This window comes from Umezawaea endophytica, from assembly GCF_025061645.1.
Taxonomy (GTDB): Bacteria; Actinomycetota; Actinomycetes; order Mycobacteriales; family Pseudonocardiaceae; genus Umezawaea; species Umezawaea endophytica.
In genome coordinates this window covers 204434-318857 of sequence record NZ_JANYMP010000006.1, presented here as the reverse complement: position 1 = coordinate 318857, position 114424 = coordinate 204434, and the positions used below count along the sequence as shown (strand labels likewise).

109 protein-coding genes and 1 riboswitch (1 of these 110 only partly in view) are annotated in these 114424 nt (G+C 71.2%); of the genes, 79 read left to right on the top strand and 30 right to left on the bottom strand.

From position 1 onward, the window contains the following. The 19 genes from NZH93_RS15965 to ileS all read left to right on the top strand — a co-directional run. Nucleotides 1-1604, top strand: the 3' portion of a protein-coding gene (locus NZH93_RS15965; RefSeq protein WP_259623849.1) for a peptidoglycan D,D-transpeptidase FtsI family protein. 295 nt of this gene lie to the left of the window's left edge; the window shows 1604 of its 1899 coding nt (coding positions 296-1899); its start codon lies beyond the left edge, outside the window; the stop codon is at nucleotides 1602-1604. Between the two features lie 364 nt (nucleotides 1605-1968). Continuing rightward, nucleotides 1969-3510, top strand: a complete 1542-nt coding sequence (locus NZH93_RS15960; RefSeq protein ID WP_259623848.1) for a UDP-N-acetylmuramoyl-L-alanyl-D-glutamate--2,6-diaminopimelate ligase — start codon at nucleotides 1969-1971, stop codon at nucleotides 3508-3510. Further along, entirely contained in the window at nucleotides 3507-4988 is a 1482-nt protein-coding gene (locus tag NZH93_RS15955; RefSeq protein ID WP_259623847.1) for a UDP-N-acetylmuramoyl-tripeptide--D-alanyl-D-alanine ligase, read from the top strand. The genes NZH93_RS15960 and NZH93_RS15955 overlap by 4 nt, the downstream gene beginning before the upstream one ends. Next, nucleotides 4985-6073 carry a phospho-N-acetylmuramoyl-pentapeptide-transferase gene (gene mraY / locus NZH93_RS15950; protein WP_259623846.1) on the top strand — a complete coding sequence of 363 codons (1089 nt, stop codon included), beginning with the start codon at nucleotides 4985-4987 and terminating at the stop codon, nucleotides 6071-6073. Before NZH93_RS15955 ends, mraY begins: the two co-directional genes overlap by 4 nt. Nucleotides 6074-6077: 4 nt before the next feature. Then, nucleotides 6078-7466: a UDP-N-acetylmuramoyl-L-alanine--D-glutamate ligase gene (murD, locus tag NZH93_RS15945; RefSeq protein WP_259623845.1), complete on the top strand. Its 1389-nt coding sequence runs from the start codon at nucleotides 6078-6080 to the stop codon at nucleotides 7464-7466. Beyond that, a complete protein-coding gene (locus NZH93_RS15940) occupies nucleotides 7463-7789 on the top strand; it encodes a hypothetical protein (protein ID WP_259623844.1) in 327 nt (108 codons plus the stop codon). Before murD ends, NZH93_RS15940 begins: the two co-directional genes overlap by 4 nt. Next, on the top strand, nucleotides 7786-9249 hold the full coding sequence (gene ftsW, locus NZH93_RS15935; RefSeq protein ID WP_259623843.1) for a putative lipid II flippase FtsW: 1464 nt from the start codon (nucleotides 7786-7788) through the stop codon (nucleotides 9247-9249). Before NZH93_RS15940 ends, ftsW begins: the two co-directional genes overlap by 4 nt. A gap of 35 nt (nucleotides 9250-9284) precedes the next feature. Continuing rightward, nucleotides 9285-10397, top strand: coding sequence for an undecaprenyldiphospho-muramoylpentapeptide beta-N-acetylglucosaminyltransferase (gene murG / locus NZH93_RS15930; RefSeq protein ID WP_259623842.1), 1113 nt, complete (start codon nucleotides 9285-9287; stop codon nucleotides 10395-10397). A gap of 44 nt (nucleotides 10398-10441) precedes the next feature. Further along, nucleotides 10442-11803 (top strand): UDP-N-acetylmuramate--L-alanine ligase, encoded by a 1362-nt coding sequence (murC, locus tag NZH93_RS15925; RefSeq protein ID WP_372506653.1) that lies wholly within the window; start codon nucleotides 10442-10444, stop codon nucleotides 11801-11803. A gap of 110 nt (nucleotides 11804-11913) precedes the next feature. Next, a complete protein-coding gene (locus NZH93_RS15920) occupies nucleotides 11914-12564 on the top strand; it encodes a cell division protein FtsQ/DivIB (RefSeq protein WP_259623840.1) in 651 nt (216 codons plus the stop codon). 53 nt (nucleotides 12565-12617) lie between these two features. After that, nucleotides 12618-13124 (top strand): DinB family protein, encoded by a 507-nt coding sequence (locus NZH93_RS15915; protein WP_259623923.1) that lies wholly within the window; start codon nucleotides 12618-12620, stop codon nucleotides 13122-13124. 218 nt (nucleotides 13125-13342) lie between these two features. Further along, nucleotides 13343-14644, top strand: a complete 1302-nt coding sequence (gene ftsZ, locus NZH93_RS15910; protein WP_259623922.1) for a cell division protein FtsZ — start codon at nucleotides 13343-13345, stop codon at nucleotides 14642-14644. Between the two features lie 485 nt (nucleotides 14645-15129). After that, the gene (gene pgeF, locus NZH93_RS15905; protein ID WP_259623839.1) at nucleotides 15130-15837 is read left to right on the top strand and encodes a peptidoglycan editing factor PgeF; all 708 of its coding nucleotides are present in this window, start codon (nucleotides 15130-15132) and stop codon (nucleotides 15835-15837) included. Then, nucleotides 15824-16531, top strand: coding sequence for a YggS family pyridoxal phosphate-dependent enzyme (locus NZH93_RS15900; RefSeq protein ID WP_259623838.1), 708 nt, complete (start codon nucleotides 15824-15826; stop codon nucleotides 16529-16531). Before pgeF ends, NZH93_RS15900 begins: the two co-directional genes overlap by 14 nt. A gap of 70 nt (nucleotides 16532-16601) precedes the next feature. After that, nucleotides 16602-17246: a cell division protein SepF gene (locus NZH93_RS15895; protein WP_259623837.1), complete on the top strand. Its 645-nt coding sequence runs from the start codon at nucleotides 16602-16604 to the stop codon at nucleotides 17244-17246. A 19-nt stretch (nucleotides 17247-17265) separates the two neighbouring features. Beyond that, nucleotides 17266-17550 carry a YggT family protein gene (locus NZH93_RS15890; RefSeq protein WP_259623836.1) on the top strand — a complete coding sequence of 95 codons (285 nt, stop codon included), beginning with the start codon at nucleotides 17266-17268 and terminating at the stop codon, nucleotides 17548-17550. A 46-nt stretch (nucleotides 17551-17596) separates the two neighbouring features. Further along, nucleotides 17597-18421: a DivIVA-like cell division protein Wag31 gene (gene wag31 / locus NZH93_RS15885; protein ID WP_259623835.1), complete on the top strand. Its 825-nt coding sequence runs from the start codon at nucleotides 17597-17599 to the stop codon at nucleotides 18419-18421. 33 nt (nucleotides 18422-18454) lie between these two features. After that, complete coding sequence (locus NZH93_RS15880; RefSeq protein WP_308214207.1) at nucleotides 18455-18988, top strand: hypothetical protein; 534 nt, start codon at nucleotides 18455-18457, stop codon at nucleotides 18986-18988. 877 nt (nucleotides 18989-19865) lie between these two features. Then, a complete protein-coding gene (ileS, locus tag NZH93_RS15875) occupies nucleotides 19866-22976 on the top strand; it encodes an isoleucine--tRNA ligase (RefSeq protein ID WP_259623834.1) in 3111 nt (1036 codons plus the stop codon). 95 nt (nucleotides 22977-23071) lie between these two features. Here ileS and NZH93_RS15870 read toward each other — a convergent pair whose 3' ends face one another. Beyond that, nucleotides 23072-23998 carry an alpha/beta hydrolase family protein gene (locus NZH93_RS15870; protein ID WP_259623833.1) on the bottom strand — a complete coding sequence of 309 codons (927 nt, stop codon included), beginning with the start codon at nucleotides 23996-23998 and terminating at the stop codon, nucleotides 23072-23074. Between the two features lie 125 nt (nucleotides 23999-24123). Here NZH93_RS15870 and NZH93_RS15865 point away from each other — a divergent pair, with 125 nt between their 5' ends. Then, on the top strand, nucleotides 24124-24711 hold the full coding sequence (locus NZH93_RS15865) for a TetR/AcrR family transcriptional regulator (protein ID WP_259623832.1): 588 nt from the start codon (nucleotides 24124-24126) through the stop codon (nucleotides 24709-24711). Here the strand turns inward: NZH93_RS15865 and NZH93_RS15860 are convergent. Then, a complete protein-coding gene (locus NZH93_RS15860) occupies nucleotides 24708-25277 on the bottom strand; it encodes an RNA polymerase sigma factor (RefSeq protein WP_276023447.1) in 570 nt (189 codons plus the stop codon). The two genes, NZH93_RS15865 and NZH93_RS15860, sit on opposite strands and share 4 nt — an antisense overlap. A 58-nt stretch (nucleotides 25278-25335) precedes the next feature. Here NZH93_RS15860 and NZH93_RS15855 point away from each other — a divergent pair, with 58 nt between their 5' ends. Beyond that, nucleotides 25336-25947 carry a TetR/AcrR family transcriptional regulator gene (locus NZH93_RS15855; RefSeq protein WP_259623831.1) on the top strand — a complete coding sequence of 204 codons (612 nt, stop codon included), beginning with the start codon at nucleotides 25336-25338 and terminating at the stop codon, nucleotides 25945-25947. On the opposite strand, the gene NZH93_RS15850 is transcribed toward NZH93_RS15855, so the two are convergent. Further along, nucleotides 25944-26915, bottom strand: coding sequence for a M28 family metallopeptidase (locus NZH93_RS15850; RefSeq protein WP_259623830.1), 972 nt, complete (start codon nucleotides 26913-26915; stop codon nucleotides 25944-25946). The genes NZH93_RS15855 and NZH93_RS15850 overlap by 4 nt on opposite strands. 239 nt (nucleotides 26916-27154) lie before the next feature. Here NZH93_RS15850 and NZH93_RS15845 point away from each other — a divergent pair, with 239 nt between their 5' ends. The 4 genes from NZH93_RS15845 to NZH93_RS15830 all read left to right on the top strand — a co-directional run bounded on the left by NZH93_RS15845 (nucleotide 27155) and on the right by NZH93_RS15830 (nucleotide 31682). After that, nucleotides 27155-28645 carry a potassium/proton antiporter gene (locus tag NZH93_RS15845; protein ID WP_372506652.1) on the top strand — a complete coding sequence of 497 codons (1491 nt, stop codon included), beginning with the start codon at nucleotides 27155-27157 and terminating at the stop codon, nucleotides 28643-28645. A gap of 48 nt (nucleotides 28646-28693) precedes the next feature. Next, nucleotides 28694-28808, top strand: a riboswitch (SAM riboswitch). Nucleotides 28809-28843: 35 nt separating this feature from the next. Then, the gene (locus tag NZH93_RS15840; RefSeq protein ID WP_259623828.1) at nucleotides 28844-30178 is read left to right on the top strand and encodes an aminotransferase class V-fold PLP-dependent enzyme; all 1335 of its coding nucleotides are present in this window, start codon (nucleotides 28844-28846) and stop codon (nucleotides 30176-30178) included. 23 nt (nucleotides 30179-30201) lie between these two features. Then, entirely contained in the window at nucleotides 30202-30756 is a 555-nt protein-coding gene (lspA, locus tag NZH93_RS15835; protein ID WP_259623827.1) for a signal peptidase II, read from the top strand. Then, on the top strand, nucleotides 30753-31682 hold the full coding sequence (locus NZH93_RS15830; RefSeq protein ID WP_259623826.1) for an RluA family pseudouridine synthase: 930 nt from the start codon (nucleotides 30753-30755) through the stop codon (nucleotides 31680-31682). The genes lspA and NZH93_RS15830 overlap by 4 nt, the downstream gene beginning before the upstream one ends. Before the next feature lie 160 nt (nucleotides 31683-31842). Here NZH93_RS15830 and NZH93_RS15825 read toward each other — a convergent pair whose 3' ends face one another. Beyond that, nucleotides 31843-32667, bottom strand: coding sequence for an AsnC family protein (locus NZH93_RS15825; RefSeq protein WP_259623825.1), 825 nt, complete (start codon nucleotides 32665-32667; stop codon nucleotides 31843-31845). A 95-nt stretch (nucleotides 32668-32762) separates the two neighbouring features. On the opposite strand from NZH93_RS15825, the gene NZH93_RS15820 reads away from it, so the two are divergent. The 7 genes from NZH93_RS15820 (at nucleotide 32763) to NZH93_RS15790 (ending at nucleotide 39900) form a co-directional block, all read left to right on the top strand. Beyond that, on the top strand, nucleotides 32763-34574 hold the full coding sequence (locus tag NZH93_RS15820; RefSeq protein ID WP_259623824.1) for a PHP domain-containing protein: 1812 nt from the start codon (nucleotides 32763-32765) through the stop codon (nucleotides 34572-34574). A 134-nt stretch (nucleotides 34575-34708) separates the two neighbouring features. After that, the gene (locus tag NZH93_RS15815) at nucleotides 34709-35938 is read left to right on the top strand and encodes a cytochrome P450 family protein (protein ID WP_259623823.1); all 1230 of its coding nucleotides are present in this window, start codon (nucleotides 34709-34711) and stop codon (nucleotides 35936-35938) included. Continuing rightward, on the top strand, nucleotides 35925-37178 hold the full coding sequence (locus NZH93_RS15810) for an adenosylmethionine--8-amino-7-oxononanoate transaminase (RefSeq protein WP_259623822.1): 1254 nt from the start codon (nucleotides 35925-35927) through the stop codon (nucleotides 37176-37178). The genes NZH93_RS15815 and NZH93_RS15810 overlap by 14 nt, the downstream gene beginning before the upstream one ends. Before the next feature lie 76 nt (nucleotides 37179-37254). After that, nucleotides 37255-37971 (top strand): dethiobiotin synthase, encoded by a 717-nt coding sequence (gene bioD, locus NZH93_RS15805; RefSeq protein ID WP_259623821.1) that lies wholly within the window; start codon nucleotides 37255-37257, stop codon nucleotides 37969-37971. Nucleotides 37972-38050: 79 nt separating this feature from the next. Continuing rightward, entirely contained in the window at nucleotides 38051-39079 is a 1029-nt protein-coding gene (gene bioB / locus NZH93_RS15800) for a biotin synthase BioB (RefSeq protein WP_259623820.1), read from the top strand. After that, nucleotides 39079-39264 (top strand): biotin synthase auxiliary protein BsaP, encoded by a 186-nt coding sequence (bsaP, locus tag NZH93_RS15795; protein WP_259623819.1) that lies wholly within the window; start codon nucleotides 39079-39081, stop codon nucleotides 39262-39264. Before bioB ends, bsaP begins: the two co-directional genes overlap by 1 nt. Before the next feature lie 36 nt (nucleotides 39265-39300). After that, complete coding sequence (locus NZH93_RS15790) at nucleotides 39301-39900, top strand: DUF2567 domain-containing protein (protein ID WP_259623818.1); 600 nt, start codon at nucleotides 39301-39303, stop codon at nucleotides 39898-39900. A 61-nt stretch (nucleotides 39901-39961) separates the two neighbouring features. On the opposite strand, the gene NZH93_RS15785 is transcribed toward NZH93_RS15790, so the two are convergent. The 6 genes from NZH93_RS15785 to NZH93_RS15760 form a co-directional block, all read right to left on the bottom strand. After that, nucleotides 39962-40795, bottom strand: coding sequence for a chitosanase (locus NZH93_RS15785; protein WP_259623817.1), 834 nt, complete (start codon nucleotides 40793-40795; stop codon nucleotides 39962-39964). Between the two features lie 214 nt (nucleotides 40796-41009). Further along, entirely contained in the window at nucleotides 41010-41801 is a 792-nt protein-coding gene (locus NZH93_RS15780; RefSeq protein WP_259623919.1) for a chitosanase, read from the bottom strand. A gap of 271 nt (nucleotides 41802-42072) precedes the next feature. After that, nucleotides 42073-42828: a putative hydro-lyase gene (locus NZH93_RS15775; RefSeq protein WP_259623816.1), complete on the bottom strand. Its 756-nt coding sequence runs from the start codon at nucleotides 42826-42828 to the stop codon at nucleotides 42073-42075. Continuing rightward, nucleotides 42825-44072, bottom strand: coding sequence for an MFS transporter (locus NZH93_RS15770; RefSeq protein WP_259623815.1), 1248 nt, complete (start codon nucleotides 44070-44072; stop codon nucleotides 42825-42827). Before NZH93_RS15770 ends, NZH93_RS15775 begins: the two co-directional genes overlap by 4 nt. Before the next feature lie 941 nt (nucleotides 44073-45013). Further along, nucleotides 45014-45694 (bottom strand): LON peptidase substrate-binding domain-containing protein, encoded by a 681-nt coding sequence (locus NZH93_RS15765; protein WP_259623814.1) that lies wholly within the window; start codon nucleotides 45692-45694, stop codon nucleotides 45014-45016. A 10-nt stretch (nucleotides 45695-45704) separates the two neighbouring features. Beyond that, nucleotides 45705-46409 (bottom strand): NUDIX hydrolase, encoded by a 705-nt coding sequence (locus NZH93_RS15760; RefSeq protein WP_308214205.1) that lies wholly within the window; start codon nucleotides 46407-46409, stop codon nucleotides 45705-45707. Between the two features lie 68 nt (nucleotides 46410-46477). Here NZH93_RS15760 and nadA point away from each other — a divergent pair, with 68 nt between their 5' ends. The 3 genes from nadA to nadC are packed head-to-tail and all read left to right on the top strand — an operon-like array spanning nucleotide 46478 to nucleotide 49937. Beyond that, nucleotides 46478-47497 (top strand): quinolinate synthase NadA, encoded by a 1020-nt coding sequence (gene nadA, locus NZH93_RS15755; RefSeq protein ID WP_259623813.1) that lies wholly within the window; start codon nucleotides 46478-46480, stop codon nucleotides 47495-47497. After that, the gene (locus NZH93_RS15750) at nucleotides 47494-49113 is read left to right on the top strand and encodes an L-aspartate oxidase (protein ID WP_259623812.1); all 1620 of its coding nucleotides are present in this window, start codon (nucleotides 47494-47496) and stop codon (nucleotides 49111-49113) included. Before nadA ends, NZH93_RS15750 begins: the two co-directional genes overlap by 4 nt. Then, complete coding sequence (gene nadC, locus NZH93_RS15745; protein WP_259623811.1) at nucleotides 49110-49937, top strand: carboxylating nicotinate-nucleotide diphosphorylase; 828 nt, start codon at nucleotides 49110-49112, stop codon at nucleotides 49935-49937. Before NZH93_RS15750 ends, nadC begins: the two co-directional genes overlap by 4 nt. A gap of 52 nt (nucleotides 49938-49989) precedes the next feature. On the opposite strand, the gene NZH93_RS15740 is transcribed toward nadC, so the two are convergent. After that, entirely contained in the window at nucleotides 49990-50769 is a 780-nt protein-coding gene (locus tag NZH93_RS15740) for a carbon-nitrogen hydrolase family protein (protein ID WP_259623810.1), read from the bottom strand. A 29-nt stretch (nucleotides 50770-50798) separates the two neighbouring features. On the opposite strand from NZH93_RS15740, the gene NZH93_RS15735 reads away from it, so the two are divergent. Further along, nucleotides 50799-51428 (top strand): GntR family transcriptional regulator, encoded by a 630-nt coding sequence (locus NZH93_RS15735; RefSeq protein ID WP_259623809.1) that lies wholly within the window; start codon nucleotides 50799-50801, stop codon nucleotides 51426-51428. Here the strand turns inward: NZH93_RS15735 and NZH93_RS15730 are convergent. Then, the gene (locus NZH93_RS15730; RefSeq protein WP_259623808.1) at nucleotides 51389-52720 is read right to left on the bottom strand and encodes an MFS transporter; all 1332 of its coding nucleotides are present in this window, start codon (nucleotides 52718-52720) and stop codon (nucleotides 51389-51391) included. The two genes, NZH93_RS15735 and NZH93_RS15730, sit on opposite strands and share 40 nt — an antisense overlap. A gap of 44 nt (nucleotides 52721-52764) precedes the next feature. Here NZH93_RS15730 and NZH93_RS15725 point away from each other — a divergent pair, with 44 nt between their 5' ends. The 3 genes from NZH93_RS15725 to NZH93_RS15715 are packed head-to-tail and all read left to right on the top strand — an operon-like array spanning nucleotide 52765 to nucleotide 56217. Next, the gene (locus NZH93_RS15725; RefSeq protein WP_259623807.1) at nucleotides 52765-53436 is read left to right on the top strand and encodes a DUF2848 domain-containing protein; all 672 of its coding nucleotides are present in this window, start codon (nucleotides 52765-52767) and stop codon (nucleotides 53434-53436) included. Nucleotides 53437-53470: 34 nt separating this feature from the next. Next, nucleotides 53471-55045, top strand: a complete 1575-nt coding sequence (locus NZH93_RS15720; RefSeq protein WP_259623806.1) for an ABC transporter substrate-binding protein — start codon at nucleotides 53471-53473, stop codon at nucleotides 55043-55045. Beyond that, on the top strand, nucleotides 55030-56217 hold the full coding sequence (locus NZH93_RS15715) for an aminotransferase class V-fold PLP-dependent enzyme (protein WP_259623805.1): 1188 nt from the start codon (nucleotides 55030-55032) through the stop codon (nucleotides 56215-56217). Before NZH93_RS15720 ends, NZH93_RS15715 begins: the two co-directional genes overlap by 16 nt. Here the strand turns inward: NZH93_RS15715 and NZH93_RS15710 are convergent. Further along, complete coding sequence (locus NZH93_RS15710; RefSeq protein ID WP_259623804.1) at nucleotides 56198-57484, bottom strand: M14 family metallopeptidase; 1287 nt, start codon at nucleotides 57482-57484, stop codon at nucleotides 56198-56200. The two genes, NZH93_RS15715 and NZH93_RS15710, sit on opposite strands and share 20 nt — an antisense overlap. A 153-nt stretch (nucleotides 57485-57637) precedes the next feature. Here NZH93_RS15710 and hisD point away from each other — a divergent pair, with 153 nt between their 5' ends. The 4 genes from hisD to NZH93_RS15690 are packed head-to-tail and all read left to right on the top strand — an operon-like array spanning nucleotide 57638 to nucleotide 60805. Then, entirely contained in the window at nucleotides 57638-58954 is a 1317-nt protein-coding gene (gene hisD, locus NZH93_RS15705) for a histidinol dehydrogenase (protein WP_259623803.1), read from the top strand. Continuing rightward, nucleotides 58951-60054 (top strand): histidinol-phosphate transaminase, encoded by a 1104-nt coding sequence (locus NZH93_RS15700; RefSeq protein WP_259623802.1) that lies wholly within the window; start codon nucleotides 58951-58953, stop codon nucleotides 60052-60054. The genes hisD and NZH93_RS15700 overlap by 4 nt, the downstream gene beginning before the upstream one ends. Continuing rightward, nucleotides 60051-60650: an imidazoleglycerol-phosphate dehydratase HisB gene (gene hisB / locus NZH93_RS15695; RefSeq protein WP_259623801.1), complete on the top strand. Its 600-nt coding sequence runs from the start codon at nucleotides 60051-60053 to the stop codon at nucleotides 60648-60650. Before NZH93_RS15700 ends, hisB begins: the two co-directional genes overlap by 4 nt. Further along, nucleotides 60650-60805, top strand: a complete 156-nt coding sequence (locus NZH93_RS15690; protein ID WP_259623800.1) for a CG2302 family histidine operon protein — start codon at nucleotides 60650-60652, stop codon at nucleotides 60803-60805. The genes hisB and NZH93_RS15690 overlap by 1 nt, the downstream gene beginning before the upstream one ends. Here NZH93_RS15690 and NZH93_RS15685 read toward each other — a convergent pair. Genes NZH93_RS15685 through soxR form a run of 3 tightly spaced genes read right to left on the bottom strand, consistent with a single transcriptional unit; the run spans nucleotide 60802 to nucleotide 62358 of the window. After that, nucleotides 60802-61269, bottom strand: coding sequence for an NUDIX domain-containing protein (locus NZH93_RS15685; RefSeq protein ID WP_259623799.1), 468 nt, complete (start codon nucleotides 61267-61269; stop codon nucleotides 60802-60804). The genes NZH93_RS15690 and NZH93_RS15685 overlap by 4 nt on opposite strands. 26 nt (nucleotides 61270-61295) lie before the next feature. Continuing rightward, a complete protein-coding gene (locus tag NZH93_RS15680) occupies nucleotides 61296-61838 on the bottom strand; it encodes an RNA 2'-phosphotransferase (protein ID WP_259623798.1) in 543 nt (180 codons plus the stop codon). 58 nt (nucleotides 61839-61896) lie between these two features. Next, nucleotides 61897-62358 (bottom strand): redox-sensitive transcriptional activator SoxR, encoded by a 462-nt coding sequence (gene soxR / locus NZH93_RS15675; protein WP_259623797.1) that lies wholly within the window; start codon nucleotides 62356-62358, stop codon nucleotides 61897-61899. 53 nt (nucleotides 62359-62411) lie between these two features. Between soxR and NZH93_RS15670 the strand changes: the two genes are divergently transcribed. From NZH93_RS15670 to priA, 5 genes are read left to right on the top strand one after another with little or no spacing between them, the layout of a single operon-like run. After that, a complete protein-coding gene (locus NZH93_RS15670) occupies nucleotides 62412-63092 on the top strand; it encodes a thiamine pyrophosphate-binding protein (RefSeq protein WP_259623796.1) in 681 nt (226 codons plus the stop codon). After that, nucleotides 63089-63985 carry a transketolase family protein gene (locus NZH93_RS15665; protein WP_259623795.1) on the top strand — a complete coding sequence of 299 codons (897 nt, stop codon included), beginning with the start codon at nucleotides 63089-63091 and terminating at the stop codon, nucleotides 63983-63985. Before NZH93_RS15670 ends, NZH93_RS15665 begins: the two co-directional genes overlap by 4 nt. A 9-nt stretch (nucleotides 63986-63994) precedes the next feature. Next, on the top strand, nucleotides 63995-64507 hold the full coding sequence (locus NZH93_RS15660; RefSeq protein WP_259623794.1) for a hypothetical protein: 513 nt from the start codon (nucleotides 63995-63997) through the stop codon (nucleotides 64505-64507). Between the two features lie 9 nt (nucleotides 64508-64516). After that, a complete protein-coding gene (gene hisH, locus NZH93_RS15655) occupies nucleotides 64517-65149 on the top strand; it encodes an imidazole glycerol phosphate synthase subunit HisH (RefSeq protein ID WP_259623793.1) in 633 nt (210 codons plus the stop codon). Nucleotides 65150-65159: 10 nt separating this feature from the next. After that, complete coding sequence (gene priA / locus NZH93_RS15650; RefSeq protein ID WP_259623792.1) at nucleotides 65160-65906, top strand: bifunctional 1-(5-phosphoribosyl)-5-((5-phosphoribosylamino)methylideneamino)imidazole-4-carboxamide isomerase/phosphoribosylanthranilate isomerase PriA; 747 nt, start codon at nucleotides 65160-65162, stop codon at nucleotides 65904-65906. A gap of 181 nt (nucleotides 65907-66087) precedes the next feature. Here the strand turns inward: priA and NZH93_RS15645 are convergent, their stop codons facing one another. The 3 genes from NZH93_RS15645 to NZH93_RS15635 form a co-directional block, all read right to left on the bottom strand. Next, nucleotides 66088-66825 carry a Clp protease N-terminal domain-containing protein gene (locus NZH93_RS15645; RefSeq protein ID WP_259623791.1) on the bottom strand — a complete coding sequence of 246 codons (738 nt, stop codon included), beginning with the start codon at nucleotides 66823-66825 and terminating at the stop codon, nucleotides 66088-66090. A gap of 38 nt (nucleotides 66826-66863) precedes the next feature. Further along, nucleotides 66864-67238: a PPOX class F420-dependent oxidoreductase gene (locus NZH93_RS15640; RefSeq protein WP_259623790.1), complete on the bottom strand. Its 375-nt coding sequence runs from the start codon at nucleotides 67236-67238 to the stop codon at nucleotides 66864-66866. 150 nt (nucleotides 67239-67388) lie between these two features. Next, nucleotides 67389-68012 carry a hypothetical protein gene (locus NZH93_RS15635; protein WP_259623789.1) on the bottom strand — a complete coding sequence of 208 codons (624 nt, stop codon included), beginning with the start codon at nucleotides 68010-68012 and terminating at the stop codon, nucleotides 67389-67391. Nucleotides 68013-68150: 138 nt separating this feature from the next. Here NZH93_RS15635 and hisF point away from each other — a divergent pair, with 138 nt between their 5' ends. From hisF to hisI, 3 genes are read left to right on the top strand one after another with little or no spacing between them, the layout of a single operon-like run. Beyond that, nucleotides 68151-68924 (top strand): imidazole glycerol phosphate synthase subunit HisF, encoded by a 774-nt coding sequence (gene hisF, locus NZH93_RS15630; protein ID WP_259623788.1) that lies wholly within the window; start codon nucleotides 68151-68153, stop codon nucleotides 68922-68924. Further along, a complete protein-coding gene (locus tag NZH93_RS15625; RefSeq protein WP_259623787.1) occupies nucleotides 68924-69313 on the top strand; it encodes a hypothetical protein in 390 nt (129 codons plus the stop codon). The genes hisF and NZH93_RS15625 overlap by 1 nt, the downstream gene beginning before the upstream one ends. Continuing rightward, nucleotides 69310-69654 carry a phosphoribosyl-AMP cyclohydrolase gene (hisI, locus tag NZH93_RS15620; RefSeq protein WP_259623786.1) on the top strand — a complete coding sequence of 115 codons (345 nt, stop codon included), beginning with the start codon at nucleotides 69310-69312 and terminating at the stop codon, nucleotides 69652-69654. Before NZH93_RS15625 ends, hisI begins: the two co-directional genes overlap by 4 nt. Here hisI and NZH93_RS15615 read toward each other — a convergent pair. Then, nucleotides 69651-70265 (bottom strand): TetR/AcrR family transcriptional regulator, encoded by a 615-nt coding sequence (locus NZH93_RS15615; protein ID WP_259623785.1) that lies wholly within the window; start codon nucleotides 70263-70265, stop codon nucleotides 69651-69653. The two genes, hisI and NZH93_RS15615, sit on opposite strands and share 4 nt — an antisense overlap. A 107-nt stretch (nucleotides 70266-70372) precedes the next feature. Between NZH93_RS15615 and NZH93_RS15610 the strand changes: the two genes are divergently transcribed. The 14 genes from NZH93_RS15610 (at nucleotide 70373) to NZH93_RS15545 (ending at nucleotide 85175) form a co-directional block, all read left to right on the top strand. Beyond that, entirely contained in the window at nucleotides 70373-71920 is a 1548-nt protein-coding gene (locus tag NZH93_RS15610; protein ID WP_259623784.1) for an anthranilate synthase component I, read from the top strand. Nucleotides 71921-71936: 16 nt separating this feature from the next. Beyond that, nucleotides 71937-72410, top strand: coding sequence for a Trp biosynthesis-associated membrane protein (locus NZH93_RS15605; protein ID WP_259623783.1), 474 nt, complete (start codon nucleotides 71937-71939; stop codon nucleotides 72408-72410). Between the two features lie 232 nt (nucleotides 72411-72642). Further along, nucleotides 72643-73452, top strand: coding sequence for an indole-3-glycerol phosphate synthase TrpC (gene trpC / locus NZH93_RS15600; protein WP_259623782.1), 810 nt, complete (start codon nucleotides 72643-72645; stop codon nucleotides 73450-73452). A 17-nt stretch (nucleotides 73453-73469) separates the two neighbouring features. Next, nucleotides 73470-74720 carry a tryptophan synthase subunit beta gene (gene trpB / locus NZH93_RS15595; RefSeq protein WP_259623781.1) on the top strand — a complete coding sequence of 417 codons (1251 nt, stop codon included), beginning with the start codon at nucleotides 73470-73472 and terminating at the stop codon, nucleotides 74718-74720. Then, the gene (gene trpA / locus NZH93_RS15590; protein ID WP_259623780.1) at nucleotides 74717-75508 is read left to right on the top strand and encodes a tryptophan synthase subunit alpha; all 792 of its coding nucleotides are present in this window, start codon (nucleotides 74717-74719) and stop codon (nucleotides 75506-75508) included. The genes trpB and trpA overlap by 4 nt, the downstream gene beginning before the upstream one ends. 211 nt (nucleotides 75509-75719) lie before the next feature. After that, nucleotides 75720-76502, top strand: a complete 783-nt coding sequence (locus NZH93_RS15585; protein ID WP_259623779.1) for an NAD-dependent epimerase/dehydratase family protein — start codon at nucleotides 75720-75722, stop codon at nucleotides 76500-76502. A 985-nt stretch (nucleotides 76503-77487) separates the two neighbouring features. Continuing rightward, nucleotides 77488-78906 (top strand): sensor histidine kinase, encoded by a 1419-nt coding sequence (locus NZH93_RS15580; protein ID WP_259623778.1) that lies wholly within the window; start codon nucleotides 77488-77490, stop codon nucleotides 78904-78906. Beyond that, nucleotides 78903-79550 (top strand): response regulator, encoded by a 648-nt coding sequence (locus tag NZH93_RS15575; protein ID WP_259623777.1) that lies wholly within the window; start codon nucleotides 78903-78905, stop codon nucleotides 79548-79550. Before NZH93_RS15580 ends, NZH93_RS15575 begins: the two co-directional genes overlap by 4 nt. A gap of 69 nt (nucleotides 79551-79619) precedes the next feature. Further along, on the top strand, nucleotides 79620-80738 hold the full coding sequence (locus NZH93_RS15570; protein WP_259623776.1) for an alpha/beta hydrolase family protein: 1119 nt from the start codon (nucleotides 79620-79622) through the stop codon (nucleotides 80736-80738). Between the two features lie 227 nt (nucleotides 80739-80965). Continuing rightward, entirely contained in the window at nucleotides 80966-81475 is a 510-nt protein-coding gene (locus NZH93_RS15565) for a GNAT family N-acetyltransferase (RefSeq protein ID WP_259623775.1), read from the top strand. A gap of 53 nt (nucleotides 81476-81528) precedes the next feature. Next, nucleotides 81529-81975, top strand: a complete 447-nt coding sequence (locus tag NZH93_RS15560; protein WP_259623774.1) for a type II toxin-antitoxin system PemK/MazF family toxin — start codon at nucleotides 81529-81531, stop codon at nucleotides 81973-81975. A gap of 72 nt (nucleotides 81976-82047) precedes the next feature. After that, the gene (gene lgt / locus NZH93_RS15555) at nucleotides 82048-83133 is read left to right on the top strand and encodes a prolipoprotein diacylglyceryl transferase (RefSeq protein WP_259623773.1); all 1086 of its coding nucleotides are present in this window, start codon (nucleotides 82048-82050) and stop codon (nucleotides 83131-83133) included. 18 nt (nucleotides 83134-83151) lie between these two features. Then, complete coding sequence (locus NZH93_RS15550; RefSeq protein ID WP_259623772.1) at nucleotides 83152-83817, top strand: response regulator transcription factor; 666 nt, start codon at nucleotides 83152-83154, stop codon at nucleotides 83815-83817. Continuing rightward, nucleotides 83817-85175: a sensor histidine kinase gene (locus NZH93_RS15545; protein WP_259623771.1), complete on the top strand. Its 1359-nt coding sequence runs from the start codon at nucleotides 83817-83819 to the stop codon at nucleotides 85173-85175. The genes NZH93_RS15550 and NZH93_RS15545 overlap by 1 nt, the downstream gene beginning before the upstream one ends. Before the next feature lie 48 nt (nucleotides 85176-85223). On the opposite strand, the gene NZH93_RS15540 is transcribed toward NZH93_RS15545, so the two are convergent. From NZH93_RS15540 to NZH93_RS15530, 3 genes are all read right to left on the bottom strand, one after another. Next, nucleotides 85224-86129 carry a CU044_5270 family protein gene (locus tag NZH93_RS15540; RefSeq protein ID WP_259623770.1) on the bottom strand — a complete coding sequence of 302 codons (906 nt, stop codon included), beginning with the start codon at nucleotides 86127-86129 and terminating at the stop codon, nucleotides 85224-85226. After that, a complete protein-coding gene (locus NZH93_RS15535) occupies nucleotides 86122-86694 on the bottom strand; it encodes an RNA polymerase sigma factor (protein WP_259623769.1) in 573 nt (190 codons plus the stop codon). Before NZH93_RS15535 ends, NZH93_RS15540 begins: the two co-directional genes overlap by 8 nt. 114 nt (nucleotides 86695-86808) lie before the next feature. Beyond that, a complete protein-coding gene (locus tag NZH93_RS15530) occupies nucleotides 86809-87735 on the bottom strand; it encodes a TAXI family TRAP transporter solute-binding subunit (RefSeq protein WP_259623768.1) in 927 nt (308 codons plus the stop codon). A gap of 157 nt (nucleotides 87736-87892) precedes the next feature. On the opposite strand from NZH93_RS15530, the gene dctA reads away from it, so the two are divergent. The 3 genes from dctA to NZH93_RS15515 all read left to right on the top strand — a co-directional run bounded on the left by dctA (nucleotide 87893) and on the right by NZH93_RS15515 (nucleotide 96398). Next, entirely contained in the window at nucleotides 87893-89272 is a 1380-nt protein-coding gene (gene dctA, locus NZH93_RS15525; protein ID WP_259623767.1) for a C4-dicarboxylate transporter DctA, read from the top strand. A gap of 1089 nt (nucleotides 89273-90361) precedes the next feature. Further along, nucleotides 90362-94900, top strand: coding sequence for a glutamate synthase large subunit (gene gltB, locus NZH93_RS15520; RefSeq protein WP_259623766.1), 4539 nt, complete (start codon nucleotides 90362-90364; stop codon nucleotides 94898-94900). Continuing rightward, nucleotides 94893-96398 carry a glutamate synthase subunit beta gene (locus NZH93_RS15515; protein WP_259623765.1) on the top strand — a complete coding sequence of 502 codons (1506 nt, stop codon included), beginning with the start codon at nucleotides 94893-94895 and terminating at the stop codon, nucleotides 96396-96398. The genes gltB and NZH93_RS15515 overlap by 8 nt, the downstream gene beginning before the upstream one ends. A gap of 44 nt (nucleotides 96399-96442) precedes the next feature. Here the strand turns inward: NZH93_RS15515 and NZH93_RS50685 are convergent, their stop codons facing one another. Both NZH93_RS50685 and NZH93_RS15505 read right to left on the bottom strand, forming a co-directional pair. Then, nucleotides 96443-96625, bottom strand: coding sequence for a DUF397 domain-containing protein (locus NZH93_RS50685; RefSeq protein ID WP_259623764.1), 183 nt, complete (start codon nucleotides 96623-96625; stop codon nucleotides 96443-96445). Next, nucleotides 96622-97479, bottom strand: coding sequence for a helix-turn-helix domain-containing protein (locus tag NZH93_RS15505; RefSeq protein ID WP_259623763.1), 858 nt, complete (start codon nucleotides 97477-97479; stop codon nucleotides 96622-96624). The genes NZH93_RS50685 and NZH93_RS15505 overlap by 4 nt, the downstream gene beginning before the upstream one ends. A 182-nt stretch (nucleotides 97480-97661) precedes the next feature. On the opposite strand from NZH93_RS15505, the gene NZH93_RS15500 reads away from it, so the two are divergent. From NZH93_RS15500 to NZH93_RS15490, 3 genes are all read left to right on the top strand, one after another. Then, nucleotides 97662-97898, top strand: a complete 237-nt coding sequence (locus NZH93_RS15500; protein WP_259623762.1) for an HC3 family zinc finger protein — start codon at nucleotides 97662-97664, stop codon at nucleotides 97896-97898. Continuing rightward, the gene (locus tag NZH93_RS15495) at nucleotides 97895-98272 is read left to right on the top strand and encodes a hypothetical protein (RefSeq protein ID WP_259623761.1); all 378 of its coding nucleotides are present in this window, start codon (nucleotides 97895-97897) and stop codon (nucleotides 98270-98272) included. Before NZH93_RS15500 ends, NZH93_RS15495 begins: the two co-directional genes overlap by 4 nt. A 151-nt stretch (nucleotides 98273-98423) precedes the next feature. After that, nucleotides 98424-99173: a cutinase family protein gene (locus NZH93_RS15490; RefSeq protein ID WP_259623760.1), complete on the top strand. Its 750-nt coding sequence runs from the start codon at nucleotides 98424-98426 to the stop codon at nucleotides 99171-99173. Nucleotides 99174-99238: 65 nt separating this feature from the next. Here NZH93_RS15490 and NZH93_RS50680 read toward each other — a convergent pair whose 3' ends face one another. After that, nucleotides 99239-101242 (bottom strand): helicase-associated domain-containing protein, encoded by a 2004-nt coding sequence (locus NZH93_RS50680; protein WP_259623759.1) that lies wholly within the window; start codon nucleotides 101240-101242, stop codon nucleotides 99239-99241. A 93-nt stretch (nucleotides 101243-101335) separates the two neighbouring features. Here NZH93_RS50680 and NZH93_RS15480 point away from each other — a divergent pair, with 93 nt between their 5' ends. Beyond that, a complete protein-coding gene (locus NZH93_RS15480; protein WP_259623758.1) occupies nucleotides 101336-101989 on the top strand; it encodes a DUF2461 domain-containing protein in 654 nt (217 codons plus the stop codon). On the opposite strand, the gene NZH93_RS15475 is transcribed toward NZH93_RS15480, so the two are convergent. Next, nucleotides 101967-102308, bottom strand: coding sequence for a VanZ family protein (locus NZH93_RS15475; protein WP_259623757.1), 342 nt, complete (start codon nucleotides 102306-102308; stop codon nucleotides 101967-101969). The genes NZH93_RS15480 and NZH93_RS15475 overlap by 23 nt on opposite strands. Nucleotides 102309-102414: 106 nt before the next feature. Between NZH93_RS15475 and pyk the strand changes: the two genes are divergently transcribed. The 3 genes from pyk to NZH93_RS15460 are packed head-to-tail and all read left to right on the top strand — an operon-like array spanning nucleotide 102415 to nucleotide 105425. Further along, nucleotides 102415-103839, top strand: coding sequence for a pyruvate kinase (gene pyk, locus NZH93_RS15470; RefSeq protein ID WP_259623756.1), 1425 nt, complete (start codon nucleotides 102415-102417; stop codon nucleotides 103837-103839). A gap of 9 nt (nucleotides 103840-103848) precedes the next feature. Further along, entirely contained in the window at nucleotides 103849-104778 is a 930-nt protein-coding gene (tesB, locus tag NZH93_RS15465) for an acyl-CoA thioesterase II (protein ID WP_372506636.1), read from the top strand. Further along, complete coding sequence (locus tag NZH93_RS15460; RefSeq protein WP_259623755.1) at nucleotides 104775-105425, top strand: 50S ribosomal protein L11 methyltransferase; 651 nt, start codon at nucleotides 104775-104777, stop codon at nucleotides 105423-105425. The genes tesB and NZH93_RS15460 overlap by 4 nt, the downstream gene beginning before the upstream one ends. Here NZH93_RS15460 and NZH93_RS15455 read toward each other — a convergent pair. Next, entirely contained in the window at nucleotides 105422-105928 is a 507-nt protein-coding gene (locus NZH93_RS15455; RefSeq protein ID WP_259623754.1) for an Lrp/AsnC family transcriptional regulator, read from the bottom strand. The genes NZH93_RS15460 and NZH93_RS15455 overlap by 4 nt on opposite strands. A gap of 59 nt (nucleotides 105929-105987) precedes the next feature. Between NZH93_RS15455 and NZH93_RS15450 the strand changes: the two genes are divergently transcribed. From NZH93_RS15450 to dacB, 3 genes are all read left to right on the top strand, one after another. Then, nucleotides 105988-106587: a LysE family translocator gene (locus tag NZH93_RS15450; protein ID WP_259623753.1), complete on the top strand. Its 600-nt coding sequence runs from the start codon at nucleotides 105988-105990 to the stop codon at nucleotides 106585-106587. Between the two features lie 57 nt (nucleotides 106588-106644). Beyond that, nucleotides 106645-108081 carry an NADP-dependent phosphogluconate dehydrogenase gene (gnd, locus tag NZH93_RS15445; protein ID WP_259623752.1) on the top strand — a complete coding sequence of 479 codons (1437 nt, stop codon included), beginning with the start codon at nucleotides 106645-106647 and terminating at the stop codon, nucleotides 108079-108081. A 175-nt stretch (nucleotides 108082-108256) separates the two neighbouring features. Further along, nucleotides 108257-109810: a D-alanyl-D-alanine carboxypeptidase/D-alanyl-D-alanine endopeptidase gene (gene dacB / locus NZH93_RS15440; protein WP_259623751.1), complete on the top strand. Its 1554-nt coding sequence runs from the start codon at nucleotides 108257-108259 to the stop codon at nucleotides 109808-109810. Between the two features lie 52 nt (nucleotides 109811-109862). Here the strand turns inward: dacB and NZH93_RS15435 are convergent, their stop codons facing one another. After that, a complete protein-coding gene (locus tag NZH93_RS15435; protein WP_259623750.1) occupies nucleotides 109863-110738 on the bottom strand; it encodes a S41 family peptidase in 876 nt (291 codons plus the stop codon). A 57-nt stretch (nucleotides 110739-110795) separates the two neighbouring features. Between NZH93_RS15435 and NZH93_RS15430 the strand changes: the two genes are divergently transcribed. Further along, on the top strand, nucleotides 110796-111296 hold the full coding sequence (locus tag NZH93_RS15430) for an ArsR/SmtB family transcription factor (protein ID WP_259623749.1): 501 nt from the start codon (nucleotides 110796-110798) through the stop codon (nucleotides 111294-111296). Between the two features lie 185 nt (nucleotides 111297-111481). On the opposite strand, the gene NZH93_RS15425 is transcribed toward NZH93_RS15430, so the two are convergent. After that, nucleotides 111482-113746, bottom strand: coding sequence for a SulP family inorganic anion transporter (locus NZH93_RS15425; protein ID WP_259623748.1), 2265 nt, complete (start codon nucleotides 113744-113746; stop codon nucleotides 111482-111484). Between the last annotated feature and the right edge of the window lie 678 nt (nucleotides 113747-114424).

The window sequence follows — 114424 nt, the reverse complement described above, 5'->3', positions numbered from 1 at the left end:
CGATCTACGCCGTGCCGAAGCTGATGCGCAAGAACTGGGCCGACGCGCTGGCGAAGGACTCGTCGATCGGCAGCTTCGAGGACCACGCCAAGGCCATCGGCGTGGCGATCCAGGAGGTGCTCGGCACCGAGGTCGACGGTCAGAAGACCGACGAGAAGACCATGACCGACAAGCTGCTGAAGGACACCACCTACATCGAGCTGGTGGACAACGTCGAGCCGACGAAGGCCGCCGCGATCCGCAAGCGGTTCAACGAGATCGGCTCGGAGTTCCGCGCGGTCCGGGTGTACCCGAACGGCAAGCTGGCGTCGAACATCGTCGGCGCGGCGAACTGGCGCAAGGACATGACGCCCGGCGCGACGCACGGCCAGCTCGGGCTGGAGAGCTCGCAGGACAACCTGCTCGCGGGCCGCAACGGCCGCCGCGTCGTGGACACCATCCAGGGCGGCGACATCGTGATCCCCGGCGCGGACCGCGACCGGGAGCTGGAACCCGCGACACCGGGCAAGAGCCTGGAGCTGACGCTCGACATCGACACCCAGTACGTCGTGCAGAACATGGTCACCGACTACACGGCCAAGAGCGGCGCGAAGAGCGGCTCGGCCGTGGTGCTGGACAGCAAGACCGGCGAGATCCTGGCGATGGCGAACGACAGGACGTTCGACCCGGCGGACTTCGGCAAGGCCACCGAGGACGAGAAGCGCAACATCGCGGTCACGTCGGTGTACGAGCCGGGCTCGGTGAACAAGATCATCACGGCCGCCGGGGCGATCGAGGCCGGGCTCTTCCAGCCGTACGAGGTCCTCACCGTGCCGGGCAGCATCCAGGTCGCCGACCGCAGGATCAACGACGCGTGGGTGCACGGCGACCTCGACATGACGTTCGCGGGGGTGTTCGGCAAGTCCTCCAACGTCGGCACGCTGATGGCCGCCCAGCGGCTCGGCGAGGACCGCTACGCCGAGCTGCTGGACCTGTTCGGGCTCGGCAAGCGCACCGGCTCCGGGCTCACCGGCGAGGAGGCGGGCGTGGTCCCGCCGCAGAACCAGTGGTCGGGGTCGACGTTCGGCAACCTGCCGATCGGCCAGGGCCTGAGCATGACGCTGCTCCAGATGACCGGCATCTACCAGACCATCGCGAACAACGGCGTGCGCGTCCCGCCGCGGATCATCCGCGCCGAGGTCGACGACAACGGCGCCCGCAAGGAGGCCGACCGGCCCGAGGGCGTCCGCGTGGTGAGCCCGGAGACCGCCAAGACCGTGCGGGAGATGTTCCGCGCCGTCGTGCAGAACTCGCCGGGTCAGACCGGGACCGGTGCCGCGGCCGCGCTGCCGGGCTACCAGATCGCGGGCAAGACCGGCACCGCGCAGCAGGTCGACCCCAACACGGGCAACTACAGCAGCAACCTGTACTGGATCACCTTCGCGGGCATCCTGCCCGCGGACAACCCGCGCTACGTCGTGGGGATCATGCTGGACAGGCCGTCCGGCACGCAGTTCAGCAGCTCCGCGGCGCCGCTCTTCCACGACATCGCCTCGTACCTGGCCCAGCGCTACCAGGTGCCGCTGTCGGCGGAGCAGTCCCCGCTGATCACGCTCACCCCGTGAGCACGGCGCGCTACTCGCCGTGATCTGCGTCCCACCGAACGGGCTCGGTGGCTGTACCGTCCACCCCGAACGGTGACCGGATGTCCCCGGCGAACCTGCCGGGGGTCCGATGAGGACACCGTCGTCGGGGGCGCGACGGAGGCGTCCCCGCGGACGTCACAAGTGTTGTGCTGCCAGGGGATCCGGTCTCGGTCGGAGCCCTGGCGGCCGTCGGAGCGCCCCTCCGGCGGCGGTGTTCCCGGTCGGCACGACCGGATGTCCACCTGAGCCCACCGAGCGGTCGGAGAGTTCGATCTTGGCTGATCATCCGCCGAACGCGCATGCGCTGGTCGGCCACGCTCCGTGCGCCGGTAGCCTTCCGCGCGTGCCTGCCAAGCTCCAGGGCAAGGTCGCGACCGCCCCGCCTCGCCCTTCCCGCATCCAGCCTGTCGCCGTGTCCGAGCTCGCCTCGGTGGTCGACGCGCACCTGACCACGCCCACCTACGCCCACGTGCGGGTGAGCGGCGCGACGCTGCGCGCCCAGCACGTGGTCCCCGGAGACCTGTTCGCCGCCCTGCCGGGCGCGCGGGCGCACGGCGCCGACTTCGTCGAGGGCGCGCTGGCCGCGGGGGCCTCCGCCGTCCTCACGGACGAAGCGGGCGCCTCCCGGCCCGCGCTGCGCGACGCGCGAGTGCCGGTGCTGGTCCACCCGGACCCGCGCGGCGTCCTCGGCCTGCTGGCCGCCCGCATCTACGGCTACCCGTCCACGAAGCTCGCCGTCTGGGGCATCACCGGCACGTCCGGCAAGACGACGACCAGCTACCTGGTCGAGTCCGCGCTGCGCGCCGCGGGCCACCGCACCGGCCTCATCGGCACGGTCGAGACCCGCATCGCCGGTGAGCGCCTGGACAGCGCGTTCACCACGCCGGAAGCCCCCGACCTCCAGGCGCTGCTCGCCGTCATGGTCGAGCGCGACGTGCTCGACGTCGTGATGGAGGTGTCCAGCCACGCGCTCGACCTCGGTCGGGTCGCGGGCACCGAGTTCGCCATCGGCGCGTTCACCAACCTGTCGCAGGACCACCTGGACTTCCACCCGGACATGGAGGACTACTTCCGGGCGAAGGCGAAGCTGTTCGACGGCCGCGCCCGCACCGAGGTCGTCTGCGTGGACGGCGAGTGGGGCCGCCGCCTGGTCACGCCGGACACGGTGACCGTGGCCATGACGACCGACGCCGCGTGGACGTCCGGCGAGGTGTCCGTGACGGCGACCGGCGAGCAGTCGTTCACCGCGCACGGCCCGGACGGGCTCGCGCTGCCGATCACCCTGCGGCTGCCCGGCTCGTTCAACGTCGCCAACGCCCTGCTGGCCATCGGCTGCCTGCACGCCGCCGGGGTCGCGCCCGCCGACATCCAGGCGGGCCTCTCGGCCGTCCGGGTGCCCGGCCGGATGCAGCCCGTCGACGAGGGGCAGGCGTTCACCGCCGTCGTCGACTACTCGCACAAGCCCGCCGCCGTGGCGCTGGCGCTGGACGCCGTCCGCAAGCAGGTCGCCGGCCGGGTCATCACCGTGCTCGGCTGCGGCGGCGACCGCGACACGGCCAAGCGCCCGTTGATGGGCGAGGAGGCCGCGCGCCGCAGCGACCTGCTGGTCGTCACCGACGACAACCCGCGCAGCGAGGACCCGGCCGTCATCCGGGCGGCGATGCTGGCGGGGGCGCTCGCGGTGCCCGAGGCCGAGCGTGGTGAGGTCGTGGAGATCGGCGACCGCGGGGCCGCCATCGCGCACGCCGTCGCACAGGCCCGTCCCGGTGACGTCGTCGTCGTCGCGGGCAAGGGACACGAGACCGGGCAGGAGGTGGCAGGTGTGATCCAGCCGTTCTCCGACGTGGACGCGCTCACCGCCGCGATCAGGGGAGCCCGCCCGTGATCCGACTCAGCCTCGCCGAGATCGCGACGATCGTCGGCGGGACGGTGCACGTGCCCGCCAGGGACGTGAACGCGGAAGAGGTCACCGTCACCTCGTCCGTCGAGTACGACTCCCGCGAGATCCGGCCCGGCGGCCTGTTCGTGGCGCTGCCCGGTGTCCGGGTCGACGGCCACGAGTTCGTCGCCCAAGCCGTCGCCGCGGGCGCGGTGGGCGTGCTGGCGGCCCGCGAGGTCGACGCCCCCGCCGTGGTCGTGCCGCCGGTGGACGACGCGCACCTGCGCGCGGTGGCGCTGACCGGCGACACCGACGGCTCGGGCGCCGCCGTGCTCGCCGCGCTGGCCAAGCTGGCCCGCCACGTGACGGACGCGCTGGCCGCGGAGGGCCTCGCCGTCGTGGCCGTCACCGGCTCGTCCGGCAAGACCTCCACCAAGGACCTCATCGCCCACCTGCTCGAACAGCTCGGCACGACGGTCGCGCCCCCCGGCTCGTTCAACAACGAGCTGGGCCACCCGTGGACGGTGCTGCGCGCGGACGAGGGCTCGAAGCACCTGGTGCTGGAGCTGTCGGCCCGCGGGCCGGGCCACATCGCCTCGCTCTGCCGCGCCGCGCCGCCGCGCATCGGCGTGGTGCTGAACGTCGGCACCGCGCACGTCGGCGAGTTCGGGTCGCGGGAGGTCGTGGCGAGGACCAAGGGCGAACTGGTCGAGGCGCTGCCCGAGGACGGCGTGGCGATCCTCAACCTGGACGACCCGCTGGTCGCCGCGATGGCCGACCGCACCAGGGCGCGCGTCGTGTTCGTCGGCCAGCAGTCCAAGGCCGACGTGCGCGCCGAGGACGTCGAACTCGACGACCAGGCCCACCCGCGCTTCACGCTGGTGACGGCGGAGGGCAGCGCGCCGGTCGAACTCGGCCTGCACGGCGTCCACCACGTCGGCAACGCGCTGGCCGCCGCCGCGGTCGCGCTGGAACTGGGCGCCACGACCGCGCAGGTCGCGGAGTGGCTCTCCACCGCTCGGCGGCGATCCGATCGCCGCATGGAGGTCACCACCCGCCCCGACGGGGTGACCGTGCTCAACGACTCCTTCAACGCGAACCCGGAGTCGATGAGCGCCGCTTTGAAGACGCTCGCCACGATGGCGCGCGCGGGCAACCCCAGGCGTCGCGCCTGGGCGGTGCTCGGCGCCATGGGCGAGCTCGGGGACAACTCCGTCCCGGCGCACGACGAGATCGGGCGCTTGGCGGTCCGCTTGGACATCAGTCGTTTGGTTGTGGTCGGCGAGCAGGCGAGGCCGACGCACCAGGGCGCGAACCTCGAAGGTTCGTGGGGAGAGGAGTCGGTGCTGGTGCCGGACGTCGAGGCGGCTGTCGCGCTACTGCGCGAGGAGCTGCGGGGAGATGACGTTGTGCTGGTGAAGGCATCGAATGCCGCCGCGCTGTGGCGGGTCGCCGACGCGCTGCTGGAGGGGGGCACCAAGTGAAGAGCATCCTGATCGCAGCGGCCATCGCGCTGCTCGTCTCGATCATGCTGACGCCGTACCTGATCAAGGTCTTCTCCCGGCAGGGTTTCGGCCAGGAGATCCGCGAAGAGGGTCCGCAGAGCCACAAGACCAAGCGCGGCACGCCCACCATGGGTGGTGTGGCGATCCTGGTCGCGATGTGGGCCGGGTACCTGGGCGCGCACGCGGTGAACGCCATGTCGGACTCCGCGCAGGGCCAGACGCCCAGCGCGTCCGGCCTGCTGGTGCTGATGCTGACGACGTCGCTCGGGATCGTGGGTTTCCTCGACGACTTCATCAAGATCCGCAAGCAGCGGAACCTGGGCCTGAACAAGACGGCGAAGCTGGTCGGCCAGTTCGTCGCGACCATCATCTTCGCGGTGCTGGTCATGCAGTTCGCGAACCGCGAGGGCATCACGCCCGCGTCGGTGAACCTGTCGTTCGTCCGCGACATCTCCGTGGTGTCGTTCGGCGTCGTCGGCTTCGTGGTGTTCTGCTACGCCGCGATCTCCGCGTGGTCCAACGCCGTGAACCTGACCGACGGCCTCGACGGCCTCGCGGGCGGCAGTTCGGCGATGGTGTTCGGCACCTACGTGGTCATCAGCTTCTGGCAGTTCCGCTACAACTGCTCGACCTCGCCGCTCGCGGGCTGCTACGACGTGCGCGACCCGCTGGACCTCGCGCTCGTCGCCGCCGCCGCGATGGCGGGCTGCATCGGCTTCCTGTGGTGGAACGCCGCGCCCGCCAAGATCTTCATGGGTGACACGGGCTCGCTCGCGCTCGGCGGTCTGGTGGCGGGTCTGTCCATCGCCACCCGCACCGAGCTGCTCATGGTCGTCATCGGCGGCCTGTTCGTGGTCGAGGCCCTGTCGGTGGTGCTCCAGGTCGCGGTCTTCCGCACGTCCCGACGGCGGCTCTTCCGCATGGCCCCGTTCCACCACCACTTCGAACTCGCCGGGTGGGCCGAGACCACGGTGATCATCAGGTTCTGGCTGCTGGGCGGGATCTGCTGCATGCTCGGCCTCGGCCTGTTCTACAGCGAGTGGCTGACCGCGGTCGGGAGCTGACCCGGTGGCCACCTTCCTCGACGGCAAGCACGTCCTGGTGGCGGGAGCGGGCGTCACCGGCCGCTCCGCCGCCGAAGCCCTGCTGGCCGCCGGTGCGCAGGTGACCGTCACGGACGGCTCGGCCGACCGGCTGCTCGCGCTGGAGACGCTGCTGTCCGGCGTCGCGCTGGTGCCCGGTCTGACCGAGCCGCCGCGGGGCACGGACCTGGTCGTCACCAGTCCCGGCTGGCGGCCGGAGAGCCCGCTGCTCGCCGCCGCCACCGCCGTGGGGATCGAGGTCATCGGCGAGGTCGAGCTGGCCTGGCGGATGGCCGCCGAGCTGGCCGACCCGCCCGTGTGGCTCGCGGTCACCGGCACCAACGGCAAGACCACGACCGTGGGGATGCTGGAGTCGATCCTGCGGACCGCGGGCATCGACGCGGTCGCGTGCGGCAACGTCGGCCTGCCCGTCGTGGACGCGCTGCTGGCGGGCCACCGGGTGCTGGCGGTCGAGCTGTCGAGCTTCCAGCTCCACTGGTCGCCGTCCGTCCGGCCGTTCGCGGGTGTGCTGCTCAACCTGGCCGAGGACCACCTCGACTGGCACGGCGGCATGACGGCGTACGCCGACGCGAAGGCGCGCGTGCTGTCCGGCGAGATCGCCGTGGGCGGCGTCGACGACCCGCTCGTGGCGGCGCTGCTCAAGGCCTCGCCGTCGGCCAGGCACGTCGGGTTCACCCTCCACGAGCCCGTGGAGGGGCAGCTTGGCATCGTCGGCGGCAGGCTGGTCGACCGCGCGTTCGCCCCGGACGAGGACCTGGTCGAGGTCGACGAGGTCCTCCCCGCCGGTCCTCCCGGACTGGCCGACGCGCTGGCCGCCGCGGCGCTGGCCCGCGCCTACGGCGTCCCGGCCGAGTCGGTGCGCCGGGGCCTGCTGGCCTTCCGGCCAGGGGCGCACCGCGCGGTCGTGGTGGCCACGTCGGACGACATCACCTACGTCAACGACTCCAAGGCCACGAACCCGCACGCGGCCGTCGCCTCGCTCCGTTCGCACGCCAGCGTCGTGTGGCTCGCGGGCGGCCTGCTCAAGGGTGCCTCGGTGGACGACATGGTCGCCGCCGAAGCGCACCGGCTGCGCGCCGTCGTCCTGTTCGGCGAGGACCGCGACGAGATCGCCGCCGCGCTGCGCCGCCACGCCCCGCACGTCCCGTGCGCCGTGGTCGACGCGACGGACCGGGACGCCATGGCAACGGTCGTGCACGCCGCGCGCGAACTGGCCGAACCCGGCGACGTGGTGCTCCTGGCGCCCGCCGCCGCGTCCATGGACATGTTCACCGACTACGCCCACCGCGGCCACGCCTTCACCGAAGCGGTGCTGCGCCTGGTAGAGCACGAGCGCACCGGCCAGATCACATGACCACCAAGCCCACCACCGGCCTGACGACCACCAGCCCGGCCACCAAGCCGACGACCACCACCAAGTCGACGACCAAGTTGACCAACACCAAGCTGACCAACACCAAGTCGATCACCACCAAGCCGACCACCACCGACTTGACCACCACGCGAGGCCGCGTCGGGAGGTCGGTTCCCATTTTTTCCAAGCCGGGCGGTGACGAAGTCTCTGCCCGGCTTGGAAAAAATCGGCGCCGACCTGCCGACTACAGGCGGCCGAGCCTGCCGCCTCCGAAGGAGCGGCCATGTCACAGTGAGGTCATGACTGCGGTGGTGGGTGGATGACGGTGGTGGACAGGCCGACGGGAGCGGTCAAGGCCGCCAAGCCCCGCCGACGGCGGGTGACCGGGGTCAAGGGGTCGTTGACGGCGTGGCTGAGCAGGCCGCTGGCCGATTTCCACCTGCTGTTGGCGATCTTCGGCCTGCTGACCGCCATCGGGCTCGTGATGGTGCTGTCGGCCTCGGTGCCCGGTGAGGTCGCCGTCGGCAGCTCGGCGTACTCGGTGTTCCAGAAGCAGTTCACCTACGTGGTCGTCGGTTCGGTGCTGTTCTGGGTGGCGCTGCGGATCCCGCTGCGCCAGGTCCGGCACCTCAGCACGATGGCGATGCTGGTGTGCGTGCTGCTCCTGGTGCTGGTGCTGACGCCGCTGGGCACGGACATCAACGACACCCGTTCCTGGTTCGTCGTCGGGCCGGTCTCGTTCCAGCCCGTCGAGGCGGCCAAGCTCGCGCTCGCGCTGTGGGGCGCGCACGTCCTGGTGACGAAGAGGGCGCTGCTCAACCAGTACCGGCACCTGCTGGTGCCCGTGGTGCCGGTCGGTCTCGGGATCTTCACGCTGGTGATGCTCCAGCCCGACCTCGGCGGCACGATCACGCTCGGCGTGGTGCTGCTGAGCCTGCTCTGGTTCGTCGGCGCCCCGATGCGGGTGTTCGGCGTGCTGCTGCTCGGCGCGGTCGGCGGCGCCGTCGTGCTCGGCATCGGCGCCTCCTACCGGCTCGACCGGCTGGTGTCGTTCCTCGACCCCGAGGCCGACCCGCTGGGCAAGGGGCTCCAGGCGACGCAGGCGGAGTACGCGCTCGCCGAGGGCGGGCTGTTCGGCAAGGGGCTCGGCCAGGCCAGCTCCAAGTGGGACTACCTGCCGAACGTCCACAGCGACTTCATCTTCGCGGTGATCGGCGAGGAACTGGGCTTCGTCGGCTGCGCGATGGTCCTCGGCCTGTTCGCCATGCTCGCCGTGGTGGGCTTGAGGATCGCCGCCCGCAACACCGATCCGTGGATCCGGATGGTGGCCGCGACGCTGACCGTGTGGCTGGTCGCGCAGGCCGCGATCAACATCGGCTACGTCGTGCGGCTCCTGCCGGTCACCGGCATCACCCTCCCGATGATCTCCTCCGGCGGCACGTCCGTGGTGATCACCATGGTCGTGTTCGGCCTGCTGGCGAGTTGCGCGCGGCACGAGGCGGAGGCGGTGTCCGCGTTGCGGCACATCGGTCCCGGCCGGGTCGGCGGCGTGCTGCGGCTGCCCGCGCCGGAGGCGTACAAGCCACCGCCCAAGCGCAAGCCGGTGCGGCCGTCGTCGCCGCCGCGCGCGCCGGGCAGGCGGGCCGCCGCGCCGCAGCCGCCGGAGGAACGGCGGATGGCCGGGAGGTCCGCTCCGCCGTCGGAGTACCGTCGCCGCGAATCGCGCAAGGCGACCCAGGACAGATCAGCCCGCAACCGGCGAACCGGTCGTGACGGGCGCTAGTCGCACACCCGTGCAGTCGAACTAGGAGGAAACGCGTGACGGGGCAGGACCGGGTTCCCCAACGAGGCGGACCGTGCGTGGTGGTCGCCGGGGGCGGCACCGCGGGGCACATCGAGCCCGCACTGGCCCTGGCCGACGCGGTCATGAGGCTGCGGCCGGACGCGCGGGTCATCGCGCTCGGCACCGAACGCGGTCTGGAGAGCAGGTTGGTGCCCGCCAGGGGTTATCAGCTCGAACTCATCCCGCCGGTGCCGCTGCCGCGCAAGCCGACGGCCGACCTGCTGAAGCTGCCGCTGAAGGTCCGCGACTCGGTGCGGCAGACCAGGGAGATCCTGGAGCGGTACCACGCGGACGTCGTGGTGGGCTTCGGCGGTTACGTGGCGCTGCCCGCGTACCTGGCGGCCCGCGGTCGGGTGCCGATCATCGTGCACGAGGCGAACGCGAAGGCGGGGCTGGCGAACAAGGTCGGCGCCAAGTTCGCCGAGCGCGTCGCCGCGGCCGTCCCCGACTCGGGGCTGGCTGAGGCCGAGATCATCGGCATCCCGCTGCGGCAGTCGATCACCGGGCTGAACCGGATGGCGCTGCGGGCGCAGGCCCGCCAGTTCTTCGGGCTGCACCCGCACGCCCCGACGCTGCTGGTGTTCGGCGGTTCGCAGGGCGCGGGCTCGCTCAACAAGGCCGTGTCCGGCGCGGCGTCGGCGTTCGCCTCGGCGGGCATCGGCGTGCTGCACGCGCACGGCCCCAAGCACACGCTCGCCGTGCAGGCGATGGCCGGTGCCCCGGCGTACGTCGCCGTGCCGTACCTGGAGCGGATGGACCTCGCCTACGCCGCCGCCGACGCGGTGCTGTGCCGCTCCGGCGCGATGACCGTGGCCGAGGTGTCCGCGGTCGGGCTGCCCGCGGTGTTCGTGCCGCTGCCGATCGGCAACGGCGAGCAGGCGTTCAACGCGGGTCCCGTGGTGTCCGCAGGCGGCGGCATCATGATCACGGACTCCGACCTGACCTCCGAGCGCGTGGTCCGCGAGATCGTGCCGCTGATGGCCGACCGCGGCAGGCTGGCCGCGATGAGCGCCGCCACGCTGGGCACCGGTCGCCGCGAAGCCGACGAGGTGCTCGCCAGGATGGTCCTCGAGGTGATCAAGAAGTGAGCACGCTGGAACGGGTGCACCTGGTCGGCATCGGCGGGGCGGGGATGAGCGGCATCGCCCGCATCCTGCTCGCCCGCGGCGGTCAGGTGTCGGGGACCGACGCCAAGGACTCGCGCACGGTGCTCGCGCTGCGCGCGCAGGGCGCGCTGGTGGCGATCGGCCACGACGCGAAGAACCTGGACCAGCTCGACGGCGGTCCGACGGCGGTCGTGGTGTCCACCGCGATCCGCGAGGACAACCCCGAGCTGGTCGAGGCGCGCGAGCGCGGCGTCACCGTGCTGCGGCGGGCCGAGGCACTGGCCGCGCTGATGCTGGACCACCGCGTCGCCTGCGTCGCGGGGACGCACGGCAAGACGTCGACCACGTCGATGCTGACCGTCGCCCTCCAGCACTGCCGGGTCGACCCGTCGTTCGCGATCGGCGGTGACCTGAACGAGTCCGGCGCCAACGCCCACCAGGGGACCGGTGGCGTGTTCGTGGCCGAGGCCGACGAGAGCGACGGCTCGTTCCTGTACTTCTCGCCGTCGGTGGCGGTCGTGACGAACGTCGAGGCCGACCACCTCGACCACCACGGCACCGTCGAGGCGTACGTGGCCGTGTTCGACTCGTTCCTGGAGCGCATCGAACCCGACGGCGTGCTCGTCGTGTGCGTCGACGACCCCGGTGCCGCGGCGCTGGCGGAGCGCGCGGGCAAGCTCGGCATCCGGGTCCGCCCGTACGGCCGCACCGCGTCCGGCAAGGGGTCCGCGCGCCTGATCGACTTCCGCCCGCACGGCGGCGGTGGTCTGGCGACGGTCGAGCTGGACACGGGCGCGGCGGTCGACACCGTGGAGGTGGAGGTCGCCGTCCCCGGCGAGCACATGGCGGGCAACGCCCTCGCGGCGCTCCTCGCGGGCTTGGAGCTGGGCGCGGACCGCGAGGGCCTTCTGGAGGGGCTGGCGGCGTTCGGCGGCGTCCGGCGGCGGTTCGAGTTCAAGGGCCGCGAAGCGGGCGTCCGCGTCTACGACGACTACGCCCACCACCCGACCGAGGTGGCCGCGCAGCTCACGGCGGCCCGCCCGGTCGCGGGGGAGGGCAAGCTCGTCGTCGTCTTCCAGCCGCACCTGTACTCGCGCACCCGCACGTTCGCGACCGAGTTCGGGGCCGCGCTCGGCCTGGCCGACGAGGTCGTGGTGCTGGACGTCTACGGGGCTCGCGAGGACCCGGAGCCCGGCGTGACCGGCGCGCTGGTCACCGAGGCCGTCCCGCTGGCGCCGGAGAAGGTGCACTACGAGCCGTCGTTCGACCGCGTGCCCGCGCTGGTGTCCAGCCTGGTCGCCGACGGTGACCTGGTCGTCACGATGGGTGCGGGCGACGTCACGATGCTGGGCCCGGAGATCGTCAGCGAGCTGGGGCAGCGGGCATGAGCACGCCGGTCCGCGGTCGCCCACCCCGCACCGGGACGACGACGGCCGCGGACCGGGCTCGCGCGCGCCGGGCCCGGCGCACACCCGGCCGGGTGACACGCCGAACAGTGGTGAGGCGGCGAGTTGTCGCCCTCCTGGTGATCTTCGGCGTCGTCGGGCTCGTCGTCGGGGTCTTCTTCACCCCGATGCTCGGCGTCGACGACGTGGAGGTCCGCGGCGCGAAGGAGCTCACGGTCGAGCAGGTCAGGGCAAAGGCGGCCATCAAGTCCGGGTCGCCGCTCGTCCGCGTCGACGTCCACGGCATCGCCGACCGGGTGCGCGAACTGCCGCGCGTCGAGTCGGTCGAGGTGGCCCGCAGCCTGCCCGGCACGGTTCGCCTCACCATCGTGGAACGCTCGCCGGTCGCGTTCGTGAAAGCGGGCGACGGCGTCCACCTCGTCGACGCCACGGCCAAGGACTACGCGACCGTGGCGATGCCCCCGATCGGCCTGCCGGAATTGCTGCTGCCCGTCGAGGCACGCCCCGCGGTGAAATCGGCGGTCGGCATCCTCACGCAATTGCCGGAAAAGCTGCGGGCCGAGGTGCTGACCCTGTCGGCGCAAACCGGCGCCGACGTGAAGCTGGCGCTGGCGGGGGGCCGCGAGGTGCGGTGGGGCAACCTCAACGACACCCCGCGCAAGGCCGCCGTGCTGGAAGTGCTGCTGACCAGGGAGGGAACCGTCTTCGACGTGTCCAGCCCGGAACTCCCGACGGTGTCCTGACCAGCTCGGGAAAACCCGTCGTGAATCGACCGCCCGGCATTGATACTTCGGGCATGGAAATCACCGATCCGAGGATCGACCCGCCCCTCGCGGGCCCCGAACGCGACCAGTTGACCGGTTTTCTCGACTACCTCCGTAGCACGATCGGGTACAAATGCCGAGGCCTTTCCGACGAGCAGGCGGCGCGGTCGACGCTGCCCTCACCACTGCTCACGGCGGCCGGAATCGTGAAGCACCTGCGGTGGGTGGAGGCGTACTGGTTCGAAACGGTGCTCCTCGGCAAGCCCGACGCGGCGCCGTACACGGACTCCGATCCGGACGCGGACTGGCGCGTCGAGACGGGCGAGACGATCTCCGGATTGCTGAACGACTACGCTGCGCAGTGCGAAGTGAGTCGCGGGATCGCCGCGGACCTTGACCTCGACCACGAGGTTCCGTTCCGGGGCGAAGGCACTGTTTCCGTGCGCTGGGTGTTGATCCACATGGTCGAGGAGACCGGTCGGCACGCAGGGCACTTGGACGTCGTGCGCGAGCTGCTGGACGGTCTGACCGGCGAGTAGTGGTAGCGCACAGTGCTGATAGGTGTCGCGGCCTACGGCGTGGCCGCTGGACTGACGCACCACCGGTGCATACCGTCCAGCAACAACATACGGGGTTGACATAACTCTGGACCTCTGGTTGAGGTCGAGGGTTTCAATCCGGGTGGAGGTCCTTCCGGGCTGACCCGGCGACCACCATCCAGCGCATGGGCACGAACACGATCAGGAAGGCGGATCCGATGACGCCCCCGCACAACTACCTCGCGGTGATAAAGGTCGTCGGTATCGGTGGAGGCGGCGTGAACGCCGTCAACCGCATGATCGAGGTCGGGCTCAAGGGCGTCGAGTTCATCGCGGTCAACACCGATGCACAGGCACTGCTGATGTCCGACGCCGACGTCAAGCTGGACATCGGCCGCGAGTTGACCCGCGGACTCGGCGCCGGGGCGAACCCCGACGTCGGCCACAAGGCTGCCGAAGACCACCGCGAAGAGATCGAAGAAGTCCTCAAGGGCGCCGACATGGTCTTCGTGACCGCCGGTGAGGGCGGCGGCACGGGCACCGGTGGCGCGCCCGTCATCGCGGCCATGGCGCGCAAGCAGGGCGCGCTGACGATCGGCGTGGTCACGCGCCCGTTCTCCTTCGAGGGGAAGCGGCGCGCGAAGCAGGCCGAAGAGGGCATCCAGCAGCTCCGCAACGAGTGCGACACCCTCATCGTCATCCCGAACGACAGGCTGCTCCAGCTAGGCGACATCGGCGTCAGCCTGATGGACGCCTTCCGCTCCGCGGACGAGGTGCTGCTGTCCGGTGTCCAGGGCATCACCGACCTGATCACGACCCCCGGTCTGATCAACCTCGACTTCGCCGACGTGAAGAGCGTCATGTCCGGCGCGGGCAGCGCCCTCATGGGCATCGGCTCCGCACGGGGCGAGGGAAGAGCGGTCACCGCCGCGCAGAAGGCGATCAACTCGCCCCTGCTCGAAGCGAGCATGGAAGGCGCCCACGGCGTCCTCCTGTCGATCGCGGGCGGCTCCGACCTGGGCCTGTTCGAGATCAACGAGTCGGCCTCACTGGTCCAGGAAGCCGCCCACCCGGACGCCAACATCATCTTCGGAACGGTCATCGACGACTCACTGGGCGACGAGGTCCGGGTCACGGTGATCGCGGCGGGCTTCGACAGCGGCGGCCCAACCCACAAGAAGCTGGAACCACAGGTCCTCAGCTCCCCACAACGAGGAACAGTGGTAACCGGCCAGTCAGGCCAACTGAGCCAACCAGCACCACCAACACCCCAACAGCAACCACCGGTGGAACAGGCCCCCCCACCAATCCAGCCCCGCCCGGCAGCAGTACCCCAGCAAGCACAGCCGGTCCAGAACACCGGGGCGTTCCAAACCCCACAGCCAACGATGCCGAGGACGTTCCCGCAGAGCAACCTGCCAAACCAGCACGGCACAGGCTCCTCACTACCAAGCCGCCCCCTGCCGGTAACGGACGACCCGGACGACGAGGTAGACGTCCCCCCGTTCATGCGCCGCTAACAGCAGCCTGAAACCAACGAAGGCCCCTCGCAAACCGCGAGGGGCCTTCGTTTTTTATTCTCTTCTTTCCCTTGCCCTTAACGCAGTAAAGGCGACCACCAACTCACCGCCACCCACCGCACCGTCAGGCCGATTTTACTTGGGGTTTTTGGCGCTAAACTCAGTCGGGCGGCAAGCTTCCCACCTGCCGTTTTGGCCCGACTAGCGCCAAAAAGAGGGGCCCCAAGTCAAATCGGCCGCCCCCAGGACCACCCCAAACATCCACCCCACCCCCGACACCCCACCCTCCCGCACTTACCCCCGACACCCCACCCTCCCGCACTTACCCCCGGGACCCACCCTCCCGCACTTACCCCCCGGACCCACCTCCCGCACTTACCCACCGGACCCACCCACCGACTCGACCCACCACCCCACCCACCGGACCCCCCAGGACCCACCCAACCCACCCCCACCCTCCCCCCACCCCATGAAAAGCTGTCCCCGTGCGCATCCGTCGAGTCCTGACCACCCGCGAAGGCGGCGTCTCCACCGCCCCCTACGACTCCTTCAACCTCGGCGACCACGTAGGCGACGACCCCACCGCCGTATCCGCCAACCGCGAACGCCTGGCCGAGGGCATAGGACTCGACCCCACCCGCCTGGTCTGGATGGAACAGGTCCACGGCCGAACGGTCACCACCGTCACCGCCCCCCTGGACTCCCCGGCCGAAGCCACCGACGCCCTGGTAACCGCCGAACCCAACCTCGCCCTGGTAGTCCTCACGGCAGACTGCGTCCCCGTCCTCCTAGGCGACCCGACCACCGGCGTCATCGGCGCAGTACACGCAGGCCGAGTAGGCGCCCGAGTAGGCGTGGTCCCAGCCGCCGTCAAAGCCATGACAGACCTCGGCGCGAAACCCGAGAACATCGAAGTCCTCCTGGGCCCAGCCGTCTGCGGCAAGTGCTACGAGGTCCCCGCCGCGATGATGGCCGACGTCGAGAAGCACCTCCCCGGCAGCGCCTCCAAGTCCCGCGCCGCCAAACCCGCGCTGGACCTCCGAGCAGGCCTCTGGGCCCAGTTGGCCGCCCTCGGCATCGGCAAGCTCGGCGTGGACCCCCGCTGCACCTTCGAGGAGCGCACGCTCTTCAGCCACCGCCGCGAGCCCGGCACCGGCCGCCTGGGAGGGGTGATCTGGGTTGACCCGTCGTGACGACCTGGCGGCGAACCTCGCCGACGTCCGTGCCCGCATCGATGCCGCGTGCGAGGCCGCAAACCGGTCACCAGCCGAAGTGGACCTGCTGGCGGTCACCAAGACCTTCCCGGCCTCCGACGTGGCCCTGCTGAGCGAACTGGGCCTCTCCGCCTTCGCCGAGAACCGCGACCAGGAGGCGTCGGCGAAGGTCGTCGACTTCGGCGCCCTGCGCCCCGGCGTGGCACCCACCTGGCACATGGTCGGCAACGTCCAGCGCAACAAGGCCCGCTCGGTCGTCTCCTGGGCCGACCGCGTCGACACCCTCGACTCCGTCCGGCTGGCCGACGCGCTGGCCAAGGCGGCGGCCCAGCGGGGCAGGCCGCTGGACGTCCTCATCCAGGTCAGCATCGACGGCGACCCCGCCAGGGGCGGCTGCCCGCTCCCGGACGTCCGGGACCTCGCCGATCACGTCGCCGGATCGGGTGAACTTTTTCTGCGGGGTGTGATGGCCGTCGCACCGATCCAGATGAACCCTTCGACCGCGTTTTCCGTGCTCGCGGATGAGGTATCCCGCTTGCGCCGTGATCATCCCGCTGCGACTGTTGTCTCAGCGGGCATGAGCGGGGACCTGGAAGATGCGATCGCGCACGGAAGTACCTGCGTGCGTGTCGGAACGGCGCTGCTGGGAGGCCGAAGGCTAGCCTCGCCGTAACTGTATGGAACCTCAGGGGTGGCCGCACCGTCCTTGGTGGTGGGAATCGCGGAGGAAGGGTCCCCTGGCAATGAGTGGATTTCACAAGCTGAAGGCCTACTTCGGGATGGTTCCCGCCGAGTACGCGGACGACCCTGGGGCGTACGAGGACGAGCGCGGCCGCTACCAAGCCGACTACCGGTCCGAGTACGGCGCCGAGGCCGACGAGTACGACCCGTACCCTGAGCGTGGAGGGCGTCGTCGCGTGTTCAGCGGGACGAGGTCGGAGTACCGGTCGGAGCTCGACGAGTCCGACGACTTCGAGCCGGAGGCCCGGTCGCGGACCACTCGCCGTAGCTGGAACACCGACGCACCCGTCCACGGTGCACTGGCTGTCGAGCCGGTGCGCGAGCCGATCAGCAGGCCCAGGCCTGCGGCAGAGCAGACGGGCCACCCCTTGGGGCGCATCACGACGTTGAATCCGCGCAGCTACAACGAGGCGCGGACCATCGGTGAGCACTACCGCGACGGCACCCCGGTGATCATGAACCTCACCGAGATGGACGACGCGGACGCGAAGAGGCTCGTGGACTTCGCGGCCGGGCTGGCCTTCGCGCTGAGGGGCTCGATCGACAAGGTCACGAACAAGGTGTTCCTTCTCTCACCGCCCAACATCGACGTCACCGCGGAGGACCGCAGGCGTCTTGCCGAGGGTGGGTTCGGAAGTCTCACCTGAGTGGTGGCACAGTTGAGGGGTGGATGTCCTCCTGTTCGTGCTGTACTACCTGCTGTTCTCGTTCTGGCTGCTGCTCACGGCACGTGTCGTGGTCGAGCTCGTCCGGTCGTTCGCCAGGGAGTGGCGTCCGGCCGGAGGGGTCGCGGTAGCCCTGGAGACCGTGTACACAGTGACCGATCCACCGATCCGCTTGTTCCGCCGGGTCATACCGACGGTGCGGATCGGGGGCATCGGGCTGGACTTGTCCATTATTGTGCTGTTGCTGCTCGTTATCATTCTGATGCGAACGGCAGATCCCAGGTGACGGGGACCAGGGATGCCAACAGCCCAGGAGTGCGTGAGGTGATCTGATGCCGTTGACCCCCGCTGACGTGCACAATGTTGCATTCAGCAAGCCACCGATTGGCAAGCGGGGCTACAACGAGGACGAGGTGGACGCGTTCCTCGACCTGGTTGAGGGCGAGCTCGCCCGCCTGATCGAGGAGAACAACGAGCTGCGCCAGCAGGTCGAACAGCTCGACCAGCAGGTCGAGACTGCGCGTGCCGACCTCGATGACGCCCGTGCCAAGGTCTCGGCCGGTCCCGTCGGCCCCAGCCGTGTCGTGGAGGAGCCCCGTCGCCTTGCGCCGGTGCCCCCGCCCTCGGTCATGGAGCAGACCTCCCCTGGCGGCGGTGGTGACCACCACGTCCAGGCGGCCAAGGTCCTCGGGCTGGCCCAGGAGATGGCCGACAGGCTGACCGGCGAGGCGAAGGCCGAAGCCGACGGCATGCTGTCGGAGGCCCGGACCAAGTCCGAGCAGTTGCTGTCCGAGGCGCGGGCCAAGGCGGACACCATGGTCAACGAGGCGCGCACGCGTGCCGAGACCATGTTGAACGACGCCCGTACGCGTTCGGAGACGCTGGAGCGGCAGGCCCGTGAGAAGGCCAGCGCGCTCGACCGGGACGCCCAGCGCAAGCACGCCGAGGTGATGGGCAACATCACGTCGGAGAAGAACGCGCTGGAGAAGCAGATCGACAAGTTGCAGACGTTCGAGCGCGAGTACCGCACGAGGCTCAAGACCATGCTGGAATCCTCTCTGCGCGACCTCCAGGACCGCGGCCCCGCCGCGCCGTCCGACGGTCGCGCCGGTGGCCAGCAGGGCTACTCGTTCGGCGCGCGCGCCGAGGCGGGCTGATCATCCACAAAAGGCGTACCGCGCTGAACTAGGGTGCGGATCGTGCTCTACACAGTTCTACTGCTGGTACTGGCAGCCCTCGGGTTGCTCGTCCCCGCGCTGACCACCGCCCAGCACGTCTGGGCGTGGTTGTCCGTGGGTGCGAGCGGAGCGGCCGCGTGCGTCCTGGTACTCGACTGGTGGCTCCGCCGCCGCTCGCCCCACGACACCGCGTCCACCCCGAAGGCTGCCAGTACCGCTGTCATTGATCAAAAGATTAGCGCTGATGATCAAGACCGGCAGGACCGGGCCCCCACCGCCCCCACCATTTCGCCCGATCAGGGCACCGAGCCGCTCGAGGAAGACACCGACGCGGCCGACCTGCTCACAGTCACCGACCTCACCACCGAGGTACGAGTACTCGACGAGCGCCCCAGGTACCACCTCGAAACCTGCCAGTGGCTGGCCAACCGCCCAACCCTGCCACTCCCAATCAACGAGGCAAGACAACTCGGCTTCACCCCGTGCGCCCTCTGCACCCCGGACAACACCCTCGCCGAAGCCCACCGCACCCAACGCCGCTCGTAGCACCCACTCTCACCTCCACCCAGAACACGAGCCCCGACGCCAAACGGTTCACTCGATCGGGTGGCAAAGGTGACAGGGGGCGGGAGGGGCCGGGGAGACAGCCAGCGAGGACACGCCAGGCGCTGGTGGGGACTGATCACGCAGATGGCTTTGGTGGGACCGACCGCCGGAAGCACCGACCGCACAGATGGGCTTGGCGGTATGGGCCGCTGGAAGGGCTGCTCACGTTGGCGGCTGAGCCGCTGGAAGCGCTAGCCCACTAGCTGGCTAGCCCACTAACTGCACTGGCCGGTAGTGGCGCCGCCAACGGTGCCTGCCCACCGCGCCCACCCACGCGCATGAAAGCCACTTGACCAGCAAAAACGAAGCCACCGCCCTAGAACCGTGGCCGATTTTACTTGGGGGATTCGACCCTTAAACTTTCGCCGGGCGGCAGCTTCACCCTCCGCCCTAAGTGCCCGGCGAAGGGTCGAATCTAGGGGCCCCAAGTCAAATCGGCCACACCACGCTGGAACGTGACCACCCACCCGCCACACCACGCCGGAACCGCAGCGATCCACCCGCCGACCACGCTGGAACCCGCAGCCACCCCCACGTGACCACCCCACAACCCCCAGCACCAAAATCCACCTCCCCCCATCCGGGAACAACCCCCTTCCCCCCAAGCGTTAAACTCAACCCAGGCACTGATCCGGCCATCACCGGGGAGCTTCCGGAAGAACGGGCCCACCAGCCTCAGTAGAACCGGACGGGATCGGCCCGTCACAGCCGTCACAGAGTGGCCGTCGCGCGAGCGTCGGCAAGCGGGGTGGTACCGCGGTGCGCCGAGCAGGTGCGTCGTCCCCGTGAGCCGGATCGACGCGCGAGGAGCAGCACCATGGCGTACCCCAAGGCGGGCGAGGGTTCAGTCCCGTCCCAGCCTTCCTTCCCCCAGGTGGAACAGGACGTTCTCGCCTACTGGAAGTCCGACGGCACCTTCCAGGCCAGCGTCGACCACCGCCCCGCGGGCGACAACGGCGGGAACGAGTTCGTCTTCTACGACGGCCCTCCCTTCGCCAACGGCCTCCCGCACTACGGCCACCTCCTCACGGGTTACGTGAAGGACGTCGTCCCCCGCTACCAGACGATGCGCGGCAAGCACGTCGAGCGCCGCTTCGGCTGGGACACCCACGGCCTCCCGGCCGAGGTGGAGGCGGAGAAGCAGCTCGGCATCTCGCACAAGAGCGAGATCGAGGCCATGGGCATCGAGAAGTTCAACGACGCCTGCCGCACCTCGGTCCTCCAGTACGCCGACCAGTGGCGCGACTACGTGACCCGCCAGGCCCGCTGGGTCGACTTCGACAACGACTACAAGACCCTCGACCTGGACTACATGGAGTCCGTCATGTGGGCCTTCAAGTCGCTGTTCGACAAGGGGCTGATCTACGAGGGTTTCCGCGTGCTCTGGTACTGCTGGCGCTGCGAGACGCCGCTGTCCAACACCGAGACCAAGATGGACGACGTCTACCGCGACCGCCAGGACCCGGCCGTCACGGTCGGCCTGCGCCTGGAGACGGGCGAGCTGGCCCTCATCTGGACGACGACCCCGTGGACGTTGCCGAGCAACCTCGCCGCGGCCGTGCACCCGGACGTCGACTACGTGACCGTCGAGGCGAACGGCGAGCGCTACCTCCTCGCCGAGGCCCGCGTCCCCGCGTACGCCCGTGAGCTGGGGGAGGAGCCGCCGGTCGTCGCCCGGATCAAGGGCGCGGACCTGGTCGGCCGCAAGTACGCGCCGCCGTTCGACTTCTTCGTCGGCCGCGAGAACGCCCACCAGGTGCTCGCCGCGGACTACGTCACCACCGAGGACGGCACGGGCATCGTGCACATCGCCCCCGCGTTCGGTGAGGACGACAAGGTCGTCACGGACGCCGCGGGCATCGAGGTCGTCGTCCCGGTCGGCCCCAACGGCGAGTTCACCGCCGAGGTGCCGCCGTACCAGGGCGTGCACGTGTTCGAGGCGAACAAGGCGATCATCCGCGACCTCAAGGCCGCCGGTCTGCTGCTGCGCCACGAGACCTACGACCACCCGTACCCGCACTGCTGGCGCTGCGACAACCCGCTGATCCAGCGGGCCGTGTCGGCGTGGTTCGTCGCCGTGTCCCGGTTCAAGGACCGGATGGTCGAGGTCAACCAGCAGATCAACTGGGTGCCCGAGCACATCAAGGACGGCCAGTTCGGCAAGTGGCTGGAGAACGCGCGCGACTGGAACATCTCGCGCAACCGGTTCTGGGGCTCGCCGCTGCCCGTGTGGGTGTCGGACGACCCGGAGTTCCCGCGTGTCGACGTCTACGGCTCGCTGGACGAGCTGGAGCGCGACTTCGGCACGCGTCCGACGGACCTGCACCGCCCGCACGTCGACCTGCTGACCCGCCCGAACCCGGACGACCCGTCCGGGAAGTCGACCATGCGCCGGGTGCCCGAGGTGCTGGACTGCTGGTTCGAGTCCGGCTCGATGTCGTTCGCCCAGGTCCACTACCCGTTCGAGAACGCCGAGTGGTTCGACGACCACTTCCCCGGTGACTTCATCGTCGAGTACAACGGCCAGACGCGCGGCTGGTTCTACACGATGCACGTGCTGGCCACGGCGCTGTTCGACCGGCCCGCGTTCGTGAACGTGCTGGCGCACGGCATCGTGCTGGGCGACGACGGGCAGAAGATGTCCAAGTCGCGCAAGAACTACCCGGACGTCAACGAGGTGTTCGACCGCGACGGCTCGGACGCCATGCGCTGGTTCCTGATGTCCTCGCCGATCCTCCGCGGCGGCGACCTGGTGGTGACGGAGCGGGGCATCCGCGACGCCGTCCGCCAGGCCGTGCTGCCGCTGTGGAACTCCTGGTACTTCCTGGCGCTGTACTCCAACGCCGCGGGCCGCGAGGGCACCTCGCGCACGGACTCCCAGAACGTGCTCGACCGGTACGTCCTGGCGAAGACGCACGACCTCGTGCGGGACGTGCAGGCCGCGATGGACGTGTACGACATCTCCGGGTCGTGCGCGCAGATCCGCGAGTTCCTGGAGGTGCTGACCAACTGGTACGTGCGCCGGTCGCGCGACCGCTTCTGGGCCGGTGACGCCGACGCGATCGACACCCTGCACACCGTGCTGGAGGTCGTGAGCCGGGTCGCCGCGCCGCTGCTGCCGTTGACGACCGAGGTCGTCTGGCGGGGGCTGACCGGTGGCCGTTCGGTGCACCTGGCCGACTTCCCGGTCGCGGCCGACCTGCCCGCCGACGCCGCGCTGGTCACGGCGATGGACCGGGTGCGGCAGATCGCGTCCACGGCGTCGTCGCTGCGGAAGGCGAACAAGCTGCGCGTCCGGCTGCCGCTGGCGAAGCTGGTCATCGCCGCCGACGAGGTCGCGTCGCTGGAGCCGTTCGCGGGCATCCTGCGCGACGAGGTCAATGTCAAGGCGGTCGAGCTGACCACGGACGTCGACGCGCACGGCCACTTCCAGCTCGCGGTCAACGCCCGCGCGGCCGGTCCCCGGATCGGGCGCGAGGTGCAGACGGTGATCAAGGCCGTGAAGGCCGGTGACTGGACGACGACCGAGTCCGGCGCGATCGTCGCCGCGGGCATCGAGCTGTTCCCGGAGGAGTACGAGCAGCGGCTCGTCGCCACCGACCCGGCCGCCACGGCCGCGCTGCCGGGCGGCGGTGGCCTGGTCGTGCTCGACACCGTCGTCAGCCCCGAGCTGGCCGACGAGGGCGTCGCGCGCGACCTGGTCCGCGTGGTCCAGCAGGCCCGCAAGGACGCCGACCTGGACGTGTCGGACCGGATCGTGCTGACCTTGCAGGTGCCGGAGTCGGTCGTCGGCGCGGTCCGCACGCACGAGGCGTTCCTCGCGGGCGAGACCCTGGCCGACACGGTCGCCCACGGCGAGGTCGCCGAGGGTTCCGACGGCGTCGTCGGCGATGGCGTGAAGGTCCGGGTGCACGTCACCCGGAGCTGATCCGCTCGCACGACGAAGGGCGCCTGCTCCGGCAGGCGCCCTTCGTCGTGGAAGCGCTCGACCAGGGCGTCCTCCCCAACACCCAACCCGACCGGCTACTTGGACTCGACCCGCCCGATCGCGTCGGGACCCGTGGTCAACACAGACGCCACGTCCTGCCAGGCGGTGTCACCGGGGTACAGCTCCCCACGCAGGTAGGCGGCGGTGAGCCGGGCGACGGCGGTCACCCGCGCGGGGTTCTCGTCCGTGGTCTCGGCGACGTCGTACCCGGAGATCCCGCCCAACCCGTGCTCGGCGTCGAACACCGTCAGCAGGGTCTTGGGACCGGGCGAGAGGTGGAACGGGTCGGCATGCCAGTCCGGCCCCGCGACCGTCAGGTGGGTGGAGGTGTCCTTGTCACCGGCGACCACCAGCGCGGGCGCGCTCATCTCGGAGAAGTCCATGGTCAGGAAGAACGGGTAGTGCTCGGCCACGAACTCGGTCACGGCGTCGCCGCCCCGGCCGGGCGCGGCCAGCAGCACGCCCGCCTTGATCCTGGGGTCGGCCAGGGTGACGACACCGGTCCGGTCGGTCAGCCGCGCGCCCAGCAGGAGGCTCGCGGTGTGCCCGCCCATCGAGTGCCCGGCCACGGCGACCCGACTCCGGTCCAGGCGTCCGCGGAGTTGCGGCACGGCCTCCTCGACGGCGTCGAGCCGGTCGAGGACCAGCGTCATGTCCGTGGCCCGCGAACGCCAGTGCAGCGGCTCGTCGGGGTTGTCGCCGAGGTCCAGCGTCCGGGAGCTGAGGTGGGTGGGCTGGATGACGACGAAGCCGTGCGCCGCCCAGTGGTCGACGAGCGGCGCGTAGCCGTTGAGCGACGAGAGGTGGTTCGAGTGCCCCTGGCCGTGCGAGAGCAGGATGATCGGCAGGTCGCCGCCGGTCGTCGGGGCGGAGACCCGGAGCCGCAGGTCCACCGCGCGGCCGGGCGCGGGCAGCACCACCGGGCTGACCGAGAGGACGGGTGCGGGGGTCGCTTCACCCATGATGGGAGTTCCCTTCCGTAGGCTTCGCGGGTGGTCGTGCCGACCACGAGGTAAGCGGAGCGTTGTTCCAGTTACGATACGGAACGTCGTTCCGCTTTGTCAACGACCGTCGGGAGGAGAGCGTGGTGTCGACAGCGAGCCCATCAGGGGAACTGCCCGCCAAGAGCAAGCGGGCCGACGCGGTGCGCAACCAGCAGACGCTGCTCACCGCCGCGGCGGCGGTGTTCGTCACCTCCGGCGTCGACGCGCCGATCCGGGAGATCGCCACCAGGGCGGGCGTGGGGATGGGCACGATCTACCGCCACTTCCCGACGCGGGCCGACCTCGTCGTCGCGGTCTACCGCCACCAGGTCGAGGCGTGCGCCGAGGCCGGGCCCGCGCTGCTGGCCGCCACCGACTCCCCGTTCGAGGCGTTCCGCCAGTGGGTCGACCTGTTCGTCGACTTCCTGGTCACCAAGCACGGCCTCGCCAACGCCATGCAGTCCGACAGCAGCGGCTTCGCGGCGCTGCACGCGTACTTCCTCGACCGGCTGGGGCCCGTGTGCGTGCGGATGCTCGACGCCGCGGTCGAGGCGGGCGAGGTCACGCCCGGCATCCAGGCCTACGAGCTGATGCGCGGCATCGGCAACCTCTGCGCCGGACGTGACGGCGACCCGCGCTACGACCCCCGCACCCTGGTCGCGCTGCTCCTCCGGGGGCTGAGGCCGGACTAGCGCTCCAGTTCCGCCCGCAGGTTCTTCAGGCACCGGCCGCGCGTGGGGCCGATGCTGCCGCGCGGCATCACCAGCGCGCGGGACACGGCCTCGTACTGCGCCCGCCCCTCCAGCACGGTGAGGCGCAGCAGTTCCTGGCAGCGGCGGGGGAGGCGGCCGAACGCGGCCCACAGGGTGCGGTCGCGCTCGTCGCGCAGCGCCTCGACCTCGGGCAGGCCGAAGTCCGACGGCACCTCCTCGGTCTCCCCGACGGTGACCCGCTTCGACTCGGGCCACGTGCGGCGGGACTCGCGGCGGGCCGTCACGACCAGCCAGGCGACCAGGGCACGGGGTTCGCGCATGCGGTGCAGGTGCCGCAGGAAGCCGAGCCACACGTTCTGCGCCACGTCCTCCGCCGCCTGCCGGTCGAGGCCGTTGCCCCTGGCGACGTGCCAGAGCAGCGGTGTCAGGTCGGCCACGAGAGCGTCCAGGGCCTTGCGGTCGCCGCCGCGCGCGGCCTGGAGGCACGCCGCGTGCCGGTCGATCCCGGTCAGGTCTTCCCACGGGGTGTCAGGGGTCTCGATCAACGTCCACCACCATCCGAACGGCACCGTGCGGAGCCGACCATACGGTAGCGTATGGACCGTGGCCGAGCGGAGACGACGGACACGGGACGACTGGACCCGTGCGGCGCTTCAGGCGCTGGCCGAGGGCGGTCTCGCCGCCGTGGCGGTCGAACCGCTGGCCGCCCGCGTCGGCGCCACGAAGGGCAGCGCGTACTGGCACTTCCCCAACCGCGACGCGCTCCTCCTCGCGACGGTCGAGCGCTGGGAGCGCGAGCACCTGGAGGAGATGCGGGCGCTGGTCCGCGACGCGACCGAGCCCGCGGAACGGCTGCGGCTGATCTTCGGCCGGGTGCTGGACGAGTGCGGCGGCGGCTGCGCGGTCGAGTCGGCGCTGCTGGCCGCCGCGGACGACCCGATCGTCGCGCCGATCCTCAGGCGGGTCACCGACGGGCGCATCCGCTACCTGGAGGACCTGTTCCTCGCGCTCGGCTTCACGGTCGAGGCGAGCTGCCGCCGGGCCGTACTGGCGTACTCGGTCTACCTCGGGCAGGCGCAGTTGCGTGCGACGACACCGCACGTCGTGGGTGAGCAGGAGACGCTGCTCGCCGACACGCTGGTCGCGTTGAGCGCGCACGGCGGCCGGGACGAGGCCGTGGAGATCGACCCCGCCCCGGCCGGTCGGACCGGCTAGGAGGCCAGCGCCCAGACGGTGTGCGCGATGGCGTCGGCGTTCCGGTCGAGCGACGTCACGTTGATGTTCGCCGTGGTGTCGCAGGAGCGGTGGTAGCAGCGGTCGAAGGCGACGCCGGACGTGCCGCCCCACTTCGTCGCCTGCGCCGCGGTCTTGATCACCTCGGCGCCGGAGAACGTGCCGCCGGTGGCGATGCCCGCCCGCGCGAACGCGGCGTGGTCGGAGCGCCCGCCGACCTCGGTCAGCTCGGTCTGCACGCCGATCGAGGTGAAGTAGTTGACCAGCGTCTGCTGCACGGCCACCGACCCGGTGGGCTGGCTGGCGCCCGCGTAGACGAAGTAGCCGGGGTTCGGCGAGCCGGTCATGTCGAAGTTCAGGTAGGTCTTGATCTTCGACTTGTCCGCGGTGGACAACGAGTTCACGTAGAACGTCGAGCCGACGAGGCCGAGTTCCTCAGCGCCCCACCAGCCGAAGCGCAGGTGCTTCGAGAACGCGGCGCCGCTCGCCTTCGCGGCGAGCGCGACCTCCAGGATCGACGCCGAGCCGGTGCCGTTGTCGTTGATGCCGGGGCCCGCCGTGACGCTGTCCAGGTGGCCGCCGACCATCAGGATGTTGTTCAGGTCGCCGCCGGGCATGTCCGCGATCAGGTTGTAGCCCGTGGCACCGCTGCGGGTGAACGTCTGCACGCGGGTGGTGAACCCCGCCGCGTCCAGCTTCGCCTTGACCCAGTCGATGGACGCCTTGAAGCCCGGCCGTCCGTGGGCGCGGTTGCCGCCGTTGGCGGTCGCGATGCTCTGCAACTGGTTCAGGTCGGCCTGGATGGCGGACACCGAGATGTTCGGCGCCGCCAGCGCGGCGGGCGCGGAGACCGCGGTGGCGGACCCCGTGCCGATGAGAGCGGTGGTGATCATCAGGGCCGGGATCGACCGGCCGAGAGCTTTTCGGAGCTTCACGTTCGTCAACTCCATGCAGGGGAGTGGGTGGATCGGGTCGACGCCGGACAGGGGGTGGCGCGGCCCACTGATCAACGTGCACCGTCGGGACGCGTCTCGCTAGGTTCGTTCGGCTGGTTCGTGCCGCGACGGCCGAATCGTCCGTGACCCTGCGCACTGAAGTGAGGAAAGATCACCTGTCTGATTAGTCCAATTCAGTGGCGGCGGGGAACAATGGCGTCACCGTCGAGCAGGTCCGGGAGGTCGCGTTGGGAATCACGGCCATCCTGGGCATAGGCGCGGCCGTCCTCCTCGTCTCGGTGATCGCGGTGAGGCTGTCGACGAAGCTCGGCCTGCCGTCGCTGCTGCTGTACCTCGGCATCGGCGTGGTGCTCGGTGAGAGCGTGCTCGGGATCGACTTCGAGGACGCCGACCTGACCCGGTCGCTCGGCACCGTCGCACTGGTCCTGATCCTCGCCGAAGGTGGTCTCACCACGCGGTGGACGGCCGTGAAACCGGCTCTGGGCCTGGGGATCGCACTGTCCACTGTGGGCGTCGGCGTGAGCGTCGCGGTCACCGGCGCCGCGCTGCACCTGCTGCTGGGCCTCGACTGGCGGATGGCCCTGCTGTGGGGCGCGGTGCTGTCGTCCACCGACGCGGCGGCCGTGTTCAGCGTGCTGCGCGCGGTGGGCGTGAGCAAACGCCTGACCGGTGCGCTGGAACTCGAATCCGGCATCAACGACGCGCCCGTGTACATCGCCGTGGTGCTGCTCGCGTCGCCGGACCCGATCACCTGGACCGCGCCGCTGCTGCTCGTCTACGAACTCGTGCTCGGTGGGCTGATCGGGGTGGCGCTGGGCTGGATGGGTGCCGCCGCGCTGCGCCGGGCCGCGCTGCCCGCCACCGGCCTGTACCCGCTGGCGACCGTCGCCGTGTGCGTGTTCGCCTACACCGCCGGGGACCTGGCGCACGCGTCCGGCTTCCTCGCCGTGTACATCGCCGCGCTGGTGCTCGGGAACTCGCGCCTGCCCCACCGGTCGGACACGCTGTCGTTCGCCGAGGGCCTCGGCTGGCTGGCGCAGATCGGGCTGTTCGTGCTGCTCGGCCTGTTCGCCTCGCCGGGCCGGGTGCTGGACGCCCTGGTGCCCGCGCTGGTCGCCGGGGCGGTGCTGGTGCTGCTGGCCCGGCCGCTGTCGGTGGCGCTGGCCGCGATCCCGTTCAAGGTGCCGTGGCGGGAACAGGTGTTCATCTCCTGGTCCGGTCTGCGCGGCGCGGTGCCCATCGTGTTCGCGCTGATCCCGGTGATCCAGGGCGTGCCGGGCTCGCAGGCCTTGGTGGACGCGGTGTTCGTCCTCGTGGTCGTGCTGACCCTGTTGCAGGGCAGCACCTTGCCCGCGCTGGCGAAGCTGCTCGGGTTGGTGCGCGCGGGGGAGGCGCACGAGGTGCACGTGGACTCGGCGCCACTGGACGAACTGGGCGCGGAACTGCTCCAGGTGCGGATCCAGCAGGGGTCGAAGCTGCACGGCGTGTACCTGTCGGAACTCCGCCTGCCGCCGGGGGCCGTGGTGAGCCTGATCGCCCGTGGCGGCAAGGGTTTCACGCCCCAGCCGACCACCCGCCTCCAGGTGGACGACCAGTTGCTCGTGGTGTCGACCGAGGCCGCCCGCGACGCCGCCGAGAAGAGGCTGCGGTCGATCGACCGGGCGGGCCGGTACGCCCGGTGGAAGGGCGAGGACGGCGGGAAACCGGCGTTTCCCAGTATCTGAGCGGGGCTCGACGGACGGCGTGCCCGTCGGTTAACGTCGTTGACGAAAGGTCATGAGTGCCAGCGCGAAGCCCGTGCTAGCTGGCCGGCAACCCTCCTCCGCGGTGGGGTGCCCACGGTGAAGACCTGGCCCGGCGCGCAGCGCGTCCGGGCAAGCGCGGGCCCACGCCGGGTCCCCGGGACCCGAAGGGCCGTCACCATGACCATCGCCATCCCCCGCAGCACCGCTCCCGCCATCCCCGGTGTTGTCGGGTCCTCCCTGAGCGTGCCCCTGGTGACCGGGGAACGCGTGGAGTACGCCAACCTCGACCACGCGGCCAGCGCGCCCTGTCTGGAGCAGGTGCGGGACGCGGTCGACGAGCTGCTGCCCTGGTACGCCAGCGTGCACCGCGGCGCGGGCTTCGCCTCGCAGGTGTCGACGCGGGTGTACGAGCAGGCGCGGGACTCCGTGCGCCGCTTCGTGAACGCCCGCTCCACCGAGGCCGTCGTGTTCACCCGCAACACCACCGACGCGCTGAACCTGTTGGCGCGCAGCCTTCCCCGGCACACCTCGGTCGTGCTGTTCGACGCCGAGCACCACGCGGCGCTGCTGCCGTGGCGCGGCCCGAACGTGCGCCGGATCGCCACCCCGTCGTCGGCCGAGGCCGCCGTCGCCGTGCTGGACCGCGAACTCGCGTCCTGCCCCGTCGGCCCGCGCCTGGTCGTGGTGACCGGCGCGTCGAACGTGACCGGCGAGGTGTGGCCCGTCGCCGAACTCGCGAAGGTCGCCCGCAGGCACGGCGCGCGGATCGCGCTGGACGCCGCGCAGTTCGCCCCGCACCGCCCGGTGGACGTGCGGGCGCTGGACGTCGACTACACCGTGTTCTCCGGCCACAAGGTCTACGCCCCCTTCGGCTCCGGCGTGCTCGTCGGCCGGTCCGACTGGTTGCAGGCCGCGGAGCCGTACCTCGTCGGCGGTGGCGCCACCAAGCTCGTGACCGACCACGGCGACCGCCTCGGCGTGGCCTGGTCCGCGGTGCCCGAGCGGCACGAGGCCGGGTCGCCGAACGTGGTCGGCGTGCACGCGCTGGCCGTGGCCTGCGACGTGCTCGGGCGCCACTGGGAGCAGACCGTCGAGCACGAGCGGGTGCTGCTCGCCCGGCTGCGCGCCGGGCTGGCGACCATCCCCGGCCTGAGCGAGCTGAGCCTGTTCGGGGCCGACCACGACCGGGTCGGCGTCGTCAGCTTCACCATCAGCGGCCACGACGCCGGGTACGTCGCCGCCGCGCTGTCCGCCGAGCACGGCATCGGCGTCCGGGACGGGGCGTTCTGCGCCCACGTCGCCGTGACCCGGCTGCTGGACGAGGCCGGCGCGCACGAGCAGCGGGCGCTGCGCGCGTCGCTGGGCCTGGGCAGCACCGAGGACCACGTGGACCGGCTGGTCGCGGCCCTGCGCTCCCTCGTGGCCGAGGGGCCGAAGTGGAGCTACGTCCAGCGCGACGGGCGCTGGGTGCCGGAAAACGACTCGCGCCCGCTCCCGCCGTTCCTGTCCTGAGCGGCTGCTGGGACAATGGGTGGGTGTCCACCCAACCCGATGTCGACGTGACGCCTGCCGCGCTGCCTCGGCGGCGGCTGGTGCTGCTCGCGGTGGTGGCCATCCTGGTGCTCGGCTCGGACGTGTTCAGCAAGATCGCCGCGGTCGCCTTCCTGGAAGGCCGTGAGCCGGTCGAGTTGCTGGGTGGCGTGCTGTACCTGCCGCTGATCCGCAACGGCGGCGCCGCGTTCGGGCTCGCCGAGGGCTGGACCGCCGTGCTCGCGCTGATCTCGCTCGGCGTGGTCGGGTTCATCGTGTGGATCGCGCGGAAGCTGCGGTCCGGACCGTGGGCCGTCGGCCTCGGGCTGGTGCTCGGCGGCGCGCTCGGCAACCTGGGCGACCGGATCTTCCGGGCGCCGGGGCCGCTGCGCGGGCACGTGGTGGACTTCCTGTCCCTGTTCGACCCCTACGGCCGGGTGTGGCCGGTGTTCAACCTCGCCGACTCGGCCATCTGCGTTGGCGGGGTGCTCATCGTGACGATGGCGCTGCTCCAGCGCGACTACGACGGCACTCGTGCTGTGAAGAAGGAAAAAGGATGAGCGGGTATCGCACCCTGCCCGTGCCGGACGGTCTCGACGGGATGCGCGTCGACGCCGGACTGGCGAAGCTGCTCGGGTTGTCGCGGACGGCCGTCGCCGCGCTGACCGAGTCCGGTGACGTGGTGCTGGACGGTCAGCCCGCCGGGAAGTCGGACCGGCTGATGGCCGGGTCAACCCTCGAGGTGACCCTGCCCGAGCCGCCCCGGCCGGTGGAGATCCAGGCCGTGAAGGTCGAGGGCCTCGTCGTGCTGTACCAGGACGACGACATCATCGTGGTGGACAAGCCCGTCGGGGTCGCCGTCCACCCCAGCCCCGGCTGGACCGGCCCGACCGTTGTCGGCGGGTTGGCGGGCGCGGGCATCCACGTCGCCACCTCCGGTGCCGCCGAGCGCCAGGGCGTGGTGCACCGGCTCGACGTCGGGACCACCGGCGTGATGGTGGTGGCCAAGTCGGAGAACGCGTACTCGGCGTTGAAGCACGCGTTCAAGGAACGGACCGTGGACAAGCTGTACCACGCGCTGGTCCAGGGGCACCCGGACCCGATCAAGGGGACCATCGACGCCCCCATCGACCGGCACCCCAAGCACGACTACAAGTTCGCCGTGATGGCCAACGGGCGCCCCAGCATCACGCACTACGAGGTCGTCGAGGCGTTCCGGGCAGCGTCGCTGCTGGACGTCCACCTGGAGACCGGGCGCACGCACCAGATCCGGGTGCACTTCTCGGCGCTGCACCACCCGTGCGTCGGCGACCTGACGTACGGCGCGGACCCCACGCTGGCGAAGCGCTTGAAGATCACCCGCCAGTGGCTGCACGCCAGGACGCTCGGCTTCCACCACCCGGCCGACGGCCAGTGGGTGTCGTTCACGTCCGAGTACCCGGCCGACCTGGCCGACGCGCTGGAGCTGTTGCGAGCCGAGGGATAGGCCGCGGGGCCGATTTGACTTGGGGCCCCTAGATTTGCCCCTTCGTCGGACCAAAACGGCGGGAAGGTGAAGCCGCCGTCCGACGCAAGTTTAAGGGGCAAATCCCCCAAGTAAAATCGGCCGTGTCGATCGTTGGACGGCCGCGTCGATCAGCCGTCCATCAGTCGTCGATCGTCCAGACCAGCGTGTTCAGGTCGATCTCCGGCCGGGCGCTCCACCGGACCGCGGTGATCACGGTGTCCTCGGGCAGCACGTAGACGGTGTGGCCGCCCGCCGTCTCGCCCGGCTGGACGCCGATCTTGTGCGGTGGGCGGGACGAGAGGGACACCGGGGCCTTGGCCACCGGTTCGCCGGTGCGGGCCATCAGCACCAGGTACATGTCCGGCAGCGAGTTGAACGGGATCGTGCCGGTGTTGGTGAGCTCCGTGTGCACCACCACCGCGCGTTCGCCGTCCGCGAGCTTGTAGCCCGCCGCGGTGAAGAGGAAGTCCGCCGGATCCACGACCTCGATCAACTGGATCGAGAAGGTGGCGCCCTCCAGGCCCTCGGTCTCCAGCGAGGTGCCGATCTTGCCCGTGCGCTGGCCCGTCGCGCCCTTCGAGCCGCCGAACATCGGCTGCTGGTCGGTCCTGGCCCACGCCGCCGACTGGGGCGGACCCCAGGTCTGCTGCGGTTGTTGCTGCTGGCCGGGGGGCTGCTGAGCCGGGAAGGGCACGCTCGGGGGTGCCTGGTAGGGCGGGTACGGCCTCGGCGGGCCGGTGTAGCTGCCCCACGCCATGCTGTTGGCCAGTGCCGTTCGGATTCCGTTCGGATCGCACTCGACGCCCACGAGCAGCGGGAGGCCGCTGCCGGAGAGCGTGATCAACCTCGACGCGGCTTCGCGGGGGTCCATGCCCAGCCTCGCGGCTACCTCGTGCACGGCCGCACGGCCCATCTCCGCGATCATGGCGAGGAGGCGGGCGTCAACGGGATCAGGCGATACCACGATTCTCACGCTACCGGTCGCCGCTGATCACCGTGTGGTCGCCACCCCTGGCCGGGGTTACTGTCGAGGCCTCCGCCGGGGTGGAGGTGGTGCGGGTGACGGGCTCGTTCGTGCACCTCCACGTGCACACGGAGTACTCGGTGCTGGACGGGGCCGCTCGGGTCCCGGACCTGGTGGCCGAGTGCGCGCGGCTCGGCATGCCCGCCGTGGCGATCACCGACCACGGCGTCCTGCACGGCGCGCACGAGTTCCACCGGGCCGCCGTCGCCGCCGGGATCACGCCGGTCGTGGGGCTCGAGGCGTTCGTCGCGCCGACGTCGGGGGTCGAGGTCGACCGGGCGGGCGCGCACCTGACGCTGTGGGCTCGGGACGCGCGCGGGCTGCGGAACCTGCTGGCGCTGTCGAGTGCGGGGGTGGGGCGCCTGCCGCGCGTGGACGTCGAGGTGGTCGCCGCGCACTCGGCGGGCGTGATGGGGACGACCGGGTGCGCGTCCGGCGAGGTGGCCTCGCTGCTGCGGGCCGGGCGGGAGCGGGAGGCGCTCGACGTCGCGGCGCTGTGGCGGGACGTGTTCGGGGCGGACGACTTCTTCGTGGAACTGGTGGACCACGGCGTCCCCGGTGAGCGCGTGGTGCGGGACGGGCTGCTGCGGGTCGCGGCGAAGCTGGGCGCACCGGTCGTGGTGACCAACGACGTGCACCACGTGCGGGCCTCGGACGCCGCCGTGCAGGACGCGCTGCTGTCGCTGGGCTCGGGGAAGACGGTGCGGGACCCGTCGCGGTTCCGGCTCGGCGGCTCCGGCCACCACCTGAGGTCGGCCGAGGAGATGTACGCGCTCGACTCGTCCGACGCCTGGCAGGAGGGGTGCCGGAGGACGCTCGCGGTGGCCGAGCGGGTCGATCCGGCGGGGATGTTCGCACGGGGCGGGCCGGGTCCGTCCGTGGTCGACGACGTCGTGGCGTGGGCCGCGGGCAGCGGGGTGCTGGTCGGCGAGGGTCTTGAGGTCGACGAACGCCGTCGCGAGGACGTCCTGCGGCACCTGGGGGAGCGGTGGGGGTGGGACCGGGTCGCGCGGGTGGGGGCGTTCGCGCGGATCAGGGGTTCCGCGAGGCTGCCGCACCCGGACCTGGAGGGGCTGGTCCGGGACGTGGGCGTGGACCCGGTCGCGGTGGTCGTGGCCGGGGAAGCGCTCGTCGAGCGGGTCCCGCTCTGGACGCGACCCGGTGACGGCGCCCTCGTCACGCAGTTCGACCGGGAGGCGTGCGAGGCGCTGGGGTTCTCGGTGGTGGACCTGGTCGGCTCCGCCGAGGTGGCGCTGGTCGCCGACCTGCTGCGGAACGTCGTGCTCAACGGGAAGCCCGCGGTGGACCTGGGCGGCGTGCCCCGCGCTTCCTGGCTCGGGCACCTGGCCGAGTGCTACCCGGCCGAGCACCTGGCCGCTGTGGTGACGGCGGAGCCCGCGTCGGCCGCGGGCGCCGGGGTGCTGCCGCCGGACGTCAACCTGTCCCGCCGGGACTTCACGGCGGTCGGGTCCGACGTGCGGTACGGGCTGGGGGCGGTGCGGTTCGTCGCGGACGAGGTGGTCGACGCGATCGTGCGGGCGCGGGAGGAGCGGGGCCGGTTCGCGGACTTCTTCGACTTCCTGCGGAAGGTGGACCTCGGGGTGTGCGACCGGAAGGCGGTCGAGGCGCTGGTGAAGGCGGGGGCGTTCGACTCGCTCGGGCACCCGCGCAAGGGGCTGCACCTGGTGCACGGGCGGGCTTTCGACGCGGTGGTGGCCGCCAGCCTGGCCGAGGAGGGCGGGCAGCTCGGGCTGTTCGGCGGTGAGGAGTTCGACGTGGTCGTGCCGGACGAGTCGTGGACGCAGGATGAGCGGTTGACCGCGGAACGTGAGGTGCTGTCGTTCTGAGACACGGTCGGTGGGGCTTCGCCGGGTTTGTCGGAAGTGGCTCGTCCATTCGAGTGACAAGACCAAGAACATGGGACACCGATGGATGTCCGGACGTTCAGTTAACACAGTTAACTCACCATGGGAGGGGTGTCATGCAGACGACCGAGGCCGGGTTCGAGAAACTCGGGGCCGAGTACCTCCAGGACCCGCACGCCGTGCACGAGCGGCTGCGCGAAGTGGGGCCGGTGTCCGAACTGGTGCTGCCGCGCGGTCTGAAGGTGTGGGTCGTGACGCGGCACGAGGAGGCGCGGATCGCGCTGTCCGACCCGCGGTTCAGCAAGAACTTCGCCGCCGCGGGCGACCTGTTCGGCAAGCACCTCCAGCCGGGGGTGGCGCGGCGCGAGTTCGACCAGTCGTTCGCCTCGCACATGCTGAACATGGACCCGCCGGACCACACCCGGATGCGCAAGCTGGTGAACAAGGCGTTCACGGCGCGGCGGATGGAAGCCCTGCGCCCGCGGATCCAGGAGATCACCGACCGGCTGCTGGACGAGATGGAGGGCAGGTCGGAGGTCGACCTGCTGGACGCGCTGGCGTTCCCGCTGCCGATCACGGTGATCTGCGAGCTGCTGGACGTGCCGCTCGACCAGCGCGACGACTTCCGGATCTGGTCGGGGACGCTGCTCACCGACTCGACGCAGGAGGAGATCAACGAGGCCGCGGCCTCGATGTACGCGTTCCTGGCGGGCCTGATCCAGAGCAAGCGGGAGAACCCCGGCGACGACATCTTCTCCGCGCTGGTCCACGCCAGCGAGGACGACGACCGGCTCAACGAGGCCGAGCTGATCTCGATGGCGTTCCTGCTGCTGGTCGCGGGCCACGAGACCACGGTCAACCTGATCGGCAACGGCGTGCTGGGCCTGCTGCGCAACCCGGACCAGCTCGCCCTGCTGCTCGCCGACCGGTCGCTGCTGGGGAACGCGGTCGAGGAGTTCCTGCGGATCGACGGGCCGATCAACATGGCGACGTTCCGCTACACCGCCGAGGAGGCCGAGCTGGGTGGCGTGACGATTCCGGCCGAGGAGTTCGTGCTGGTGTCGCTGCTCAGCGCCAACCGGGACCCGGAGAAGTTCCCCGAGCCCGCGAAGATGGACATCACCCGCGCGACCGGCGGGCACGTCGCGTTCGGGCACGGCATCCACTTCTGCCTCGGCGCCCCGCTGGCGCGGCTGGAGGGCGCGGTCGCCATCGGCTCGCTGCTCGACCGGTTCGACCTCGACCTGGCCGGTGAACCGTCCCAGGCGTTGAAGTGGAAGGACAGCACGCTGCTGCACGGGCTGGAGCGGTTCCCGATTAGCCTGTCGCCCCGTGGACCACGATGAGCTGCTGAGACTGGACCGGGAGCACGTCTGGCACCCGTACGGGCCGATGCCGGGCACCCGCGCGCCGCTCGTCGTCGAGTCCGCGGAGGGTGTCCGGCTGCGGTTGGACGACGGCCGTGAGCTGGTGGACGGCATGTCGTCCTGGTGGGCGGCCATCCACGGCTACCGGCACCCCGTCCTGGACGACGCGGTGCGCGGCCAGCTCGGCCGGATGAGCCACGTGATGTTCGGCGGGCTCACGCACGAGCCCGCCGTGCGGCTGGCGGCGAAGCTCGTCGAGATCACGCCGGAGCCGCTGCGGCACGTGTTCCTGTGCGACTCGGGGTCGGTGTCGGTCGAGGTCGCCGTGAAGATGTGCCTCCAGTACTGGCGCTCGCAGGGGAAACCGGCCAAGCGGCGGTTGCTCACCTGGCGGGGCGGGTACCACGGCGACACGTTCCAGCCGATGTCCGTGTGCGACCCGGAGGGCGGGATGCACTCGCTGTGGCGGGGCGTCCTGCCCGAGCAGGTGTTCGCCGACGCGCCGCCCGCCGAGATGGACACCGCGTACGTGCAGCACCTCGCGGACCTGATCGAGGAGCACGCTGACGAGCTGGCCGCGGTGATCGTGGAGCCGGTGGTGCAGGGCGCGGGCGGGATGCGCTTCCACGACCCGCGCTACCTGCACGTGCTGCGCGAGCTGACGCTGGCCAACGACGTGCTGCTGGTCTTCGACGAGATCGCCACCGGCTTCGGCCGCACCGGCGAGCTGTTCGCCGCCGACCACGCGAACGTCAGCCCGGACGTGATGTGCGTCGGCAAGGCCCTGACCGGCGGTTACCTGACGATGGCCGCGGCGCTGTGCACCGAGCGGGTGGCGGACGGCATCAGCCGCGGCGAGGTGCCGGTCCTGGCGCACGGGCCGACGTTCATGGGCAACCCGCTGGCCGCCGCCGTGGCGTCCGCGTCCGTCGACCTGCTGCTCTCGCAGGACTGGCGGGGCGAGGTGCGGCGGATCGAGGCGGGGCTGAAGGCGGGCCTCGCCGACGCGCCCGGCGACGTGCGGGTGCTCGGAGCCATCGGCGTCGTGCAGCTCGATCACGAGGTGGACATGGCCGCCGCGACCGCCGCCGCGATCGACCACGGCGTGTGGCTGCGGCCGTTCCGCGACCTCGTCTACACGATGCCGCCGTTCGTCTGCACGGACGACGACGTGGCGGCCATCTGCGCGGCGGTCGTGGCGGCCGCGAAGGCGGGATAACGATCCGGGCGCCGGCCCGGCCACGGGACACCCGTCAACCGGTAGTGCCCTCCGCTTCTGCGTAGGGTGGTTCCCCGTGAGCGTCCTCGTGATCACCGGTACCGATACCGAGGTCGGCAAGACGGCCGTGACGGCCGCGCTGGCCGCGGTCGCGTCCGCCGACGGCAGACGGGTCGCCGTGCTCAAGCCCGCGCAGACCGGGCTGCTGCCCGGCGAGCCCGGCGACGTCGACGAGGTCCTGCGCCTCGCGGGTCCGGCCATCACCACCCGTGAACTGGCCAGGTACCCGGACCCGCTGGCACCCGCGACGGCCGCCAGGCGCGCGGGCAGACCCACCGTGTCGCCGTCGGAGATCGCCGCCGCCGTGACCGAGCTGAACGCGACCCACGACCTCGTGCTGGTCGAGGGCGCGGGCGGGCTGCTGGTGCGGTTCGACGAGAAGGGCACGACCATCGCCGACGCGGCGTGGGCGCTCAACGCCCCCGTGCTCGTCGTCGCGGCGGCCGGGCTGGGCACGCTGAACGCCACCGCGCTGACCGCCGAGGCGATCCTCCACCGCGGCCTGGAATCGCTGGGCGTCGTCGTCGGCCGCTGGCCCGCCGCGCCCGACCTCGCGTGCCGCAGCAACCTCACCGACCTGCCGGAAGCCGCGGGCGGCCCGCTGCTCGGCGTGCTGCCCAACGGCGTGACCAGGCTGCACCCGGCCGACTTCCTCGACGTGGCCCGCGGCGCGCTGTCACCCTGGTTCGGCGGCACCTTCGACCCGGAAGCGTTCGCCTCGCACTACGTGTAGGGGGTGACGTTCGTCGCGCGGACTCGATCCGTGCCGTGCGGCACACTTGCTCGAACGCCCGTCTGCCGAAGGAGAAGTCGTGACCGCAGCACCCGAGCAGGTCGACCGCAGCACCGACGTCGTGGACGTGGCCCGCGAGCAGGTCCTGGAGCGCGGTGTCGGCCTGACCGAAGCCCAGGTGCTGGAGGTCCTCGAACTCCCCGACGACCGGATCTCCGATCTGCTCGCCCTCGCGCACGACGTGCGCATGCGCTGGTGCGGCCCCGAGGTCGAGGTCGAGGGCATCGTCTCCCTCAAGACCGGCGGCTGCCCCGAGGACTGCCACTTCTGCTCCCAGTCCGGCCAGTTCCCGTCGCCCGTCCGCTCGGCGTGGCTGGACATCCCCGGCCTGGTCAAGGCCGCCCGCCAGACGGCGGACACGGGCGCCACCGAGTTCTGCATCGTGGCCGCCGTGCGCGGCCCGGACAAGCGCCTGCTCTCCCAGGTCCGCGACGGCATCAAGGCCATCCGCGACGACGGCAACGACATCCAGATCGCCTGCTCGCTCGGGATGCTCACCCAGGAGCAGGTCGACGAGCTGGTGGCGATGGGCGTCCACCGCTACAACCACAACCTCGAAACGGCCAGGTCGCACTTCCCGAACGTGGTCACCACCCACTCGTGGGAAGAGCGCTGGGACACCCTCCGGATGATCCGCGACGCGGGCATGGAGGTCTGCTGCGGCGGCATCATCGGCATGGGCGAGACCCTCGCCCAGCGCGCCGAGTTCGCCGTGCAGCTCGCGTCCCTGGAGCCCGACGAGGTCCCGCTGAACTTCCTCATCCCGAACCCCGGCACCCCGTACGAGAACTACCCGGTCGTCGAGGGCGCGGACGCGCTGCGCGCCGTGGCCGCGTTCCGGCTCGCCCTGCCCCGCACCATCCTGCGCTTCGCGGGTGGCCGCGAGCTGACCTTCGGCGACCTCGGCGCCAAGCAGGGCATGCTCGGCGGCATCAACGCGATCATCGTCGGCAACTACCTGACCAACCTGGGCCGCCCCGCCGTGCAGGACCTGGAGATGCTGGACGAGCTGAGCATGCCCATCAAGGCGCTCAGCCAGACGCTCTGATGGCGTACTGCTCCTACTGCGGGAAGCAGGCGGACGGCGACCACGCGGCGTGCCAGAAGCGCCTCTCGGTCATCGACCCGCCGCGCTACTGCGCCGAGTGCGCCCGCCGGATGGTCGTCCAGGTCACCCCCGCGGGCTGGACGGCCAGGTGCAGTCGTCACGGCGAGATCACGTCGGCGCGGTAATCTCCGGGTCAGCTTCGGTTCACGAGGAGGTCGCGGGTGGTGGAACAACCGGTGGACGACAGGGCTGTGCCGGTGCGCATCCCACCAGTGCTGCCGCAGTGGGTGCTCGACTTCCACCCACGACGCCCGCGGGTGGTCGTCAAGCGCGACCTCCTCCCGGCCGTCTGCCTGGCGGGTGCCCTGTCGGCGCTGGCACTGCCGCTCGGCTGGCTGTGGTCCCGCCTGGCGCCGGGGCAGAACAAGGTCGTCCAGGACGGCGCCCAGTTGATCCCGGTGGGCGGCGAGAGCTACCACGCCCTGGACGCGCTGATGGTCTTCGTTTTGCTCGGCCTGGGCGCGGGTCTGCTGACCGGCATAGCCGTGTGGCTGCTGCGGGAACGCCGAGGCCCGGTCATCATGCTCGCGGCGGTGCTGGGGTCGGCACTGGCGGCGTACCTGGGCCAGAAGACCGGCGTGGGCATGGCGGCCGACCACTACGCCCCGACCGGCGAGTTCGCCGTCGGCGACACCATCATGACCGCCCCGGCCCTGCAAACCTGGTGGGGCGTGGTCGCCTGGCCGATGGCCACCGCACTGGCCTACGGCTGCCTCGCGGCGTGGAACGGCATGGACGACCTGGGCCGCCGCTTGGGCTAGACCCGCGCACGAACGCCGAAGGGGGCCGCCGGGTGGTGGCCCCCTTCGCGTTCCGCTGGTCTCACCCGATCCGGTAGCTGTCCCCGTAGACCTGCCACGCCAGTGGGGTGTCCAGCCCGAAGTTCCCGGCGTTCAGGAACACCCGCTGGGCCGTGTCGACCCGTGAGGTGTCGGAGTGCGCCTCTTCCTGCTTCATGGCCCAGACGCGAGCGTCCAGGAACGCGTGCAGCCAAGCCGCTTCGTCGCCGCCCTGGGCCGGGGGCCGGGCGACCGACAGGGCGCGGTTCCGGATCCCGCCGAAGCTGGTCGAGTCGTTCCCGCCGCCGTGCATCACGATGGCGTCGTAGTAGATGAACTGCCCCAGCGTCCGGACGCCGTCGGACTTGCCCTGGTCCACGGCCGGGGTGAAGTAGACCCGATCCCGCTCGTCGTTCTGCGCCCCCTGGAAGACGGGGTCCCCGGCAGCGGCGGCCCAGTCCCCGGTGAACCCCGGATCCAAGCCGTCGTGCGAATCCGACCCGTCGACTTCCCTCAGCGCGGGCAGGTACTTCTCCAGCACGTTCCCCGGCGCCCGGCGCGCGTACTCCTCCACCAGTTCGAGCATGTCGTGCGTCCCGGAGCAGAACCCGATGATCCCGCCGGTGTACCCGCGACCGTCACCGATGTCCTCGATGTACCCGTACTGCGCCTTCCAGTCCAGCGACGAGTTCTCCGCGCTGGACACGAGCTGCATGGCGATCTCCTTCTTCGCCGGGGAATCCAGGTCGACGGCCTGAGCCCGGACCCCGTCCGCGGCCATCGGCCACGCGGAGGACGTTCCGGCACCGCCGGACACCAGCGCGACGGACGCGGCGGCGACGACGGCCAAGCGCAGGAACCTGCCTGATTTCAACACGCATACCTCCGTGGAGCAAGGGAGTGGAGCACGGCGGCGGATGTGCGGCGGCCACCGTAACCCCGGCCCGCGCAATTAGGCAACCTTCCTTCCCTATCAACAACGTCGGCAAAACATGTTTACCGGCAACGGTTTCCACAAATCGATCGGTCTACTCAGGACAGAAAACGGGCCCCGCCGACCGTGGTCGACAGGGCCCGTCCCGTGGCGCGGATCAGGAGTTGATCGAGAAGCTCTCGCCGTAGACCTTCCACTTCAACGGGGTGTTCAGGTCCAGGTTCCCGGCGTTCAGGAACACCCGCTGGGCCGTGTCCACCCGTGAGGTGTCGGAGTGCGCTTCCTCCTGCTTCATGGCCCAGACGCGAGCGTCCAGGAACGCGTGCAGCCAGGTGGTCTCGTTGCCGCCCTGCGACGGCGGCTTGGCCTTGGTCAGCGCCCGCTTGCGGATGTTGCGGAAGCTGGTGCTGTCGTCACCGTCGCCGTGCATCACGATCGCGTCGTAGTAGATGAACTGCCCCAGCGTCCGGACGCCGTCCGACTTGCCCTGGTTCACGGCCGGGTTGAAATACACCCGGTCCCGCTCGAAGTTCTGCGAGTCCTTGAAGACCTGGTCCTTCGCGGCGGTCTTCCAGTCCTTGGTGTAGTTGGGGTCCAGCCCGGCGTGCGAGTCCGAACCGTCCACGTTCCGCAGCGCGGGCAGGTACTTCTTCAGGATGTTGTTGGGCGACCGCTTGGTGTACTCGGTCACGAGTTCGAGCATGTCGTGCGTTCCGGAGCAGAACCCGATGATGCCCGCCGTGTAGCCGCGGCCGTCGTCGATGTCCTCGATGTAGCTGTACTGCGCCTTCCAGTCCAGCGACGAGTTCTCGGCGCTGGAGACCAGCTTCATCGCGATCTCCTTCTTCGCGGCGTCGGTCAGGTCGACCGCCGCCGTGACGCCGTCCGCGGCCATGGGCTTCGCGAGCGCCGCCGGGCCGGTGGCCGTCGAGACGAGCGCGATCGACATCGTCGTGACCGCGGCCAGGCGCAGGAGCCTGCCTGAGATGAACACGGGAACCTCCGCGAAACAGGGGATGGGACACACGGCTGCGGCGGCTGGTGTCTGCGGTCTTCCGTCAGCTACCCGGCAGGGACCGGGGGTGATGGCGGTCACGCTAAACCACTGGATCGCGATTAGGCAACCTTCTTGCCTTATTCGTCTCAGGCGGGCTTTCGGACCACCCGGTACCGGTGGTCCAGGTGGGACGTTCCCACCCCAGTCGGACAAAACGGGCTGGTCAGCCCACCCGGTAGGTCGAGTCCGGCACGTCCGTGACGAACATGTGGCCGGGCGCGTGGGTGATCGCGAACGGCGGCTTCGACGCCATCAGCGCCGCCTGCGGCGTCACCCCGCACGCCCAGAACACCGGCACGTCACCCTCCTCGGGCACGACCGCCTCCCCGAAGTCCGGCGCGGACAGGTCGGCGATGCCGAGTTCCGCCGGATCACCCACGTGCACCGGAGCCCCGTGCACCGCGGGCATCAGACCGCTCACCCGCCGAGCGGTGTCCACCAGTGCGTGCGGGATCCAGCGCTGCGACACCACCATCGGCCCGTGCATCCGCCCCGCGGCCCGGCATTCGCGGTTCGTCACGAACATCGACACGTTCCGCTCCTGGTCGACGTGCCGCAGCGGCACGCCCGCCTCGACGAGCGCGCCCTCGAACGTGAAGCTGCACCCGATCAGGAACGACACCAGGTCGTCGCGCCAGAACGGCGTCGCGTCACCGGGTTCGTCGACCAGTTCCCCGTCCCGCCACACCCGGTAGCGCGGGATCGCGGTGCGCAGGTCCGCGTCCGGCGCCAGGACCGTGCGGTGGCCGCCCGCGTCCGTCACGTCCAGCACCGGGCACGGCTTGGGGTTCCGCTGCGTGAACAGCAGCACGTCGTACGCCCAGTCCTCGGGCACGGCGATCAGGTTCGCCTGCGCGAACCCCGGCGCCAGACCCGAGGTGGGCCCGCAGCCGCGGGCCCGAACCTCGTCCGGTGTCACGTCAGCTCACGTCCCACCGTCTCCGGCAGCCCGAGCAGCGCCAGCACGGCGATCCCGTACGCCGCGGCCCCGAACACCATCGCCCCACCCACACCCATGCTCTCGGCCATGAACCCGACCCCCGCCGGGAACAACGCCCCAACGGCACGCCCGAAGTTGTACGTGAAGCCCTGCCCCGTGCCGCGCACGTCCGTCGGGTACAGCTCCGCGAGGAACGACCCGAACCCGCTGAAGATCGCCGAGGCGCAGAAGCCCAACGGGAACCCGAGGAACAGCACGACGGTGTTCGCCCCGACGGGGATCTGCGTGTAGAGCATGATCAGGATCGCCGACAGGACGGCGAACAGCGCGAAGGTCTTCTTGCGCCCCAAGCGATCCGTGATGAACCCGCCGCACACGTACCCGATGAACGCGCCGGAGATCAGGAACGCGTAGTAGCCCGTCGAGTTGATGACCGTCAGCCCGCGCTCGGTCTTCAGGTACGTCGGCAGCCAGGTCGCCAACGTGTAGTACCCACCCTGGACCCCGGTGGCCAGCAGTGCCGCGAAGAACGTCGTCCGCCCCAGCCCGCCCTTGAAGATCGCGGAGAACCCCCGACTGCTCTTCTCCCGCTGCTCAACGGTTCCCGGCGCGTCCTGCACCGTCCGTCGGATGTAGAGGATCAACACCGCGGGCAGCGCCCCGGTCCAGAACATCACCCGCCACGCCATGTCCGCGCTCACGAACGAGAACACCAACGTGTAGACCAGAACCGCAAGCCCCCACCCCACGGCCCACGCACTCTGGATGAACGCCACGGCCCGCCCGCGATACTCCGGCTTCGAGTACTCCGCGACCAGAATCGCCCCAGCCGCCCACTCCCCACCAAATCCAAGCCCCTGCAACCCGCGGAACACCAACAACATCTCGTAACTCGTCGCGAACCCGCACAGAACCGTGAACACCGCGTACGTGATCACCGTGATCAACAACGTCTTGACGCGCCCGATCCGATCCGCCAACACCCCGGCCACCGCCCCGCCGAGCGCGGACAGGACGAGCGTGGCCGTGTTGAGCAACCCGGCCTGCCCCTTGGAGATGCCGAAGAACGACGTGATCGCCACGAGGCTCAACGGCAGGATCCAGTAGTCGTACGAATCGAGACCGTAGCCGCCGAACGCACCGACGAAGGCACGCTTGCCGCGCTGACCGAGCGACCTGAACCAGCCCTCGGAGGTTGTCTGGGTAACGGGGGTCGTGCTCATGGGCACCTCGCAGCGTGGTGGTGAGCGTGGATGGTTGTGCTGTGGGACACACTAGGGGATTGTTGAACAATCCGGCAATGGGGCAATCGGTGGAAGGTTCCGGTGGTGTGCGGGGGCGTGGGGGTGTGTGCTGGAGGGTTGGGGAAGGCGGAGGAGAGGGGGAGGGAAGGCGGAGGAAGGAGGGAGGAAGGAGGGAGGAAGGAGGGAGGAAGGAGGGAGGAAGGAGGGAGGAAGGAGGGAGGAAGGAGGGAGGAAGGAGGGAGAAAGGCCAGGTGGGGGAGGTCGAGGGGAGGGGGAAGGCCAGGTAGAGGGAGAAAGGCCAGGTAGGGCGAGGTGGGGCAGAGAAGGCGAGGCAGGGCAGGGGCAAGGCAAAGAGGGCAAGCGGTGGGCAGGCAGGGGTAGGGCGGTGGAGGGCGAACGGGCGGGTTGGAGCGGCTGGGGCAGAGGTGCGGAGGGCGTGGCGGGACGTATGGGACGCCAGCGTGGAGCGAGCAAGGTGATGGGCGGCAAGGTCATGCGGGTGTGGAGCAGGGTGATGCGGTAAGTGAGGTGATGTGGGCGCGGCAGGACGCGCATGCTGCGGGTGTGGTTCAGCGCAAGGAGGTGTGAAGCGGGAGCAAACACGCCGCACACCATCGATGCTTCGGGCGTACCCCGCCCGCCGATGCCTCCCAGGGACCTGTCTCGCTCAACCCGGAAGACCTACAAAAACGACCCTAACCAGCAGTCAGAACCCCGCCCCAACTGCCTTCCCTCACCCACCCCACCACGCACCCAACGCCACGCCGCCAACCCAACCGTGGCCGATTTTACTTGGGGGATTTGCCCCTTAAACTTGCGCCGGGCGGCAGCTTCACCCTCCGCCCTTATTGCCCGGCGAAGGGGCAAATCTAGGGGCCCCAAGTCAAATCGGCCACCCACCACCAAAACCCGGAACTCGATCAATTCGGATGCGGCACATGCCCGAACTCCGCCAACGGCACCGGCACCGCATGCAGCGCATCCAAGATCCCGGCCTCCCGATGCAGCATCTTCCGCACCAACCTCAACCGCCGAGCAGCCGAAGTCTCCTCCAACAACCTCTGCCGATCCTCCAACGCCAACAAACAATCCCCGGCCAACAGGTACGACAAAAGATCATGGGTCGTCTCAGCCGGAGGAGGCGCCCAATCCTCCTGATGCCAAGCCGCGGCGCAATACCGCTGGTGCGCGGCCCGAGCGGAATCCGCCATCAACGGCAACACCTCCTCCACCGGCGAAGGCGTGGGCGAGTCCGGCAACCACTCCACCTCGCCCACCAGATAGGGCGCGGACCGGTGATCCACGGACAGCAGCCGGAACCGCTGCTCCCCCCTGGTCACGATGTCGAACCGCCCGTCGTTCAACCGCCGGGCCTCCCGCAACAACGCGGAACACCCCACGTCCCGCAGCGAGGCGACGTTGTCCGTGCCCATCGCCCAACCCTCGCGGATCGCCACCACCCCGAACTGCCGGTCGGGCAGCACCCCGGTCACCAGGTCGACGGTCAACTGCCGGTACCGGGGCTCGAAGATGTGCAGGGGCAGTGACGCTCCGGGCAGCAGGACGGTGCCCAGCGGGAAGAGCGGGAGCGTCTCGGTCACGCGACCAACGTTACGACGTGGCGGTCGTGCCCGCCGGACGGCCCGCGGACGGGGGTCGGAGCACGGCGAACTGATCGGTCACCCGGATTCCCCTTGCGCTGAAACGGAAAAGCGCGGCGGGACGGCCTCCGGTGGGGCCGGGGGGTGATGTGTCGCCGGTGGGTTCCAGCAGGCCACGTCGGGAGAGCACGCGTTGCAGGTTCGTGGCGGACACCCGGTAGCCCAGTGCCGCCGAGTACAGCTCGCGCAGCGCGGAGATGGTGAAGTCCGGTGGCGCCAAGGCGAAACCGAGGTTCGTGTACGAGAGCTTCGAGCCCAGCCGGTGCCGCGCCTTGTGGATGATCGCCTGGTGGTCGAACGCGGTGTCCGGCAGGCCCGACACGGGGAACCAGCCGGTGTCCGAGGGCACCACGGGGTCGATGTCGGAGGGGACCAGGCCGAGGAACGCGGTGGCGACGACCCGTGGTCCGGGGACGCGGTCCGGGGCGCTGAAGACCGAGAGCTGCTCGACGTGGGAGAGCTGCCGGACGTCGACCTTCTCCGCGAGCTGGCGGCGGATGGAGGCCTCGATGTCCTCGCGGTCGCCGAGCGCTCCGCCGGGGAGTGACCAACGGTGAGCGTGCGGCTCCCTAGCGCGTCGCCAAAGCATGACCTGGAGTGATCCGGCTCTCACCTGGAGTACTGCGGCCAACACCTCATGTCCCGCGAGACCCACGGGCTGATACTATCGGCCACGTTTTCGACCCAAAGGCGAAAACCTCGGAGAGTCGCGAGGAGGACCCCATGGTCGCTACCGCATATGTGGAGCGAACCTCTGACGGCGCGTACGACGGCATCGAAGCCGACGCGTCCTGGCGCGCGGAGGTGCTCGAACTCGCCCGGCAGCGCGACGCGGTCATCCTCGCCCACAACTACCAGTTGCCCGAGATCCAGGACATCGCCCACCACACGGGCGACTCGCTCGCGCTGAGCCGGATCGCGGCCGCCAGCGACGCGTCCACGATCATCTTCTGCGGCGTCCACTTCATGGCCGAGACGGCGAAGATCCTGGCGCCCGAGAAGACCGTGCTGATCCCGGACGAGCGGGCGGGCTGCTCGCTGGCCGACTCGATCACCGGCGCCGAACTGCGCGCCTGGAAGGCCGAGCACCCCGGCGCGGTCGTCGTGTCGTACGTGAACACGACCGCCGAGGTGAAGGCCGAGACGGACATCTGCTGCACGTCGTCGAACGCGGTCGACGTCGTCGCCTCGATCCCGGCCGACCGCGAGGTGCTGTTCCTGCCGGACCAGTTCCTGGGCGCGCACGTGAAGCGCGAGACCGGCCGCGAGAACCTGCACATCTGGGCGGGCGAGTGCCACGTGCACGCGGGCATCAACGGCCCGGAACTCGCGGCGCGCGCGGCCGAGGACCCCGAGGCCGACCTGTTCATCCACCCGGAGTGCGGCTGCGCCACGTCGGCGCTCTACCTGGCGGGCGAGGGGATCGTCCCGGCGAACCAGGTCCGCATCCTCTCGACCGGCGACATGATCACCGCCGCCCGCGGCACCACGGCGAAGTCCGTCCTGGTCGCGACCGAGGTCGGGATGCTGCACCAGCTCCGCAAGGCCGCGCCGGAGATCGACTTCCGCGCGGTGAACGACCGGGCGTCGTGCAGGTACATGAAGATGATCACCCCGACCGCGCTGCTGCGCTGCCTGCGGGAGAACAAGGACGAGGTGCACGTCGACCTGGAGACCGCGAAGCGGGCGCAGGCGTCGGTGCAGCGCATGATCGAGATCGGCAAGCCCGGCGGCGGCGAGTGAAGGCCCAGTGGGAGGCCCGCGCCGACCTCGTCGTGGTCGGCACGGGCGTGGCAGGTCTGACGGCCGCGCTGCGCGCCCACGAGCTGGGCCTGCGGGTCCTCGTCGTCACCAAGGCCAGCGGGCCGGACGGCAACACGCGCTGGGCGCAGGGCGGCGTCGCCGTCGTGCTGCCCGGTGAGCACGACGAGGGCGACACGGTCGGCGCGCACGTCGCCGACACGCTCGTCGCGGGCGCGGGCCTGTGCGACGAGGACGCCGTCTCGGCGGTCATCTCCGGTGGTCCGGAGGCGGTGCAGCGGCTGCGGGAGCGCGGCGCGGTCTTCGACTCGAAGCCCGACGGCCACCTGGCCCGCACCCGCGAGGGCGGCCACACGGCGTTCCGCGTGGTGCACTCCGGCGGCGACGCGACCGGCGCCGAGGTCGAACGGGCGCTGCTCGCGGCGACCACCGACGGCAGGCTCCCGGTGCTGGAGCAGCACGTCGCGGTCGACGCGCTGCGCACCCCGCTCGGCGCGGTGTGCGGGCTGCTGGTGCTGGACGGCAACGGCGTGCCCGGTGCGATCGGCGCGCCCGCCGTGCTGCTCGCCAGCGGCGGTCTCGGCCAGCTCTACCAGGCCACGTCCAACCCCGAGGTGGCGACCGGCGACGGTCTCGCGCTGGCCATGCGGGCGGGCGCGATGGCGGCGGACGTCGAGTTCGTCCAGTTCCACCCGACCGTCCTGTACACCGGGCGCGGCGCTCGTGGCCGCTGCCCGCTGGTGACGGAGGCCGTGCGCGGCGAGGGCGCGGTGCTGGTCGACGCGACCGGCGCGCGCGTCATGAAGGGCGTGCACCCGCTGGAGGACCTGGCTCCCCGCGACGTGGTCGCGGCGGCCATCACCCGGCACATGGCGAACGAGCCCGGCGGCGTCGACGACCACGTGTTCCTGGACGCCACCGGCCTCGGCTCGATGGCGACCCGGTTCCCGACGGTCCACGCGGCCTGCGTCGCGGCGGGCATCGACCCGGCGCGCGACCCCATCCCGGTCGCGCCGGCGGCGCACTTCGCCTGCGGCGGCGTGGTGGCCGACGTGGACGGGCGCACCGCGGTCACCGGCCTGTACGCGGCGGGCGAGGTCGCCCGCACCGGCCTGCACGGCGCGAACCGCTTGGCCTCCAACAGCTTGCTGGAGGGCCTGGTCGTCGGCACGCGGGCCGCCGAGGCCATCGCCGCCGACCTGGCCCTCGGCGCGCTGGCCGATCCGAAGACCGCGCTCGACCCGGTGCTGCCGACCGCGCCGGTCGCCGACCGCGACTCGCTGCAACGGGTCATGAGCCGCTACGCGGCCATCGGCCGGGACGCCGAGGGCCTCGCGGTCGTCGGCTCGGTGCTCGACCTGTCCACCGTCGACCGGGTCCTGGACACCCGGCGGCTGGTGGAGGACGCGGCACTGACGCTCGCGGCGCGGGCGCTCATCGCCGCCGCCGCCGAACGCACGGAGTCGCGCGGCTGCCACGTCCGCACGGACTTCACCGCACGTGACGAGGAACGCTGGCACCGCAGCCAGGTCGTCCGGCTCACGCCGTCCGGCCAGCCCGTGCTCGCGGACCCGTACCTGGCTCGGGGAGCGGCATGAACACCCTGGATCTGGAGGACGCCCGTCGCGCCATCGCCGTGGCGCTGGAGGAGGACCTCCACTACGGCCCGGACGCGACGACCGAGGCGACCGTGCCCGCCGACGCGGTCGCGGTCGCGGAACTGACCCCGCGCGCCGCGGGCGTGCTGGCAGGCATCCCGGTGGCGCTGGAGGTCTTCGGCCCCGACGTGGAGGTCCTGTCCCAGCGCGCGGACGGCGAGAAGGCCGTGCCCGGCGAACCCGCGCTGGTCGTGCGGGGCCGGGTGCGCGACCTCCTCACCGCCGAGCGCACGGCGTTGAACTTCCTCACCCACCTGTCCGGCGTCGCGACCGCCACGGCGGCGTGGGTCGACGCGGTGGCGGGCACCGGGGCGCGGGTCCGGGACTCGCGGAAGACGTTGCCGGGGTTGAGGTTGCTGGAGAAGTACGCGGTGCGCTGCGGTGGCGGGGTGAACCACCGGATGGGTCTCGGCGACGCCGTGCTGATCAAGGACAACCACGTCCTGGCGGCGGGTTCGGTGAAGGCGGCCATGGCGGCGGTCCGCGCCCACGCCCCGCACCTGTTCTGCGAGGTCGAGGTGGACAGCCTCGACCAGCTCGACGAGGCCGTCGCCGAGGGCGCGGAACTGGTGCTGCTGGACAACTTCACGCCGGAGATGTGCGCGGAGGCCGTTCGCCGGGCCGGTGGGGTGGAGCTGGAGGCGTCCGGCGGTCTCACCCTGGCCGTGGCCCGCGCCTACGCCGAAACCGGTGTGGACTACCTGGCCGTCGGCGGGCTGACGCACTCCTCACCCGCGTTGGACCTGGGGATGGACCTGCGCTGAACCGGGTGGCGGCGTCGGACCCCGGCGCCGCCACCTCGGCCGGAACGCCTGGTCAGAGCCGTCGGTTCGCGAGCACCGGCAGCGTGCGGCGGGCGTCCTGGACCGCCTCCGCGTCGACGTCCACGACCAGCAGGTCCGGCTCACCCCCGAGACGGCCCACGACGGCGCCCAGCGGACCCACCGCCATGCTGTGCCCGACACCCGTCGGGGCCGTGGTCCCCAGGTCGCCGGGGTCGGCCTGGCCGCAGGCGAGCACCCAGGACGTGCAGTCCAGGGCGCGGGCGCGGACCAGGAGTTCCCACTGCTCCACCTTGCCCGGCCCGGAGCCCCAGGACGCGCCGAGCAGCACCGCCGAGGCGCCCTGGTCGGCCAGCGCGCGGAACAGCTCGGGGAAGCGGATGTCGTAGCAGGTGGCGATGCCCAGCGTCGTGCCGTCGACCTCGACGGTCACCGGCTTGGAACCGGGCGCGACGGTGCTCGACTCCTGGAACCCGAAGGCGTCGAACAGGTGGATCTTGTCGTAGCCGAGGTGCACGTCCGCGCTCGTGACCAGCAGCGTGTTGGTCACCCGGCCGTCCTCGGTCGGGGTGAACATCCCCGCCACCACGACCACGCCGTGCTCAACGGCCATCGCGCGCACGGCCGCGGCCCACGGGCCGTCCAGCGGTTCGGCGACGGGCTTGAGCGACACCCCGAAGCGGCACTGGGTCGCCTCGGGGAACAGGACGACGCGGGCCCCCGCGGCGGCGGCCCGGCGGACGCCGTCGCGCACCAGCTCCAGGTTCGCCGCGGGGTCGGTGGTCGAGCTGATCTGGCAAAGCGCTACGCGCACGGCGTGATCCTCTCTGGTATACAGACAGTATGCAGGTGTCCGGTCGCGAGAAGGCCTACGAGTTCCTCAAGGACACCATTCTGGCCGACCCGGAGATGCAGGGCCGGTTCATCAGCGAACAGGACGTCGCCGACCGCATCGGCGTGTCCCGCACGCCCATCCGCGAGGCGCTGCTGCTGCTCGCCGCCGAGGACCTCGTCCAGCTCGTGCCGAAGAAGGGTGCTTACGTGGCACCGGTTTCCGGGCGCCAGGTGGCCGAGCTGATGGAACTGCGGGGTGTGGTCGAGCGGTTCGCGGCCGAGCGCGTGCTCGAAGCCGGGACCGCGCCCGTGCGGGCCATGCGCGAGGCGATCGAGCGCCAGACCGCGTTGCGGGGCATGGCGGACGCGCGCGAGTTCATCGACGTCGACCGGCAGTTCCACGCGCTCCTGGTGCGGGCGACGGGGAACGAGCTGATGACCAAGGTGTACGAGGGCCTGCGCGCCCGGCAGGTGCGGGCCGGTGTGGTGGCGCTGTTCCGCGCCACCGGCAGGCAGGACGCCGTGCTGCTGGAGCACGAGTCGATCGTGGCCGCCCTGGAGTCCGGGGACGTGGGGGCGGCCACCGCGGCGATCACCGCTCACCTGGAGTCCACGCTCAAGGTGCTGCTCGGGGCCTGATCGACCTCTTCGACCTCCGGGTCGCGCCCGAGGTACAGGCCGGTCAGCGTGACGGCGCAGGCGACGGCGACGTAGACCGCGACCAGCGTCCAGGTGTCGAACGCCGCCAGCAGCGCGGTGAACACCAGCGGCGCGACGGCTCCGCCGATCACGCCGGCGAGGGTGTACGCCAGTGAGCTGCCGGTGTAGCGCAGCCGCGGCGTGAACTGCTCCGAGATGAACGCCGCCTGCGGGCCGTACATGAACGCGTGGAACGCGAGCCCGACCACGATGCCCAGCACCAGGAACAGCCGTGAGCCGGTGTCGATCAGCGGGAAGAAGACGAACGGCCAGACGGCGCCGCAGACGGCCGCGCCCGCGTAGAGGACTCGCCGGTTGACCCGGTCGGACAGCCAGCCCGCCAGCGGCATCAGGAAGAGCTGGAACCCCGACGCGATCAGCACGGCGGTCAGGCCCGCGTTGCGCGGCAGGCCGAGCTGCGTGGTGATGTAGGTGAGCACGAACACGGTGAACAGCGCGTAGAGGACGTCCGGGCCGACGCGGCACAGGACGGCGGCCACCAGTGGCCTGCGCTGGGTGCGGAACACCTCGCTGATCGGCGCGGTCGGCCGGTCGCCGCGCTCCTGGATCGCCTTGAACACCGGCGTCTCCTCCAGCTTCAGCCGGATCCACAGGCCGAACACCACGAGCACCGCCGACAGCAGGAACGCGACCCGCCAGCCCCACGACAGGAACTGGTCCTCGCTGAGCACCGCGCCCAGCAGCGCCAGCACGCCGTTCGCCATCAGGTTCCCCGCGGGCGGCCCGATCTGCGCCGCCGAGGCCCAGAACCCCCGCTGCTTGGGGTTGCCGTACTCGCTGGACAGCAGGACGGCGCCGCCCCACTCGCCTCCGAGGCCGACGCCCTGCGCGAACCGCAGGACGACGAGCAGCACGCCCGCCGCCCCGCCGATGGCCGCGTGCGTGGGCAGCAGGCCGATCAGCATCGTCGCGATGCCGGTGATCAGCAGCGTCGTCACGAGCACGCGCTTGCGGCCCAACTGGTCGCCCAGCCTGCCGAACAGGAACCCGCCCAGCGGCCGGGACAGGTACCCGACGGCGTAGGTGGAGAACGCGAGCAGCGTCGCGGTCAGCGGTTCGGAGCTGGGGAAGAACAGCGGGCCCAGCACCACGGCGGCGGCCACGTTGTAGATGGCGAAGTCGTACCACTCCAGCGCCGTGCCGGAGAGCGACGCGGCGAACGCGCGGATGAGTGCGGGCCTGCGCACATCGGTGGTCTGAGTTGGCGGCATCGTGTAATACTGCCTGTATACAACTCGTATGCGCAAGGAGTGGAATGTCAAATCTGCGTTTCGACCTCCCCGACGGCGCCCAGGTCGCGGTCACCGTCACCACGCTGCTCAACGGCGGCTACGCGGGCCGCAGCCAGGACGACGTGGCCGCCCACGTGCGGGAACTCGCCGAACTGGGCGTGCCCGCCCCGAGCGAGACCCCGAGCCTCTACCCGGTCGCGCCCTACCTCGCGCAGCAGACCGACGACGTGCCGGTGCAGCACGGCCGGACCTCCGGCGAAGCCGAGTGGGCGCTGGTCGTGACCGACGACGACGTGCTGCTCACGGTCGCGTGCGACCACACCGACCGCGCGTTGGAGGTGCACGGGGTGGCGTGGAGCAAGCAGGCCGGGCCGGACGTGCTGGGCCGTGGCGCGTGGCGGCTCTCGGACGTGGCCGAGCGCGTCGACGAGATCGAGCTGACCGCGTGGGCCGACGGCGTCGAGATCCAGGTCGGCACGCTCGCCGAACTGCTCGCCCCTGCCTACTGGGTGGACCTGCTGCGGGCCCGTGACCTGCTCAAGCCCGGCACCGTCCTGCTGTCCGGCACGATCCCGATGCGCGAGGGCGTGAACCAGTTCGCCTCGTCCTGGCGGGTGGAGCTGCGCGACCCCGCGACCGACAACAAGATCGAACTCGCCTACGCGGTGCGCCCGCTGCCCGCCCCGATCGGCTGACGCCGTTCACGGCTACGGACTAGGGTCGGGTGTCGTGCGCTTCCTGTTGCCCCCCGTCCTGCTCGTGGCCGCTGTCGCCGCCTCCGCGTGCACCGGTTCGACCACGCCCAGTGCGGAGGGCACGAACGACAACAGTTCGATCGTCCTCGCCGACGCGACCGAGCCCGCGACGCTGAACCCGTTGCTGGGCTACGGGTCCGAGGGCGTCTCGAAGATCTTCGACGGGCTGGTGGAGCACCGCGCGGACCGCTCGCTCCGGCCGCAGCTCGCCGCCGAGGCGCCCGAACCGGCCGCGGACGGCCTGTCGTGGACGGTGAAGCTGCGCGGCGACGTGAAGTTCACCGACGGCACGGCGTTCGGCGCCGAGGACGTGGTGGCGACCTACCGCGCGCTGCTCGACCCGGCGTCCGGGGCGACGGTGCGGTCGAGGTTCGCGATGCTCTCCGGGGTCGAGCAGCTCGACGCGCAGAACGTGCGGTTCACGCTCTCGAAGCCGTACGCGCCGTTCCCGACCCTGCTGGTGCTCGGGATCCTGCCGAGCGAGGCCCTGGCCGCGGGTGGTCCGCTGGCGGGCAGCGCGGTGAACACCAAGCCCGTCGGCACCGGCCCGTACCGGCTGGCCGAGTGGGTCAAGGGCGAGAAGATGGTCCTGGAGTCGAACCCCGCGCACGTCGAGGGCGATCCCAAGATCAAGAAGGTCACGGTGGTGTTCGTCCCGGACGACAACACCAGGGCCCAGCGGATGGAGAAGGGCGAGTTCGACGGCGCCGACCTGCCGCCGCGGCTGGCCACGAGGTTCGCCCAGGTCAACGGGATGCGGGTGATCGACCACCAGACCGCCGACCTGCGCGCCATCACGCTGCCGACGGCGAACCCGGTGACCGGCGACCCGGCGATGCGGCTCGCCCTCAATTCCGCCGTCAACCGCCAGGGCATGATCGACAACCTGCTGGCGGGCAAGGGCACGTCCGCGAGCACGCCCGTGCCCGCCGCGCTGCCCGAGTTCGTCGACACCGACTCGGCGTTCCGCTACGACAAGGCGCAGGCGGACTTCCTGCTCGACCAGGCGGGCTGGGTCAAGGGCGCGGACGGGCTGCGCTCGCGCGACGGCGTGGCCGCGTCGTTCACCCTCATGTACCCGACCGGCGACGTCGTGCGCAGCGACCTGGCGACGGCGTTCGCGGCCGACGCCAGGGCCGTCGGCGTGGACGTGCAGCTCGCAGGCCTCAGCCGCGAGGCCATCACGCCCCGGCTGGGCAAGGACGCCGTCCTCGGCGGCGAGGGCGACCCGTTCGACCCGGACCAGGCGCTCCACGGGATGCTGCACACCGGTGCCGCGGACAACCCCGGCGGCTACTCGAACCCGGCCGTCGACGCGGCGCTGGACGCGGGCCGCACGCTCCTCGACCCGGCTCAGCGGGTGGCCGCGTACGTGCAGTTCCAGCGCGCGTACCTCGCCGCGCCCGGCCTGGTGACCCTCGCCTTCGTCACGCACACGTACGTGGTGCGCGAGAACTGGAACGGCTACCAGCAGGTCGTCGATCCCTCCGACCACGGCGGCCTGTCGTGGGGACCGTGGTGGAACCTCCAGAAGTGGACGCCGAAGTAGTGGACCTGCGAGCCGTACGCGCCGACACCCCCGCCGCGCTCGACCGGGTCTTCCTGGACAGCGCCGGGTCCTCACTGCCCCCGACGCCCGTCCTGGAGGCCCAGATCGCCCACCTGCGGCGCGAAGCCGAGGTGGGCGGCTACCTGGCCGCGGGCGAGCGGAACGACGACCTCGAAGCCGGGTACGGCGTGCTGGCCGAGCTGCTGGGCGCCTCGCCGGACGAGATCGCCTTCTCCGACAGCGCGACCCGGTCGTGGCTCAGCGCGTTCGACGCCGTGCCGCTCGCCGACGGCGACCGGGTGCTGATCACCGAGGTCGAGTACGCGGGCAACGCCGTGCCGCTGCTGCGCCGCGCCGAGGAGACCGGCGCGGTGATCGAGACCGTGCCGTCCGACGCGCACGGCCAGGTCGACGTGGCGGCGCTGCGCGAGCTGCTGGACGAGCGGGTCAAGCTGGTGTCGCTGGTGCACGTGCCGACCAACGGCGGACTGGTCAACCCGGTCGCCGAGGTCGCCGCCGCCGCGCACGAGGTGGGCGCGCTGGTGCTGCTGGACGCCTGCCAGTCGATCGGCCAGCTCCCCGTCCGGCTGCACGACCTGGGCGTGGACCTGCTGTCCGGCACCGGCCGCAAGTGGCTGCGCGGGCCGCGCGGCACGGGCGTGCTGGCCGTGCGCCGCGAGGTCCTGCACCGGCTGCGGCCCCGGCTGGTCGACCTGCACAGCGGCGAGTGGACGTCGCCGACGACGTACGGGCTGCGCGACGACGCGCGGGTGTTCGAGCTGTGGGAGTGCTCGCTCGCCGCCAAGCTCGGGTTGATCGAGGCCGCCCGGTACGCGCTGCGCGTGGGCGTGGACACCATCGCGGCCGAGGTCGGCGACCGGGCCAAGCGCTTGCGCGCCGGGCTGGCGGCCCTGCCCGGCGTGGACGTCCGCGACCTGGGCGAACAGCAGTGCGGGCTGGTCACGTTCACCGTCGACGGCGTCGCCGCGGCGGACGTGAAGGCCCGGCTGGCCGTCGAGGGCGTGACCGTGACGACCAGTGCCGTCGGGTCGACCAGGATCGACATGGCGAGGCGCGGGCTCGACGAGGTAGTGCGGGCGTCCCCGCACTACTTCGTCTCACCCGAGCAGGTCGACCAGGCGGTCGACGCGGTCAGCAGGTCTGGCCGATGACGCGCGGCACGCAGTCCGCGTAGCCGAGGAACAGGTCCACGGCGGTGTTGTTGCGCGCCACCTGCGTGGCGATCTGGGTGTCGCGCGGGTAGAAGCCGTTGAGCCCCGTCCCGGACTTGGGGTACATCTCGAAGGTGTAGCTCCAGATCTTGTGCGTGGCCCACATCCAGTCGTTGACGCTGCCGTCGGTGATGTAGAGGTCGCTGGACTGCTGCGGCGTGTAGCCGTTCAGCGCGGCCATCTGCCTGCCCAGCGTCCCGAAGGCGTTCGCCTGGTCGGCGTTGAGGCCCGTCGCGGTGTCGTTGTAGGTGTAGCCGTAGGGCCACAGGATCAGCTCGGAGTAGGTGTGCCAGTCGATGTGCGCCTTGATCTGCTGGACGCCGCCGACCACGCGGGAGTTCACGAAGTCCCGCACCCGCTGGGTTTCCGGCGCGGAGAACGCGCTGGGACCGCGGTAGGTCTCGCTCGACCCGGTGCCGCTGGAACCGCCGCAGCAGCCCCACTGGTAGCCCCAGTTGCGGTTCGGGTCGGTGCCGGTGGACGTCGAGTTCGGCTGCCGGTTCTTCCGCCAGCCCCGCAGCGTGCCCGCCGCGATGTCGTACTCGGCGCCGTCCGGGTTCACGCTCGGCACGACCCAGATCTCCCGGCTGTCCACCAGCGCCTTGATCGCGGAGTTGGTGGCGTAGCCGTCGGTGAAGCGCTTGATGATGTGCAGGCACATCTCCACGGTCAGGTGCTCGCGGGCGTGCTGGTTGCAGGTGAACAGCACCTCCGGCTTCGCCTGGTCGACCGCGGGGTTGTTGCTGATCTTCAGCGCGGGCAGGGCCCGGCCCTGGTAGGAGTTGCCGAGCGACGACAGCCGGACCAGGTTCGGGTGGTCGGTGACGGTCTGGTTCAGCTCGGCCGTCATCTCGGCGTAGTTGTGGTAGCCGGTGTAACCCGACGGGAAGTCCATCGTGCCGACCTCGGCGGAGCCGAGCTGGGCCAACTGCTCGTCGGCGTCGCCCTTCGGCTTCACCGCCAGCCCGGTCGCGCGCAGGGCGCGGAGCTGGGAGCGCTCGGCGATCACGGTCAGCTTGTCGCCGTCCATGCCGAGCACGTCGACACCGGTGCGGGCGACCTTCGTGCGGGCCTCCGCGTCGACCGCGGTGACCTCGTAAACGGTGCGCTCGCCCTGGACCGCCGCGGGTTCGGCGGTTCCGGGGGCGGCGGTGGCCATCAGCGCCAGGCACGCCAGCGCGACGAGGCCTCGTCGTTTCGCGAACATGTGCGTCTCCATCTCAGCAGGGGTTTGCGACGGAGTGGTGCTGTTCGAGGGTGGCGCGGTCCCGGATGTCCGGATAGCGCCGTTCGCGGGGATCGCCCTGCTCCGCACCGGGCTGACAGTTGACACAATTCCGCTTCGCCTAGGCTTGGGGTCATGCTCAACCGCACCGACCTGCGAGGCAGTGTCCCGTCACCGGCCGAACTCCGCGCGGTCCTCCCGCGCGCCGAGGTGGACGTGGACGCGGCGCTGCATCAGGTCCGGCCGGTGGTGGAGGCGGTGCGCGACCGCGGGGTCGACGCCGTGCTGGAGTACTCCGAGCGCTTCGACGGGGTCCGCCCCGCTTCGGTGCGCGTGCCCGCGGCCCGGATCGCCGCCGCGCTGGAGGGGCTCGACCCGGCCGTGCGCGCGGCCCTGGAGGAGTCGATCGCGCGGGCCCGCAAGGTGCACGCCGAGCAGCGCCGCACCGACAAGACGGTCCAGGTCGTGCCCGGCGGCACGGTGACCGAGCGCTGGGTGCCGGTCGCCCGCGTCGGCCTGTACGCGCCCGGCGGCCTCGCCGTGTACCCGTCCAGCGTCGTGATGAACGTGGTCCCGGCGCAGGCGGCCGGGGTCGAGGCGATGGTCGTCTGCTCGCCGCCGCAGGCGGAGTTCGACGGCCTGCCGCACCCGACGATCCTCGCCGCCGCCGCGCTGCTCGGCGTGGCCGAGGTGTGGGCCGTCGGCGGTGCGCAGGCCGTGGCGCTGCTGGCGTACGGCGGCGTGGACACCGACGGCGGCGCGCTGGAGCCCGTCGACCTGGTGACCGGGCCGGGCAACCTGTACGTGACGGCCGCGAAGCGGATGCTGCGCGGGCTCGTCGGCATCGACGCCGAGGCGGGCACGACGGAGATCGCGGTCCTCGCGGACTCGACGGCGGACCCCGTGCACGTGGCCGCCGACCTGATCAGCCAGGCCGAGCACGACCCGGCCGCCGCGAGCGTGCTGGTGACGGACTCGGTCGAGCTGGCCGACGCCGTGGACGCCGAGCTGGAGCGCCAGGTGAAGGCGACCAAGCACCACGAGCGCGTGGGGACGGCGTTGCGCGGCAAGCAGTCCGGCACCGTGCTGGTGTCCACAGTGGATGACGGCCTGCTGGTGGTGAACGCCTACGCGGCCGAACACCTGGAGATCCAGACCGCCGACGCGTCCGCCGTCGCGGCGCGGGTCCGGTCCGCGGGCGCCGTCTTCGTCGGCCCGCACTCGCCCGTGTCGCTCGGCGACTACTGCGCGGGCTCCAACCACGTGCTGCCCACCGGCGGCTGCGCGCGGCACTCGTCCGGGCTCTCCGTGCAGACGTTCCTGCGCGGCATCCACGTCGTGGACTACTCCGAGGCCGCTCTGCGCGAGGTGGCCGACCACGTCGTGGCGCTGGCGAACGCCGAAGACCTGCCCGCGCACGGCCAGGCCGTGACGGCGAGGTTCGCGAGGTGAAGCCCATCGGCGAACGCGTGGAGCTGTCCGACCTGCCGCTGCGCGAGGACCTGCGCGGCCGCACGCCGTACGGGGCGCCGCAGCTCGACGTGCCCGTTCGGCTCAACACCAACGAGAACCCGTACCCGCCAACGCCCGAACTGGTCGCGGACGTGGTGGCGGCGGTCGCCGAGATCGCGGGCGAGCTGCACCGCTACCCGGACCGCGACGCGCTGGCGCTGAGGGCCGACCTCGCCGCGTACCTCGCGGCGGCGACCGGCGTGCCGCTGACCGAGCGGAACCTGTGGGCCGCCAACGGGTCAAACGAGATCCTCCAACAGGTCCTCCAGGCGTTCGGCGGCCCCGGCCGCACGGCGCTGGGGTTCGAGCCGTCGTACTCGATGCACCCGATCATCGCGGCGGGCACCCGCACCGAGTGGGCGCCGACGCCCCGGCGGGACGACTTCTCGCTGGACACCGCGCGGGCCGCGGAGATCGTGGCCGAACGGCGCCCGGACGTGGTGTTCGTGACCAGCCCGAACAACCCGACCGGCCAGAGCGTGCCGCCGGAGGAGCTGCGCGAGCTGATCGCGGCGGCGCCCGGCGTGGTCGTGGTCGACGAGGCGTACGCGGAGTTCTCGCCGCGCCGCAGCGCCGCGGAGCTGATCGAGGAGTTCCCGGCGAAGCTGATCGTCAGCCGCACCATGAGCAAGGCGTTCGCCTTCGCGGGCGGCCGCCTCGGCTACCTGGCGGCGGCGCCCGCCGTGGTCGACGCGCTGCTGCTCGTGCGGCTGCCGTACCACCTGTCGGCGCTGACGCAGGCCGCCGCACGGGCGTCGCTGCGGCACGCGGCCGAGACGCTCGGCTCGGTGGCGAAGCTCGCCGCCGAACGCGACCGGGTCGCGGAGTCGTTGGCGGGCTTGGGTTTCCGGGTCGTCGAGAGCGACTCCAACTTCTTGCTGTTCGGCTGGTTCGAGGACGCGCACGCGACGTGGCGGTCCTATTTGGAGCGTGGCGTCCTGATCAGGGACGTCGGCATCGCAGGGCACCTGAGGGTCACCATCGGAACGCCGGAGGAGAACGACGCCTTCCTCGCGGCGAGCAAGGAGGTACGTCGGTGAGTCGGGTCGGCAAGGTGGAACGCGCCACCAGTGAATCGTCGGTGTACGTCGAGATCGACCTCGACGGCACCGGCCAGGTCGAGATCGACACCGGGGTGCCGTTCTACGACCACATGCTCACCGCGTTCGGTGTGCACGGCAGCTTCGACCTCAAGGTCCGCGCGACCGGCGACGTCCAGATCGACGCCCACCACACCGTCGAGGACGTCGCCATCGTGCTCGGCCAGGCGCTGCGCGACGCGTTGGGGGACAAGAAGGGCATCCGCCGCTTCGGCGACTGCTGGATCCCGATGGACGAGACCCTCGCGCACGCGGCGGTCGACGTCTCCGGCCGCCCGTTCTGCGTGCACACCGGCGAACCGGAGCAGTTCAACGCCTTCACGATCGGCGGCAACTACCCGTTCGTGCTGAACCGGCACGTGTTCGACTCGCTCGCGTTCCACTCGCAGATCGCGCTGCACGTCCGCGTCGAGTACGGCCGCGACCCGCACCACATCACCGAGGCCCAGTTCAAGGCCATCGCACGGGCCCTGCGCGCGGCCGTCGAACCGGACCCGCGGGTGGCGGGCGTGCCGTCCACCAAGGGCGTCCTGTAATGCCGAAGGAGTACGTCGCCATCGGGCTGCTGGCCCTCGCGGGTTTCCTGCTCGGTGGCGTGTACAGCACGTGGAAGACGGCGAAGGCCGTGGCGGTCGTGCTGATCGTGTTCGCGGTCGTCGCCGTCGGCGGCGCGGTGGCCTGGATCCTCTAGGGCTCCAGCAGGTCGACCTCCGCCAGCAGCGCCTCGGCGTTCGCGACCAGGAAGTCGCGCAGCTCGGGCGGGCGGAGGTCGATCTCGGAGACGGCGGTCAGGGCGATCACGTCCGTCTCGAACCCGCCCCTGGTCGGGTCGCCGTGCTCCGCACCGGTCCGCGCGTCGGGGTCGATGGTGAGCAGCCGGGCCAGGTGGAAGTGCGCGATCCGGAGCCCCTCGGCCGTCGGATCGCTGGTCAGGAACACCTGCTCGCCGATGACGGCCGTCGCCCCGACCTCTTCGAGGACCTCGCGCGCCGCGGTGGCCCGCCGGTCGACGTCCTCGGGTTCCACACCGCCACCGGCGGTCGTCCAGTAGACGGGCCGGTCCGGCTTGGTCCTCCTGACCAGCACCAGCCTGTCCTGGTCGTCGATCAGCACCGCGCGAACGGAACGGCGGGCGATCGGCGCTCGTGACGTCACGGGTCCATCGTCGCACCCGGCCGCGGTCACGGGGTCGCGGGCAGCTCCGCCAGGTACTCCGGCGGCACGGAGGCGGCCAGCCACACGCCGTTCGCGCTGACCCGGAACTCGTGCCCGTCCGCCCGCATGGCGGCGGTGTCGACCACCAGCACCACGGGCTTGCCCCGCCGCGCCCCGACCCGCCGCGCGGTCTCGACGGTCGCCGACAGGTGCACGTCGTGCCGGTTCATCGGCTTGAGCCCGTCGCGGTGGATGTCGGGCAGCGCGTGGCCGACGGTCCCGTGGTAGAGCACCGGGGGAGGCTCGGACACCGGCAGGTCGAGGTCCACCTCCACGCTGTGGCCCTGGCTGGCCCGGATCCTGTTGCCCTCGACGGCGAAGCGCTTCTTGTCGTTGCGCTCGACCACCTCCAGCAGGTGGGCGCGGGTCACGCCGCGGCCGAGCGCGGTGAGCAGGTCGTCGATGTCGACCCAGCCCGCGGGGTCCAGGCGCAGGCCGATCAGTTCGGGGGAGTGTCTGAGGTGCTTGGAGAGCCGCTTGGACAAGCGGATCACGTCCTTCTCTTGCATGGCGCACACCTCAGCACGTTCGATCCCGACCCGGCCACCGGTTTCCGCGGTCGGGCGCTCAGGTGCCGCCCTCCGTCGCCGCCTTCAGCTTCGGCGCGCCGGGACCGTCGACGGCCTGGGCGTCGTCGAAGTTGTGCAGGAAGCAGCTCCGCAGCGACAGGCAGCCGCAGCCGATGCACGACGTCAGCCGGTCCCGCAGCCGGTGCAGGGAGTCGATCCGCGCGTCCAGCTCCTCCTGCCACGACTGGGACAGCCTGCTCCAGTCGGCCTTGGTGGGGGTGCGGCCGTCGGGCAGCGTCGCCAGCGCGGCGTGCACCTCCTCCAGGCTCAGCCCGACGCGCTGCGCGGTGCGGATGAACGCCAGCCGCCGCAGCACCGACCGCGCGTACCTGCGCTGGTTGCCCGCCGTGCGGTGCGACGCGATCAGGCCCCGTTCCTCGTAGAAGCGCAACGCGGTGTGGGGCACGCCGCTGCGCTCGGCCACCTGCCCGATGGTCAGGCTCTCCGGCAACTTGGTCACCCGCCCACCCTACTTCTTGACCTCCACCATGGTCGAGGTTGGAGGCTGTTCCCATGACGGTGACGAGGGAAATGGGGTTCGCCGACATCCCCGAGCTGTACGGGCGGATGACCGGCGACGAGAAGCACGAGTGGGCGGCGGCGTCGACGCTGCCCGTGCTGTGGGTGCTCTACGACCGCGTGCTGGACGTGGCACCGGACCGGGTCGACGACCCGAGCCGGGACCGCTTCCTGCTGTCCAAGGGGCACGGGCCGATGGCGTACTACGCGGTGCTGGCGGCGAAGGGGTTCCTCGACCCGTCCCTGCTGGACACCTGGACCAAATGGGACTCGCCGCTGGGCCTGCACCCGGACCGCGTCCTGGTGCCCGGCGTGGAGATCGGCAGCGGCTCGCTCGGCCACGGGCTGCCGATCGCCGTGGGGACGGTGCTGGGACTGGGTTTGCAGGGCGGGGACCAGCGCGTTGTCGTGCTGATCGGCGACGGGGAACTGGACGAGGGCAGCAACCACGAGGCCATCGCGCTGGCGGGCAGGCTCGGGCTGGACCGGCTGACCGTCGTGGTGGTGGACAACGGGTCCGGCACGCACGGCTGGCCCGGCGGCGTCGCGGCCCGCTTCGCGGTCGAGGGCTGGGAGGCGACGACGGTGGACGGCCGGGACCAGGACGCGCTGCACGAGGCGCTCCTGACCCCGCACGTCGGCACGCCCCTCGCGGTCGTGGCGGAGGTCCGATGAGCACCATGCGCGAGGTGTTCGCCCGGACCGTGACCGAGGCGATGGAGACCGACCCGCGAGTGGTGGTCGTGCTCGCGGAGATCTCGCGGGACGTCTTCCCGGCCACCGATCGGGTGATCAACGTCGGCATCCGCGAGCAGGCCATGGTCGGCGTGGGGGCGGGGCTGGCGCTGTCCGGGCTGCGGCCGGTGGTGCACAGCTACGCGCCGTTCCTGGTCGAGCGGCCGTTCGAGCAGATCAAGCTCGACTTCGGCCACCAGGACGTCGGGGGAGTGCTGGTCAGCATCGGTGGCTCCTACGACGACCCCGGCTGGGGGCGGACGCACCAGGCCCCCGGCGACGTGGCGCTGATCGACACGCTGCCCGGCTGGACCGTGCACGTCCCCGGTCACCCGGACGAGGTCGCCCCGCTGCTGCGGACCGCCCTCGCCGGTGACGACCGCGTCTACCTGCGGCTCTCGCTGCGCACCAACGCCCGCGCGTACCCGGTGACTGAGGGGTTCACCGTGGTCCGCAGGGGTCGGCTGGGCGTCGTGGTGGCCGTCGGACCGATGCTCGACCGGGTGCTGGAGGCGACCGCCGACACCGACGTCACGGTGCTCTACGCGGCCACCGTCCGGCCGTTCGACGCCGAGGGCCTGCGCCGGGCCGTGCGCGCCGCCGACCACGCCGACGTGCTGCTGGTCGAGCCCTACCTGGAGGGCACGTCGACCCGCCTGGTGACCGAGGCGCTGGCCGACCTGCCCGCACGGGTGCGATCCCTTGGGGTGCAACGGGAAGCCGAACTGCGTGCGTACGGCACCGCGCAGGACCACGACGCCGCCCACGACCTCGACGCGCTGGGCGTGGCGGCGGCCGTGCGGCGGATGTTCGGCCACGGGGGTCAGGCATGATCTAGTCCTGTGAGAGTGCCGAGAACCCTGATCTGGACCGCAGCACCCACGGCGGAACTGCAACGAGCCCTGCACCGGGAGGGTTCGGGCCCGGCCGCGCTGGTGCCGGTGACCTCCGGAACGGTGCTGCTGCCCGCGCGGCAGGGCGGTTTCGCGGCGGCGATGAGGCTGGCCGAGCGGTGTCGCGAGATCGGCGGCACGGCGCTGGTGCTGCGGTGGGCGGGCGCCGCGCGGGTCGGGTCGGACGGCGCGCGCACCACCTACCGCGGCTCCCTGCTCGCGGCGATGAGGCTCACCGGGCCGATCACGTGGTGGCTGCTCAAGGGCCGGGAACGCGGCGAGGCCGACCTGACGGCCGACGTGACCCAGGTCGTGGGCCTGGTCGACGAGGGCCGCGCGGACACCCACGTGGCCGGGCTGCCCTCGGCGCGCACCGGCCTGGCCGACCTGCCGATCAACACGCTGCTGCCCGTCGTGCCGGTCACGCAGGGCGCGGCGCCGCCCGAACAGCCGCTGACCTAACCTGGGCACGTGGCACGAGTCGTCGTATTGGACTACGGATCCGGCAACCTCCGCTCGGTCGAGCGCGCCCTCCAGCGCGTCGGCGCCGACGTGGAGGTGACCGCCGACCGCACAGCCGTGCGCGAAGCCGACGGCCTGCTGGTGCCGGGCGTCGGCGCGTACGCGGCGTGCATGGAGCAGCTCAACGCCATCCGCGGCGGCCGGATGATCGGCGAGCGCCTCGCGGGCGGCCGTCCGGTGCTCGGCGTGTGCGTCGGCATGCAGATCCTGTTCGACCGCGGCATCGAGCACGCCGTCCTCACCGAGGGCTGCGGCGAGTGGCCGGGCACGGTCGAGCGGCTGGACGCGCCGATCGTGCCGCACATGGGGTGGAACACGGTCCGCCCGGTCGAAGGCACGCAGCTCTTCGCGGGCCTGCCCGCCGACACCCGGTACTACTTCGTGCACTCGTACGGCGTGCGCAAGTGGGAGCTGGAGCCGTCGGACGTGATCCGCCCGCCGCTGGTCACGTGGGCCGAGCACGGCACGGACTTCGTGGCGGCGGTGGAGAACGGCGCGCTGTGGGCGACCCAGTTCCACCCGGAGAAGTCCGGCGACGCGGGCGCGCACCTGCTGGAGAACTGGCTGAGCACCTTCAACTAGGCTGAATGACGTGACATTCACGCTGCTCCCGGCCGTTGACGTGGTGGACGGCCGTGCCGTTCGGCTCGTCCAGGGCGAAGCCGGCACCGAGACCAACTACGGCGAACCGCTCGACGCCGCCCTCGCGTGGCAGCGCGACGGCGCGGAGTGGGTGCATCTGGTCGACCTCGACGCCGCCTTCGGTCGCGGCAGCAACCGCGAGCTGCTGGCCAGGGTCGTCGGCGAGCTCGACGTCAACGTCGAGTTGTCGGGCGGCATCCGCGACGACGAGTCGCTCGCCGCCGCGCTGTCGACCGGCTGCGCCAGGGTCAACCTGGGCACCGCCGCGATCGAGAACCCGGACTGGTGCGCGAAGGTCGTGGCCGAGCACGGCGAGAAGATCGCCGTCGGCTTGGACCTGCGCATCACCGAGCACGGCCACCGCGTGTCCGGCCGCGGCTGGACCACCGACGGCGGCGACCTGTGGGAGGTGCTGGAGCGGCTGGACCGCGACGGCTGCGCCCGCTATGTCGTGACCGACGTCGGCCGCGACGGCATGCTCCAGGGCCCGAACATCGAGCTGCTGCGCGACGTCTGTGCGCGCACCGACGCGCCGGTCATCGCCTCCGGCGGGGTGTCCAGTGTGGACGACCTGGTCGCGCTCGCGTCGCTGTCCCGCGACGGCGTCGAGGGCACGATCATCGGCAAGGCCTTGTACGCGGGCAAGTTCACGCTGCCGGAAGCCCTCGCCGCGGTGCGGGCGTCCGCCGAGCTCTAGACCGATCGGTAGTTGTCATCCCGTGGGATGGTCCTCGACCATCCCACGGGATGTTGCCCGGTGAACGGCGTCCTCGCCACGGTGTGGGCATGCCTTTTCCCACTGCCGCAGCACTCCTGCCACTCCGCCACGGTTTCCCGGCGACCGACCGTCGGGGAGCTGGTGCGGGATGACCGACTGCTCAGGCTCCCGCAGGCGTCCGGTGCTGCGCGCGGCTGATGGCCGCGTTGATCTCCCCGACGATGTGGACCTCGGCCGCCTGGCGCTCGACGCCGGTGCCCGCCAGCACCTCGGCGGCCGTCCCCGCGCTCTCGGCCAGCAGGCCGAGCAGCAGGTGTTCGGTCCCGACGAAGTTGTGCCCGAGCCGTAGCGCCTCCCGCACCGCCAGTTCCAGCGCCTTCTTGCAGTGCGTGGTGAACGGCTGCTGCTCCGGCGGTTGCCTGCTGACCTTGTCCAGCTTCAGCAGCAGCGTCATCCGCGTGGTGCCCTCGGAGGCTTCCAGGTAGTGGATGGTCTTGGCGCCCAGCCCGTGCGACTCGTCGAGCAGCCCGAGCAGCAGGTGCTCGGTCCCGATGGTCTCGCTGAACCGGGCGTGGTGGCGGGCCAGCCGCACGACCCGCCGCGCGCGGTCCGTGTACCGGTCGAACGACGGCTTCGACAGCGCCTCGACGTCCGGCGACTCCCTCGGCACGAACCGCTTCTGCGCCGCCTGCTTGCTCACACCCAGGCTCTCGCCGATGTCCGTCCACGAGGCCCCCGACCGCCGCGCCTCGTCCACGAAGTGCCCGATCAGGTGATCGCCGAGCTCGTTGAGCTGCCTGCTGAGCAGCACCGCGGCCGCCAACCGGTCGAGCACGGCCGTGTGCTCCGCCGCGACGGTGACGATGAGGTCCGTGAGCTGAACCGGAGCGATGAGCATTCGTCAACTTTACGTTGACGGCCGACTCGTCGTCAATCTCAGGTTGACGACGTGATCGAGATTCCCACCGACCCCGACTTGCCACGCCTGAGCAGACTTCCCCAGACCGTCAACTTCCCGGTGACGCCGTACTTCTTGCGGATCAACCCCCGCACCCGCTCGGTCTCGGCCTGGTCCATCAGCGCCGCACGAGCCTCCACCGACTCCCCGGTCGGCTTCCCCTTGATGTCACACGGCCCGACCAACACCCGCCCATCCCGCCGAATCCGCTTCACCTTCCCGCTGTCGGTAGCCGACCACGCCGCCACCCCATCGCCCTCCCGCACCACCCACACCGGAGTGGCGACCGCACGACCGTCCTTGCGGAACGTCGTCAACAACAGGTACTTGCCCTCACCGAGTTCACCGATCATGCGGCCGACCCTAGTGTCCGGACAGCGCTCCGGACCGTTCTCACGCACGGCGATTGCTCTGTTCGGCCGCCTGTGGGGGAGAGGGGAATCGTGGCCGGAAAACGCCGAGGGGCCCGTCGAGACGACTCGACGGGCCCCTCGGACGTCGTGTCACTTCCCGAGCAGGTCGGTGCCCAGTTCCTTCATCTTCGTCGACATCTCCACGCACTGGGGCGCCTTGGTGAAGGCGTCCTTCAGGGCGGGGTCCTCCGAGAGCTTCTTGATCTGCGCCTGGAGCGCGGTCTGGTCGGCGCCGTCGCCGAGCTTCCCGACCTGGTCGGTGAAGTCGGGTGCGGCCGGGTCGAGCTTGGCCAGGTCCTCCTTGGTCTTGGCGAGGGTCTTGCCGTTGTCCGTGAAGAACTTGACCAGTTCGTCGTGCAGGGCCTTGGCCTCCGCGCTGGGCGGGCCGAGTTCGCCGAGCTTCTTGGCCGTGGCGGTCATGCTGTCGCCCGAGGTGGTCGCGAACTTCATCAGCGCGTCCTTCTGCGCCGCGGGGTCCGGGACTGCCTGGAACGCGACCTTGAGCACCTCGACCAGGCCCTCCAGGGTCGGTGAGACGCCTTCGCAGAACGCGCCGGTCCACGCGATCGGGTCGGAGTTCTTCGCGGAGGCCGCGGGTGACGCGGAGGTCGCGGACCCCGTCGTGGTGGTGTTCGCGGCCGGCGTCGACGAGCAGGCCGAGACGGCCAGCACGGCTCCGGCGAGCACGCTGAACAGGGCGATGCGCTGCTTCATGTGTTATCCCCCAAGGAAAAGAGCTTCTCGTGTCCCCCGACACCGGGAGGGAGGTTACTCGATCGGGTGAAGCGATTTCGACCGGATCCGGAGACGCCCTCGCCTGCCCGCCGCCCACCGGACCGTAGGCTGGTCGGCATGTCCGTCGCGGTGCGTGTGATCCCCTGCCTTGACGTCGACCGCGGCCGGGTGGTGAAGGGCGTCAACTTCACCAACCTGGTCGACGCGGGCGACCCCGTGGAGCTGGCCCGCGCGTACGACGCCGAAGGCGCGGACGAGTTGACCTTCCTGGACGTGACGGCGTCCTCTTCGGACCGGGAGACGACGTTCGACGTCGTGCGCCGCACCGCCGAGCAGGTCTTCATCCCGCTCACCGTCGGCGGCGGCGTGCGCAGCCCGGAGGACGTGGACAAGCTGTTGCGCGCGGGCGCGGACAAGGTCGGCGTCAACACGGCGGCGATCGTGCGGCCGGAGCTGCTGGGCGAGCTGTCGCAGCGGTTCGGGGCGCAGTGCATCGTGCTGTCCGTCGACGCGCGCCGCGTGCCGGAGGGGGAGGAGCCCACCCCGTCCGGGTTCGAGGTCACCACCCACGGCGGCCGCAAGGGCACCGGGATCGACGCCGTCGAGTGGGCCGCCCGCGGTCAGGAGCTGGGGGTCGGCGAGATCCTGCTGAACTCCATGGACGCCGACGGCACGAAGGTCGGCTTCGACCTGGAGCTGCTGCGGCTGGTCCGCGGGGTCGTGGACGTGCCGCTGATCGCGAGCGGCGGCGCGGGCGCGGTTGACCACTTCCCGCCCGCTGTCGAGGCGGGAGCGGACGCGGTGCTCGCGGCGAGCGTGTTCCACTTCGGGCAGTTGCGGATCTCCGAGGTCAAGGACGGCCTGCGCGCGGCGGGGGTCGAGGTCCGGTGATGCGGAACTCGACCGGGCGGTCGGCCGTGCCACCCGAGGTGCTCATCGCGTCACTCGTGGCGGGCGGCGGCGCACTGCTGTTCCTGCTGGTCGGCGTCGTCAAGTGGCAGGTCGACGGGGACGCCGGGTGGGTGCGGTTCCCGCTGATCGTGGCCGTGCTCGAACTCGTCGTCGCCGGTGGCCTGGTGATCGGCTTCCGGCCCGCGCGGATCACCGCGATCATCCTGTTCCTGCTGCTCGGGCTGCTGCACCTGCTCGCCACGCTCAACGAGGGTCCGCTCTGGGCGCGGGCGATCACCGGCGTCCTGTCGGCCGCGCACATCTACGGCGTGGTGCTGCTCAACACCGCGCCCGCGCTGACCTACCTCAAACGCGGAGGACTTCGGTGACCCAGCTCGACCCCGCCATCGCGTCCAGGCTGAAGCGCACCGCCGACGGGCTGGTCTGCGCCGTCGCGCAGCAGCGCGGCACGGGCGAGGTGCTGATGGTGGCGTGGATGGACGACGCCGCGCTGCACGAGACGCTGACGACCCGGCAGGCGGTGTACTTCTCCCGCAGCAGGCAGCAGCGGTGGCGCAAGGGCGACACGTCCGGGCACACGCAGTACGTGCACGAGGTCCGCCTGGACTGCGACGGCGACGCGCTGCTGCTCGTGGTCGACCAGACCGGCGCGGCCTGCCACACCGGCGACCGCACCTGCTTCGACGCGGACGTGCTGCTGAAGGACTAGCCGATGTCCCCGGTCAGGTACCTCTGGAGGTTCGGCCCGACGGCCGCGACGACGGTGTCGACGTCGGCCGAGGCGAGCGGCTCGAACTTGACCACGTACCTGACCATGCCCATGCCGATGACCTGGGACGCGCACAGCGAGGCCCGCAGTTCGACCCGGTCGACGTCGAGCCCCTCGGTGATCTTGGCGAACACGCTGGTCAGGAAGAACTCCCGCAGCACGTTCGCCACGCCGTCGTGGCTGGTCACGCTGCGCACGATCGCGGCGAACGGCCCTCCGCCGGTGGCGTCCCAGATGGTGGTGAAGTTGCGCGCGATCCGGTCGCCGGTCTGCTCGGGCGGGCCGTCGAGCAGGCGCGCGACCAGGACGGTCGGGTCGAACGGGAGCTTGAGGACGGCCTGCGCGAACAGGTTCTCCTTGCTGCCGAACCAGTGGTTGACCATCGCGGCGTCGACCCCCGCCTTCGCGGCGATGGACCGCACGGTGGCACCCTCGTACCCGCGGGCGATGAACACCTCGCGCGCCGCGTCGAGCAGCACGGCCTTGGTGTCCTCCCCGCCCGCTCGTCGCCCTCGGCGCTTCGGCTCGGTCTGGTCGCTCGCTGTGGTCACGTCCCCATCATCCCGCCGATCGGGCTAATTTTCAACAAGTGATGAAATCTGTGCCCGCCCGAAGCCCTGAAGAGGTCGCGTATAGGTCTGCACGGCAGAATGGCCGGATGGTCAGCGTCATCGGAGCCGGTGCAGGCTCGGGTCTGGGCGACATCAGCCCCACCCGTGAGGAATTCCGCGAGCTCGCCGCCGATCGCCGGGTCATCCCGGTCATCCGACGGCTCCTAGCCGACGCGGAGACGCCCGTCGGGCTCTACCGCAAGCTCGCGGACGACCGGCCGGGCACGTTCCTGCTGGAATCCGCCGAGAACGGCCGGTCGTGGGCGCGCTGGTCGTTCGTCGGCGCGCGCTCCTCGGCCGCGCTCACGGCCACCGGCGGCGAGGCGTACTGGACGGGCACGCGCCCGGTCGGCCTGCCCGAGGGTGGCGACCCGCTCCAGGCGCTGCGCGAGACCATCGAGGTGCTGCGCACCGACCGCATGCCCGGCATGCCGCCGCTCACCGGCGGCCTGGTCGGCTACATCGGCTACGACGCCGTGCGCAGGCTGGAGAAGCTGCCGACGCTGGCCGAGGACGACCTGAAGGTCCCCGAACTGGTGATGCTGCTGGCCACCGACCTGGCCGCGCTCGACCACCACGAGGGCACCGTCACGCTCATCGCGAACGCCCTGAACTGGGACGACTCGCCGGACAACATCGACGCCGCGTACGACGACGCCGTGGCGCGGCTCGAGCAGATGACGCTGGACCTGCAAAACCCGGCGCCGCCGACGGCCGCCGTGTTCACCCGTCAGCGGCCGGAGTTCACCCGTCGGCGCACGCCGCAGGAGCACCACGAGGTCATCGAGAAGGCCAAGGCCGCGATCCGCGCGGGCGAGGCGTTCCAGGTCGTGCTGTCGCAGCGGTTCGAGATGCGCACGGACGCCGACCCGCTGGACATCTACCGCGTGCTGCGCACGTCCAACCCCAGCCCGTACATGTACCTGCTGCGACTGGAGGGCTTCGACATCGTCGGGTGCAGCCCCGAGTCGCTGGTGACGGTCCGCGACGGCAAGGCGACGACCCACCCGATCGCGGGCACCCGCTGGAGGGGTGTCGACGAGGAGGAGGACGCCCTCTTGCAGAAGGACCTCCTCTCCGACGAGAAGGAGCGCGCCGAGCACCTCATGCTCGTCGACCTGGGCCGCAACGACCTGGGCCGCGTCTGCAAGCCCGGTTCCGTGACGGTCCTGGAGTTCTTCAAGGTCGAGAAGTACAGCCACGTCATGCACATCGTGTCCACCGTGACGGGTGAACTGGCGGAGGGGAAGACGGCGTACGACGCGGTCGCGGCCTGCTTCCCGGCGGGCACCCTGTCCGGCGCGCCGAAGCCCCGTGCGATGGAGCTGATCGAGGAGCTGGAACCGACCCGGCGCGGCCTCTACGGCGGCGTCGTCGGCTACCTGGACTTCGCGGGCGACGCGGACACTGCCATCGCCATCCGGACGGCGCTGGTGCGCGACGGCGTGGCGTACGTGCAGGCGGGAGGTGGGATCGTGGCCGACTCCGACCCGGTCTCCGAGGACAACGAGTGCCTGAACAAGGCCGGGGCCGTCCTGTCCGCCATCGCCACCGCGCAGACGATGAGGCCGGCTGCGAGCCCGACGAGTGTTTAAGCGTCCACTGTGGATCGTGGTGCTCCTGCTGCTGCTGGGAGCGCTCGCGCTGTGGGGCGCGTCGGGGCTGACGTGGGTCACGGAGGCCGTGGAACGGCCGGGTGCGGCGGCCACCACGGCCGCCAGGTCGGGCGCGGACGTCGCGCCGGGGCTGGTGCCGCTGGCCGTGCTCAGCGCGACCGCCGTGGCCGCCGTGGTGGCCCTGTCGGGCTGGGTGCGGCGGGTGCTGGGCGGCGTCGTGCTGGCCGTGGGCCTTGGTGCGGCGTGGGTCGTGGTCGCGGCGCCGGGGACCGTGCCGCCGAAGGCCTTGGCGGTGCTCGGGGCGCTGCTCGTGGTCGGCGCGGGCGTGGTGCTGCTGGTGCGCGGGCAGGCCATGCCGCGCCTGGGCGGCAGCTACCAGACGCCCGCCGCGGCGAAGGGGGCCTCGGACCCCGACAAGGACCTGTGGCGCGCGCTGGAACGCGGCGACGACCCGACCGATCGGGGCTGACCCGTGACTGACGAGGTGCTGACACGCCTGCACCGCACGTTCGCGCACGTCGTACCCGTAGGTGCCTTGCCGAGCTGCCCCGATCGCGCCACCCCGGTGGCCGGTCGGGTTGTCCGGCGGGGTTAGCATCCATGCGGCGGGAAGGGGATCGTGACGTGTGCGAACTTGCGACCGAGGTAGTTGGCAGTGAGGCACCGAATACCGGGCCGGCGAGCAAGTGCGAGGTGTCCGGGTGACCGTTCTCGAATCGATCATCGAAGGCGTTCGTGAGGACCTCGCCGTCCGCGAGGCCGCTCTTCCGTTTCCCGAGCTGCGCGCGCGCACCACGAAGGTCGCGCCGCCCCAGGACGTGATGTCGATCCTGCGGGCCCCGGCCGTCGGCGTCATCGCCGAGGTGAAGCGCCGCAGCCCGTCCAAGGGCGACCTGGCCGCGATTCCGGAGCCGGCGGACCTGGCCGTGGCGTACGAGGCCGGTGGCGCGAGCGTGATCAGCGTGCTGACCGAGGGCCGTCGCTTCGGCGGGTCGCTCGCGGACTTCGACGCGGTCCGCGCGGCGGTGAAGATCCCGTTGCTGCGCAAGGACTTCATCGTCAGCCCGTACCAGGTGCACGAGGCGCGCCTGCACGGCGCGGACCTGGTGCTGCTGATCGTGGCGGCGTTGGAGCAGAACGCGCTGATCGCGCTGCTGGACCGGGTCGAGTCGCTGGGCATGACCGCGCTCGTCGAGGTGCACACGGCCGAGGAGGCCGACCGCGCGCTGGAGGCGGGCGCGAGCGTGATCGGCGTCAACGCGCGCAACCTGCACACCCTCGAGGTCGACCGGGACACGTTCGGGCGCATCGCGCCGGGGCTCCCGTTCGAGACGATCAAGATCGCCGAGTCCGGCGTTCGCGGTCCTGGTGACCTCATGTCGTACGCGGGCCACGGGGCCGACGCGGTGCTGGTGGGCGAAGGCCTGGTCACCGCCCCGGACCCGAAGGTCGCCGTGAACAAGCTCGTGACGGCGGGGTCGCACCCCGCCTGCCCGCGACCAAGCCGCTGAGCACTCTGGAGGAGCGCATGTCGCCAACCGGCACCGTGGGGAGCGGCCAGTTCGCACCCACACCGCACGACCCGGACGAGCGGGGGCACTTCGGCCCCTGGGGCGGTCGGTACATGCCGGAGGCGCTCATCGCGGCGGTCGACGAGCTGTCCGTCTTCTACGAGAAGGCGCGCGTCGACCCGGAGTTCCTCGCCGAGTTCGCCCGGCTGCTCAAGGACTACGCGAACCGCCCGTCGCTGCTGACCGAGGCCAAGAAGTTCTCGCGGCACGCGGGCGGGGCGCGGGTCTTCCTCAAGCGGGAGGACCTGAACCACACCGGTTCGCACAAGATCAACAACGTGCTGGGCCAGGCGCTGCTCACCAAGCGCATGGGCAAGAAGCGGGTGATCGCGGAGACCGGCGCCGGCCAGCACGGCGTCGCGACCGCGACCGCGTGCGCGCTGATGGACCTCGACTGCGTCGTCTACATGGGCGAGGTCGACACCGAGCGGCAGGCGTTGAACGTCGCCAGGATGCGCCTGCTCGGTGCCGAGGTCATCCCGGTCAAGACCGGTTCGCGCACGTTGAAGGACGCGATCAACGAGGCGCTGCGCGACTGGGTCGCCAACGTCGACGACACGCACTACCTGCTCGGCACCGCCGCGGGCCCGCACCCGTTCCCGCTGCTGGTGCGCGACTTCCACCGCGTCATCGGCATCGAGGCGCGCATCCAGATCCTGGAGCAGATCGGCCGCCTGCCCGACGTCGTCGCGGCGTGCGTCGGCGGCGGCTCGAACGCCATCGGCATCTTCCACGGCTTCATCGACGACCCGGCCGTCCGGCTGGTCGGCCTGGAGCCCGGCGGCGACGGCATCGACACCGACCGGCACGGCGCCACGCTCACCAAGGGCCTGCCCGGCTCGCTGCACGGCGCCATGTCGTACGTGATGCAGGACGAGGACGGCCAGATCACCGAGGCCCACTCGATCTCGGCAGGCCTGGACTACCCCGGCGTTGGCCCCGAGCACTCCCACCTCAAGGACATCGGCCGCGCCGAGTACCGGCCCGTGACCGACGCCGAGGCGATGGAGGCGTTCGCCCTGCTCTCGCGCACCGAGGGCATCATCCCGGCCATCGAGTCGTCGCACGCCCTCGCGGGCGCGATGCAGATCGGTCGCGAACTGGGCGAGGACGCCGTGATCCTGGTGAACCTGTCCGGCCGCGGCGACAAGGACATGGACACCGCCGTGAAGTGGTTCGGCTTGGGCGTCGAGGGGGAAACGCGATGAGCAGGCTGGATCCGGTCTTCGACCGGTGCCGCGCGGAGGGGCGTGCGGCCCTGATCGGCTACCTGCCCGCCGGGTACCCGACCGTGGAGGGCTCGAAGGACACCCTCCGCACCATGGTCGACTCCGGCTGCGACCTCGTGGAGGTCGGCCTCCCGTTCTCCGACCCGGTGATGGACGGCCCGACCATCCAGGTGGCGGCGGAACAGGCGCTGCGCGCCGGGTTCCGGGTGCGCGACCTGTTCGGTGTGGTCGAGTCCGTGGCCGCCGCGGGTGGCAAAGCCGTCGTGATGACCTACTGGAACCCGGTCCTCCGGTACGGCGTTGAGAGGTTCGCCCGCGACCTCGCGGCGGCCGGCGGTCTGGGCCTGATCACGCCCGACCTGGTGCCGGACGAGGCCGCGGACTGGATCGCCGCCTCGGACGAGCACGACCTGGACCGCATCTTCCTGGTCGCGCCGTCCTCCACCGAGGAGCGCATCGACCTGACCTCGAAGTCCTCGCGCGGTTTCCTCTACGCCACGTCGGTCATGGGTGTCACCGGAGCCCGCGACGTCGTCTCCAACCTCGCGCCCGAGCTGGTCAAGCGGGTGCGCGAGCACACCGACATGCCGGTGGGCGTCGGCCTCGGCGTCCGTTCGGGCGCCCAGGCGGCGGAACTGGCCGCGTTCGCCGACGGCGTGATCGTCGGCTCGGCCTTCGTGACGGCCGCGGCGGACAGCCCCGCGGCGGTCCGCGCGCTGACCGAGGACCTCGCCACCGGCGTTCGGAGCGCGGTAGCACCTGCCTGACCAGCCGAGAACGCCGTCCCAGGGTTGTGCGGGGGCGGCGTTCTCCGCTGTCCGAACCCCGATCGGGTGAACAACCACGAGCAGCCCGAAAAAAGGCCCGAAATTGTCGGACCCCCTGCGGACAGTGGACCCATGAACACCACACCGCTGCTCCTGCTGCTCTTGGTCCCCGTCGTCGTCCTGCTGCTGCGCGGCCGGCAGGGTTCCGGCCATGAACTCCGAATTGGGAACCGTCGTGGTGACGGGCGCCGCAGGTCAGGTAGCCCGTGCGGTCCGAGCTGGGCTGCGTGGCGTGGCGAGCCGGGTCGTGCTGGCCGACCTGGTGGAGGTCGCCGACCTTGGGGGAGCTGAGGAGTCGCTGGTCCTGGACGTGCGCGACCAGTCCGCGGTGCTCGCGGCACTGGAGGGCGCGGACGCCGTGGTCCACCTGGGTGGCATCCCGGACGAGGCTCCGCTCCCGGACCTGCTGACCAGCAACGTCCTGGGCACCCACCACGTACTGGAGGCCGCCCGCGTTCACGGCCTGCGCCGCGTGGTGCTGGCGAGCAGCAACAGGCTGACCGGCTTCTACCCCACGACGCAGGTGGTCTCCCCAACCGACATCCCACGCCCGGACGGCCTGTACGGCGTCAGCAAGGTGGCGATGGAAGCCCTGGCCAGGCTGTACGCCGACAAGTTCGGCGTCTCAGTCGTCTGCCTGCGCATCGGCAGCTTCGAGGCGGCACCCTCAGAACCCCGCCACCGCGCCACCTGGCTCAGCCCACGCGACTGCACCGGCTTCGTCAACGCCGCCCTGACCACCCCGAACCTGCACTTCGAAACGGCGTACGCGGTATCGGCCAACACCAACCGCTTCTGGGCCCTCTCAACCGCACTCGGCTACACACCGGTCGACAACGCGGAAACGTACGGCGTCGCAGGCGACTTCAACGGCGTCCAGGGCGGCACCTACGCAGGCCCGAACTACACCCTCCCCCACCTGCCCCTCAACTAACCCAACCACCCAGCCCCACCCCACCACCGTCCCCCATCCCACCAGTGGCCAGCACCCAACTCGACCACCGCCCAACCCAGCCCACCGCTCCCCGCCAACGACGCGAGCCGGCCTCCGATCCCTGCCGCCAAGCCACGATCCCCAACCCACGCCAAGGAGTCACAACCGGCCGACACTCGCCACGCCCTAGCGTCCGAGCCCGCCCAACCTGACCTCGCGAGCGCCGGAATTCGAGCCCCACACACCCACAGCACCACCCCACCTACCCAAGTTCCACTTCTCGTGCCTTCCCTACTTCCAGGGCACGATCGCCAACCCACGCAAGGAGCCGCAACCGGCCAGCACCCGCACAACGCGGCTTTCGTGCTCGCCAGCCACCCCCTCCCAACCCGACCTCGCGAGCGCCAAAAGCCGAAACCTCACACCCCCACCCCTCCCAGCCCACCCAAGATCCACTTTCCTCGCCCCCACACACCACCCCGCTCGCCCTTCCCGCCTGCCCTTCCGGCTCGCCCTCTCCGCCCGACCTCCCCACACCGCTATCCCCCTGTCCTCCCGACCCGGCCTCGCGAGCGCCGGAAGTCGAAACCCCGCGCCCCCACCACTGCCTGCCCGCGCAAGAGCCACTTCCCTCGCCCCTCGCCCCTCGCCCCTCGCCCCTCGCCCCTCACACCTCACACCGCCACCTCATCCAGCCCTCCCTGCCCGCCCTCCCGCCCTCCCGCCCTCCCGACTTGCCTTCGCTCGCCCTTCCAGCCCGATCTACCCACCCGCCCTCCCAGCCCGACCTCCCGAACGCCGGAAGCCGAAACCCCACACCCACACCCCCACCGCCGCCCACCCACCCACCCACCCAAGATCAACTTCCCCCATCCCCCTCCCCATCCCCACCCTCACCCCGCCGCCCACCTGATCGGAGGTGCCCACCGTTCGCGGCGGTAGGGTCGGGTGTCGTTGGTCTTGTCGAACGTGTCGCGGAGTGCCGGTGAGCCGATGGCGGGGGAGAGCCCTACCGTGGCTGCTCATCGCCGTCCCCGCCGCCGCGGAACTGGCCCACCGCCCAGTCGAACTGCTGCTCAGCCTGGCGCTGGTGGGCGCGGCGGTAGTGGTGTTCGACCGGTTCCCGCTCCCGGTGCTGGCACTCGCGACGGCCGCCGCCGCGATCCCGGCACTGGTGCTTTCGCCGGTGGCGACCAGTCCGGTCCGGCTCTGGCCGTTCCTGGCCGCGGCGGTGTTCGGGTACCTGACCGGACGCGGCCCTGGCGAGGCGCGGTTGGTCGGCATGGCGGTGGCGGGTGTGGTGCTCGCCGGGTTGCCGGTTGGCATGGCGGTGGACGTCCGGGAGCGCGGTGGGTTTGGTGTGCTCTTCGGGCTTTACGACTGGTTCGTGCTTGTCCTCATCCTGGCGGTCGTCGTCGGGGTGCCGTGGCTCGCGGGCCGCTACCGCAGGCAGCGGCTCGAACTGCACGCGGCGGGGGTCGCTCGCGCGGCGTTGGTGGAACGTGACCGGATCGCTCGCGAGATGCACGACTCGCTGGGGTTCGAGTTGGGGCTGGTCGCGCTGCACGCCGCGGCGCTCGAAGTGGCGCCGGGACTTGACGAGCGGGTTCGGGCGCAGGCTGGTGAGGTGCGTGCCGGTGTCGCTGCCGCGACCGAGCGGTTGCATCGGATCGTGGGTGTGCTCGGGGCGCCGGAGGACACCGACGTCGTGGCGCTCGTCGGTCGGGCCACCGCGGCCGGGCAGGTCGTCGAGTTGGACATGCCCGCGCCCGCGGTGGTGTCGGTCGCCGCGGTCGTGCACCGGGTCGTGCGGGAAGGGCTCACCAACGCCGCGCGGCACGCGGCCGGTGAGGCTGTCGTCGTGCGGATCACGAACGGCGCCGGGCGCACCACGGTCGTTGTCGAGAACGGGCTCGTCGACGGGAAAGTCCGCAGCGGCAACGGGAGTGGGCTGGCGGCGTTGCGTGACGAGGTCGGCGAGCTGGACGCAGGTGTGCGGGACGGGCGGTTCGTGCTTAGCGCCTTGGTGTCGCACGACGTCGCCGAGCGCCGTGATCGGGAACGGCCTCGGGTGTGGCGGCTGGTGCGGGTGCCGTTGCTCGCCGCCGGTGTCGTCGTCGTGGTGGGGTTGGCGTTGTACGCGTTCGTCGGCTCCGCCAACCGCCTCGACGACGGCAGCTACCAGAGCCTCCACATAGGACAGCAACGGGAGGACGTCGTGGCTGTGCTGCCCCGCTTCCAGATCCTGGGTGATCCCGAACGCGCGCTGCCCGCGCCGCCGGGCGGGGCGGGGTGCGCGCACTACTGGGCCACCGTGCAGACCGACGACCGGCTGTTCTACCGGCTCTGCTTCGCCGACGACCGGCTCGTGCTCAAGGAGACCGTCCCGAGGAGCCGTCGGTGATCCGGGTGCTCCTGGCCGATGACGAACCGCTGGTGCGCGCCGGTATCAGGGCGGTGCTCGCGGCCGACGCGGAGATCGAGGTCGTGGCGGAGGCGGACAACGGGCGGACGGCCGTCGAGTTGGCTCTCGCGCACCGGCCGGACGTGGTCCTGCTGGACATCGCCATGCCGGTGCTCGACGGGCTCGCCGCCGCTGCCGAGCTGACCAGGACCGTGCCGGAGGCGGGCGTGCTGATGCTCACGACGTTCTCCGCGGACGCGCACATCGCCGCGGCGCTAGCGGGTGGTGCGCGCGGCTTCCTCCTCAAGACCGGGGATCCGAGGGAGTTGTTCGCGGGCATCCGGGCGGTGGCGGAGGGGGCCGCGTTCCTGTCGCCGAAGGTCGCGCACCGGGTGATCCAGCAGGTCGGTGGCGATCGGATGGCCCGCGCCGAGCGGGCTCGCGGGCGCGTCGAGGGCTTGACGCCGCGCGAGCGGGAGGTGCTCGCGCTGCTGGGGGCAGGGCTGCCCAACGCCGAGATCGCCCGTCGGCTCCACGTCGTGGAGGGCACCGTGAAGGTGTTCGTCACGTCGATCCTGCGGCGGCTCGACGTGGCGAACCGCGTGCAGGCCGCGATCGTCGCCCACGAGGCCGGGCTCCTATGACTTTCGTCCAGTACGACCGGTGCCGTCGGGTTGATGTCCCGTCCCGCGCGGGCGGCGACGCTGGGGCGCATGAAGAAACTCTTGATCACGGCGGTGGCGGCTGTGCTGGTCACCGGCACCACCACCGCAGCCGCCGAAACCCCAGGGTTGCGGCTGCCCGGCCCCAGCGGGCCGCTGCCCGTGGGGACCAGCGAACTGCACCTCGTCGACGGCGGCCGGACCGACCCGTGGACCGGCGCGCCTCGTGAGCTGATGGTGTCGGTGTCCTACCCCGCGCTGCCGAACGGGCGGGTCACCCGCCTCTTCCCGGACGGGGTCGCGGAGTTCTACGACCGCCAGGTCGCCGTCCCGGCGGGCACGTTCGCCCCGACCACGACGCACTCGCGAGCGGGGGCCACGCCGCTCCCGCGCCAAGAGCACCACCACCGCTCCGGCGACCAGGGCGCCCAGCACCCGGCACGTCTGCCGGTCATCCTCTACTCGCCCGGCGGCGGCCAGTCGCGGTTCCTCGGCACCACCCTCGTCGAGGACCTCGTGAGCCGCGGGTACGCCGTGGTGAGCGTCGACCACACCCCGGCGAGCCCGGTCCGGTTCCCCGATCGGCTCGAACTGCCGAGGTCCGGCGCGGACGCGGCCCAGGTGATGCGGGAACGGGTGCGCGACATCGGGTTCGTGCTCGACGAGCTGGCGGCGAACCCGCTGCTCGACCTCTCGCGCGTCGGCATGGTCGGTCACTCGATGGGCGGTTTCACCACCGCGGAGACGATGCTGACCGACCCGAGGGTGGATGCGGGCGTCAACCTCGACGGCAGCATGGACCCGCGCTACGGCCAGGCCGCGACGCTGGGGGTGAGCAGGCCGTTCCTGCTGATGGGCGGCGGTCTGAGCAGCGGGCTCCCGCACAACCACGCCCACAGCGACGACTGGGGCGCGTTCTGGTCGGCGTCGACCGGCTGGCGGCGCGACGTCTACCTCCCCGACGCCGAGCACATGAGCTTCACCGACGCGCAGGCGCTGCTGCCCCAACTCGGCCGCGACGCCACCGCGATGATCGGCACCATCGATCCGGACCGGAGCCTCGCCGCGCAGCGGACCTACGTCGCCGCGTTCTTCGACCTGCACCTGCGCGGCAGGCAAACCACGATCTTCGACCGGGCCACCCACCCGGACGTGCGGCTAATCCCGTGACGACCGGCCGCGCCGACGCCACTCGCCACGGCCACGGCCGCGGCGAGTGGCTGGGGCAGACCGCGCTGGGTGCGCGGGCGCGGTCCAGCGGGTGCCGCGCAGATGACGTGGCCTGCGGTCCAGGACTGCGCGAGTGAGGTGGCCGTACCGCCCGGATGACGTCCCCCGGCACAGCCCCGCGCAAAACCAGTCCAGCCCACACGGTCCTGAGCGGTAGCGTGCCGGTCGTGCGCGTTCGGGAGTTCGTCGAAGCCGACTGGCCCCAGGTGTGGCCCGTTGTCCGCGAGGTCATCCGGGCCGAGGAGACCTTCCCCTACGACCCGGCCATGACGGCGGACCAGGCGCACGACGTGTGGGTGGTCCGCCCGCCGGGTGTCACCGTCGTCGCCTGCGAGGGCGACCGGATCGTCGGCACCGCCCACGCGCAGGCCAACCGACCGGGTCGCGGGTCGCACGTGTCGACCGCGAGCTTCATGGTCGCCGGGGAGTCCCGTGGTCGGGGTGTCGGGACGGCGTTGTGCCGGTACGTGCTGGACTGGGCGCGGGGCCGAGGGTTCGCGGGGATGCAGTTCAACGCCGTGGTGGAGACCAACCACGCGGCGGTGGACCTGTACCGGCGGCTCGGGTTCGAGGTCGTCGGCACCGTGCCGGGCGCGTTCGACCACCCCCGGTTGGGTCGCGTCGGCCTGCACGTGATGTACACCGAGTTCCAGCGGAGCGCGGCACCACCCCGTTGACCGGCGCACCGGTCAGACTGGTCCCCACCAGCCCCCGGACGAGCGGAACACCGATGACCCCCTGGTACCTCCTCGCGGCCGTGGCCGCGGTCGCCTTCATCGTCCTGTTCCTCGTCCGCAGGACCCGCGAGCCGGGGAAGCTCCGGTCCTCACCCCCGGACGACTCGTGGCTGACCCGGCCACAACCGGGTGACATCTGGTGGGCGGACGTCCCCTTCCGCGACGGTGACGGCGCGAAGGTCCGCCCCTGCGTGGTCCTCCGCACCCACCGCAGGAAGGTCGACGTCCTCCGCATCACCAGCCAGGACAAGAGCGACCGCCACGACCACCTCCGCATCCCCACCAGGTCCTGGGACCCGAAGGCGACCCACGACAGCTTCGTGGACCTCTCCGAACCCTTCCGCCTCGCCGACCGCGCCTTCACCCGCAAGGCCGGTCGCATCGCCCCCACCTCGTGGAAGACCGTCCGCGACCAGCACCCCACCGGCTGGGCGACCTGACGCAGGCACCACAGCGATAACGAATGGGGACTCTGACGTGGGTGTGACGCGCTACCGGCTACGGTGGTCGCCGTGGTGACGACGTACGCGGCCAGCACGTTCCTGGCGACGATCCCGAGCCCTTCGCAGGGCGTCTGGCAGCTCGGCCCGATTCCGCTGCGGGCCTACGCCCTCTGCATCATCGCGGGCATCATCGTGGCGATCTGGTGGGGTGAGCGGCGGTTCGTCGCTCGCGGCGGGCCCGCGGGCGCGGTGACGGACATCGCGGTGTTCGCGGTGCCGTTCGGCCTGGTCGGCGGCCGTTTGTACCACGTGGCGACGGACTACCAGAAGTACTTCGGCGAGGGCAAGAACCCGCTGGAGGCGCTGGCGATCTGGAAGGGCGGCCTCGGCATCTGGGGCGCCATCGCGCTCGGTGCCGTCGGCGCCTGGATCGCGTGCAAGCGGCGGGGCATCCCGCTGCCCGCGATGGCCGACGCGCTCGCGCCCGGCATCGTGCTGGCGCAGGCCATCGGCAGGCTCGGCAACTACTTCAACCAGGAGCTCTACGGCGGTCCCACCACGCTGCCGTGGGGCCTGGAGATCTACGAGCGCGTCGACCCGGCGACCGGCCTGAAGGACGACCTGGCGGGCGTGGCGATCGACCACACGCCGATCGACATCGTGCACCCGACGTTCCTGTACGAGCTGCTCTGGAACGTCGGCGTGGCGATCCTCATCGTCTGGGCGGACCGCAGGTTCCGGCTCGGGCACGGCCGGGTGTTCGCGCTCTACGTCGCGGGCTACACGGCGGGCCGGTTCTGGATCGAGCTGATGCGGACCGACCCGGCGACCCTGGTGTTCGGCCAGCGGATCAACGTGTGGGTGTCCGTCCTCGTCTTCATCGGCGCGGTGGTCGCGTTCGTCCTGGCGAAGAGCCGCGGCCCGCGCGAGGACCTGACGCTGATCCCGGCGCTCGACGCCGACAAGCCCGCCAAGTCCGACGAGGCCGCTGACGAGACCGCCGACGAGACCGTCGCCGAAAAGCAGCAGGACGCCGCCGAGCCCGTCAAGGCCGACCAGGAGAGCGTGACGGTGCCGGAAACCAAGCCCGAAGCCGTCGCGAAGTCCGACGAGAAGCCCTCCGAGGACAAGCCGTCGGCGGAGAAGTCGGAGTAGCGCGCTTACCATCCGGTCATGCGCATACTCGTCGTCGAGGATGACGACCGGGTGGCCCGCGGGCTGCTCACCGCTCTGCGGCACGCGGGCTACGAGGTCCACCGGGTCGGCACGGCCGCCGCCGCGCTGAAGGCGCCCGCCGCCGACGTGGTGCTGCTCGACCTCGGCCTGCCCGACGGCGACGGGCTCGACGTGCTGCGCGAGCTGCGCCGCCGCGAGGGCACGGCGGTGATCACGGTGACCGCCAGGGGCGAGGAGCGGGAACGCGTCCTAGGCCTGCGAGCCGGCGCGGACGACTACGTGGTGAAGCCGTTCGGCACGGCCGAGCTGCTCGCCCGCATCGAGGCCGTGCTGCGGCGGACCCGCACCGCGCGGGCATCGTCGGAGTCGGAGCGGTCGCTGCGGTTCGGACCGCTGGTCCTCGACGCGGCGACCCGTGTCGCGACGTGCCGTGACGTGCCGATGTCGTTGACGCGCAAGGAGTTCGACCTGCTCGCGCTGCTCGTCGGCCGAGCGGGTGCGGTGGTCAGCCGGGACCTGATCGTCGACCAGGTGTGGCAGTCGCACTGGGAGGCGCCGTCACGGACGTTGGACACGCACATCGCCGCGCTGCGCGGCAAGCTCGGTGACGGTGTGCGAATCGAGACCGTCCGCGGTGTCGGTTACCGCGTGACCGAGGCCTGATGCTGCGGCGGCTGCTGGTCCTCATCGTGCCGCTGCTGGTCGCGCTGGTGGCGGCGCTGGGCGTGCCGCTGGCGTTCGCGGTGGTGCAGGGGGAGACGCAGCAGACGTACCTGGACCGGCTCGGCGACGCCAGCCGGTTCGCCTCGCTCGCGGAGAACGCGCTCGCGTCCAACCGGCTCACGGCGTTGCACGACGAACTCCAGCGCTACTACGACCTGTACGGCATCTCGGTCGCGCTGGTCGGCACCGACCACCGGGTCCTCGCCAACTCCGGCCCGCCCATAGACCTCTCCCAGCCCGCCCTGGACGACGGGCTGGCGGCGGCGTTCGGCGGGTTCCGCGGTGACACCGACCAGACCGTGTGGCCGTGGGAGGACACCCAGCTCGTCGTGGTCGAGCCCGTCGGCCGCGACAGCGAGGTCGTCGCGGCGGTCGTCACGGTCTCGCCGACCGACCGGCTGCGCGGGTCCGTGCTGCGCCAGTGGGGTGTGCTCGGGCTCGTCGGCCTGATCCCGATGATGGGTGTCGTGCTGGTCGCGTGGCCGATGTCGCGCTGGGTGCTGCGTCCCGTGCGCCGCCTGGACGAGGCCACCGCCGCCGTCGCGGGAGGCCGGTTGGACACGCGCGCCGACGAGGTCGGCGGCCCACCGGAGCTGCGCAGGCTGGCCCGCTCGTTCAACACCATGGTCGACGTCGTCAGCCGCGCCCTGCGCAGGCAGCGCGACTTCGTGTCCGACGCGTCCCACCAGCTCCGCAACCCGCTGGCCAGCCTGCGGCTTGCGGTCGACAACCTCGCGCCGCACGTGTCCGGCGACGGCCTCGAAGCCCAGCGCATCGCCGTGGACGAGGCCGAGGAGATGGGCCGCGTCCTCGACTCGCTACTGGCCGCGACCCGCCTGGACAGCGCTTCGGCCGCCGAACCGGTCGAGCTGGACGCCCTGCTGGCCACCCACGTCCCCGCCTGGCGCGCGCTGACCGAGCGGGCCGACCTGGCGTTCACCGTCGACGTCCCCTCCGGCCTGGCCGTGCAGGCGCCACCCGGCGGTCTGGGCAGCGTCCTGGACGAACTCGTCGGCAACGCGGTCAAGCTCTCCGGCGGCACGTCGGTGACGATCTCCGCACGCCCCGACGGCCCGTGGGTCGACCTGCACGTGGTCGACGACGGTGACGGCCTGTCCGACGAGGACCGGACCGAGGCGGTCCGCCGCTTCTGGCGCTCCACCCAGCACCAGAACGTCGCGGGCACCGGCCTGGGCCTGTCCATCTGCGCCGAGCTGATCACCTCGGCGGGCGGCGAGTTCCGCCTGGACGCCGCCGAACCGCACGGCGTCGACGCGGTGGTCCGGCTGCGCGCCTGACCGCGCGCGGAACCCGCCACGTCACCGGGTTCCGCGCGGACCCGACGGTCAGGGGCGTTGGCCCACCTCGTCCACGACGGTCACCGTGCCCGCCGCGCGGGTCGGGCTGCCGAGGTACTCGTAGGTCGTCGGGTCGAACACCAGGATCATGGTTCCCGAGCCCACCGGCTTGCCGGGCGGAGGTGCCGAGGGCGAGGCGCCGAGCGGTCGCGGCCAGGCGATGCCGATGGCCGGTTTGCCGGTCGAGTCGCGGACGTCGCGCACGACCTCCAGGCCGGGGACCCTGGAGGCGGCCTGGAACAGGGCCGCGCGGGACTCCGGCGACAGCACCTTCTCGTTGATCAGCGAGAGGACGTCCTTGCCCCTGGCGTTGACGCTGCCGGGCTCCCCGCTGGCGTTGTCGTCCAGGTACTGGAGCATCGCGTCGGCGGTGGTCGGCAGGTCCGCCCGGTAGGCGGGCTCCGGCGTGCACTCCTCGGTCACGCCCGGCACGACCTCGTCGCCCTTCACCACCGGTGCGCGGCCGTCGCGGCAACCGGGCAGCGTCGTCGGGGTGCCGCCTCCGTTGACGATCCGGCCGTCCCGCGTGCCGTCCACCGACTGCCAGATCTCCCGGCCTTCGCTGCGCGCGTAGATGAACTGGTCCGGACGCGGCACGACGTGCGGTGCGGTCAGCACGTGCTGCGCCGCCAGGGTGAGCACCTTGACGGCGTCCGGGCCCGTCGCCGGTGGCTGTTCGTTCCGCGGGACCAGGGTGATCGCGGCGGCGACGGCTGCCGCGAGACCGATGGTGGTGCCGCCGAGCAGCGCGAAGCGCGAGCGGTGGCGCACCAGGCGCACCGGTGTGGGGGCCGTGATGCCCGCGACGAGACGGGCCCGTGCCGGGGCGAGTGCGCTCCGGTCGGGCAGCGGTGCGTCGTCGACGAGGTCGCGAACCAGGGCCAGGTCATCCATTGCTGAACAGCTCCTCGGGGATCTCGGTGGTGGACAGGGCTCCGCGCACCTTGCGGCGGGCCCGGTTCAGGCGGGACCTGACCGTGCCCACGGGAATCGCCAGCGCCGCGGCGACCTCCTCGTAGGTGAGCTGCTCCCACGCGATCAGGAGCAGCACGTCGCGGTCCGGTGTGGACAGTGCCGCCAGCGCGGTCGCCAGCGCGCCGCGCATCGCCTGCGCCGTGACGTCGGTGGCGACGCGGTCGGCGTGGCAGGTCACGTCCGGCGCCGGGCCCGCCGCCTCCAGGAGGCGATAGCGGCGGACCTCGGCACGCCGGTGCTGGCCGACGAGCCTGGTCGCGATGCCGTAGAGCCACGGCCTCGCGTCGGCGTGCGCCGGGTCGTAGCGGTGGCGCTTGTCGAACGCGACCAGGAACGTCTCGGCCACCGAGTCGTCGGCCGCTTCGCGGCCCAGCCTGCGGGCCAGGTAGCGCTGGATGTGCGGGGCGTGCCGGTCGAAGATCGCGGCGAAGTGCTCCGGTTCGTGCCGCGACCGCGCGATCAGCTCCGCGTCGGTGGGTGTCATGGCCGCCTTTCGGACTGAGGTCTCACCAGCTATCGGCAGAACTCGCCGAACGGGTTCACGGCGACCGGCGATCCCCGTGGACGGGACCGGGGGATCAGCGTGGAGCGGGCTCCGTCAGCGCTTGACCGAGCGGAACCAGCGGGCGGCACCGGGGTGCAGCGGCACCTGGCCGGTGGCGATGCCGGTGCGGACGTTGATCCGGCCCGCCTCGGGGTGTTCGGCGGCGATGCGCGCGGACTCGGTGAACACCGTGCGGGTCACCACCTCCACCACGTCGTCGGACAGGGAATCGATGGCCAGCAACAGGTTCGGGACGGACACGGTGTCGTTCGCGGGCACGTCGCCGTACGTCGTGGCCGGGATCGTGGCGGGGACGTAGGGGCCGCGGAACTCGGTCGTCAGCGCCTGCGCCTCCTGGGCCAGCGGCACCAGCCGGATCGGGAACCGCGCGGCCACCAGACCGCTTATCGCGGGCGTGGGGATGCCGGTGAGCGCCATGAACGCGTCGATCGTGCCCTTCTCCAGCTCCTTGGCGGAATCGGCGTGGGCCATGCGCACGTCGACCGCCTGCACGCCCAGCAGCCGGAGGAGCCTCACGGCGGTGAACTCGGTGCCGGACTCGACCGGCCCGAGGGAGACGCGGCGGCCCGCGAGGTCGGCGAACGTCCGGATCGGCGACGCCTCCGGGACGACCAGGTGCAGGAAGCTGTCGTACAGCCTGCCGATGGCCTTGATGCCGTCCAGGTCGTCCAGGTTCGCGACCGAGTCCAAAGAGGACAGACCGAGCTGGGCCTCGCCCGCCTTCAGCAGCCGGAGGTTCTCCACCGACGCGCTGGTGTCCTTGGCGACCACCCGCGTGTTCGGGAGCTGGTCGGCCAACGCGGCGGCCAGCGCACCCCCTATCTCGCGGAACACCGCGCCCGCCGGCCCGGTCGCGAGCACCAGCTCGGCCAGTTCCGGGGCGTCGGTCGACGTGCAGGCGGCGACCGGCAGACCGGCCGCGAGGGCGGCCAGCAGCACGGTGCGACGGCTGGGCGACACGGGAGGGAGCGTACGCCGCGGTCCAGGTGAACGGCGCGTGCCGGAGTTGTTACGTCAGATGAATCCCAAGTTTCCGCGCGAATCCTTGTTGCGCGGGGCGCCTGTGCCCAGGATCACGAACCAACTCATCCCGCCGTCCGCCCCCCATGGAGGAGACGTGGCAGCCAGCCCACCCGGAGCGGCAGTACGCAAGCCGCTCTACCGGCACCTCTACTTCTGGGTGCTGGTCTCGATCGTCCTCGGTGTGATCGTCGGTTACGCCTTCCCCGCGCAGGCCAGTGAGCTGAAGTGGCTGGCCGACCTGTTCGTGGCGCTCGTCAAGGTCGTCATCGCACCGACCATCTTCTGCACGATCGTCGTCGGTATCGCCGGGCTCGGGAACCTCGCCAAGGCAGGCGGGTTGGCACTCCGCACGATCCTCTACTTCACCGCCATGACCACGGTCGCGCTCGCCATCGGCCTCCTCGTGGTGAACATCGTCCAGCCCGGCCACCACGGCGCCACCATCCCGATCAAGGACAGCGCCGCGGAGAAGACCCTCGCGGACGCGGCCAGCGCCGACACCGGCATCACCGGCTTCGTCCTCAGCCTCGTGCCGAAGTCCTTCGTCAGCGCCTTCACCGACGGCCAACTGATCCAGGTCCTCGTCATCGCCGTCCTGGTCGCGGTCGCCGTGGCAGGCATGGGCAAGCGCGGCGAGAAGGTCGTGTCCGCGCTCGACACGTTCGCCAAGGTCATGTTCGGCGTCATCAAGATCGTCATGTACGCGGCCCCGATCGGCGCGTTCGGCGGCATCGCCTACACGATCGGCAAGTTCGGCGGCAGCATCCTCGGCAAGCTCGCCTGGCTCATGGGGTCGTTCTACGTCACCTGCGTGCTGTTCGTCTTCGTCGTGCTCGGCGGCGTCGCCTGGTACGCCGGGTTCAACATCCTCAAGTTCCTGCGCTACATCAAGGACGAGCTGCTGATCGTGCTCGGAACGTCCTCCAGCGAAACCGTCTTGCCGCGCATGCTCGTCAAGTTGGAGGCGGCGGGCGCGGAGAAGTCCGTGGTCGGCCTCACCATCCCCACCGGCTACTCGTTCAACCTCGACGGCACGTGCATCTACCTGACGATGGGCGCCCTGTTCATCGCCCAGGCCACCGGCACGGACGTCAGCCTCGGCACCCAGATCGGCCTGCTGCTCTTCATGCTGCTCGCCAGCAAGGGCGCGGCAGGCGTCACAGGCGCAGGCCTGGTCACCCTCGCGGCCTCCCTACAGGCCTTCGAAGCGAACAGCGCCATCCCCGCGGTCGGCATCGCCCTCATCGTCGGCATCGACCGCTTCATGTCCGAGGCCCGCGCCATCACGAACGTCATCGGCAACGGCGTCGGCACCCTCGTGGTCGCCCGCTGGCAGGGACAACTAGACCGAGACCGCCTGCGAGAGGTGCTGGACAACCCGTCCATCGTGGACGTCGACCACCTCATCGACCAGCAGAGCGGCGACGAGGACAACGACGAAACCCGCAAGGCCGTCCCAGCAACCGCTCACTAGACCACCCGGCCGCGAGTCCCGCTGTCGCGCACACCCCACCCACGCCGCGCGGCGGCGGGACTCGCTTTCACACGACAGGGTCGCCCGAGGAGGGCGGCCCTGTCGTGTGAGGGAAGGAAGGGAAGGGGAAGGGGCGACCCACTACGGGACCGGCAGTCGACGGGTGACCCACCGCAGATCCGGCTGCCGACGGATGGCCCACTGCGGAACCGGCGGACAGGGCCCTAGAAGCGTGGCCGATTTTACTTGGGGTTTTTGGCGCTAAACTCAGTCGGGCGGCAAGCTCTCCACCTGCCGTTTTGGCCCGACTAGCGCCAAAAAGAGGGGCCCCCAAGTCAAATCGGCCACCCACGCTGGTACTCGCGCCCGCCGAGCCGATTGCGCTGGGACTCCCCGGACCCACGCCTACGTTGGGGGTGGTCCCCCCACCACCCCGCTCGCGCGATTATCTCAATCTTTGATCTTGGTTTGTCAAGGCGGGAAAGATGCCTTGACAAACCAAGATCAAAGAGGAGGGCGCTTCGGATCGGGGCGGCGGGGGAGGTCTGTGGGGGGCCCGGGTTGCGTGCTCCCGTCCCGCGCCGCTGTGGGTCCAGTCAGTCACAGCAAGACCCAGCCACCCCGGCCACCCGGTCAAAGGCAACTCCCAGCCGCCCAGACACTCGGTCAAGGCAACACCCAGCCGCCCTAGTCAGAACTCCAGGAACAAGTAACTCTGTGCTACCACCGGACCAGGTGGTCTTGTTACCGCCCACTAACCAGACCAAACCCACCCTGACCAGTACGCTTGTCCCAAGAACCCCTGCGTCCCCTCGTGTAGCCAACCTCTCACCAACGCGCGACACCCCCACCCCTCGGATATGCTTCGCGGTTGTAACCGATTTCGAGGTGTAGGCGCACTGTCGTTCCGGAACCCCGAATCGTTACGCGATCATGAGCATGACCACCCATTGGAGGGTGATTCCACGTTTCGCGGCTGTTAAGGTCGCGTCAACACGCGGGCCACCGTCGTCCCGTGCCCAGAGACCGTTCGACAGGTCTGAGCACGAGGACATCGTTCTTCACAGGACGACGAAGGAGGTCTGCGCTGTGATCTTCTCCGCCATCCCGGCCCCCCAGGGGCTCTACGACCCCACTGCGGAGCGTGACGCTTGCGGTGTGGCGATGGTGGCCGACATCGCTGGTCGGCGTTCGCACGGGATCGTGAACGACGCGTTGACCGCGTTGGCGAACCTGGAGCACCGGGGCGCCGCGGGCGCTGAGCCGACCAGTGGTGACGGTGCGGGCATCCTGCTCCAGTTGCCGGACGCGTTCCTGCGGGCCGTGGTCGACTTCGAGCTGCCCGAGGGTGACGGCTACGCCGCGGGCATCGCGTTCCTGCCGCTCGACCCGGACGACCGGGCGAAGGCGGTCGCGCTGGCCGAGCGGGTGGCCGCCGAAGAGGGCTTGGCCGTGCTGGGCTGGCGGGACGTGCCGGTTGACCCGGTGGCCGCGGGCGTCGGTCCGACCGCACTCTCGGTGGTGCCGCACTTCGCGATGCTGTTCGTGGCGGCGGAGGACGGCCAGCGGGGCGTGGAGCTGGACCGCCTCACGTACTGCCTGCGCAAGCGCGTCGAGCGGGAGACCGCCGTGGCGAACGTGGGCACGTACTTCCCCTCCCTCTCGGCCCGCACGCTCGTCTACAAGGGGATGCTGACGACCGGGCAGCTCCCGGCGTTCTTCCCGGACCTGCACGACGAGCGGCTGGCGTCGGCCATCGCCCTCGTCCACAGCCGCTTCTCGACCAACACGTTCCCGTCGTGGCCGCTCGCGCACCCGTTCCGGTACGTGGCCCACAACGGCGAGATCAACACCGTGCGCGGCAACCGGAACCGGATGCGCGCCCGTGAGGCGCTGCTGCGGTCCGACCTGATCCCCGGCGACCTGACCAGGCTGTTCCCGATCTGCGACCCCGAGGGTTCCGACTCGGCGTCGATGGACGAGGTCCTGGAACTGCTGCACCTGGGCGGGCGGTCGCTGCCGCACGCGGTCATGATGATGATCCCCGAGGCCTGGGAGAACCACGCCTCGATGAACCCCGCGCAGCGGGCGTTCTACCAGTTCCACGCCAGCCTGATGGAGCCGTGGGACGGCCCCGCGTGCGTCACGTTCACCGACGGCACGCTGGTCGGCGCGGTCCTGGACCGCAACGGCCTGCGCCCCGCGCGCTGGTGGCAGACGGCCGACGGCCGCGTGGTGCTGGCCAGCGAGACCGGTGTGCTGGACGTGCCGCCGAGCCAGGTCGTGGCCAAGGGCCGCCTCCAGCCGGGCCGGATGTTCCTGGTGGACACCGAGGCGGGCCGGATCGTCGACGACGCCGAGATCAAGGCGGGCCTGGCCGACGACCACCCGTACGACGAGTGGCTGCACGCGGGCCTGCTCCAGCTCGACGACCTCGCCGACCGCGAGCACGTGGTGCAGAGCCACGAGTCGGTCGTGCGCCGCCAGCTCACCTTCGGCTACACCGAGGAGGAGCTGCGGATCCTGCTCGCGCCCATGACGGTCGGCGGCATGGAGCCGCTGGGCTCGATGGGCACGGACACCCCGGTCGCGGCGCTGTCGAAGCGCTCCCGGCTGCTCTACGACTACTTCGTGCAGAACTTCGCGCAGGTCACGAACCCGCCGCTGGACGCGATCCGCGAGGAGATCGTCACGTCGGTGTCGCGCGTGATGGGCCCGGAGCAGAACCTGCTGGACCCGTCACCGGTGTCCTGCCGGCACATCCAGCTCGACTACCCGGTGATCGACAACGACGAGCTGGCGAAGCTCATCCACATCAACGACGACGGTGACCTGCCGGGCTTCGCCTGCACGGTCCTGTCGGGGCTCTACGAGGTCGACGGCGGCGGCGAAGCGCTGGCGGCGGCGATCGAGCGGATGCGTCGCGAGGCGTCGGAGGCCATCGCGAACGGCGCTCGAACGCTGGTCCTGTCCGACCGCGACTCCGACCACCGGATGGCGCCGATCCCGTCGCTGCTGCTGGTCTCCGCGGTGCACCACCACCTGGTGCGCACCAAGGAGCGCCTGCGGGTCGCGCTCGTCGTCGAGACCGGCGACGCCCGCGAGGTGCACCACATCGCGGCGCTGCTGAGCTACGGCGCGGCGGCCATCAACCCGTACCTGGCGTTCGAGACGATCGAGGACCTGGTCAACCAGGGCGCGATCACCGGCATCGAGCCGCGCAAGGCCGTGCGGCAGTACGTGTCCGCGCTGGTCAAGGGCGTCCTGAAGATCATGTCCAAGATGGGCATCTCGACGGTCGGCGCGTACACGGCCGCGCAGGTGTTCGAGGCCATGGGCCTGTCGCACGACGTGCTCAACGAGTACTTCACCGGCACCGTGTCCAAGCTCGGCGGCGTCGGCCTCGACGTGCTCGCCGAAGAGGTCGCGATCCGGCACCGCCGGGCGTTCCCGGACAACCCGACGGACCGCTCGCACCGGCGGCTGGAGGTCGGCGGCGAGTACTCCTACCGCCGCGAAGGCGAGCTGCACCTGTTCACGCCGGAGACGGTGTTCCTGCTCCAGCACGCCACGAAGACCCGCAAGACCGAGGTGTACCGCCAGTACACCGAGGAGGTCGAGCGCCTGGCCCGCGAGGGCGGCACGCTGCGCGGCCTGTTCGAGCTGCTGACCGAGGGCCGCCAGCCGGTGCCGATCGACGAGGTCGAGCCGGTCAGCGCCATCGTCAAGCGCTTCAACACCGGCGCCATGTCCTACGGCTCGATCTCCGCCGAGGCGCACGAGACGCTGGCCATCGCGATGAACCGGCTCGGCGGCCGGTCCAACAGCGGTGAGGGCGGCGAGGACCGCGAGCGCCTGTACGACCCCGAGCGGCGCTCGGCGGTCAAGCAGGTCGCGTCCGGCCGGTTCGGCGTGACCAGCGAGTACCTGGTCAACGGCACGGACATCCAGATCAAGATGGCGCAGGGCGCGAAGCCCGGCGAGGGCGGGCAGCTCCCCGGTTACAAGGTGTACCCGTGGATCGCGCGCACCCGGCACTCCACGCCGGGCGTCGGCCTGATCTCGCCGCCGCCGCACCACGACATCTACTCCATCGAGGACCTCGCGCAGCTCATCCACGACCTGAAGAACGCCAACGAGCGGGCCCGCGTCCACGTGAAGCTGGTCAGCGAGATCGGCGTCGGCACGGTCGCGACGGGCGTGGCGAAGGCGCACGCGGACGTCGTGCTGATCTCCGGCCACGACGGCGGCACCGGCGCGTCCCCGCTGAACTCCCTCAAGCACGCGGGCACCCCGTGGGAGATCGGGCTCGCCGAGACGCAGCAGACGTTGCTGCTCAACGGTTTGCGCGACCGCATCACGGTCCAGGTCGACGGCGCGCTGCGCACCGGCCGGGACGTCGTCGTCGCCGCGCTGCTGGGCGCGGAGGAGTTCGGCTTCGCGACGGCCCCGCTGATCGTCGCGGGCTGCGTGATGATGCGCGTCTGCCACCTGGACACCTGCCCGGTGGGCGTGGCGACGCAGAACCCGGTGCTGCGCGAGCGGTACACCGGCCAGGCCGACCACGTGGTGAACTTCTTCGAGTTCGTCGCGCAGGAGGTCCGGGAACACCTGGCGGCACTGGGTTTCCGCACGATCGACGAGGCCGTCGGCCACGCCGAGCTGCTGAACACCGCGCCCGCCATGAACCACTGGAAGGCGGGCGGACTCGACCTGTCGCCGGTGTTCGCGGTGCCGGAAACCCTGTACCCGTCGGCGAAGCGCAAGGTCCGCGATCAGGACCACGGCCTGGAGCACGCGCTGGACCGCACGCTGCTCCAGCTCGCCGAGGGCGCGTTGGAGGACGCGATCCCGGTGCGGCTGGAACTGCCGGTGCGCAACGTCAACCGCACCGTCGGCACGCTGCTCGGCGCGGAGGTCACCCGCCGCTTCGGCGGCGACGGCCTGCCGGACGACACGATCCACGTGACCCTCACCGGGTCCGCCGGTCAGTCGCTCGGCGCGTTCCTCCCCTCGGGCGTGACCCTGGAAATGGTGGGCGACGCCAACGACTACGTCGGCAAGGGCCTGTCCGGTGGCCGCGTCGTCGTCCGCCCACACGAGGACTCGGCGTTCGCCGCCGAACGCCAGGTGATCGCGGGCAACGTGATCGGCTACGGCGCGACCAGCGGCGAGATCTTCCTCCGCGGCCGGGTCGGCGAGCGCTTCTGCGTCCGCAACTCCGGCGCGGTGGCCGTCTCCGAGGGCGTCGGCGACCACGCGTTCGAGTACATGACCGGTGGCCGCGCCGTGGTGCTCGGCCCGACCGGCCGCAACCTCGCCGCGGGCATGTCCGGCGGCATCGCCTACCTGCTGGACCTCGACCCCGCCAACGTGAACAAGGCGATGGTCGAACTCCAGCGCCCGTCACCCGACGACCTCCGCTGGCTCAAGGAGATCGTCACCCGGCACCACAAGCTCACCGGTTCGGCCGTGGCCGCGTCCCTGTTGGGCGACTGGCCCCGGCGTTCCGCGTCGTTCACCAAGGTCATGCCCCGCGACTACGCGCGCGTGCTCGAAGCGATGAGGCTCGCACGCGCCGAAGGCCGGGACGTGGACACGGCGATCATGGAGGCCTCCCGTGGCTGACCCGCAGGGTTTTCTCAAGCACGACAGGGCGGACGCGAAGAAGCGGCCCGTGGAGGAGCGCGTCGAGGACTGGCGCGAGGTCTACCTGACGCCCGAGCCGGAGGCCCGCGACAAGCAGGTCCGCACGCAGGCGAGCCGGTGCATGGACTGCGGCATCCCGTTCTGCCACTCCGGCAGCGCGGGTTGCCCGCTGGGCAACCTGATCCCCGAGTGGAACGACCTGGTCCGCCGCGGTGACTGGGAGTTGGCGTCGGACCGGCTCCACGCGACCAACAACTTCCCCGAGTTCACCGGCCGCCTCTGCCCCGCACCGTGCGAGGCGGCGTGCGTGCTGGCGATCACCCCGGACTCCGGGGGAGCGGTCGCGATCAAGCGCGTCGAGCAGGCCATCGCGGACGTGTCGTGGGAGCAGGGCCTGGTGCACGCCAGCCAGTCCACGGTCTCCTCCGGCAAGAAGGTCGCCGTCGTCGGTTCCGGCCCGGCAGGCCTGGCCGCCGCCCAGCAGCTCACCCGCGCGGGCCACCACGTCACGGTCTACGAGCGCGACGACCGGCTCGGCGGGCTGCTCCGCTACGGCATCCCCGAGTTCAAGATGGAGAAGAAGGTCCTGGACCGGCGCTTGGCGCAGCTCCGCAAGGAGGGCACCAAGTTCGTCACCGGCGTCGAGGTCGGCGTCGACCTCACGGTGGACCAGCTCCGCGCCAAGTTCGACGCCGTCGTGCTGGCCGTCGGCGCGCTGCGGGGCCGTGACGACACCACGACCCCCGGCCGTGAACTCGACGGCGTGCACCTCGCGATGGACCACCTGGTGCCCGCGAACCGCGCCGTGGAAGGCGATGGCCCGTCACCGCTGTCCGCCGCGGGCAAGCACGTGGTGATCATCGGCGGCGGCGACACCGGGGCCGACTGCTACGGCACCGCGATCCGCGAGGGCGCGGCGTCGGTCCTCCAGCTCGATCAGTACCCGATGCCGCCGTCGCAGCGCGACGACGAGCGCTCCCCGTGGCCCGTGTGGCCGTGGGTCCTGCGCACCTACGCGGCCCACGAGGAAGCGGGCGAGCGCAAGTTCGCCGTCGCCGTGGAGAGCTTCGTCGGCGACGCCGAAGGTCACGTGCGCGAGATCAAGCTGCGCAAGGTCCGCGTGGAGAAGGACGCCAACGGCCGCCGCCAGGTCGTGCCGATGTCCGAGGAGGTCGAGGTCCTGCCCGCCGACATGGTGCTGCTGGCCATCGGCTTCGAGGGCGTCGAGCACATGCGGCTCCTGGACGACCTGGACATCACCCTGACCCAGCGCGGCACGATCTCGTGCGGCACCGACTGGCAGACCACCGCTCCCGGCGTCTTCGTCTGCGGCGACGCCCACCGCGGCGCTTCCCTGGTCGTCTGGGCCATCGCCGAGGGCCGCTCGGTCGCCAACGCGGTCGACCGCTTCCTCACCGGCTCCTCCGACCTGCCGTCCCCGGTGATCCCCAACCTGATCCCGCTGGCGGTCGTCTAGACCCGCTGTCCGGCCGCGACAACGGAGTCGCGGCCGGGCAGTGCTCACCTCTTGACGCTGGTGAGGAACGTGGTGAACGCCTCGGTGGAAACGGTGAGGTGCTCGCCGGTCGGGGACTTGCTGTCGCGGATTCCGGTGTGACCAGGGTGGCGGTCGAGTTCGACGCAATCGTTCGCGTTCGCGCCGCTGTAGCTGCTCTTGCGCCACCTGGTGTCGTTGGTCGTCACTCCTTGAGCACTCCTAGCTGTGAGCGGATCAGTTCGGCTGACCTGTCCGGTTCCAGCGCTGCCTCGACGGTGTCGTCGTACATCGACAGGAACCGCTGCACATCAGCTTCATCTTCCACCCACGCGCCGCCGATGGAGTGCTCCACGTAGACAGCGGGCGTGTATTCCTTTTCCCGGTAGCCGATGATCGCGCAACCCCCGGACATGGTGCCGTAGGCGCCCGCGCCGAACGGGATCACCTGGAGCGTGATGTTGGCGCGCTCGCCCAACGCGAGCAGGTGCCGCAGTTGCTCCGCCATCACTCCCGGTCCACCGATCACCCGGCGGATCACCGCCTCGTCCAGCAGGGCGTGGAACTGGAGCGCGTCCGGGCCTTCCAAGCGCTTCTGCCGACTCAACCGGGCGGCCACATAGCGTTCGACCTCGGCGTCCGGGTCGCGGAACCGGTGACCGCTGTCGTGGATGGCCCTCGTGTAAGCCGGGGTCTGCAAGAGGCCGTGCACCACCAGTGGCGCGAGCACCCGCATGTTGTCGGCCTCCGATTCGGCGCGGAGGAACGCGCGGAACTCCTTCGACGACCCCACCGGCACGGCCAGCCGAACCGCTCGCTGGCCCGCGTCGTCCCACAGTTCCAGCGCTCGGGTGCGGTCCTCCTCGGTGCCGCCGTAGGTCTGGAGCATCGCCTGCACGGCGGGCCAGGAGGGGCGCAGGTAGCCGGTCTCGTACCGGCTGACCGTCGCCGCGTCGACGCGCAGCAGGTCGGCCACGGTCTCGGCGAGCGTCGAGGAGCGCTCCCTGACCGCCTTGAGGTGCTGGCCGAGTCGCCTCTTGCGTGGAGTGGGGGTAACCGCCATGAAAGCAGCCTAAAGCGAAACATGTTCCGCGGATATCACTCGATCGTGGAATGTTGCTAGGGGGCACTTGTCACTTAAATTTGCGTTGTGAGTCGTGGTCTCTTCGCGGATTCCGGTGCGGCTCACCGGTGGCGGGGGTGGTTGGCCCTCGCCACCGTCACCTGAGCCCTGGGAGGTCGCCGATGTTTAGCTGGCACGACGCCGAGGGGCTTCGGCACGCGATCAGCCGGGTCGACTACCCGCTGCCCCCGAGACCGGGCGAGTCCATCGAGAGCCTGTGCGGGCTGGAGCTGTCGCTGACCCGTGAGGACTTCCCGCAGCTCGCCCAGTACCGGCCGCACAAGAAGACCTGCTTCGGCTGCGACGCCGTGTGGCGCAAGCGGTCGGGGATGCGGCCCAACCCGGTGTCGGCGCGGTGATCGACGCCGACCTGGAGCACTGGTTGACGTTGCTCCGGCGCAGGCGGTGGGTGCTGCACGTCGGCGGTGACCCGCGCGGGCCGGAGTGGATCGCGGCGCACAAGCAGTGGGGCGACTGCGCAGACGTGGTGATCATCCGGGACGAGGGCAGCGCGACCGCGTGCCGGATACCGGGGGACGGGTTCACCGACGTGCTCGAACCGCTGTGGGTGACGTGGGTGTACTCGGCGAGTCCGGTGTGGACGTTGCGCGCGGTGCTGACGCTGGCCGCGCCCGGTTCGCCGGACGAGCCCGTGTGCCTGATCCCCGCGCCCTCGTCGTGCCGGATACCGCGAGCGGGGCGTCGTCCCGTCGTCGTGCGACCGCTCGGCTGAACGCGCCGGAGCGATTTTCCGTCCCTGGACCGACCATTCCACGAAACCCCTATTTCGCCAATGGGCGGTGAACCGGGCGGCGCACCGTCCCGTATGGGGGGACAAGGGGGTTTCGCTTTCGCTTCCGTACACCATGAAACGGAGTGCTGAAATGAGCCGTGTCCATTCCCTGCCGTCAAGACGTCGACTATTCGGTCTGCTCGCCGTCGTCACCGCGAGCGGCATCACCGCCGCGACCGTCTTCGTGATGTCCAACCAGGCGAACGCGGTGTCCGCACCTGCGGGCGGGGCCTGTGCCGACGTGCACGTGATCACCGCGCGGGCGTCGACCGAACGTGCCGGCGAGGGCATCACCGCCACCATGGTGAGCCGGATCGTGAACGGCAGCGACCAGACCGTGAGCCGGGCCTCGGTCGACTACCCGGCGACGCTCACGGACTACGCGCGCAGCTCGGCGCAGGGCGTGACCACGCTGAAAGCCCAGCTCACCACGCAGGTCCAGCAGTGCCCGAACCAGAAGATCGTGCTGGCGGGCTACTCCCAGGGCGCTCACGTGGTGCTCGACGTCCTCGGCGGCGGCGGTGGGGTCGGGCTCGGCGCGGCGACCCCACCGGTCCCGGCGGCGGTCGCGGACCGCGTGACGGCCGTCGCCACGTTCGGCGACCCCCGGCACGTCGTCGGCCAGCCCTTCGACGAGGGGACCTCGACCCGTGACGGTCGCTTTCCCCGATCGGCAGCGCAATTGCGGGTGCTCGCCGGGTTCGCGGACCGGATCCAGTCCTTCTGCGATTCCCGTGACACGTTCTGCGACAGCGGCGCGAGCACCATCGTGCACCTCACCTACATGAACCGGTACAGCGCCACCGCCGCCGACTTCGTCCTCGGCAAAGTGGGCGGCTGACAATTCCCGAACGGTCGTCGGCCCTCGCGCAATGCGCTTTGCGCGGCGTCGACCACCCCGGTCGACTACCCCAGCACCCGCACGGACCGGATGTGGCTGACCGGGAACTCCCGAGGCCCGCCGTCGGTGGTGGCCGTCAGGTTCCCGGCCGCGTGCCCCACCGGGGTGATCACGTGCTCCACGGTCTGCCTCGGCCCGCTGGCCACCTTGATCTCCACCGAGGTGCGCGTGATCAGCGCCTCCGCCAGCAGGATCACCTCGGCGTCCGGCAGGAACAACGACTGGTCCCTCAACAGCCGGGCCGTGCTGATCCGCGGCGACTCCGCCTGCTTGGGCGGGGGAGGCGACTCGGGCAGCTCCCGCCGGATCAGGTCCGCCGCCAGCCGGGCGACGTCGGACCGCGACAGCGGCGTGCGCCACTGCGGCCGACCACCCGCCTGCTTGGGCCGGTTGGGCACGATCCGCCGCCGCTCCACCCGGCCGATGATCGGCGCGCCCGCGACGTCCGACGACGTCGGCGCGTAACCCGCTCCCCGCAACGCTTCCAGCGTCTCGTCGGCGGACTTGACCGACGCCAGCACCCCCGGCCCCAGCACGACCAGCCCCAGGCACGACAACGACCGGTGCTGCGCGATCTCGTCGAACAGCCCCGGATCCGCCGTCCGCACGCAGCACGCCACCGGCGTGACCGTCACCTGCCCGTGCCGCCGCTCGACGTCCCGCACCAGGTACACCAGCGGTTGCGGCAACGAGTTCTCGGCGACCTCCGACAGGTCCGCCAGCAACCGGTCCGCGTCCCGGCCGCCGTCCAGCGCCCGCCGCACGCTCTCGGCGGAGAACCGCCACACCGACGCCGTGTCCCGCTCGTCCGAATCCGCCACCGAGTCCAGCAACGCGCTCAACGACGCCGTCGGCAGCCCGCTGACCACGGCGGTCAGGTCCGCTTGCAGGCGGGCCACGCCGGTGGCGGGCGGGATCAGCCGGTCGGCCGCCTCCTCGACGCCCTCGTCCACGAGCAGCGCCCGCCCCAGTTCGGTGAGGCACCCCAACGACACCAGGCCGAGCGCTTCGGCCTCGACCACCGCCGCGGCCGTGCCCGCGGCGCTGTGCACGGCGGGCACCTGCCACGCCAGCTCCGCCACCACGTCCGCGACGTTCAGCACCACCGTGTCCGGCTCCGACCCGAACCGCGCCAGCACCCCCGCCCGGACCGCCGCGCCGAGGTCCGACACCTGGTCCGCCAGCGCCGACCGGGGCTTCGCGGTGGCGGGCGCCCAGTTCATCCGCGGCCACGCCCGCACCAGGTCGACCAGCCGCCGCGCGGGCGGGGCCGCGCGCCACTCGTCCGACGTGGTGGACGGCAGCAGGTGCTGCGGCACGTCCCCGCCGCTCATCAGCGCCCGCCGGTCCAGCTCCTCCACGGCCAGCAGTTCCGCGTGGACGGCCAGTTCCACCCACAACCGCACCCGCTGCTCGTCGGCGTGCAGCACCGAGGCCATCCGCCGCAGCTCGCGGATCCCGATGCCGCCGCCGTACCGCCGGACCGCGATGGCCTGGCCGTCGCACAGCTCGACCAGTCGGGTCACACCATCCACAGTGGACGAAGCGGGAGCGGAAGCCGAGTCCTCCACGCACGTCCCCACGCGGTCCGACCGCCGGGGCGGCGGCGGTGGGGGCGTGATGCGCGAAGGCGGCGCGTCGATCGGCCGCAGACCGCCGACCGTGCGCAGGCACCCCTCGCCGATCGGCCACAGCAGCGCGGCCTCCCGCAGGCCGGTCAGCGCGCGGTCGAAGTCCGCGTCCCCGCACGGCACGCGCAGCGCCTTCGCCAGCGCTTCCCCGGACATGCCCTCGCCCAGGTGCAGCGCGGTGTTCAGCACGTCGAGGCAGCCCTGGTCGAGCGCGTCCACGGCGCGGCGGACCGAGGAGACGACGGACAGCTCGTCGGCGAGCCGCCGCAGCGTGTGGGGCTGGGACTCGGCCGCGTCCTGGCGGCGCAGCAGGATCTTCTCCAGGGCGGCGGGGTCGAGCTGGTGCAACCACGTCGCCAGAGCCGATTTCCTACCCACTCCCAGGATTATGCACACCCCGCCCGTGCCGAAGAGGTGATTTCGACGTGGTGAACGAACAAGCCCCCAATGGGGGAACGTAGGCTGTACGGCGTGGAATTCAGCGGGTTCGGGGAACATGCGATCGACTTCTTCGACGGTTTGGAAGCCGACAACTCCAAGGTGTACTGGGAAGCGAACAAGGGCACGTACCAGCAGGACGTGCGCGCGCCGATGCTGGAACTGCTGGCCGGTCTGGCGCCGGAGTTCGGTGACGGCAAGGTGTTCCGGCCCTTCCGCGACGTCCGCTTCAGCAAGGACAAGACGCCCTACAAGACGCACTGCGGCGGTGTGGTCGAACAGGGCCGCGGCGGTGGCGCGTACTACGTCCAGGTCGGCGTCGAGGGGCTGCTGGTCGGCGGCGGCTCGTTCGCGATGGCGTCGGACCAGCTCGCGCGGTTCCGCACCGCCGTGGACGACGACCGGCGCGGCCGCGAGCTGGAGAAGATCCTGGCGAAGCTGGAGAAGTCCGGCTGGGAGATCCGCGGCGACCGGCTCAAGACGAAGCCGCGCGGCGTCGACCCGGAGCACCCGCGGATCGAGCTGCTGAAGCACCGGACGGTCTACGCCGCCAAGGTGTGGCCGCCGGACGACACCCTGCACGAGCCCGGCTGCGGCAAGCGGGTCGTCACGTCGTGGCGGCAGTTGAAGGCGTTCAACGAGTGGTGCGTCGACCACGTGGGCGTCAGCGAGAAGCCCTGGCGCTGACCCGCCGGGCGACCAGCGCCGCCACACCCCACCCGAGCGCGATGCCGACGACGTCCGTCAGCGCGTCCAGGACGTCACCGCTGCGGTGCAGCGGCGTGATGAGCTCCTGGAGCACCTCGGACAGCGCCGCGTAGCCGACCAGCACGAGCAGGATCCACCGCGGCCGGGCGAGCAGACCGGTGAAGGCGAGCAGCGCGAACAGCAGGCAGTGGACGACCTTGTCCGTACCGGGCGGCGAGCTGGGAACCCCCGACTCCGGGGTGAACAGGACGATGACGCTGAGCGACATCGCGACCACGAACGGAAGATATTTGCGCACCAGCACCCCTATGTCACCCGTGTTACCCCTGAATATCGTGCCTGTGAGGAACTTACCGACGGGTAGTTCGGGATCGGTCCAGTAAAGGGGACTATCCTCTCCCAACGTGAGTCGACGCGCAAAGATCGTCTGTACCATGGGCCCCGCTACCTCGTCCCCTGAGAAGGTGCGCGAGCTCGTAGCGGCCGGTATGGACGTGGCGAGGATGAACTTCAGCCACGGCAGCCATGCCGACCACAAGCAGGTCTACGACACCGTTCGCGCCGCAGCGAACGAGTCGGGGCGTGCGGTGGGCATCCTGGCGGACCTCCAGGGCCCCAAGATCCGCCTGGGCCGGTTCGCAGCCGGTCCCGTGGAATGGCGCACCGGTGACATCGTGCGCGTGACCGTCGAAGACGTGTCGGGAACGCACGACCGGGTGTCCACCACCTACAAGGAACTCGCCAAGGACGCCAAGGTCGGCGACCGGCTGCTCGTCGACGACGGCAAGGTGGGCCTCGTGGTCACCGACGTCGAGGGCCCGGACGTCGTCTGCGAGGTGACCGAAGGCGGTCCCGTCAGCAACAACAAGGGCTTGTCCCTGCCGGGCATGGACGTCTCCGTGCCCGCCATGTCCGAGAAGGACATCGAGGACCTGGAGTTCGCGCTCTCGCTGGGCGTCGACTTCATCGCGCTGTCCTTCGTCCGCTCGCCCGCCGACATCGACCTGGTCCACCAGGTCATGGACCGCGTGGGCAGCAAGCGCCTCCCGGTGATCGCGAAGATCGAGAAGCCGGAAGCCGTGGACAACCTGGAGGCCATCGTCCTGGCCTTCGACGGCGTCATGGTCGCCCGCGGCGACCTCGGCGTCGAACTGCCGCTGGAGCACGTGCCGCTGGTGCAGAAGCGGGCGATCCAGATCGCCCGCGAGAACGCCAAGCCGGTCATCGTGGCCACGCAGATGCTCGACTCGATGATCACCAACTCCCGCCCGACCCGCGCCGAGACGTCCGACGTCGCGAACGCGGTGCTGGACGGCGCCGACGCCCTCATGCTCTCCGGTGAGACCAGCGTCGGCCGCTACGCCATCGAGTCCGTGCAGACGATGAGCCGCATCATCGTGGCCGTCGAGACCGAGTCGACCGTCGTGCCGCCGCTGACGCACGTCCCGCGCACCAAGCGCGGCGTGATCTCCTACGCGGCCCGCGACATCGGCGAGCGCCTCAACGCCAAGGCACTGGTCGCGTTCACCCAGTCCGGTGACACCGTGCGGCGGCTCGCCCGCCTGCACACCCCGTTGCCGCTGCTCGCGTTCACGCCCGAGCAGGAGGTCCGCGCGCAGCTCTCGCTGACGTGGGGCACCGAGACGTTCCTGGTGCCGAAGGTGGAGTCGACCGACGAGATGGTCCGCCAGGTGGACATCTCGATGCTCGACATCGGCCGGTACCAGGCGGGCGACCTGGTGGTCGTCGTGGCAGGCTCCCCTCCGGGGACCGTAGGCTCCACGAACCTCATCCGGGTGCACCGCCTGGGCGAGGACGACCACGCCTAGGAGTAGACGTTGACAGAGGCTGCCCGTGCCGCGGCCGCGCGATTCGCGGCCCAGGACGCCCCGTTGGACAGCGACGGGGTCCCGCACGGGCAGCCCGTGCTCGACCGGCTCGTGGCGCTGCTCGACCTCGAACGCATCGAGGAGAACATCTTCCGCGGCGTGAGCCCCGCCGAATCCCCGGTCAGGGTGTTCGGCGGGCAGGTCGCGGGCCAGGCGCTCGTGGCGGCGGGCCGCACCGTGCCGCCCGAGCGCCACGTGCACTCGCTGCACTCGTACTTCATCCGCGGCGGCGACCCGACCGTGCCGATCGTCTACGAGGTCGACCGCATCCGCGACGGCCGCTCGTTCACGACCAGGCGCGTCGTCGGCATCCAGCACGGCAAGGCGATCTTCTCGCTGTCCGCCTCGTTCCAGAAGGACGAGACCGGCATGGACCACGCCGAGCCGATGCCGGACGTGCCGGACCCCGAGTCGCTGCCGACGTACGCCGAGGCGTCCAGGAGCTACCACGACCAGCTCGGCCACACCCGGCTGCCGCGGCCCATCGACGTCCGGTACGTCACCGAGCCGCCGTGGGAGTCCCGCGACGACGGTCCCGGTGAAGCCCGCAGCCAGGTGTGGATGCGCGCCGACGGCAAGCTCGGCGACGACGCGCTGCTGCACGTGTGCGTGCTCGCGTACGCCTCGGACATGACGCTGCTGGACTCGATCCTCGTCAAGCACGGCGTCTACTGGGGCACGGACAAGGTCCTGGGCGCGAGCCTCGACCACGCCATGTGGTTCCACCGCCGGTTCCGCGCCGACGAGTGGTTCCTGTACGACTGCGCGTCCCCCAGCGCCTCGGGAGCGCGCGGACTGGCGACCGGCAGGTTCTTCAGCCAGGACGGTAGACTCGTCGCCACCGTGGTCCAGGAAGGGTTGCTGCGGGTCATCTCGTGAGCGCCGTCCCGCTCCCCGGTTCGGCCTGGACCGCGTGGCACCGGCTCGGCGCCGCGCTCACCGCGAGCCCCGGCGTGCACCGCCCGTCGGAGTTCTCCGCGCTGCTGGCCTCGACGCTGAGCGACGTGTGGGGCCGCACCGTCCTCGACGCGGGCAGCGGCGCGGGCCTGATCGCCGTCGCGGCCCTGTCGGCGGGCGCTTCGCACGTCGTCGCGCTCGACCGCGACCCCGTCGCGCTCCAGGACACCGCCGCCAACGTCGAACGCCTGCTGGGCGCCGCGGCCCGTGACCGCCTGTCGCTGTGGCAGGCGGACTTCACCCAGCTCGGCGTCCTGGACGCCGACGTGCTGGCCGTCAACCCGCCCCAACGCCCCGCGCACCTGCTCGACCTCGTCGAACCCGAGCACCGCCACCTGCACGAGGGCGGCGGCCACGACGGCCTGGACGGCGTCCGCCTGGTCCTCACCCACGCCCGCTGCCACGAGGTCCGCACCACCGCGGCCGACGCCCTCCCACTGGACGCCCTCCGCCGCACCCCCCGCCGCCTCACCACGGCGTCACTACCGGTCCACCCGTCCTGGACACCCCTGGTCCACGCCGAGGAGACGAAGGTCTCGGTGTGGGCCTTCGACCGCTCGACCCGCTAGGACTCCACCCGCCGCCGACGCGCCTTGACGCCCGTGGGAGGCGTGAGGGCGCGGGTCTCCACGCGTTCGAGCACCACCGAGCTGGTGAGGTTCCGCACCTCCGTGCGGGACGCGATCTTGTCCATCAGGAACGCCCGCAGGTGAGTGCTGTCGGTCACCGCGATGTGCACCAGGAAGTCCGCCTGGCCGCTCACGTGGAAGATCGAGCGGGTTTCCGGCTGCGCCATCAGGAACTGGCGGAACGCCGCCACGACGGGCCGGGTGTGCGGGCGGACGTTGACCGACACGACGGCCTCCAGCGACAGGCCGGTCGCGCTCGGGTCGACCACGGCGTGGAAGCCCGTGATGACACCGAGTTCGCGCAGCCTGCGCACCCGTTGCAGGCAGCTCGACGGCGCCAGACCGACCAGTTCGGCGAGGGTGCGGTTGGGGAGGGTCGCGTCGTTCTGCAACTCCTCCAGGATCCGCCAGTCCACCGAATCCAGTTCGGTTGTTCCGCTCACAACCGACCATCCTATGTGTCCGCTGGTGTTCCGCCGAACCACGGCGTGATGATCTCGACGTGCACCTCACCTCCTTCCTGCTCGCGCTCGCGGTGATCGCGATCGTGCCGGGCCCGGACTTCGTCCTGGTCACCGGCAACGCCGTCCGGGGCGTTCGGCTCGGCGCCCTCACCGCGCTCGGCGTCGTGTGCGGCCTGCTCGTCCACGGCGCCCTCGCGACGCTCGGCGTGTCCGCGCTCGTGGTGGCCGTGCCCGCCGCCCTGCTGGCGATCAAGGCGATCGGTGCCCTCTACCTGGCCTACCTCGGCTTCACGACGCTGCGCGCGGCCAGGAGCGGCACGCTCGCGGTGAGTCCCGCCGCGATGTCCGGCCGGTCGGCGTTCTTCAAGGGCGTGCTGTGCGACCTGCTCAACCCCAAGGTCATGCTGACGTTCCTGAGCCTGATCCCGCAGGCCATGGACCCGTCGGCGCCGCCGCTGCCGCAGGCCGCCCTGCTGTCCGCCGTGACCGTCGGCGTCTTCGCCGCGTTCTGGGCCGTGGTGGTGCCGCTGGCCGGGAGGCTGGCCGTCGTGCTGGCCAGGCCGAAGGTCCGACCGGTCTTCGAACGGCTGTGCGGCGCGACCCTCATCGGGATGGCCGCTACGGTTCTGGCGGTGTAACGGCGCTATGACGCTCGTCCCCTCGCACTGCGGCCGGATTTTAGGCAGGCTGTGCCAATGACAACCGAGGCAACGGCACGGATCGCGGTAACCGGACTGGCTGTGATGGGCAGCAACCTGGCCCGCAACCTCGCCCGGCACGGACACCGGGTCGCCGTCCACAACCGGTCCTCCAGCAGGACCAAGCTCCTGATCGAGCAGCACGGCCACGAAGGCGACTTCGTCGCGGCCGAGACGATGGAAGACCTCGTCGCGAGCCTCCAGAAGCCCCGCCAGATCATCATCATGGTCAAGGCGGGCGGCCCCACCGACGCGGTGATCGACGAGCTGACGCCGTTGCTCGACGAGGGCGACATGGTGATCGACGGCGGCAACGCGCACTACGCCGACACCCGTCGTCGTGAAGCGGCGCTGCGGGACCTCGGTCTGCACTTCGTCGGCGCGGGCATCTCCGGCGGTGAGGAGGGCGCGCTCAACGGCCCCAGCATCATGCCGGGCGGTTCCAAGGAGTCGTACGTCCACCTCGGTCCGGTGCTGGAGAGCATCGCGGCGGTCGTCGACGGCACGCCGTGCTGCGTCCACGTGGGACCGGACGGCGCGGGCCACTTCGTGAAGATGGTGCACAACGGCATCGAGTACGCCGACATGCAGCTCATCGCCGAGGCGTACGACCTGCTGCTGCGCGCGGGCGGCAAGACGCCCGCCGAGATCGCCGACGTGTTCCGCGAGTGGAACGAGGGCGACCTGGAGTCGTACCTCATCGAGATCACCGCCGACGTGCTGTCCCACGTGGACGCCGACAGCGGCAAGTCGCTCGTCGAGGTCATCGCGGACGAGGCGGAGCAGAAGGGCACCGGCCGCTGGACCGTGCAGGAGGCGCTCGAACTGGGCGTCCCCGTCACGGGCATCGCCGAGGCCGTGTTCGCCCGCTCGCTGTCCGGCCGGGTCGACCAGCGCAAGGCCGTCCGCGACGCGTTCGGCGCGTCCGAGGTGGCCAAGACGGTGACCGACGGCCTGGTCGACGACGTCCGGCAGGCGCTGTACGCGTCGAAGGTCGTCGCGTACGCGCAGGGCTTCGACCAGATGCGCGCGGCCAGCAAGGAGTACGGCTGGGACCTGGACCTGGGCGCCATGGCGACGATCTGGCGCGGCGGCTGCATCATCCGCGCCCGTTTCCTGGACCGCATCCGCGAGGCGTACGACGGCAGCCCGGAGCTGGCGTCCCTGCTCGTGGACGACTACTTCCGCGAGGCCGTGCAGAACGCCGAGGCGGCGTGGCGGCGCGTTGTCGTCGGCGCGGTCCAGGCGGGCGTGCCGGTCCCCGGTTTCGTCTCGGCGCTGGCGTACTACGACGGCCTGCGCTCCGAGCGCCTGCCCGCCGCGCTGATCCAGGGCCTGCGCGACTTCTTCGGTGCGCACACCTACCGCCGCACCGACCGCGAGGGCAGCTTCCACACCCTCTGGTCTGGCGACCGCAGCCAGGTCGAGGCCTGATCGACGGTCCGTTCCGGGCTCCCGCGCGGAGCCCGGAACGGACCGCCGACCGCTGGTGGGAGGCGTTTCCAGACCGGACTCCACGACCACGGGGTGTGGACGGGAGATGGCGGTTCTGTGACGACATGAGTGACCCTCATGACGCCTGGCATCCGAGTAGCGGCACAATCGATCCATGATCCGAAGGCCACGACTGGTAGCCCTGCTCGCGTCCCTGACACTCGTCCTCGGTCTCTCCACCGGTGCGGCCACGGCGGTGGACGCCAACCCGCTCGCCGCCGACCTCGACCGCATCCTCTCCGACTCCCGCCTGGTCGGAGCCACCGTCGGGCTGGTGGTGAAGGACGCCGAGACCGGCGAGAACATCTACACCAGGTCCGGCAACACCCGCTTCCAGCCCGGTTCCACGGCGAAGTTGATCACGTCGGCCACCGCGCTGGACACCCTCGGCCCCGACCACCGCTGGGCGACCCAGTTGCGCTCGCCCGCGACCGTCCAGGGCACGCAGCTCGTGGGTGACCTGTACCTGCGCGGCACCGGCGACCCGACCATGCTGGCCGCCGACTACGACGACCTGGCCGCGAAGCTCGCCGCGACCGGCGTGCGGACGGTGACCGGTTCGCTGGTGGCGGACGATAGCTGGTTCGACTCGGTCCCGCTCGGCACCGGCTGGGCGTGGGACGACGAGCCGTACTACTACAGCGCGCAGACGTCCGCGCTGACCATCGCGCCGGACACCGACTACGACTCCGGCTCGATCGCGGTGAAGGTGAGCCCCGGCGCCGCCGCAGGCCAGCCCGCGCAGGTGACCCTGATCCCGCCGGTCGACCTGACCATCCGCAACAACGCCACGACCAGCACCAACGGCGGTGTCTTCGTGCACCGCGGGCACGGCACGAACGTCGTCGACGTCGGCGGCTCGCTCGCACCCGGTGCGGCGCCGTACTTCGAGTACATCTCGGTGAACGACCCGACCACGCTCGTCGCGGGCCTGTTCCGCAAGTCGTTGGCGGCGCACGGGATCACCGTCACCGGTGGCACCGAGTTCCGCGCGACGCCCAGCTCCGCGCCGGTGCTCGTCGAGCACCAGTCGATGACCCTGCGCCAGCTCCTGGTGCCGTTCCTCAAGCTCAGCAACAACCTGCACGCCGAGACGCTCATCAAGTCCATGGGCCGCAAGGTGTCCGGCCAGGGCACCTGGGCCGCGGGCATCAGCGCGCTGGAGGCCGCACTGCCCGGTCTGGACGCGAACCCGTTGACGATGAACCTGTTCGACGGTTCCGGACTGTCCAGGATGGACCTGCTCTCGCCCGACCTGTTCGTGTCGGTGCTGCGCAAGGCCCGCACCAAGCCGTGGTTCCAGGACTGGTACGCGGCGCTGCCGATCGCGGGCGTCCAGGACCGGTTCGTCGGCGGCACGCTCCGCAACCGCATGGGCGGCACGGCGGCGGCGAACAACGTGCACGCCAAGACCGGTTCGATGACGGGTGTGACCGCGCTGTCCGGCTACGTCACCAACGCCGATGGTCGCAAGCTGGTGTTCTCGGTGATGCAGAACGACTTCGTGTCCGGCCCGCCCCGTGACATCGAGGACGCCATCGCCGTCCGGCTCGCCACGGACAAGGCCGGTCAGGCACAGGCGCAGGTGCAGTCCAAGCGCCAGGAACCCGCCCCGGCCAAGGGCGACCGCAAGCAGGACCTGGAGTGCAGTTGGACCAAGTCCTGCTGATCCCGCTCCACCGGACGAGCCCGCCGCGATCCTCGTGGCGGGCTCGTCCCGTCTACCGGGCCTCCCGGAGGGCGCGGTCCAGCGCGTCCTCGGCCGGGACCTCGATGTCCGGGCTCACGCCCACCAGTTCCCAGTTGGTGCCCGAGACCGGGTTGATCGCCCGCCCGGTCGGGACGGTCACCTCCAGGTGCGGGTGCACCCTGAACCCGCGCCGCGGGTGCGCGCCGCCGCCGGTCCGCTCGCCGACGACGGTCGCGCGGCCGAGCTGTTGCAGGTCGTAGGCCAGTTCCTCGGCGCCGGAGAACGTCCGCGGGCTGGTGAGCACGTAGATCGGCTTGGTGCCGCCGAACCGCTTCCCCGGCACGTACGCGGGGCTCCAGTACTGCTGGTAGGTCTCGCCGTCGCGGAAGTACATCGTGTTCAGGTGGGTCGGCTCGTCCAGCAGGTACCCGCACACCAGCGCCACGGTCGCCGGGTCGCCGCCGCGGTTCTCCCGCAGGTCGAGGACCAGCGCCCGCGCGTCCGCCACGAGCGTGAGTGCGGCGGCGACGGCCTCGCCGGAGATCTCGACCGGGAACAGCAGCGGCGCCAGTTCCAGGTGGGCGATCCCGCCGTCCAGCGCGCGCAGCCCGCGGACGCCGTTGAGGGACAGCGCGGCCTCCCTCGCCATCTCCTGGATCGACGCGGCGTCGTCCCCGTCCGGGATCACGTCGGTGTGGTGCTTGAGCCGCAGGTGGCGGTCGCCGTTGACGGCCTGGAGGTCGGCGGTGACCAGCCTGCCCAGCTCCTCCGCGGTGTCGGCGGCGTCGTACGCGCCCCCGGTGCTCCGCTTCTCCAGCAGCGCGTCCAGCTCGGTGGCGATGTCCGGGAAGACGTAGTGCTCCACGAGGAGCGCGCGGATCTCCGTGACGATCGAGGCGGTGTCCATGCGCCCAGTCTCGGGGTGGGGTTGCGAAAGCGTCAAGAGAATTAGACACTTTCGTGCATGAGTGGTCTGCCCGCCGAGGAAGTACTGGAGATCGGCACCCCGGAGCAGTTCAAGGCGCTCTCGCACCCGACGCGGCAGCGGCTGCTGTTCGCGCTGGGGCAGAAGCCCGCGACCATCAGCGGGCTCGCGTCGACCCTGTCCGTCCACAAGGGATCGGTCGGGCACCACCTCAAGGTGCTGCGCGACGCGGGCATGGTGCGGGTGGTCGAGACGCGCCAGGTCCGCGGCGGCACCGAGCAGCTCTACCAGCGGACCGCGCGCAAGCTCGTGGTGCACGAGGCCCCGGCGGAGCACAACGCCGCCGTGTTCGCCGCGATGGCCCACGAGGTGAGCCGGGCCGCGGAACCGCTGGTCTCGCTGCGGCACCTGCGGTTGACCGCGACCGCCGCCGAACGGCTCGGGGCCGAGCTCCAGCGGCTGCTGGACGAGGCCGAGGACGCGGGCGACGACGAGGCGGTCCACGGCGTCCTGGTGGCGCTCTACCGCAGGTCGGAGTAGGTCCGGCCGAAAATTGTCGGACCCCGTCCGTACCGTCCGGTCCATGCCTGCCGCAGCTTTCACCGACCGCAGTTCCCACGACGCCGCCCGCCGCGGCGGGCGGCGGTTCCCACTGCCCGCCGCAGCACGCCTGCCGGTGGTGTTCCGGCAGGTCGTGTGCTCTCAGCACGCGTCGGCTCCCGATCTCATCGGGACTGGCGGCTCGCGGGGGTGCGGAGTGGTTCCAGGGCGTTGCGGTCCGGGTCGACCAGGTAGACGCGGGCTTCGGAGATGTCGAAGTACATGCCGACCAGGCGGAGCGTGCCCGCGCTGACCGCTTCGCGCACGGACGGGTAGGTGAGGAGGTTGTCCAACTGCTGGGCGACGTTGGTGACGCTCAGGCGCTCCACGACCGGGAGGTCGCCCGCGGTGTTGGGGTCGTGGAAGCGGATCAGGCTGGGGTCGGCGTGGCGCAGCCACGAGTTCAGCGCGGTGCCGGGGCGGGTGCCGCCGTTGACCAGCGCGCTCATCGCGCCGCAGTGGGAGTGGCCGCAGACGGCGATCGTGCCGACGCCCAGCACGTCGACGGCGTACTCGACGGCGGCGCCCATCGAGTCGTCGTCGGTGCCCGCCGCCGGGACCAGGTTGCCGATGTTGCGGACGCAGAACAGGTCTCCGGGGCCGCTGCTGGTGATGAGGTTCGGGACCACGCGGGAGTCGGCGCAGGTGATGAAGAGCTGCTGCGGGCGTTGGCCGCGGGCCGCGAGGTCGGCAAGGAAGGGGCGGACCAGCGGGGCGGAGTTCCGCTCGAACTCGTGCATGCCGCGGATCATCGGGTCGGCGTCGCCGCGCTGCGTCGGGAGCACCACGTCGGGGCCGTCGCCGGGCCGGGTGCGCTGCCAGTGCGACCACGGCGCGAACCAGCGCGGCAGCGGGGACGGGGGAGTCTTGCGCAGACCGGGCTTGCCGCCGATGGCCTTGCGGAACCAGGTGTCGTGCACCTCGTCGACGTCGACCTGGCCGCCGAGCCGCTGGTAGCCGCCGCGCCAGTCGTCGATCGCCTCGAACGCGGCGTGGTCCATGAAGTCGATGTGCAGCTCCAGCACGACCCGCTTGCCCAGCGGGATGCGGCGCAGTTCGCGCACGAGCCTGCCGACACCGAGGAACACCAGCGACCCGCGGATCGAGACCCGCCAGCCGTCGGTCTCCTCCTCGACGCGCACGGAGCTGTGCGTCAACCGGTACAGCGCCCTGAGCACGGCGATGGCCATGCCGATCAGGACACCTTCCACCAGGCCGAACGCGAGCACGCCCGCGACCGTGCCGACGTAGGGCGCGACCTCGCCGTGCTGCGCGAGCTTGCGCACGCGGTCGCGGTTCACCAGGCGGAGGCCGACCACGAGGAGGACACCGGCCAGGGCGGCCAGGGGGATCAGTTCCAGCACGCCGCCCAGCGCCACCACGAAGACGACGACCCAGAGGCCGTGCAGGACGGTCGAGGCGCGGGTGCGCGCGCCCGCGGCGACGTTCGCCGAACCGCGGATGATGCCGCCGCTGACCGGCAACCCGCCCAGCGCGCCGGACACGGCGTTGGCGGCGCCCTGCGCCACCAGCTCGCGGTCCAGGTCGGCGCGCGGGCCGTCGTGGAGCTTGTCCACGGCCACGGCGGACAGCAGCGACTCCATGCTGGCCACCAGCGCGACCGTCAGCACGGCCAGCGCCACACCACCGACGCTGCCCTCGGGGACTCGCGGGAGGACGATGTCGGCCAGCGGCGCGTCGGGTAGGTCCACAGTGGACACGTCGAGCCGGAGCGCGATGGCGGCCGTCGTCCCGGCCAGCACGGCGGCCAGCGGGGCCGGGACCAGTGCGGAGCGGGGGATCCTGGGCCACATGAGCATCACGGCGACCGCCACCGCGCCCACGACGACCGAGCCGAAGTGGGAGCTGTGCAGTTCCGCGGGCAGTTCGGCGAGGTTCGCCAACGTCGTGGCGTGGGCGTGACCGCCGAGCACGATCACGAGCTGGCCCAGCGCGATGCTGAGGCCGATGCCCGCGAGCATGCCGTGCACGACGGCGGGGGACAGCGAGAGCGCCAGCCTGGCCACCCGCGTCACGCCCAGCACGATCTGCACCAGCCCGGCCGCGAGCGTGATGGCCGCCGTGGCGGCCCAGCCGTACTTCAGGATCAGCCCCGCCGTGACGACGATGAGACCGGTCGCGGCACCGCTGACCTGCAAGGGGGTGCCACCGAACAGGCCCGCGACGACGCCGCCGACGACAGCCGCGATGAGACCGGAGATGAGCGGGGCGCCCGTGGCCGCGGCGACGCCGAGCGACAGCGGCACGGCCAGGAGGAAGAGGACGAACGAGGCGGGGAGGTCGAAGCGCAGGGACGCGGGGAAGCGCGGCGGAGGACCCGCCGTGGTGTGCTCACCCGCGTGGGACTTGTTGGAACGGGGGCGGTTCATCGATGGCCTTTCTGACGGCGTGTTTCGTCACCCGCGCGGTGATGCGGGCGGTGGCGGTGGTGCGGAGTTCCGCGGTCCGTCGCCGGTGCGGGTGCGTGGGTTCGTGGCAGGCGCTGGAGGGCTGTGGGCGTGACGGCTCGCTCGGCGCTACCGCGGTGTTGAAGGGACGCCGCGTGCTGTGGGCAGCACGAGGTGCAGCCGGAAGGCGACGAGTGCTGACTCGGCCTCGGCGCGGTGAGAAGGGGACGCCACAAGGCACCTCCGTGTCGGCACCGTGGACGTGTCGGCACAACCCGCGTCGGGACTCCCCGATTCGTGATCGGGAGGTCGCGTCCTGTCCATGATGGACGATGGTGTGGGGAATCCGACACCGGTTTCAGCCGGACGTGTCGATCATCAGAGTGAGGTCACGCCAGGTAGTGGGGCTGGCGCGGGAGGACCGTGGCGGAAGCGACCACGGTCGGGGGGGCGTGGTCGGTTCCGCCACGGTCGGTGCCGGACGGCGCTGGAGGGTGGAGGGGGGAAGGCGCGTCGTCCGGGGCCTGTGGGTGGTGCAGTTGGTGGCACGGGATCGGGTCGCTGACCGCGTGGTCCGATCCTCGGTGCGGTGGTGCGGTGGTGCGGTGGTGCGGTGGTGCGGTGGTGCGGTGGTGCGGTGGTGCGGTGGTGCGGTGGTGC

Excerpts from the sequence above, each read along its gene's own strand:
- NZH93_RS15940 (WP_259623844.1), top strand. The coding sequence starts at position 7,463 with ATGACCACCAAGCCCACCACCGGCCTGACGACCACCAGCCCGGCCACC.
- ftsW (WP_259623843.1), top strand. The coding sequence starts at position 7,786 with ATGACGGTGGTGGACAGGCCGACGGGAGCGGTCAAGGCCGCCAAGCCC.
- murC (WP_372506653.1), top strand. The coding sequence starts at position 10,442 with ATGAGCGGCATCGCCCGCATCCTGCTCGCCCGCGGCGGTCAGGTGTCG.
- NZH93_RS15915 (WP_259623923.1), top strand. The coding sequence starts at position 12,618 with ATGGAAATCACCGATCCGAGGATCGACCCGCCCCTCGCGGGCCCCGAA.
- ftsZ (WP_259623922.1), top strand. The coding sequence starts at position 13,343 with ATGACGCCCCCGCACAACTACCTCGCGGTGATAAAGGTCGTCGGTATC.
- NZH93_RS15895 (WP_259623837.1), top strand. The coding sequence starts at position 16,602 with ATGAGTGGATTTCACAAGCTGAAGGCCTACTTCGGGATGGTTCCCGCC.
- wag31 (WP_259623835.1), top strand. The coding sequence starts at position 17,597 with ATGCCGTTGACCCCCGCTGACGTGCACAATGTTGCATTCAGCAAGCCA.
- ileS (WP_259623834.1), top strand. The coding sequence starts at position 19,866 with ATGGCGTACCCCAAGGCGGGCGAGGGTTCAGTCCCGTCCCAGCCTTCC.
- NZH93_RS15870 (WP_259623833.1), bottom strand. The coding sequence starts at position 23,998 with ATGGGTGAAGCGACCCCCGCACCCGTCCTCTCGGTCAGCCCGGTGGTG.
- NZH93_RS15850 (WP_259623830.1), bottom strand. The coding sequence starts at position 26,915 with ATGGAGTTGACGAACGTGAAGCTCCGAAAAGCTCTCGGCCGGTCGATC.
- NZH93_RS15840 (WP_259623828.1), top strand. The coding sequence starts at position 28,844 with ATGACCATCGCCATCCCCCGCAGCACCGCTCCCGCCATCCCCGGTGTT.
- NZH93_RS15830 (WP_259623826.1), top strand. The coding sequence starts at position 30,753 with ATGAGCGGGTATCGCACCCTGCCCGTGCCGGACGGTCTCGACGGGATG.
- NZH93_RS15815 (WP_259623823.1), top strand. The coding sequence starts at position 34,709 with ATGCAGACGACCGAGGCCGGGTTCGAGAAACTCGGGGCCGAGTACCTC.
- bsaP (WP_259623819.1), top strand. The coding sequence starts at position 39,079 with ATGGCGTACTGCTCCTACTGCGGGAAGCAGGCGGACGGCGACCACGCG.
- NZH93_RS15780 (WP_259623919.1), bottom strand. The coding sequence starts at position 41,801 with ATGTCGATCGCGCTCGTCTCGACGGCCACCGGCCCGGCGGCGCTCGCG.
- NZH93_RS15770 (WP_259623815.1), bottom strand. The coding sequence starts at position 44,072 with ATGAGCACGACCCCCGTTACCCAGACAACCTCCGAGGGCTGGTTCAGG.
- nadA (WP_259623813.1), top strand. The coding sequence starts at position 46,478 with ATGGTCGCTACCGCATATGTGGAGCGAACCTCTGACGGCGCGTACGAC.
- nadC (WP_259623811.1), top strand. The coding sequence starts at position 49,110 with ATGAACACCCTGGATCTGGAGGACGCCCGTCGCGCCATCGCCGTGGCG.
- NZH93_RS15735 (WP_259623809.1), top strand. The coding sequence starts at position 50,799 with ATGCAGGTGTCCGGTCGCGAGAAGGCCTACGAGTTCCTCAAGGACACC.
- NZH93_RS15730 (WP_259623808.1), bottom strand. The coding sequence starts at position 52,720 with ATGCCGCCAACTCAGACCACCGATGTGCGCAGGCCCGCACTCATCCGC.
- NZH93_RS15725 (WP_259623807.1), top strand. The coding sequence starts at position 52,765 with ATGTCAAATCTGCGTTTCGACCTCCCCGACGGCGCCCAGGTCGCGGTC.
- NZH93_RS15710 (WP_259623804.1), bottom strand. The coding sequence starts at position 57,484 with ATGTTCGCGAAACGACGAGGCCTCGTCGCGCTGGCGTGCCTGGCGCTG.
- hisD (WP_259623803.1), top strand. The coding sequence starts at position 57,638 with ATGCTCAACCGCACCGACCTGCGAGGCAGTGTCCCGTCACCGGCCGAA.
- NZH93_RS15690 (WP_259623800.1), top strand. The coding sequence starts at position 60,650 with ATGCCGAAGGAGTACGTCGCCATCGGGCTGCTGGCCCTCGCGGGTTTC.
- NZH93_RS15680 (WP_259623798.1), bottom strand. The coding sequence starts at position 61,838 with ATGCAAGAGAAGGACGTGATCCGCTTGTCCAAGCGGCTCTCCAAGCAC.
- NZH93_RS15670 (WP_259623796.1), top strand. The coding sequence starts at position 62,412 with ATGACGGTGACGAGGGAAATGGGGTTCGCCGACATCCCCGAGCTGTAC.
- NZH93_RS15665 (WP_259623795.1), top strand. The coding sequence starts at position 63,089 with ATGAGCACCATGCGCGAGGTGTTCGCCCGGACCGTGACCGAGGCGATG.
- NZH93_RS15645 (WP_259623791.1), bottom strand. The coding sequence starts at position 66,825 with ATGCTCATCGCTCCGGTTCAGCTCACGGACCTCATCGTCACCGTCGCG.
- NZH93_RS15640 (WP_259623790.1), bottom strand. The coding sequence starts at position 67,238 with ATGATCGGTGAACTCGGTGAGGGCAAGTACCTGTTGTTGACGACGTTC.
- NZH93_RS15635 (WP_259623789.1), bottom strand. The coding sequence starts at position 68,012 with ATGAAGCAGCGCATCGCCCTGTTCAGCGTGCTCGCCGGAGCCGTGCTG.
- hisF (WP_259623788.1), top strand. The coding sequence starts at position 68,151 with ATGTCCGTCGCGGTGCGTGTGATCCCCTGCCTTGACGTCGACCGCGGC.
- NZH93_RS15625 (WP_259623787.1), top strand. The coding sequence starts at position 68,924 with ATGCGGAACTCGACCGGGCGGTCGGCCGTGCCACCCGAGGTGCTCATC.
- NZH93_RS15610 (WP_259623784.1), top strand. The coding sequence starts at position 70,373 with ATGGTCAGCGTCATCGGAGCCGGTGCAGGCTCGGGTCTGGGCGACATC.
- trpB (WP_259623781.1), top strand. The coding sequence starts at position 73,470 with ATGTCGCCAACCGGCACCGTGGGGAGCGGCCAGTTCGCACCCACACCG.
- trpA (WP_259623780.1), top strand. The coding sequence starts at position 74,717 with ATGAGCAGGCTGGATCCGGTCTTCGACCGGTGCCGCGCGGAGGGGCGT.
- NZH93_RS15585 (WP_259623779.1), top strand. The coding sequence starts at position 75,720 with ATGAACTCCGAATTGGGAACCGTCGTGGTGACGGGCGCCGCAGGTCAG.
- NZH93_RS15570 (WP_259623776.1), top strand. The coding sequence starts at position 79,620 with ATGAAGAAACTCTTGATCACGGCGGTGGCGGCTGTGCTGGTCACCGGC.
- NZH93_RS15560 (WP_259623774.1), top strand. The coding sequence starts at position 81,529 with ATGACCCCCTGGTACCTCCTCGCGGCCGTGGCCGCGGTCGCCTTCATC.
- NZH93_RS15550 (WP_259623772.1), top strand. The coding sequence starts at position 83,152 with ATGCGCATACTCGTCGTCGAGGATGACGACCGGGTGGCCCGCGGGCTG.
- NZH93_RS15545 (WP_259623771.1), top strand. The coding sequence starts at position 83,817 with ATGCTGCGGCGGCTGCTGGTCCTCATCGTGCCGCTGCTGGTCGCGCTG.
- NZH93_RS15540 (WP_259623770.1), bottom strand. The coding sequence starts at position 86,129 with ATGGATGACCTGGCCCTGGTTCGCGACCTCGTCGACGACGCACCGCTG.
- NZH93_RS15535 (WP_259623769.1), bottom strand. The coding sequence starts at position 86,694 with ATGACACCCACCGACGCGGAGCTGATCGCGCGGTCGCGGCACGAACCG.
- NZH93_RS15505 (WP_259623763.1), bottom strand. The coding sequence starts at position 97,479 with ATGGCGGTTACCCCCACTCCACGCAAGAGGCGACTCGGCCAGCACCTC.
- NZH93_RS15500 (WP_259623762.1), top strand. The coding sequence starts at position 97,662 with ATGTTTAGCTGGCACGACGCCGAGGGGCTTCGGCACGCGATCAGCCGG.
- NZH93_RS15490 (WP_259623760.1), top strand. The coding sequence starts at position 98,424 with ATGAGCCGTGTCCATTCCCTGCCGTCAAGACGTCGACTATTCGGTCTG.
- gnd (WP_259623752.1), top strand. The coding sequence starts at position 106,645 with ATGACAACCGAGGCAACGGCACGGATCGCGGTAACCGGACTGGCTGTG.
- dacB (WP_259623751.1), top strand. The coding sequence starts at position 108,257 with ATGATCCGAAGGCCACGACTGGTAGCCCTGCTCGCGTCCCTGACACTC.
- NZH93_RS15435 (WP_259623750.1), bottom strand. The coding sequence starts at position 110,738 with ATGGACACCGCCTCGATCGTCACGGAGATCCGCGCGCTCCTCGTGGAG.
- NZH93_RS15430 (WP_259623749.1), top strand. The coding sequence starts at position 110,796 with ATGAGTGGTCTGCCCGCCGAGGAAGTACTGGAGATCGGCACCCCGGAG.
- NZH93_RS15425 (WP_259623748.1), bottom strand. The coding sequence starts at position 113,746 with ATGAACCGCCCCCGTTCCAACAAGTCCCACGCGGGTGAGCACACCACG.